Genomic DNA, 115,343 nt, shown 5'->3' with positions numbered 1-115,343 from the left:
ATTAAAACTTAATCCATTAATCCAACTTTTTAGTTCCATTTTAAAAATGGTCCCGTTGATCAATTCTTGAATCTGGTGAATTTCTTGTCGGTTAACCGCAAGATCAATTTTATCTGATGGTGTTCTTAATAATAAGGATCGACAATGTTCTGGATCCATACACTCACTACAACATTGCGATTGAATGGTATTGGTGCAGGAATCCGAAAAGTCTTTTAACTCATTAAGCGTTAATAAAAATCCAATATCTCTAAATATCAATTGTACTTTGGGTGTATTGGTCTGCGTTTCTTTCTTCCAGAAGAAGGAAATACCAATTTCGTTGCTGAATATTTTATCAATAGGGCTCATTCTGAATCTATTTTGATTCAAAAATACACATTATTTATAATCAATCTAAATAAAAATAAGTTAATTTATATCTTTTAATTTTAATTGTAAAGAGACCTGCCCGTTCCATTCATTTTCGTCAATCGAATATGCGGCTTTAAACGAATTATTTCCTGTAATCAAGTTTTGCTTCGCTCCCAAACCAAAACCTATAGCACCTACAGCAATTTTGTTTTTTTGCACGGCACATTTTAGATGCTTGTCATCTGCACCTACGCACTTCCCGTACCCTGTATCCTTTACACCTTCGGTCATAAACACCGGAGTCATATTACCTGGACCAAAGGGAGCAAACTGTTTTAGGATGCGATAAAACTTTGGGGTAATTTGAGTGAGCTCGATCGGCATATCCACAGTGATTTCAGGAGTTAATAATTTTTTATCAATAGTAGATGCTACAACAGATTCAAACTTCTTTTTGAAAGCCTCATAATTTTCTTCAAGCAAAGTAAGTCCGGCTGCATATTTATGGCCGCCAAACTGTTCGATATAATCCGTGCAAGCGTTTAAGGCTTCGTATACATCATAACCTCTTACCGATCGTGCCGAGGCCGCCAATTTATCTCCACTTTTGGTGAAAACTAATGTTGGTCGGTAATAGGTTTCTGTGAGCCTGGACGCAACAATACCAATAACTCCTTTATGCCAGTTTTCCTGATAAACAACCGTGGTATATCGTTCTTCTTCCTGATTATCTTTGATCTGTTGCAGAGCCTCCTCAGTGATTTTCTTATCTGCCTCTTTACGATCGCTATTATACAATTCAATTTCTGAAGCAAATTGTAAAGCAGTCTGCAAATCTGTCTCTGTAAGCAGGTTAACTGCGTGCAAACCGTGTTTCATTCGCCCGGCAGCATTGATTCTGGGGGCAACAAGAAATACCAGGTCAGTAATGGTTAGGGTTGTTTTGTTTGCCTTAGACAACATCGCTTTAAATCCAGTCCTGGGATGAGCATTGATTACCTTTAGTCCAAAATGTGCCAGAGCTCTATTTTCTCCTGTGATAGGGACAATATCAGCTCCAATTGCTGTAGCTACCAAATCCAAATAAGGCAGTAGGTCCTCTATAGTTTGATCGTATCTTGAAGCTAACCCTTGAATTAACTTAAACCCCACACCACAACCACATAACTCTTTATACGGATACTCACAATCACTACGTTTTGGATCCAAAACTGCTATGGCGTCTGGTATTTGTTCCCCTGGTCGGTGGTGATCACATATCACAAAATCAATTCCTTTCTCCTTGGCATAGGCCACTTTTTCAATGGCTTTTATCCCACAATCCAGAGCTATAATTAATGAAATATCATTATCATGTGCATAATCTATCCCCTGATAAGAAACCCCATATCCTTCTTGATATCGATCGGGGATATAGGTGGCCACTTGGGGCGTTAAAGTGGAAAGATAAGATGACATCAAGGCTACCGAGGTAGTGCCGTCTACATCATAATCACCATACACCAAAATATTCTCCTCATTGCGAATTGCGGATTCGATTCTATCTACCGCACGATCCATATCTTTCATCAAAAAAGGATCATGTAAATCATCGAGAGATGGTCTAAAAAATTTCTTTGCCTGATCAAAAGTTTCTATCCCTCTTTGCACCAGTAAAGTAGCAATTATGGCATCTACATTAAGACGTTCTGCCAGAGCATTTACAATCGAAGCATCAGGGGTGGGTTTTAGTGTCCATCTCATGGGTGTAATCTATTCCAAACAATTAAAAATACAAAGTACAAAAAACATCTTCATCATCATGTATTTGGGTATTAGTTTTGTATTTTGCCTTTCTAAAATTTTAGATTAAACTCAAAAAAATATACACATGCCATTAGTAACTCCATTATCTCCAGAACACGACCTGGAAACTAAAAAACTAGCAGAATTTTTTAATGAAACTCTTGGTTTTTGCCCTAATTCTGTGCTTACTATGCAGAGAAGACCCGCTATTTCAAAAGCATTTATTAATCTTAATAAAGCGGTAATGGCAAATGAGGGCCGAGTGACCTCTGCTTTAAAACGTATGATTGCTTGGGTAAGCAGTAATGCTACAGGGTGTAGATATTGCCAGGCTCATGCTATTCGTGCCGCAGAGCGATATGGTGCCGAACAAGAACAGTTAGATAACATTTGGGAATATAAGACACATCCCGCATTTAGCGATGCCGAACGTGCTGCACTAGATTTTTCTTTGGCGGCCTCAGTAATTCCTAATGCTGTTGATGCCAAAATCAAAGAAGAATTATATAAGTATTGGGACGAAGGTGAAATTGTAGAAATGCTTGGTGTAATTTCTTTGTTCGGGTATTTGAATAGATGGAACGACTCTATGGGAACCACCGTTGAAGAAGGTGCTATAGAATCAGGTGAACAATACCTTGGTAAACACGGATGGGAAAAAGGAAAACACGTATAGACGTTACTCCTGATCAACATATAAAAATTAGGCTGTATAAGTTATTCACTTGTATGGCCTAGTTTTATTTACGAAGATAGTATCGATAACTACGATAGAGTAAAAAAATGGTTGTTATAAGAATACCTATCGCCCATAGCCAATAAGTTCCTGATAGATGAGCAGCTATCATTTGTGTATCCGAATAGTGTATCTTTCCACTTCTTTCAAACTGTTTGGTAAACAAATATCCCGTTTGCAAATAGGTGCTCAACACACATTGTGTACCCAAAAACAATAGGGTAAATGCTTCAAGATTTCGAATTCTTAGTATAGCCACAAAAAACAAAATAGCGGCAAATACGCTCAAAATGACCAGTGCCAGCAGGTCATGAATCCAAATGCATAAGGATAATACCATAACTAGTAATAATACCCATAAAGTAACTTTGGAGGCTATTCGATTTTTTGCAGCAGTAATCATAATCGCTCCCGAAATAGCTGGTCCTAATAATCCTCCTGCAGCTGTAAGTGCTCTAGCCAGATCATAGTTCAAATAGCTGTTCTCTACATTAGAATAAGCTACTCCACCTCCGTTTTCGTAAATCTCCAGATAATAAAATTTACCTCCTAATAGCATAGCAGTAAGACCATGCCCCATTTCATGAAACCAGGTACCTAATAGCAAAAAAGGGTATTGTATTACTCCAAAATAGGGTAATTGCCATAACAAGAAAACCAACAGACTAACGCCTACAATAGTAAATAACGATTTACGTTTCAATAATGTATTGCTTTAAGGATTACTTTAGTATCAATAACGCTTACACCAATACATTATTGAAACGTAATTCTTTAGTAACTATGTTTGGTTGATGTTTTTATAAATCCTATCCCTTATTTTTGAACCAGTGAATCTCGGTCAAAAGAAACCCCATCCCATCCTGTTTTCATAAAATTACGGATATTTTGATGGTCATTGCCTTCAGGAGTTTTTAGTACATCGGTATAGTATTGCCCAAAACAATGTAAAGTTTCTTCTTTACTTAATTGTTGAAGTTGTGCAAAACTCAATAATTTACAGGACCCCGAGTTTTCTCCTTCTTTATTAGCTACTTCTCCATTTTTGAAAGCACTTGGTGTAAAATGGTAGTGTTCTTCAATAACGTTCATGGTATCCTCAAAGGATAATTGTTGGGGTTGTTCTTTTACTTTGGATATGAATTGAGATAGTGTCATTTCTAGAATTTAAACAGGTTTTATGTGATCGCCTTTTTGACCATACTTTGAAGTACAGGAAGCACATCCATGGCAAACCAAGGGTTTTTTGTAAACCAAAAACGATTTCTTGGCGACGGGTGAGGCAAGGTAAAATACTTGGGTAAATATTCATGATACGCCCGAACCGTTTCGGTAAGATTATTTTTTACATTTTTTTGGAGATAGTGCTTTTGAGCATATTGTCCGATAAGGATGATTAATTCGATATTGGGCATATGATTGAATAATTTTTGATGCCAAAGCGGCGCACATTCTGGTCGTGGAGGCAAATCACCACTTTTTCCCTTTCCCGGATAACAAAATCCCATGGGAACAATAGCAATCTTGGTTTCATCATAAAACACCTCATCCGAAACATCGAGCCATTTCCGTAGTTGCTTTCCACTTTGATCATCCCAGGGAACACCAGAGGCATGTACTTTGGTTCCAGGTGCCTGACCAATAATCACAATTTTAGCTTCAGGATGACCAGTGACTACTGGTCTGGGGCCCAAAGCCAAGTGTTCGGCGCAAACATCACACGATCTAATATCTGAAAGTAATTGGTCCACTATTTCTTTTTTCCTTCTACAACGATAACAATTTCTCCTTTTGGAGGTTTGGTTTCAAAATGAGATAATACTTCTTTGACAGTACCACGAATGGTTTCTTCATGTAATTTACTAAGCTCACGAGATACAGTAACTAATCGTTCGGCACCAAAATATTCAACAAAATTCCCTAAGGTTTTGATCAACTTATGCGGAGATTCATAAAAAATCATGGTCCTGGCTTCTTCTGCTAGAAATTTTAGTCGAGTTTGCCGTCCTTTCTTAACAGGCAAAAAACCTTCAAAAACAAATTTATCATTGGGTAAGCCACTATTCACCAAAGCAGGCACAAATGCCGTTGCCCCGGGCAAACATTCAACCGGGATTCCTTGCTCTACACAAGCTCGAGTAAGTAAAAAACCGGGGTCACTTATAGCAGGAGTACCAGCATCACTAATAAGAGCAATGGTATCCCCTCTTTGTAATCGCTGCGTAATGTTGTTTACTGTTTTATGCTCATTATGCATATGATGACTCTGCATAGGAGTGGCAATTTCAAAATGTTTGAGCAGTTTGCCACTAGTGCGGGTATCTTCTGCCAAAATAAGATCAACTTCTTTTAGTACTTTGATCGCTCTAAAGGTCATGTCTTCCAAATTACCAATAGGGGTAGGAACAATATATAACTTTGACATTAAGGTCTCACTTTTTTACCAACCGCATAGGATACAATCAAAATAATAATCGCATATACAGATAATCCTACTGGATGCCCAGCATAATCATGTGCAAGACTTGCCAATACCAGATCAAAAAAGAAACCGGCATATGCCCATTCTTTTATCCACTTAATTTGATTGGTCAAAATAGCTACTATCCCCAATATTTTGGTTATTGCCAAAGGAATAACGATATATGTTGGATAATTGAAACTTTCAAAAAAACCTTTGATCATTTCAGTCTTAAAAAAATACATCTGTGCAGAATACAACATAATGGCACACAGGGCAACCGTAGTTATCCAATAAACTATCTTCATAAATATTAGATTTGTGTTTAGTTTTCGTATTTACTGAGTACAACATCCATAAAGCGATCTTCATACTCTTCTTTTCCTTCCCAATTGTTATAATCAGGCTTTACCATCGAGCTGATAAAATCTTCGGCTCCTTGTTTATCGTTTATGGTATTTAATTGAGAAAGCACGCGATTATAATCTGGCGTACTCCCTTCAAAAAGATGTTTGATAAAGGCCAAACGATCATTCAATCCGATATGGATATCTTTCCGCAGTTGCTCATTAAGAGACTTTGGTTTTCCGCGATCTTCAAATTTGTCTAACTGCGGAGTAACATCATTCATATCATTTTTTTGATACTCTGGTGTAGACGTCAAAGTATCTGAAAATATTTTTACTTCTTCACTAGTGTCCGAAGCCGGCACAAATAGATCCTCACTTACTCTGGCATTAATTTCCTCGATGACGAGTTCCGGTTTCTGATCCGAAGAAACTGGCTCTTGCTCTTTTACTTCCTGATGAGCAGTTTGCGAAGGAGACTCTGAAACACTTTTTTCTATTTCTGATGGTGGTGCAACAGGTACTGGAGTAATTGATTCCTTTTCCTCAAAAGCATTGGGCGCTTGTTCCTCGATTACTTTACGTATCTGTCCAATAGTAGGTTGTGGTCCAACAAAATGATCTTCGGCAAAATTTAAAATGGTTAGTTTTTCATATAACTGTCTTGCCTCTTCTTGCAACTGTGGTAATGTGGATCTATCTTTTAATTGTAATATTCGGTGAGCAATACTTATCAATTCAGCTTCCAATTTCTTCTTCATAACTTTCTTATACGTTTGCGATACTGCTTTTGGTTTTTTAATAAATTTACCTCATCTTTTAGGTAAGGAAAAAGGGATTTCTTTAATTGATTCTGAAAAGTACAAAATGTTTCTCGAAAATACGGTAAATCATAAAGAGCAATTTGGGTGGATAGAAGTAATATGTGGTTCGATGTTTTCTGGGAAAACGGAAGAATTGATCCGCCGATTGAAACGCGCCCAATTTGCGAAACAAAAGGTTGAAATATTTAAGCCCGCCATAGATGTTCGTTATGATGATGAGATGGTGGTTTCACATGATGCCAACGAGATTCGATCAACTCCCGTTCCTGCTGCAGCCAATATACGTATTCTTGCAGATACCTGTGATGTAGTAGGGATCGATGAGGCTCAATTTTTTGATGATGAGATTGTAGCCGTTTGCAATGATTTGGCCAATAAAGGAATCCGAGTAATTGTTGCAGGATTGGATATGGATTTTAAAGGCAATCCTTTTGGCCCTATGCCAGCACTTATGGCAACAGCAGAATATGTGACCAAAGTACATGCTGTATGTACTCGTACAGGGAATCTGGCACAATATAGTTATCGAAAATCCAGAAAAGACGATTTGGTCTTATTGGGAGAAACCGAAGAATATGAGCCTCTAAGCCGAGCAGCCTATTATAAAGCTATGCTTAAGGAAAAAGTGAAGGATATGGAGGTAAAGGATCCTAAGGAAATATCAAAAAACTCAGAAAAGACGAATGAGTAGTACCCAAGAAACTGTTTTAGAAATTCATCTATCCCATCTTACTCATAATTTCAATTATCTAAAAAGTAAGGTCGCTCCTCATGTTAAAATGCTTGCTGTGGTGAAGGCCTCTGGTTATGGCAGCGATGCTACTGTTATTGCCAAACATCTTGAAACGTTGGGAGCCGATTATTTTGCAGTAGCCTATGTTTCTGAAGGTATTCTATTGAGAGAAGCCGGAATCATAACGCCTGTATTGGTATTGCACCCACAGCCTATTAACTTCAAAAAGTTGATCAATCATCAACTAGAACCAAGTTTATACAGCCCTAGAACACTTAGAGAATTTATCAAAGTTGCTGATGCTCTCAATCAACAAGAATATCCTGTTCATATTAAATTCAATACCGGTCTCAATCGAATAGGCTTTTGGGAAAACGATATTGATTACATTTTTGAACAGCTTGAAAATACCAAAGCAATAAAAATCAAAGCCTTACTTTCTCATCTGGCTGCTAGCGAGGATCATGAAGAAAGAACTTTTACCTTGGATCAAATACATACATTTCAAAAAATAGCTTCTGAAATCAGTAATCGATTAGGATACCAACCTATCCTTCATCAATCCAATACCTCGGGCATATTGAACTATCCCGAAGCACATTTTGATATGGTAAGAACCGGCATCGGTCTGTATGGATATGGTAATGAGGCCAAATTTGATACGCAGTTAAAACCAGTTGCTTCATTAAAATCAGTTATTTCCCAAATTCATACCTTAGAACCAGGAGAAAGTGTAGGGTATAATCGCGCCTATAAAGCTCCGGGATATGTAAAAACTGCTACTATTCCTATTGGACATGCAGACGGTATAGGTAGGTTCTTCGGGAATAAAAAAGGATTTGTAACGATTAATAATAAGATTGCCTACATCATTGGTAATGTTTGCATGGATATGATTATGGTGGATATTACTGATATAGATTGTAATGAAGGTGATGAGGTTGTTATTTTTGATCATACTTCGAATGCAGCAAAAATTGCAGAGCACTCTGGTACGATCTCTTATGAGTTGCTAACTGCCATCTCACCCCGGGTAAAACGTGTAGTTGTCGATAATTCTTGACGTTTATCGAAAAAGCATTTTTTAAATCATTTCTCCCATTCAAGGTGTAAATTAATTTTTGTTAAATTAGACCTGTACTAACTATATTAATCTAAACATATGGGATTCTTTAAAGATTTTAAATCTTTCTTAATGAAAGGTGATATCGTGAACCTAGCAACTGCTGTTGTTATTGGTGGAGCTTTTAACAAAATTGTAGGTTCGGCTGTAGCTGATATCATCATGCCTATTGTAGGTATTATTACAGGTGGAACCGATTTTACACAAAAATTTATTGCTCTTGACGGTAAAGAATATGAAACACTAGCTGCAGCACAAGAAGCTGGAGCTGCTGTAATGACCTACGGTAATCTGATTCAGGCAATTATCAATTTTGTAATTGTCGGTTTATTTATCTTTATCGTGCTCAAAGCTTACGAAAAATCACAGAAAAAAGAAGAAGAAGCTCCGGCACCACCTGCGGGACCAACTCAAGAAGAGTTGTTGGCAGAAATCAGAGATTTGTTGAAGAAACAATAATTTCGACCATTTTTAGAATGAATTATCTATAGCGACCGCTATACTACATATTCTAACTAAACCACCCATACTAGGGTGGTTCTTTTTTACATTTTGTTTATTATATAACAAATAATGTGAATTTCTATATTTTTTGTGTAATTTCTTGTGATCTTTAAAATATTCCTCACATTTGCCCAAATTTAAAAGAGTTTATACGACTTTTGTATTTCTAAAAAGAACAAAATTCATGAAAGTAGCTGTAGTAGGTGCTACCGGACTGGTAGGAACCGTAATGTTAAAAGTATTAGAGGAAAGACAATTTCCTGTAACCGAGTTAATTCCTGTAGCATCAGAGCGATCTGTAGGTAAAAAGATTTCTTACAAAGGTGATGAATACACTGTAGTAGGGCTTTCTACTGCTATCGAAATGAAACCGGATGTTGCCTTATTCTCCGCCGGAGGAAGTACTTCTTTGGAGTGGGCTCCAAAATTTGCAGATGCCGGTATAACGGTAATCGATAATTCATCGGCTTGGAGAATGGATCCTACCAAAAAGTTGGTAGTTCCAGAAATTAATGCCAAAGCTTTGTCTGCAAATGACAAAATTATTGCCAATCCAAACTGTTCAACCATACAAATGGTAATGGCATTAGGACCTTTGCATGATCAATATAAAATTAAACGAGTTGTAGTTTCTACTTATCAATCGATTACAGGAACTGGAGTTAAAGCAGTGCAACAGTTAGAGAATGAATATGCTGGTCAGAATGGTGAAATGGCGTACCCTTATCCAATACACCGCAACGCAATACCACACTGCGATGTATTTCAGGACAATGGATATACCAAAGAAGAAATGAAACTGGTAAACGAAACCCAGAAAATTCTTGATGATCGTACTATCGCAGTAACTGCTACTGCCATTAGAATTCCAGTGGTTGGAGGACATAGTGAAAGCGTAAATCTTGAGTTCGAAAACGAATATGTTGAAGGAGATGTAAGAACATTATTAAATGAAACTCCAGGAGTAACCGTACAAGATAATCCAGATACAAATACCTATCCTATGCCAATTTATGCAGAAGGGAAAAATGATGTATTTGTAGGGAGAATACGTAGAGATCATTCTCGAGAAAATGCATTAAACATGTGGATCGTTTCGGATAACTTACGTAAAGGAGCAGCCACCAATGCAGTACAAATTGCTGAATATCTCACCGAAAATAATCTTATCGGTTAAACACCAATTATACAATACCTCAAAGTCCCTTGTTATCTAAAAAATAGCAAGGGATTTTCTTTTTATATCCACTTGTACAGAAAATAAGATTTGTAAGGTTACTAACATTTCCTCCTCTAATACAGTAATTTAATCACAAAAAAATAACATAATGAATAAGTTAGTTTTAATTTTAAGAATACTGTTGGGAGCGATGCTAGTTCTTTTCGGAATCAATAAATTTATAGGGTTTTTACCCGACTTTGAATTTGCAAATCCAGAGGCCGGTGTATTTTTTGGTGCATTAGCCAGTAGTTACGTTCTAAAAACTGTAGGTTTAATCGAGGTAATTGTTGGCTTTTTGCTACTTATTAATAAAGCAGTTCCTTTTGCCTTAATACTATTGGCACCTATCTCTGTGAATATCATCTTATTTCACGTTACACTTGACCCTGCAAATATTGGCCCTGCTATATTTGTATTTCTTGTCAACACTTTCTTAATATCTAAATTTTGGGACAAGTATAAACCTCTTTTCTAAAACCATTTTTTTTTGTTTCTTACAGAAATTTCTGACTGTCTTTGTATACTAATCCTACAGGTCGCTAAACCCCAAAGCCTCCTGGAAGAAAAACATTTTTCTTCATAGATTCGTGTACAGGCAGTCTTTTTTTATATTTTCTTTAGCATTTAGCCACGCTTCTTTTGATAGATTTGTGTATTATTCTAACGAATTCTCATCATGAAAAACACACTCTTTGTGCTATCTGTTCTAATTTTTATGGTAGCCTGCAAAAACGAATCAAAAGAACAACCCAGTAAAAGCCAAATTGCATTGAATTATCCTGAAACCAAAAAAGTTGATACCGTAGATACTTATTTTGGAACCGAAGTGAAAGACCCCTACCGATGGTTAGAAGATGATCGAAGTGAAGAAACCGGGAAATGGGTAGAAACACAAAACAAAACCACTTTTGGGTATTTAGAAAATATTCCTTTCAGAGAAGATCTCAAAAAGCGTCTTTCCGATTTATGGAATTATGAAAAAGTCGGATCTCCTTTTAAAGAAGGTGATTACACTTACTTCTATAAAAATGATGGTCTTCAAAATCAATATGTAATCTATAGGTTTAAAAGTGATGGTGATGAGCCTGAAGTATTCTTGGATCCTAATACGTTTAGCGAAGACGGTACTACATCATTAGGTAGTGTAAGTTTTTCTAAAGATGGAAAACTAGTTGCTTATGCTATTTCTGAAGGAGGTAGCGACTGGAGAAAAATCATCATCAAGAATGCTGAAACTAAGGAAGTAATAGAAGACACCCTTATTGATGTTAAATTTTCTGGTATGTCCTGGAAAGGTAGTGAAGGATTCTATTATTCTAGTTACGATAAGCCAAAAGGAAGCGAACTTTCTGCCAAAACTGATCAACACAAAGTGTACTATCACAAATTAGGCACCAAACAAAAAGAAGATGAACTAATTTTTGGAGGTACACCAGAACAAAAACATAGATACATTGGTGGAGGTGTAACCGAAGATGATCGATACCTAATCATTTCTGCAAGTATCTCGACTTCTGGAAATAAGTTATTCATAAAAGATCTAACTAAACCCAATAGCGAATTAGTAACCATTCTGGATCATACCGATAGTGATACCTATATCATCGAAAATGTAGGATCAAAACTATACTTGGTTACCAACCTAAATGCGCCAAATCAAAAAATAGTTACTGTAGATGCAGCAAATCCTACCCCAGAAAATTGGAAAGATTTCATTCCAGAAACCGAAAATGTACTAAGCCCAGGTACTGGTGGAGGATATTTCTTTGCAGAATATATGGTGGATGCCGTTTCTAAAGTATTACAATATGATTATGACGGAAAATTGATTAGAGAAGTAAAACTTCCAGGAGTAGGAAGCGCTAATGGTTTTGGAGCCAAAAAAGAAGAAAAAGAATTATATTATTCATTCACCAATTATAAAACGCCTTCGAGCATTTACAAATACAACATCACCGACGGAACCTCTGAATTATATCGTAAACCTAAAATCGATTTTAATCCGGACAATTATGAAAGTAAGCAGGTATTTTACACTTCAAAAGATGGTACCAAAGTACCTATGATTATAACATACAAAAAAGGTATCGAACTTAATGGTAAAAACCCAACATTACTTTATGGATATGGTGGTTTTAACATCAGTCTAACTCCTTCTTTCAGCATTGGTAATGCGGTATGGATGGAGCAAGGAGGAATTTTTGCTGTACCTAACCTAAGAGGTGGAGGAGAATATGGTAAAAAATGGCATGTTGCCGGGACCAAAATGCAAAAACAAAATGTTTTTGACGATTTTATTGCAGCAGCAGAATATTTAATAGAAAACAAATATACCTCTAGTGATTATCTAGCAATAAGAGGAGGTTCGAACGGAGGATTACTGGTTGGTGCAACAATGACACAAAGACCTGACCTTATGAAAGTGGCACTTCCTGCGGTAGGTGTACTAGACATGCTACGTTATCATACGTTTACTGCTGGTGCAGGATGGGCATATGATTACGGTACCGCCGAAGATGACAAAGAGATGTTCGAATATTTGAAAGGGTACTCTCCTGTACACAATGTAAAAGAAGGGATAGAATATCCTGCTACCTTGGTTACCACTGGAGATCATGACGATCGTGTGGTACCTGCACACTCTTTCAAGTTTGCTGCACAATTACAGGACAAGCAAACCGGAGAAAATCCGACATTAATCCGTATTGAAACCAATGCAGGACATGGAGCAGGGACTCCAGTTAGCAAAACTATTGAGCAATTCGCAGATGTTTTTGGGTTCACACTTTACAATATGGGATATGAGGTATTGCCGGAAAAAGTGACTGACGATATCAAAGGATAAATTCAAAAAACACTCCCTATACTTAAAAAATCCATTTCTTTAAAAAGAAGTGGATTTTTTTCTTCAAAAACTTCATCAAAGTTCAATATCTTTGAATATGCTTGCAATTCACAATCTTTCTTTTGCTTACAATACCATCCCTGTTCTAAAAAATATCAACTTTACGATTGAACCAGGCCAACATATCGCCCTTATTGGTGCCAGTGGTTGTGGTAAGAGCACCTTGTTGAAGGTCATCTATGGATTGTTGCAGCCCAATGAAGGAGAATTATTCTGGAAAGATAAAAAGTTACTTGGCCCACTTTATAATCTTGTCCCAGGTGAAGAAAACATGAAATATCTTTCGCAAGGATTCGAATTACAACCCTTCAGAACTGTCGCAGAAAATATAGGTCAGTATTTATCCAATTTCGAGCTTGAGTTAAAGCAAGGAAGAGTAAATGAATTACTCGAAATTGTTGAAATGACAGATTTTGCAGCTACCAAAGTAGAAAATCTAAGTGGTGGGCAAAAACAACGCGTAGCACTTGCCAAAGCATTAGCAAAAAAACCAGAAGTACTGCTTTTGGATGAGCCTTTTCATAACATAGATAATTTCAGAAGAAATTCTTTACGCAGAAATCTGTTCAGGTATCTCAACAGAAACAATATTACCAGTATTACTGCTACACACGATAAAACCGACATCCTATCGTTTACCAACGAAACCATTGTCATCCGTCAAGGAGAAATTGTCGTCAAAAAACCAACTCAAGAATTGTATCAAAATCCGCAAGATTACTATATCGCGTCTCTTTTTGGCGAAGTAAATCAAGTAGCACTTTCTTCATTGGGTCATGATAGCCCGGATAATATTCTAGTATACCCTCATGAAATATCCATTGATCAAAACTCCTCTACAACAGTAAGAGTAAAGAACTCTTATTTTAATGGAAGCCATTATTTGGTGGAAGCTGTTCTTGATCAATCTGTTTTTTTCTTTACCCATACGTCGGCACTTAAAGCACCAGAATCTGTTGGTATTCATATCGATGAAAAAGCACTTCATCGTACATTATCTCTTTAATAAGATCCTCTAGAGACTTTCCTTTTTACCATATCATACAATGAGTATGCTTTATGTATTCTTTTACACCATATATGTACTCCAAATGTACTCTTTCCACACATAATTAATTACGTTTACAGAATAACCAGTATAAATATTCACGCAAAAAAAATTAAACATGAGACGTAAACTTTACATGCTTACCCTACTCGCCATTTTTTCTACGGCGATTACCGTACAATCCCAACAGTGGAATCCCAGACCAGGTTGGAAAGACAGTTTTGAAGCCAATGGATTTTGTTGGTGTGATTCTAATTTGGACCATGGAATTGCCAATAAAACTGTTACTATTAATAATACCGCATACAGTGTGGTTGATATCTGTGACGAACTTAAAAAACACCCTAATTATCGCGCTTATCAAAATGGAGATCCCATTTATAATGACATACAATGTGGTAATGGACCATTTAACGATGCACCCGATGAGCCTGGCTGCCCAGGTAGAGTAGATCTCGGTCCGGAAGGATGTGATCAAATCGGACCCAAATGGGATATGGCCTGGTTATCCAGCAGACCAAGGTTTAATGGTGACGGCGGAACTGACGGTAGTGATGGCGGAGATGACTTGGGCGAAATAGGAACAGCAGGAACCGGAGGTAGTGGACAAGGAGAAGGCCCAAAACTACGAGTACTTTTCCCTACCCTGAATAAACGATTGGTAGCTCCTGCAACTTTTACTGTAGAGGCAGAAGCTACAGACGCAGACGGAGTAAAAGAAATCCAACTGATTATCGATGGACAATTCGTTAGAACAGAGCGATTTGCTCCCTATTTATGGAATGACCGCGGACAGGATAATGCTTTGGCCAATCTACCTGTAAAAAATTATCTTCTTGAAGTAAAAGCCTATGACAACAAAGGAAATGTCTCTGTAGTTGACATTTTAGTTTATGTAATTCCTGAAGGAACAGATGGTTCGCCTAACACTAATGTTTCCATTTTGGGGCAATCTATTAATAAATATGTAAGTGCCGAAAATGGTTCTCGATCAATGAGAGCAAATCGCAATACCGCAGGGACAGAAGAACAATTTACTTTCGAATCCCTTGGTAACAATCAATATGCGATCAAAGGCAACAATGGTAAATATGTAAGTTCTGAGAACGGAGCCAAAGCCATGAATTGTAATCGTAATGCAGTAGGCGCATGGGAAAAATTCGTTTTGGAACCCTTAGGAAATGACCTCTATGCAATCAAAGGTAATAATGGTAAATATGTGAGTCATGAAAACGGAAAAGACAAAGGTATATTCTGTAATAGAACCAACATTGGTTCCTGGGAAAAATTCGTGATCCAGGGGTTAAATAATACTACAAGCAGAGCAAATCAAAACTTGATATCCGATTCAAAAAATATACGACTGTTTCCTAACCCTTCTACTTTAGACAATCTCAAACTCCAGATCTCTGATGCTAAGCACGAAACGTGTACCGTAGAAATTATGGATCTTAATGGAAAGAGGATTGTTTCTAAATCTATAGCAATAGAAGAAAAGGGAAATCAGGTAATTGCTCTTAACGATTTGAAAAGTAATATAACAACTCAGGGGTTATATCTGGTAAAAGTTACCCTTGGAGAAACTACTTTTGTAGAACAAATGCTCTTGAAATAAACCTACCTGGCAATCCACACTATATAGGGCTGTGCATAAATGCAGCCCTACTTTTTTACTCTGAAAGACGTTTTAGCTCTAAATTTTTTCCATCAAAAACGGCATAGGTGTAATGGGTAATCCAATCCCCAAGATTTGTATATCTTGATGTTTCGTTTAATTGAATTTCCATGGGTAAATGCCGATGCCCAAATACAAAATGATCTCGGTGTTTATCTTCTAGTTTTCTTTTGCAATACTGCACCAACCACTCGTTGTCCTCTCCTAAAAAGGTCACATCTTCGTCTCCGGAAATCAGCTTATTTTTTACTGACAAATATTGTGCTAGTTTCACTCCAAGATCCGGATGCAACCATCTAAAAAACCATTTTGCCACCGGATTAGTAAACACTTTTTTCATCCGCTTGTACCCCTTATCTCCAGGACCAAGACCATCTCCATGACCTATGAAAAAAGATACTCCATTGTATTCAAACTCTTTGGGCTTGTGGTATACAGGAATATTTAGTTCTTCCTCAAAATATCCATTCATCCAGAGGTCGTGATTCCCAACAAAATAATACACTGGAATTCCTGAATCGGTAATTTCTGCGAGTTTTCCCAATGTTCTTGTAAAGCCTTTCGGCACAACCGTTTTATACTCAAACCAAAAATCAAAAAGATCTCCCAATAAAAAAATGGCAGCAGCATCTTCCTTTACTTCGTCCAACCATTTTACAAATTTTTGTTCTCTTGGGAAACTTTTCTCCGAGGTTGGAGCTCCCAAATGATTGTCACTAGCAAAATAAATCTTTTTCCCCTTTGGAAGGTTCATATTGTGTGTTTATAAAATAAATATAGGCATTTATTAGAGGAGTGCAATTTACTCATTATCCGAAGCATACCACTCTGCGTAGGATGTTTCTGTTTCCTGAAGCCTTAAAGAGTGTAACTCGATAGTATTTGGTAATTTTTTCTTTATTCTTTCTGCAAAATCAAGGATCATGTTTTCGGTAGTAGGTTGATAATCTACCAGAATCACGTCGTGTCCTCTTTGTTCCAACTCTCTAGCCAACTCTACATGAGGGGTGTTTTTATTAAATACTGTGGCATGATCGAAAACATCTTCAATATCTTCCTTTACAATTTTTTTTAGGTCTCCAAAATCAATTACCATTCCCAACTTAACATGCGAAGTATCGGCAATAGGAGTTCCCATTACAGTAACGCTCAACTTATAACTGTGTCCATGTAGATTTCGACACTTCCCGTCGTAACCGTAAAGTGCATGGGCAGTTTCAAAAGAAAATTGCTTTGTAATCCTAATCTTATTCATTCCTTGTATTAATTTGTGCAAAGTTACGGAAGATTACCTTCTTTTTCGCTTGTTTACAAAGTAAACTACAACTAATACTATTCCTAAAATGAGAAACAGTCCGTTTCCTCCTAAAAAGTTTAAAATATCCATTTTATTTTTTGAATTTTTCAAGGGCTTTTCTGGTTGCATCGGATAATACCAGTTCTCCAGAAATTGCAGCCCTTTCGGCTAATAAATTGTCCCAATGTTCTGTACCCTCCCAGACTGCTTTTTTCATTTGCTGTAAGGCTTGAGAGTTGTAACTCGCTAATTTTTCAGCTAGCAATTGTACTTCTTTATCCAGTTCGTTAATCTCTGAAAAAACTCTGGAATACAAGCCTTTTTCTTTGGCCCAATATGCATTTTTCCATTGCGAGGCGTCCCAAGCTAAGGTCTCAAAAGCGGCTATTCCAATTTTTCTGGATACGGACGGCTCGATCACAAAAGGACCTATGCCTATAGTAAGCTCACTTAACTTTATAGAAGCTGCTTCGGTTGCCAGGCAATAGTTGCAAGCAGAAGCTAATCCTACACCTCCTCCAACAGTTTTACCTTGCACTCTACCAATAATTGGTTTTTGACACTTTCTCATCGCATTGATTACATTGGCAAAACCTGAAAAGAATTTTTTCCCTTCTTCCAAATTCGTAATCCCAACCAACTCGTCAAAAGAAGCCCCTGCACAAAACGCCCTATCTCCTTCAGATTTCAAAATGATCACTCTACTATTTTGATCATCTGATAATTTAATAAAGGCTTGGGTCAATCTTTCTAATAATTCTGATGGGAACGAATTACTTGCAGGGTGACCAAATTCAATAGTGGTAATATAATTCTCGGTATGTACATATAAACTCCCGTTAGTTCTATCGGTGGTACTCATCGTTTCTGTTTTTGATAAAAGTATATAAAGTTTTGAAATTTTATAGTTCCAAGGAAGTAAGAAAACTTCTACTTGGGCACCTCAAAAAAAAAAATTAAAAAAAAGTAGGTAACATATCATTTGATTGTAACACTATCTAATAAAGCAACATTTTTTACTTAAGTGTAGTTGAAATACCGGGCAGCAATGGGGTTAGGCGTTGTCCGGTATACTTTTATATAAAGTGACGTTTTTAAATACGTATCATTACGTATTTCATTGTATATCAACATATTCTATTTTTGAACCATGATAAAAAAGTATCTTGAAAAATATCGTTTAGAGCTTATAATGTTATCTACTTATCTGATAACACTCTGGTTTGTGATCAAAGTAATTTTATCCCACCGCTAGGGGAATATACTTTTTCTTAAATTTTATAACCAGAGATACTCCTCTTACCAGCATCCAAACAGAGATCGCTATCCACACTCCGTGCAGTTGTAAACCAAAATATCGAGTAACCAACAACGCAGGTACAAAGCCGAGGAAAGTAGAGCCTACCAATACATTTCGAAGATATCCTGTTTCTCCCATACCCTTAAAAATACCGTCCCCCACAAACGCTAATGCATTGATCGGAAGCATAATGACCACGATATAGAAAAAATCGGTAAAAATGGATAGTACTTCTGGATCTTTAGAAAAAATCAAGCCGAGTTGCCTAGGAATTAATACTGCTACCCCTCCTAAAAGACAGGCTACAACAACGCCATAAACGGTTACTTTTTTTGACATTGCAAAAAGTGTTTTGTAATCTTTTGCCCCCAATAATCTTCCTCCCAGAATGTTTCCTGCACCACCGTAACCATCGATGAAAAAAGCAAAAAACAGCCATAACTGTATAGCAATACTATGTGCGGCAATAAAATTGGTTCCTAAGCTGGTAGCTTCTCGTACTGCCAACATCAAAGTGGCGTTCAAGGCTAAAGATCGAATAAAAAGATTACCGCTCATCACCAAGAAGCGTTTCATTTCTGGGTGCCAAAGTCCTTCCAATTTTAGAGAAACCTCTGTCTTTTTAAGCAGCAATATTAAAGATAAAACAGCCATCAAGACTTGAGATATTAAGCTAGCCCAAGCCGCTCCTTCCAGATTCATAGGATCCAATATACCCTCAATCCCATATACAAAAGCAAAATCTAGCGCTATATTAGCTACTACACCAATTAAAGCAATAATCATGGGCCAAAACGTATTTTGCAGTCCTCGGAAAATACCAAAAATAGCAAATACAAATAGAGATAATGGAAATCCCCAAACCCGTATTCTATAATAAGAAATACAATATTCTAAAACCTTTCCTTTGGCTTCTAACAATTCGAAAATCTCTCTTATAAAAGGTACGGTTGCTATTAGTATGGTGATACTAAGCCCTATATTGAAAAGAATAGCTTGCGCAGGTAGTGTCTTTACTTCATCTAATTTTCCTGCACCCAGGTATTGAGAAATAATAGCCGAAATAACCGCTCTCGTTTGTGCCAAAACCCATATCAACATCGAAAGAAATGACCCTACAATACCAACGGCTGCCAAAGACTCGGTTCCGTATACGGGAATGTTACCTACTACAGCTGTGTCTGTAGCCGATAAAATAGGTTCTGCTATTCCTGAAACAATAGCCGGAATTGCAAGTCTATTGATATTTTTAAAACTAATTAATGCACTCATAGTATGAGCTCGTAACAATAAAAAGGAAATTCGCTTTGTTTTGGAAAATATATATTTCCTAAACGTTGATATCCACGGGTTTCATAAAATTTTTGATTTCGTGTATTCTGACTAAAGGTATCTAATCGTACCGATTCATAGTTGTTTTTACGTGCATAACTTTCGGCAAAATCCATAAGCTGTTGCGCATACCCTTTACCCCAATACTCTGGATCAACAGCTAATCTATGGATGTATAGGTTATTGTCGTTTTTGGTAAGCCATTCTATCCGAATGTACTCATCATCCATGATTTCAGTCAATACTATAATCCCGATAATTACTGCATCTTTTTCAAAAACATACAGTTCTTGTAATTGGATATCTTTTTCAAAACGCTCACGTTTTGGGTAATGCTCATTCCATTGATAGATCCCTTTGGCTATCATTGCTCGAGCACATGATTGTGTTAGTTTATAGATGATATCCAAATCAGATAATGCCGCTTTACGAATCATATTTTTAAAGGAAAATGCCAAAAGTACTAACTTTATGTATGCAATAACAGTTCTATCATTGGTTTACAGAGATTTTTAAAAAAACTTTAAGAAAAGTACCTGATATCTTTATAGTTATCTCTACAACCAATCACTTTAAAATTGTAATTTTGTCACCTTAATCACAAATCAAATTATAGGGATGAAGAACATTCTTGTTCCAGTGGGCTTATCTGAAAATTCAATCAATAATTCATTACTTCAATATGCGGTGGATCTAGCCAAAGAGCTTGGTGGAACAGTATATGCAGTAGAAGTATTTAAAGAGCTACCCAGATCAGGTAGTTTGCCTTCTGTAAATGAAACTTTAAAAGAAATCAGCACATCTTCTATTGAAGAAAAGTTGAGTGCTCTTGACAAAAAAGGAGTAGAAGTGATCCCACTTCCTTTGGAAGGAGAGTTACTGGAAGCCATTCCGCAATTTAATCTGGAACACGCGATCGATTTGATTGTTTTGGGTTCTGAAAGTAGTGACCTTAATAATCCATATTTTCTAGGTGAAACTTCTGGTAGTTTAGTTAAAAAAACCGAAATACCTGTTCTGATCATACCCTCACAACACAAATTTACACCCATCAAAACTGTGCTTATGGCCGTAAAATCTGGTGTGGTAAAAAAGAAAAATGCTTTAACTCCTATCAAAGAAATTTTAACTACATTTGGCGCTGAGCTAAAGTTACTTCAAGTAAAGACAGCAGATTTTTTACCTGAAGACTCGGAGTTTCAAAAGGAACTAGGTGAGATTGTATCTACCTACAAATCTTCTGAAAACGCTACGCTTTTTCAAGGTGTTTTGGAGCATTTGAATGAGACTCATCCAGATCTTATCTGTGTTTTTAGAAGAAAACGAGGGTTTTTCTCTAAGCTTTGGGAGGAAAACACCGTTCTTAAGAAAGATTTTGAAAGTAGGCTCCCATTATTGGTGCTTCGCGGTGCCGATTAATTCAAAAAAGGGGATGTAGCTCAGCTGGCTAGAGCGTTTGACTGGCAGTCAAAAGGTCGTGGGTTCGAGTCCCATCTTCTCCACTTTTATCAAAAGAGTTGCAAAAAAGTGCAACTCTTTTCTTTTTTTACATCCTTTTCAACCTCGAACCAATAAATTGGCATTAATCTTTATATAGCATTAGTAAAATCAATACTATCACACATTTTTGCCTATTATACTTTTATAAATCTTGGTGTATACTCGGGTTCTTTGCCTCTCCAAAAAAAGAATTTGAGTGCATTAAGCTCTATCTTTATTAAAGAATTGAGCCGTCTTAAGTGAAGAAATAATTACAGTCAAATTAATTACATCTTAAAACCTCAACCTTTGATATGAAAATTTACTCTAGTACTTACATTGCATTACTAATTACGTCTTTTACTTTTTCCTGTCCAATACAGGCACAGTATTCTTTGATGGATCACCAGAAGAATAAGGATATTCAATTAATTGGTAACGAAAAGCATAGCTTCGAGGTTCAATTAAAAAAAGAAGATTTTATCGAGTTTCAGATTGAACAGAAAGATGTAAATCTTCAGGTGTTAGTTCTTTCTCAGCAAATGGACACTTTACAAATCATTAATACCAACAACACAAAAAATGATATCGAAATCGTACAATTTCAGGCTATAGACCCTGGTACTTATACATTTCAGATCTCCTCACATATTCCCGAGTATTTAAGCGATTCTGACCTTCTCAGCCATATAGAAAATATTAATGGTGCGTTTCAATTTAACGAGCCTAGGATATTTTCAAAAGGTGAATATATCAAGAAAATGTCTATTGAAGATGCTCAAAGAGATGCTGTAATCTCGTGGATCAACACCAATTCTACACCGCTTAATGGTGTTAGAGCAGAAACCGGGTTAGAAGATTTTTCCAGCTTAAAAACAATCCTGGAAGACAAAAAAGTGATTGGGCTAGGAGAGACCAGTCATGGCACAAAAGAAATGTTCCAAATGAAACATCGTTTTCTTGAGTTTTTGGTTAAAGAAATGGGGTTTAGAACTTTTGCCATTGAAGCGAGTCATATAGGATGTCGACCAATTAACGATTATGTTCTTTATGGGAAAAGCAATAGTAGAGATGCTCTTTCTTCTCAAGGGTTCTGGGTTTGGGATACAGAAGAAGTAGTAGATATGATCGAATGGATGCGAAAATATAACGCTGAGGTGTCTGATGATAAAAAAGTACAATTTGTTGGTATTGATACCCAGGTCAAAGCATTAGAATTAGCTTATGACAATATCAACACATTCCTTTCTAAGACGAAGATTAATACCAAAATCAAAGAACAAGTAGATTCTTTGTTTGTTAAATTAAGTACAAGCATAAACTACAAAGACATTTCTTCTCAAAGAAACAAGCTATATGAGCTATTATCTAAACTTGTCTTACATAAAACCAAATTAGTGCACAATAGTTCTATTTCAGAATATGAAAATGTAATTGCCGATTTTAGAAAAGTACTTCAAGGAGTAGAATCCAATGATAGAAAACTACAAAAAAACACCTCTACCTATAGTATACGCGACGAGTTTATGGCTCAAACAGTATTAGAAATATCTCAAAAACAACCTGGTCGTAAAATTGTAATTTGGGCGCATAATGGGCATATTTCAAAAAACTCCAAAGAGAAGGTAAATGGATACCCGAACCCCTTAGGAAGTGCACTGGCAAGATACTTTGGCGATGATTACTATGCGATTGGTTTTTCTACCTATCAAGGAAGTTTTCAGGCAATGAATTATTTACCTAGGGAAAAGAAATATACCGGAGTGATTCCATTTCAAATTCCGCCAGCGCTAGAGGGTAGTTTGGACTGGTACTTTGCCCAATCTAAAAACGACATCTTTTTTATTGATTTAAATGAATCTAATTCGTCATCTCCAGCCATCAAAAACTTCCTAAATAAAAAACTTGAAATGTATTATGCAGGAGCAAGCTGGAGCAAGGATTATACACATGCTTCAAAACAACGAATTGTTCCTGTTAAAACCTTTGATGGAATGATTTTTATTCAAGAAACCTCTAGTGCAAATCTTACGCCTAACGGAAAAAAAGAAGTTATGAGACGCCTTCAAAATAAACGTTTGCAAAAGAAATCGTAGTCTTTTCACCAAAGAACTCTAATCTTACCTCTATTAGTGCTCTAATCCCTTTTTTAATAGTTATTCATATTAAAAACCTAGCTATCAAATGTTTTATATTCTATAACTTCTATCCTAGAACAAACAATACTACAAGATCCATTCGTACGCCTTAACGAATACACCTTTTAAAATGTAATAATGCCAAAATCGTTAGTAACATTTTATATGAAAACGACACATACTTATTGTATTATTTCATTATAGATAAAAAACAGATTTTAGATTGTTCTAATAAGCAGCTAAGGAAATAATTAATCATCTATTGAAACGAATTATTAGAATCTTTCAAGGTTTTAAAAGTTATTCTAGTTGAGATATTTAATCTGATTTCCTGCAGTAAGAAATGCCTGAATTTGTTTTTATCAAAAAGAACTGCATTAATTTTCATATCTTAATTTAAGATATGAATAAATGCAAAGTTGGAGAAGAAATAAGCGCAAAATCATAAATTTATAACACAAGATTTATAAATTTTGCGTAGTTTGTCCCGTATTAATTCCTTATGTACATAAGAATATTAATGACAACACGCTACAATCATTTATTAAAAATTAGGGCTTGCACGTATGCGATTTGTTTTATGTTTTATCACTTTTTTATTTATAAACTCTCACTTTATTTTTTCTAGTGGTATTGACAGTTTGGTCATTGATGCTATTTTACCTCTACAGACAAATGATTCTGTTCAAAATAATTGGCAAGGAAAAACATATACTGAGTTATCTCAGGCATATGACAACAACAGGTATAAGAATTCCTTTAGAGCATTTACAATCGCTAAGCAGTACCTGCAAAAGGCAAAACAAGATCTTGATACGATAAAACTTGCAGATGCCTATTATATGTTATTAAGATTGAACTGGGAGCAACCTAAAGTAGCTTTGAGTTATTGCGATACTATTATCAATCTTACCAAAAATACAGGTCATAAGTACTATCCTGCCAGGGCCTATATAGGAAAAGGTATTGTCTCTACAGATCTAAAGAAAAATAATGATGCCCTTGAATTCTATTTGTTGGCTTTACAGTATGCAGAAAACAGTAATAACCTGGATCATATAGTAGCTTGCAAACACAACATTGCTATGTTAAAGAGTACGTTGGGTAAATACCAAGAGGCCCTTAGTACATTTCAAAAAAACTTGAAAATCATAAAGCATAGAGATACCGTAAATCAATTTCTGGATCACTATATCGCCACATATTACAATTTGGGAAATTGTTATAACCGCCTAGGTGTTTTGGATTCTGCTCAATATTATTTTAAGAAAGGAATTATTAAAAGTTTTTCTGAAGATTCTAAAAAATACTATCCGGAACTTCTATTTGGTAGTGGAGTTAATAATTTTTTGAGAGAAAATTACCCTAGTGCTATTGATAGTCTAAAAAAAGCTTCGGGTTTGATAGATCCAATCTTAAATAATGATCTTTTCTTTCTGAACCAATTATACATTGCAAAAACGCATTCAAAACTCAATCAACACCAAAAAGCATTCGCTATTTTAAAGAAAATTGACGATTCTATAGACGAATCCAATTATTCTTCTTCTATAAAAGATGCGTTCACCATGCTTATTGATCATTACAAAGGCGAAGAAGATCAGGAAAGCCAATTAAAAATGATGGAAAAACTGATCAGATATGAACAGATCAGTCAAAAAAGAGAAAAAGTGTTGAGCAATAATATCGCCAAAAACTACGATACTGCACAACTCATAAAGGATAAAGATGAACTCATCCTTGGAATACAAAATCGCAGTAAAAAATTACAGTATCGATTTTTACTAATTGCAATTCTAGTTATTGCTACGGTCTCCTTTGCATATTTCTATTATTTCAAAAAGGAAAAGAAAGTCTACGAGCAAAAAATAGAAGAAAAGTATACCGACTTGATCAAAAAGTCTTCTAAAAGAACCAGATCATCAAAGCAGATAGAAATAGCACCTGAAATTGTTGAGAACATCATCCATAGGCTAACAAAGTTTGAAGAAAACCAGGAATTTTTAAAAAATGATCTGACTATGGCCAATGTAGCCAAAAAATTCAAAACTAATTCTTCCTATTTATCCAAAGTGATCAATACGCATAAAAAACAGAATTTTGCAAACTATCTTAATGATCTGCGCATAGAATTTTGTATTCAAAGATTGAAAACAGATCAAAAATTTAGGCGCTATTCGATCAAATCCATTGCCTTGGAAACTGGTTTCAATAATATACAGTCTTTTTCTGCTGCTTTTCAAAAAAGAATTGGACAAAACCCTTCGGACTACATACAAAACCTTAACGATCAATAGTTTATAAATTTCAATTTCTTCTGGCTAAACTTGATAAAAATTTATAAATCTTGGTTATATCTTTATAAATTTTGAGCATAAGGGATCAAAAAACACTGCTATTTAGTACGCTTTTGAATAGTTTTACATCATTAAATCCTTTAAAACTCACACAATGAAATCTAAAAAAAACAGTAAGCTTTCGTTAACAAAAATTAATGTTACTAAATTGAATCAATTACAAAAAACTAAAGTAAAAGGTGGAAGCAATAGCGAAGTTACCATGCAGCAATTGTGTAATCAACAGTAACATTATATGGTATTAGTTTCTTATCAAATTAGTGAATAGAGCTTTAATGCACTTTACATTCTTTTAAATAGATAAGTTATTAGAAAAATATCAGTTAAAAAAGACAACCCCCGGGTAACTAATCCGGGGGTTTTTTAATTGAAACTTAGTAGTAGTATTTAACACAAACTCAACTTATACTAATTATGATAGTTTCAATTGTTTTCTTTATTGCTAATTATGCCGCGAATATAATGTCATTTCCTCAATTATAACAGCTCTTTTTTGATGATAAATAACATTTAACGATGCCGTAATGTCTTCGTAAAATCATTGCATTTAACCCATTGAATATCACATTTCACAACATTTTACAATGTGGTTTTTCTTCTTTTGTTAGCATATTCTCAGTGGTTTCTGAGCAAAATCGAAAACTGTGATGTTATCTTATCGTAAATTCATCAAAATGTATACCAATTTTTGCTTTTTGGTGATAAAAAAAACCCCCAAGGGTAACTACTTCCTCGAGGGTTTAACATTGAAACAAATTATTATCTGCGAAAGAAAATCTACAAACTCAACTTATAACATATAATTACTATTGTTTCAAATTATTTAAAGTCGTTTTATTCAATTGTAATAGGGAAAGCCTGCGCAATATCAGTATCTCCTCCTGCACCTGCTAATGTACCGTCATTTGGCTTTGTAGGTTCATGTCTTAGCGTAACAGTAAACGTACCCGTGCTAGCATCACCCGTTTCTAACTGAAATTCAAGACCAACTGGATTGGTTCCTGTAAGCGGTGGGTAATCAGCTTCTGTATCAGCATAAGTCGCTACCACATTCAAACCACCGGCAGCTTCAAAAAAGAACTGGTGCTCATCTGCTTCTGGCTCAACATCATCTTCTCTTACATCATCTGCAGGGTTTACACTTTCATTTAGTAAGCCTATTGAAGCATTATACGTAGTGTTTGCTGCTAAATTTCCAGAAACGGTTGCTACTGGAGCTATTGGTCCATCTTGACCATCTTCATCAAATACTCTTAAAGTAACCACATCAGTACCTGCAGTTAAAGTAATCGTCATAGTCGTGATTAATTCTTCTGGGTTTACTGGTGCTGGATTATCATCATCATCAGAACATGACACAAACAAAGTACCCGCAATAGCTAAGATTGATAAAAATTTTCTTGAGTTCATAATTTTAGTAAAATTTAATAGTTAAATGTTAGTCTTAGTATAAAATTCCTACCCACTTCGTCTGCAAAAAACCGCTGACGGTTGAGGTAGTTTCTATAGTTTTTATTTAAAATATTCGATACTGTGGCTCCTATTTTCATTGTGCTGTTATTCCAAGCGGATACTTCGATATCTGCATTGGCATGTAACAAATGATACGCGTCAGGTGGTGTGTTGATTTCTAATAATACATCTTGACCTGCTTGCGGCGAAAAAACACGAATGTTAGGCGGGAATTCATTCTGTCTAAACACATATTGGCTTTCTAAAGACATTTCTAGCCCTAACCAATCCTGCTTGGTAAAAGTTACCTTATTAGACAAATTTGCCGCTGGTAAATTAATGAGCGGGGTATCATTTTCAGTTTCAATTCCTTTGACAATAGAGAAGCTATGATCCGTCCTCCAATTGCTGTGCAATTGGGTATATAACTTAGCATCGGCACCTAATAAGCGAACATTTGTTTGCCTATATTCCCAAACCGGAAAGGCACCTCTTATAGACAATTCCACATTTGTGGGTTCTAATAAGATATAATCGTTTACAAAATTGGCATAGGGTGCTATTTCCCAGCCCCAGCGTTCTCCATTTTTTTGTGCCGATAACGACACTTTATGCGAAGTTTCTTGTTCAATTCTAAGGTCCCCTAATTCTATGCGAGCTGCAGAATGATGTAATCCATCGCTAAACAATTCTGCTGGATTTGGCGCTCTCTGCGCCAACGCATAATTGAAACGTAATTCATAATCATCTTTAAACTGATAATTAAGACCTGTAGTTGCAGAAAAACTGTGGTAATCAAACTTTGGATTGGTTAAGTATTGTGTACCAAAATCTCCTATGATCAGGTCAGAAAACTCTTGATCATATCCTCTTTCTTCCCATCGTGTTTTTAAATAAAATTTCTTGGCATTGATTTGACTATAATCATATCGAACACCGGCATCTACTACCAAATCTTCATTAATAACGTATTCTCCAGCAATGAATGCTCCAGCATCATACTTATCATAATCCGGGATCAACCTTCTTACTCCTGTAGAAGGGTCAGCAAAATTTTCCTGATACCTCAATAAGACTCCGGTGTCCAGGGTAATATCTGATTTCGAATCGAATTTAAAATCAGAACTAAACGTATGCGTGGTTAATTCTAAATCCAGACTAGGTATTTCTCGTAACGCTGCAGTTTGTCGTATATCAAACTCTAGTCGTTGATTGAGCTGAAAATCGTATTGTACTGTCAATTTACCCAATTCTTCGAATCTTTTAAAATAGCGCAAGCGACCTAAATGATGCTTTACTTCCTGTTTTGGGTTAATAATATCATATGTAAAATCTCTGATCACATTGGGCTCATTACTGTTGATCGATACAATAAGATCATCAACATTGCCAATATGAGAGGCTGTTAGCACTCCTATCTCAGTATCAAAATATGAGTAGAAAGCATCCCAACCATGCGTAAACTTATTCACTCCAAATGCCAGAGAAGCAGCTATTTCTGAAATACCTGTGTTAGAAAGTACGTAATCTGGAGCTTCAACATCTCCAAAACGCTTAAAAGTACCTTGTCCTTTGACAAACCATCCGCTTTCGTAGCCTTTAATAAGCTCAGAAGTAATTGCACCCCCTCTACCGTTGGATGAACCCGTTACAGATGTTTTACCCATTAGCGTATCTTTTGCAGGAGCATTGTTGGGTTCCATAACTATAACACCTCCAATAGCATCACCTCCATAACGTAATGCGGCTGCACCTTTAACTACGGTAACTTTTCCTGCACTATTAATATCTACATTAGGTGCATGCTCATCTCCCCATTCCATATCCTGCATACGCACTCCATTGTTCATAATCAACACTCTACTTCCTGATAATCCCTGAATTATTGGTTTTACGATAGTAGAGCCTGTATTCAAAGAAGACACACCTGTGATTTCTCTAAGAGCATCTCCCAAGGAGGCGCTACTATATTTTTCAAGAATGTTTTCACTGATTGTTTCTTCTTGCGAAGATGTTGTTTTACTAGGAGTTTTACCCGAAACCTCTACTTCCTGAAGTTCATTCAAATGATGTTCTAGATAAAAAGTCTTAGCAGAAACTTTCTCAATGTCGATCGTTACCACTTGCGAATTACAATCCTTGTGAGATATCGTAAACGCATACGACGTAGGACATAGCGAGCTAATGCTATAGTTTCCTGCATCGTCGGTTACGATGGTTTTATTATTATATGTGATTGTAGCTCCTTTCAACGGTACTCCATCATGAAAATCTATTACCTTACCCGTAAGGGTTTTATTGCACTCTTGGGCAATTGAGATCAAAGTTCCTGAAAGCAACACTACGATAGTAAGTGTTAATCTTTTCATTAAAATAAAATTGTAGCTAGTCTATATGACTAGTCAAAAAGTTGGAAATAAATAAGAAAATTAGGCTATTGGTGGAGCCTTGTTAAGAAAAGTATTCTTAACTGTAGAAGTAAAATAACGCTGTTCGTAAGTAGATCGAACAACATCTGTAGGGATTACGATAATACAAGGTACGTTAACCTCTTCTGTATTTAAAAATCCGTCATTTATCTTTTCTGCGGAAATCAGACATAGCTGGCAATCGCCATCATCACCATCGTGACTAAACACATGAACCTCTGCCAACTGCATTAAGCAGAACAAGGCAAGGAATATGGCCGCTATTATCCTTCTTTCTGACTTCATTGTGACAAATAAACAAAAAAAAATGAAAAATATTACATTATTTGCCTATAACAGCTGTTAAAGTCTTGCAAACTCAATAGATTTCTCTATGATTTTCTCTAAATCTTTAGGTAAATCACTGTTTTTGCATGGATGTCTTGCTCCAAACACATGATCTGCTCCTTCTACCAAAAAGAGAGATGCATTAGGATTATATGCATTTATGCTATATGCTTCTTGTACGTGGACTGTAGGATCCTGAGTTCCATGAACAATAAGGTATGGTATTGCGATTTTAGCAGCCGCTTTAGAAATGGTTAAGCGCTCCTCGTGATCAATAAAAGAACTATAAAAATCAAAATAATGTGGCATTTGCTGTTTGGTCCTTCCATTTTCGACATAAAAGACCCCATCTTTTTCCCACTGCTTAAAAGCTTCTCCTTTTGGGAAACGGTTCTTATAATCCGACACCCCAGCCCAGGTAATTAATTTTGTAACTCTTGGGTCTTCTGCTGCCTTAATGACAACTATTCCTCCTCCTCTAGAATGCCCTATAAGCGTAATGTCTTGGGCATTAGTCTTGGACAAAATTTCATTATCTGGATTTGTAATCCAGTCCAATACTGTTTCCAAATCATCCAATTCCTTGATAAATGTATTGTTGGCAAAAGCCTCTAGGTCTGGAAAATCAATAGGTTGCTCAACGGTACCTCCATTATGCGAAAAATTAAACTTCACCAAAACAAATCCAGCATTCGCAAAAGCTTCAGCCATTAGATCCCACGCTCCCCAATCTTTAAAACCTTTGTATCCATGACAAAAAATGATAATCGGTTTATCATTAGGTTTGTTCGTATAGAAGACATCAGTTACAATAGGTTTGCCATGATTACCTTCTAAAACAATATTTTTTTTTCTTGTGATCATAGTTATATTTCTTTTTCGGTAAACGGAATTGTGCTCTCAAAAATCTCGATGATTACTTTTTTCAGTTGTATCAAAAATGTATCCATTACTTCGGCTGTGACTTCGTGATCTACTTTACCTCGTACACTTTGTTTTGTTCCAAATCTCAGAAACCCTTCCTGAAGGTTTTTGAACGAAATTACCCCCGCTTGAAAAGGACTTTCTGCAACATGCATACTTTGCATATACGCATAACTTAGCACCTGAAAAGCTTTGCTGTATTTGTATTCCTCACTAATCAGATCCCAATCCATTAGCACAACATCGTTTCGGGTTACTTTTCCCGTTTTGTAATCAATTACTCGAAGTTTCCCATCTAATTCATCAATACGATCCACCTTACCTTTAATATATACAGGAAAATTAAGTTCTAGTACGTTTAATTCAGTTTTGAGATTGCTTTCTATCGCTACAATTTTGAGTTGACTTCCACTATTGACCAACTTCTCCTCTGACCTTAGGAAATTATAAATATACTTTTTAGCTACTTCAAAAATCAAGAGGTTTTTACCCTGTGTGATATCTAATTCTGAATAAGTTTCTTTAAATTGAATTTGAATCTCTTTGGCTACGTTTTCTTTCATCTGCTTTAGGTGCTCTAAAGTCAAAACAACACCTTCCAGCGGTTTATAAAACACTTCCAAGGTATTGTGAATCACCGTCCCCAAGGTATTGGCGGCGATAGTTTCTTCTACCTCTTGCATTTCCTGAATTCCTAATACATATTTATAATAAAAATCTATTGGATTTCTAATATATGTGGTAAGGGCAGAAGGAGATAAACCATGATTTGAGAGTGCCTTTAGCGAGGCTAAAATCTCTTCGTTCTTATCGATACGCAGTGGATCACTACTCAACTTGGGTACATCAGACGAAACCAGAAGCTGTTCTATATTATGTTTTGGACGTTTATCGATAGCTAATTGGTGCAAAAATCTGCTTTTTTCGCCTCCTCCTACACCTTCAGATTCGGTATTATACAACAAATACACTTTTTTTGCACGTTGGATCAATCGGTAAAAATGGTAGGTGTAAATTGCATCCTTCTCTCTATAAGTAGGTAGATTATAAGCTCTTTTTAAATCATAGGGAATAAAGGAATTTGCACTTTTACCTGCAGGTAAAATTCCTTCATTGACCGAAGTAATAATTACGGTTTCAAAATCCAAACACCTGGATTCCAGCATTCCCATAAACTGTAAACCACTAAATGGTTCTCCCGAGAAATCTAGGTTTTCTGTCAGCAAAATATCTCGATATAAAGAATGTAATCCTGCAATGGTTTTCAAATAATCATAGTCATCTATTAATGCCGACAGCTTATTGAATACAATATGAAATCGATATACATATTCTAATTCTATTTGATGATCTTCTTGCTCTATATGATCCCTGAGTTGGGTAATTAGTATTCGGCAATTTTCTACTGCAACAGCAACATCTTCCCAAGGTTTAAATAATAACTCTAGTAGTTCTTGTTTCTTATCACTACAACCCTCTTTTAATTGTTCTAGGCTAACAAATACCATATTGTTCCTTGAAATGGTTTCTATTAACTTTCTGGATGTTTCTTTCAAAAGTCGAAAGGCTGGAAGGGTACTCAGAATTTGCACTACCGATTTATAGTACAAACCTTTTGTATTCGAGTGTTTATGTAAATCAAACAGTTGCTCAAAAAACCCTGAAATTGGGACCTCTCTAAGCGGGAGTCCCATAGTAATATTTATGGACCTAACCGTATCTGGCAAGACATTAAGCAGCGGCTGCAACAACCCCTCGTCTGCCAATACCAAAGCTGTATTTTCCATTTCCTTTTCTGGGATTGTAGCTACAATTTCTCCCACATACTTTGCCTGACCAACGTGTTTTGGTGCTCCAATAATTTGAATATCCTTTTTGTCAGAAAAATGATCTCCTATCCATCGAAAAGGATGTTTTTGATAGTACTCCCATTGTTCTTTATAGTTTCTTAAAAACAAGGATGCTTCATGATAGGTGTTGTTAAAAAAGAACTCATCTCCATCCCAATACACCTCGGCCATATTTGCTCCCAACAATTCCTGAAAAATAAGCTGCTCAGCATTATTTAATGCGTTAAACCCAACCAAGATATGAGTCCTCTTTTCCTCTTTAATATAGTTTACGATATCTTCTGAGGCCTTTCTATATAGCAATCCCTGATATCCAATTTTTTGAGATAATAATCTATTTTTGAATGCATCGTAGTACTCCTTTAAACTTTCCCAAAATCGAATATAATTTTGTATCAGTTTGGTTTTCTCTTTTTGCAGATACCAATGATTCAAATCTTGAATTCCAGACAAATAAGAGAAGAAGCTTTTATGATCAATACAGTAACGATCTATTTCGTTAAAGTCACTAATTAAGGTTTGTGCCCAATTGCTAAAGGTTTCAAAATCCTCTTTATCCTGCTCTGGAAATGTTTGTAAATAGGATTCATAAAACTCGAATAATGCCTGAATACTATCTATTTGCTGTAATCCTGATAATTTGGATATAAATTCTTCTATACTATAAATTTCCGGGAGTAGGATGGTATGATCTCCAAAAGCATTTACGAGTTCTTTTTTAAGAAAAAGCCCGGCTCTTTTACTAGGGACCAAAAAAATTACGTTACTAATTTCTTTGGGAGAGTAGTTTAAATCTTGTAATACTTCTTGTAAAAAACTTTTCAAATCCTTTTCATTTTACACTACTTATAGCAACGTATGGTATAGTTGTATTAGGATTTAAAAATAAAAAAAACGTCCCGATAACTCGGGACGTTTCTTTATTATTCTTAGGAGACTTTCTTAGTTTTTCACTAAGTTGATCTCTACACGTCTGTTTTTAGCTCTACCAGCTCTAGTACTGTTAGAAGCGATTGGCTTATCTTCACCGTATCCAACAGCAGATAATCTGAACTGATCAACTCCATTTTCTACTAAGAAGTTTTTAACAGCGTTCGCTCTAGAGTCAGATAATCTTTGGTTAAGCTTAGCGCTACCTGCACTATCAGTGTGTCCTTCTACTGTAAACTTAGCAGTAGGGTACTCTTTTAAGATAGCGATGATATCGTTAAGTACTTTTGTAGACTCGTCTTTGATAGTTGACTTACCAGAGTCGAATAATACCTGAGCAGCGTACTGGTTAAGAGTCTTTTGGATCTCTTCAGTTACTTCAGGACATCCATTGTTTGCTACAGTACCTGCAACATCTGGACAGTTATCATCTTTGTCAAGAACACCGTCACCGTCTTTATCTTGGTAAGGACATCCATTGTTTTCAGCAGGACCTGCTTCGTTTGGACAACCGTCTTTTGCGTCAGTGATTCCGTCACCATCAGCATCAGGACATCCGTTTAGGTTAGCAAGACCAGCAACAGTAGGACACTCATCTTTAGGATCAGCGATTCCGTCACCGTCTGTATCAGGACATCCGTTGAATTCCGCAGTACCTGCAGTATCAGGACAGTCATCTTTTGCGTCAGTGATTCCGTCACCATCAGTATCAGGACATCCGTTGAATTCTTCTAAACCTGGTACGTCTGGACACTCATCTTCTTTGTCATATACACCGTCACCGTCCGTATCTTTACCTCCGAAAGCGAAAGTAAGACCAGCAGAGTGTTGGAAGTGAGTAGGAGTTACACCAGTTACCTCGTAGTCTTCGAATACGTGCTTATAAGTTGTTTGAAGATTAAGTGCTAAGTTTTCTGTTAACCAGAAGTTCATTCCAAGAGATCCATTTAGGGTTCCAGCACCTAGCTCGTCAACCCAAGTATAACCTCCACCTACACCTAGGTAAGGATCGAACCAACCTGTGTTCAATACTTTTTGAAGACTGTAGCTAATTCTACCATCTACTGCGTAGTAAGATAAATCATCTACGTCTACAAGAGTTCCATCAGGAAGCTCTCCAGCATTGTCTATTTTATTAACAGACCCAGCCACAGTAAATGTGAAACCGTCTCCTATATATCTACCAACAGATATTTTAGAAACAGAAGGAAGGATATTCCAATGGTCACCAGCATTAAAAAATTCGTCGAAAATTTCCCCCTGGCTGATTAGGTCACCTCCCGTAGGGAAAATATCAACTGCATTGATACCTATAGAAACCGCCCAAGGATTGTCTTCATTTTGTGCATTCGCAGTACTAAGTCCAAGTACAAAAATCGAAGCCACTAAAAATCTGCTAAGATGTTTCATATTCAATAATTTAATTTTTAAGTGTTAATTAGAGCAAATGTAATATGTTAAACATAACTGTCAAAGACAAATCTAATAAAATTTTCATAACAGGCCAGTAAATATAACCGTTTTCAAGGTTTTTACCCTTTTCGTTTTCGATTAATTCACTGTGAAAAAAGTGTGAATTTTAACCTGTTTTGAGAAAAATTATCGTGTTTATCTCGAAAATTACGCTACAAGTATAAGATAAAATTACGTTTTATCCTTAAATTTCTTTTAGTAATTATAAAATAGTGTCCTTATTTATATGTATTTTAAAGTGATTTTTTTATCAAAGTATATTAGAATTTTCTTTTCAATACTATACCCCATTTTTTGCATAATTCCGGCATACTCATCGACTTGTTTGGCATGAGAAATATCATAACTGCCTGTCTTATAATCTATAACCGTAGCATTTCTATTTGAATCTATAACTACTCTATCTGGTCTAAATAATCGTCCTTTATATATAATGTCTCTTTCATTATATATGATATTCCTTTCTGAAAAATATGGAGCTAGTTCTGGATGACGAACTACATTATCTAACTCTACTGATAATATTTCTTTTTCTGAAGTATTAATCTCCCCCTTTATAAAGGCTTCTTGTATCACTCTTTTCACATCATCCTGTACGTATACCGAAGCCATAAGATCATGGATTAAATTCCCTTTTTCTATAGCAGTTTCCTGGATGGTATTCCACAATTTGCTAGAATGTGTCACGATATGAACCTTATAGTTATTTCTTGTGTCACCAAATCGGGTCAATTTAACCACCTTGACTTTGTCCGATGTTTCCTTTGCTATAAGCATAGGTCGCTCTGACATTCCAAATTCATACTCTAGCTGTTCCTTGTTCCAAACTCCTATACTATTTAGATATGAAATTAGCTTTCCTGAAAATTTGTTAGGATTGCTTTCTCCTTTTTGAGTGATTTCTAATTTTGAAATGATATAGAGTTGTTCTTTTGCACGAGTGAGCACTACATATAACAGGTTAAAAGCATCCAACTCTAATTGTGCTCTTCGTTTGGCAACCATTTCCTGAGCTTCTTCAGTATAATCTCCAATGCTTCTGGAATAATCAATAAAGACCTCTTCAAACCCTAAATAGTCATTAGGGCGAACAGGAAACCAAGTTTTGGGTTCTATTTCTCTATAAACATCTACATTGGCATAGGGATAAATAACACAAGGAAACTCTAAACCCTTGGCTTTGTGAATGGTCATAATCTTTATGGCATCTTCTGCTTCTGGAGCTACAATGCTCAACTTGTCTTTTCTCTCATCCCAATACGAAAGGAATCCCATCATATCGCCAACATCCTTTTGGGTATAAGAAAACACTACATCTAGAAAAAATTGAAGGTAGGCCGGAGCAACTGTGCTTAATTTAAAAGAACTAATCAAATACTCTACAGCTTCATACAAAGGTTTTAGAGCTAAAAGATTGGCGTTAAAATCAATTCCTATTGCTTGTAATGCTGTCGTAAAATCTCTCGTTTTCAAGAATATCATTTTCTGCAAGAAGCCATGCTTTTCCTTAACCTGCAAATGTTCCGAAATAAAATGGAGTACGTTAATCTTGGCCAAAAGATTATCGGGTTGCATGTGCCATGTCATCATATTAATAATAAAAGACACTTCTGGAGCATTATTAATGAGCAAGGTTTCTGAAGATATAATAGCAACTCCTTTCTCTGTTAGAAAATCCGCAATAGCAGTTCCTTCTTTCTGCTTTCTTACGATAATACATATCTCGTTGGCCTTGTATCCTTTTTCCAGTAACTCAGCAATCTGCTCATATACCTTTTGAGGATAAATTTCATTTTCTTCGGCGATATTATTTGCTTCAATAAATGAAATGTTTACATACCCCCCCTTTTTGGTATTCACTTCCTGTTTGTTCCCTAGCTCATATAATTTTTGGTGTTTTGGATTACTGAAATCCTTGGCCAATTCAGTAAAAAAGGTATTATTAAAGCGTATCACTTCTTCATGACTACGATAATTCTTGGGCAGGTTGAGCACCTCTTTTTCCTTGACCGAAAAAGGATTATGATCAGCTGATAAATTAATGAATTGCTCTGCCTTTCCTCCTCGCCAACGATAAATAGCTTGTTTCGCATCGCCAACGATGGTAATCTGTCCTTTTTTACCTGAAAGCGTTTCGGCAGACACCGCATTATCTACTAGAGGTATTAGATTATTCCATTGTAACTCTGAAGTATCCTGAAACTCATCTATAAAATAATCCCGATACCGCTCTCCCAAACGTTCATAAATAAAAGGTGCTGGCTGATCCTGAATAGTAGTACTAATAATGGTATTAAATTCTGAAATCAGTAAAATCTTTCGCTCCTTCTTAATATCCATCAACTCTTTATGAATTGCATTCAGCACCGATAACGGAGTTAAATTCTTGATTACATTCTGAAATAAATGGATCTGCTGTAATCGCTTTTTGGTTTCGACAAAAACAGCTTCTATTTCTGGACGAATAGCATCGATACTTTCTTTTTTGCTGCTTTCTAGTTTGGCACCATAAAAAGAAGCACTGTAGATATCCTGTTTCCAGGCTGCCTTAAAGTCAATAGGTTTTTCTTTGTTAGCTATCTTCTGAAAATGAGTAGGTACAGATTTTCTGGTGAAATCTTCAAACCCTAAACCTGAATGGTCAATCGTATTTAGAACCCCAAGAGCTTTAGAACTCACATCATTCTCGATTTGATCAATTCTTTGTATCAACTCTTGTTTTAAAACTTCAAAATCTTTCGTTTTTTTATCTGCAAAAGCAGCGAGATGTTTTCTGTCATTCTCACTAAATAACAACTTTGCTACTTTTCGTAATTCTATACTAACATCCCAACTTTTGTCCTCATCCAGCTTACCCATTGCAAAGTCGATAATGAGCTTAGTTAACTCTTGATCTACCCCTATCTTCGAAATCAATGCATCTACTGCCTCGTCGATTAGCATTTCTGTATCCATTTCGATCTCAAAATTGAGTGGGATACCCAAATCATAAGCAAAGGTTCTAATTACACGATGCGTAAACGTATCTATAGTTACAATATCAAAAGCCGCATAATTATGAAGAATACTTTTTAAGATACGATCTGCCTTTTTCTTTAATTTTCCTTGATCAATCCCGGTTTCAATAACGAGATCATTGACCAAATCCTGATATTTGGCTGGAGTAACTGCTTGACTAATCCCTATTAGATTTTCCAGGACTCTTATTTTCATTTCGGCTACGGCCTTATTCGTAAAGGTAATTGCCAAAATATTCTTGTAGCCATCTTTAAATTCCCCTATTAAAAGTGTAATCAAATACGCCTTTACCAGGGTATACGTTTTTCCTGCACCTGCAGCTGCATTATAGACGGTAAAAGCGGTATGGGAATTCAATTGTTTTTTTATTAAAATATGAATACGACGAAACTTCTTGTACTGATCAAGTCAAATATCAAAAGTTTTACAGAGGAAACCTAGTTATGCTTTTAATTATTTTATAACAAATATTAATTTTTATTCATCGTGCTAATTGTTAAATTTGGTGTCATTTTCACATTTTTATTAATCAAAATAGTAACATATGTCATTCGAATTACCAAAATTAAACTACGCCTTTGATGCGCTAGAACCCCATATAGATGCACGCACCATGGAAATCCATCATGACAAACACCATGCAGGATACACCAACAAACTAAACGCGGCTATCGAAGGGACTGACCTAGAAGGTAAAACCATTGATAATATCTTAATCAATTTAGATATGTCTAACACTGCTGTTAGAAATAATGGTGGTGGTTATTATAATCATAACTTATTCTGGGAAATCATGTCTCCAAACGGAGGAGGAAAGCCTTCTGGTGATTTGGCAGATGCAATCAACGATGCCTTTGGTTCTTTTGAAGCATTTAAAGATGCATTTTCTAAGGCTGCTGGTACTCGATTTGGTTCTGGATGGGCATGGCTATGTGTTCATGAAGGTGGTAAAGTAGAAGTTTGCTCTACACCTAATCAAGATAATCCGTTGATGCCGGGTGTTGGTTGCTCAGGCACTCCTATTTTGGCACTTGATGTTTGGGAACACGCTTACTACTTAAATTATCAAAATCGTCGTCCAGATTACGTTTCTGCATTTTTTAATGTTATCGACTGGAACGAAGTATCAAGCAGATATGCCCAAGGCAAATAACAGCATACTACTTTAAAGAAGAAAACCACGTATTGTACGTGGTTTTTTTATGTTTTATTTTTGTGAGTTTTTCTAAAAATAAAAAAAGGTGGAAGATCCACCTTTTTTTGCCCCAAATCTACCATGAACTTAACCTACTTATGCTATGGCTCTGCTAATATAAGACGGAAATTCATTGTGAAAAAATGTTTTAGATGAAAGGTCAAAATACTTGTTGAACTACACAATTTAACCATTTTTAACAACGATCTTTTTTCAAATTTTAATATGCTCTTTCGTTTTTGCCTTCATAAAAGTTTATGAACGCTTTGTTCACCACCCTGTTTCCTCCTGCTGTGGGGTAATCTCCGGTAAAATACCAGTCACCAAGGTTCTTAGGGCAAGCTACATGTAGATTATCTACTGTCTGATATATGATTCTAACTTCGGCGTTTACCGTGGCATCACTTAATAATTCTGCTATCTTATCGCTAATCTCCTGATCAGTAAACCCAGCATATATTTCCTTTACGAAATTTTGAACTTCTGAATCTTCAAGGTGTTCTTGCGCTTTACATTTATCGTATACTTTTTCTACAAGATCATAATTCCCGTTCTCCTTCAAAAGTGCTAAAGATGCCTGGAAAGCAATTAACCCTTCCAATCTTGCCATATCAATTCCGTAACAATCAGGATAACGAATTTGTGGTGCCGAAGAAACAATCAATATTTTCTTTGGTCCTAATCTATCCATCATTTTAATGATGCTCTTCTTCAGCGTAGTCCCTCTTACGATACTGTCATCAATAATTACCAGATTATCATCAGACTTTACCACTCCATAGGTTACGTCGTATACGTGAGCAACCAAATCATCTCTACTACTATCTTCTGTAATGAAGGTACGAAGTTTGGCATCTTTGATCGCAATTTTCTCTGTTCGTAGACGATGCGATAGAATTTCGGCCAAACGATCATCGGTTAGCGTTTCTTTTTCTGCGAGAATGGTTTCATTTTTTTGCTTATTCAACTCGTCCTGAGCCGCTTCAACCATTCCGTAAAATGAAGTTTCCGCAGTATTCGGAATAAATGAAAAAACGGTGTTTACTGTATCATGATTAATTTCTTCCAAAACCTGTGGCATGATCAATTTCCCAAGTTTCTTTCGCTCCTCATAGATCTCAGCATCACTTCCTCTTGAAAAATAAATCCTTTCGAATGAGCAGGCTTTACGTTCCAAAGGTTCGATAATTTCTTTTACTGAAGTATCCCCATTTTTCTTAACGATAATTGCATTTCCAGGATCCAATTCTACAACCTGATCAAAAGGAACATTAAATACAGTTTGGATTACTGGTCTTTCTGAAGCTACCACTACAACTTCTTCATCCTTATAATAGTACGCCGGCCTAATTCCTGCAGGATCTCTAAGCACAAAAGCATCTCCATGACCAAGCATTCCAGCCATAGCGTATCCTCCATCCCAGTCTCTCGAAGATTTCTTAAGGATCTTTGCTATATTGAGTCGCTCTACAATTTGAGGAGACGCATCAATTTTATTAAATCCTTCCTTCTTCAATTTCTTATATAACTTGGCCACCTCTGAATCCAAAAAATGACCAATCTTTTCCATTACAGTAATCGTATCCACTTTATCCTTTGGATGTTGACCTAGACGAACCAGATTTTTAAAAAGAACATCATTGTTGGTCATATTAAAGTTACCAGCAACAATAAGATTGCGATGCATCCAATTGTTTTGGCGTAAGAAAGGGTGAACACTTTCTACACTATTTTTACCAAAAGTTCCGTAGCGCACATGTCCCAACAAAACTTCTCCTATATAAGGAACGTTCTTTTTTTGCAATTGAACATCATCGGTGTATTCTGGATGTTCTTCTAGCTCTCGGTTAATCCTTTCGTTTATTTGCGAAAAAATATCCTGAATGGGTTGTGGTTTACTGGAGCGAACACGGCTAATGTATCGTTCTCCTGGAGGGGTGTCTAGCTTGACACTGGCAAAACCGGCACCATCCTGGCCTCGGTTATGCTGCTTCTCCATCATCAAGTACATTTTGTTAACGCCATAAAAAGCACTACCATACTTTTCTTTGTAATATTCTAATGGTTTTAGTAATCGGATAAATGCTATCCCACATTCGTGTTTTAATGCATCACTCATTGTATTCCAAAAATTCTAAGTTGTTGTGTTGAGTAAACCATAATTACTTAGGACTAAATCCTTATAATTTGGGGCTTTGTATTTAAGACAATTCTATTTCAAATTGTGTTAATTTTTTAAATTGCTGTAATCTTTGCTGAACTTCTTCTCTATTCAAATTTTCCATACGTTCTGTGCCAAATTTCTCCACACAAAACGAGGCCAAGTTCGAAGCATGAATGATCGCATTCTTCATGTTCTCAAAAGAAATATCTCCAGTTTTGGTCAAATACCCTGCAAAACCTCCTGCAAAGGTATCCCCAGCTCCTGTAGGGTCAAACACTTCTTCTAGTGGAAGTGCTGGCGCAAAAAAGATTTGATCTTTATGAAACAATAATGCTCCATGTTCTCCTTTTTTGATAACCACATAGGCAGGTCCCATTTTTTCAATTACTCTTGCTGCTTTTACCAAGGAGTACTCGCCACTTAATTGTCGAGCTTCTTCATCGTTTATGGTGATGACATCTACTCTGGATATAACTTCTCGTAAACCTTCAATAAAGGCATCTTCCATCCAGAAATTCATGGTGTCCAGAATAGCTAATTTTGGTTTTACAGAAAACTGCTCCAGAACACTAAGCTGTACAGATGGATTCAAATTTCCAAGCACTACAATCTCTGCATCCTTATAATTATCAGGAACTACAGGTTGGAAATCTGCAAGTACATTAAGTTGTGTTTCTAAGGTATCTCTAGAGTTTAGATCGTTGTGATATTTTCCGCTCCAGAAAAAAGTTTTCCCTCCTTTTACAATTTCTATAGCTGAAGTATCAATATTTCTCTCCTCTAATGTTTTGAAGTAATCCTGAGGAAAATCCTCTCCAACCACGGAAACAATCGCCGACGGGATATTAAAATTAGAGGCTGACAAAGCAATATAAGGTGCCGCTCCTCCTAAAATTTTATCAGTTTTTCCGAATGGGGTTTCTATAGCATCAAAAGCAACAGAACCTACAATTAACAATTTGCTCATAAATAGCTTATAATTTTTTTGCAAATATACACTTTCCTTTTCAAGGGATACCTAAAAAAGGAGTCTTCTTGGTTCTGCGTTAAGAATCCATATTTTGAAGCTTGTCTCTAAGCTCCATAAAGGTTCTGAATGGTCCGGTTACCAGTAGCGAGTTTGTGATGAATGGAGGCAATGTCCCTTCTGGGTCGATATACAGTTGTTGTGTTACTTTTACCCCATTTTGATCCTCTTCCAAGAGCCAATAGCCAATTAAATCCTGTATTCTTAGAGTGCTTTTAAGGGTAGGTATTTCGTTGGGAGCAGCATTAATAGAAAGTTTAACTTTATTGGGCGCGATTCGCTCCACACGTATTTTTGATACTACATCTCTGTCTTTGATTGGCCAAGGAAACTCATTTCTCGCATAAAAAATATGTTCGTTATTCTGATTAACTTTTACGAGATGACTTACTCCTTCTTCACAATTTGCGGTATACATAGGAGCATCTAATAACTCCTTTACTACTGCATCAATCGACACCTTTATTTTTGTAACAGCCTTGAATTCTTTGTATTTACTGTTTTCAAAATTTCTTGTCCAGATTTGAATGTTTTTGTCTTTCTTGGCGAGTTTCCACGCGTCCTGAGCAGAGGTTAAAAAAGGCAATAAAAACAGGAGAAGGTAGTATACTTTTTTCATCCTAAATGGCTTTTGATTTGGTTTTTCAGAATATGATACAGCTATTTAGTAGGAAAGTTTTATAAATGATTACTATTTCATGATGTTAAAATGAGTTAAGAAAGTATAATCGACATTGGTGTTTGTACATAATAAATAAAATATCACGATATGTTTTTTTGAAATAAAAGGGCTTTGCAATGTTTTAAAATACAAATTTGAAGCAAAAAACCGTCAAATTGAATAGAGCATGTACGACAGATAATGACCAAAAAGGTTTTATTCCTTTTTTTAACGAAAGAAAATATAAATAGGCAAAATACAATCCGATGCCAAAAGCATACACAAAATAGTAAGCATTAAATATATGAGTAAGTCCAAATGCTAGAGCAGAGCTAAGGATTGCCAATGTCTTATTTTTATTAAAATACAGTGAAATCTTAATGACCCCTATTTGAAAAATTAAAGTTTCTAATAATGGTACTAAAATTACACCTATAATAAAACTTTCGAATATATTTTTGTCCTTCATTACGCTATTGGTTGCGGTTATGTCAAAAATGTATTTTAGCATTCCAATAGGTGTTATGATAACAAGCAAGATCAAAAAAGAAAAAATTATAAATGTGATATTGTCTCTACCTACTAGAAAAAACTCGAATTTTTTAACTTGTTCATTTATTTTTTTGAGCATGAATGAAATTTTGCAACTAACTTTAAAATATGGAAAATAAAAAAAGCAGGGTATGAGAATAAACATGAAAATCCAATCATTAATTGATAGATCATCTGGTTTATCAAAAAATAATACAACCCTAAAACCGCCGTATACTCTATCAGAACTTTAATACAACATATTACAAAAATGCCTTAGCATTGGCTTTGATTTTGAAAGCTACTTTCTTCCAAAATCAGCGGGGATTTCTCCCCATGCTTTGGTTTCCCATTTTACAATTTTGGTAGTGTACCTATTTTCTTTAAGCCATTGGATAGCACGGTCCACCAAATCAAACATTTCTGCATTTTTGGGTGTTCGTTTCAATTTGGTTTTACACGTTTTTTGTTTGACCCAACCGATGGCAATTTTAGAGTCTGAATAGATGATACGGTCGCTATTTTTCTTTTTTAGATAGGCCAGTCCGTGAACAAGAGCCAGAAACTCACCTATATTGTTGGTACCTTGCGGAAAAGGCCCCTGATGAAAAAGCTGTTTTTCGGTTTGTGTATCCACTCCTCGGTATTCCATTTTTCCAGGATTACCACTTGAGGCGGCGTCTACAGCGATAGAATATAGATTGGGCTCTCCTATTTTTGCAAGCTCCTGTGGAGATAAGGTTTTTTTAGGCTTGCTTTTACCTTTATAATCTTCATAGTCTCCATTGTATGCCTTTTTTGCAACATCGAATGACTCAAAAGATTTATATTTTGCATTGGCGTACCCCTTTACCGCGGCTTTACAATCATCCCATTTGGTATAAATCCCAGGGCGATGACCTTCCCAAACCACATAAAACTTTTCCTTTTTAGCCATTTGTATCCAAAAAATTGATTTGTACTATATACTATTTGTTCTGAAGAAACAGTTATTCTTCATTCAGAGCTAACACCTTTTCTATAACGACAGGGAAATGTTTATATTCTAATTGATGAATGGCATTGGCCACATCTTCTGGAGTGTCCTCTTCTGTGATCGCTGTTTTTGCCTGAAAGATAATGGCGCCTTCATCGTAGTGCTCGTTTACATAATGAATAGTAATTCCACTTTCTTTTTCTTGATTTCTTACTACTGCTTCATGTACATGGTGACCATACATTCCTTTTCCTCCATATTTTGGAAGCAACGCTGGATGAATATTGATCACCTGATCCGGAAATACGTCGATAATCTTCTTTGGGAAAATCCATAGAAATCCTGCTAGTACGATGAGATCTGGTTGCGCATCTTTTAAAATATTGAGTACTTCGTTGGTATCATAAAACGAGGCTCTATCAAAGTGCAATGCCTTTACTTTTAGGTCATGAGCTCGACGTAAAACTTTGGCACGCTGGTTGTTAGAGAACACATGTGTGACCTCGGCAGTTTTTAACTTTTGAAAATATTTGATGATGTTTTCGGCATTGGTACCAGAGCCCGAAGCAAAAATTATAATACGCTTCATAAGTCCTAAAGTTGTTGATTAATAAAGCACAAAAAAAACAATTATTATTAACATAATAGGCGGCAAAACCTAATAGTTTCCCTATATTTGATAAAAAGGCAAATACATTTTTACGGGATTATGGGGTTTTAAAATAAAGTTTTTTATTTTTGCCTCCTAAATTAAAAATTAAAATTAAACATTATGTCAGACATTGCATCAAGAGTAAAAGCGATAATCGTTGACAAATTAGGTGTAGACGAAAATGAGGTAGTTAATGAAGCTAGCTTCACAAACGACCTAGGCGCAGATTCGCTAGACACTGTAGAATTGATTATGGAATTCGAAAAAGAATTCGATATTCAAATTCCAGATGATCAAGCAGAAAATATTGCTACCGTTGGACAAGCAATATCTTATATCGAAGACGCAAAGTAATAACTTCACAACAGAGTATGAGTCTTAAGCGAGTTGTAGTCACTGGACTTGGTGCATTGACACCAATCGGTAACAATATTGAATCATATTGGGAGGGGTTAGTAAACGGGAAAAGCGGTTGCGCCCCTATTACTTATTTCGACACCGAAAATTTCAAGACTAAATTTGCTTGCGAAGTCAAGGACTACAATCCCACAGATTTTTTTGACAGAAAACAAGTTCGCAAACTGGATAAATTTGCGCAGTATGCTATAGTTTCTTCTGAAGAAGCAATTAAAGATGCTGCTATTGATCTGGAAAAGGTTGACAAATTTAGAGTTGGTGTAATTTGGGGTGCCGGAATTGGAGGTTTAGAGACTTTTCAGGAAGAAGTAATTGGCTACGCCAATGGAAACGGGACTCCCCGTTTTAATCCTTTCTTTATTCCTAAAATGATCGCCGACATTGCTCCTGGTCATATTTCTATTCGAAATGGTTTTATGGGACCTAACTATACCACAGTTTCTGCCTGTGCTTCGTCCGCAAACGCAATGATCGATGCCTTAAACTATATTCGTTTAGGACATTGTGATATTATTGTTACTGGAGGAAGTGAAGCTGCAGTTACCATTGCTGGTATGGGTGGTTTTAATGCAATGCATGCGTTATCAACAAGAAACGAAAGTCCTGAAACTGCTTCAAGGCCATTCGACGCTACCAGAGATGGTTTTGTTCTTGGCGAAGGAGCTGGAGCTTTAATTCTTGAAGAATACGAACACGCCAAAGCACGAGGTGCAAAAATCTATGCCGAAATCGTTGGAGGTGGAATGTCTAGTGATGCTTATCACATGACCGCTCCTCATCCTGACGGAATTGGAGTAGAGCGTGTAATGCTAAATTGTTTGAGAGATGCTGGTGTCTCTCCAGAAGAAGTAGATGCTATAAATACGCATGGTACATCAACTCCATTAGGAGATGTAGCAGAGTTAAAAGCAATTACTAAGGTATTTGGAGAACATGCATCAAACATCAATATCAACTCAACAAAATCTATGACAGGTCATCTACTTGGTGCTGCAGGTGCTATAGAAGCTATTGCCTCTATACTTGCTATGAAAAATAGTATTGTACCTCCTACCATCAATCATTCTACAGTAGATGAGAACATAGATCCAAGTTTGAACTTGACCTTGAACAAGTCGCAAAAACGTGACATTACGTATGCAATGAGCAATACATTTGGCTTCGGAGGTCATAATGCATGTGTGTTATTTAAGAAATTAGACGAATAATAGCATGAATGTTATTCGAAACATATTAAGTTCCCGATCTGAAAAGAACGGGAATTTTTTTGTTAGAATCCAAAAGATACTTGGATTCAAACCTAAAAATATTGAGCCTTACGAAAAGGCTTTCACCCATAGATCTCTAAATCTAAAAGATAAACAAGGGAATGCCATCAACTATGAAAGGCTGGAATTCTTGGGTGATGCAATGTTGAGTAGCGTAATCGCTGCACATCTTTTTAAAGAAGTTCCTGAAGGAAACGAGGGATATCTTACCAAAATGAGAGCAAAAGTGGTAAGTAGAAAACACTTAAACGAATTAGGGAAAGACCTAAAACTCATTGAGCTGGTAAGAACCAATATCCCTAAAACACAATTCGGAATCAATATCCACGGAAATCTTTTTGAAGCGCTTATTGGTGCTATTTATTTGGACAGAGGGTTCCTGTATTGTGAACGATTTATCAAAGAAGCCGTTATAGACCCTTATGTAGATATTGAAAGTCTCGAAGGGCAGGTAATCAGCTACAAAAGTTTGCTGATAGAATGGTGTCAAAAAGAAAAAAATGCCTTCAATTACGAAATCTACGAAGACACAGGTCGTGATGAGATGAAGCATTTTGCAGTCAAATTGTGGATCGATGAAAAAGTAGTGGCCAAAGCACGGGCCACTTCAAAAAAGAAAGCTGAAGAAAAAGCTTCAAAAAGAGCATATTTTGCATTACAAAGTAAAATAAGCCCAAGATAAATGTAACAATACCATACTTTTAAGTCGTTTATTATGAACGATTCCTAATCAAAAACAGATTTTTTTATAAAAGATACTAACTCAATCGTTTTCGTATAATAACTTTAGATTTAATTAAAGTTCCTGCTTAAAATTATTTGTATATTTCGCGTTAATTCTGATAAAAAAAGTAAATAAAAGTGGCTGTTCAGCGGTTAGTATTGGATGCAATTACCGACGATGAGTATGAACTGATTGCCATTCACTGTTCATTAGCTTCATATCGTTTAGCATTTTTATTAAATAAGCATTTGGGGTTACAGTTATTCAGAAAAGAAGAAGATGTCAATTTTGAATATGACAATCTGGTAGCCAGTTTTCCTATTTATCAATATGAAGATCATTTTAAATACAATACATATCATCTGTTTGCAAATCAATTCCGAACGAATATAGTTTCACAAAACCCTGCCAATACAGGACTTTTTGAGACTGCTGAAGAGACCTATGTAACGAAGTATTTAATACCAGAATTGAAAAATGTAGATTATTTTCTAAAAATAGAAACAGAGGCGACTACATTTTTGAGTAAACCCATGCTATCAGATATGCTAGGTATATCACAAATTGTTACCGCATATCCAGTAGAACATAAAGAACTTAAATCAAAAAACAACTTAATATTTGAGTAATGCCAAAACGTAAAAGAACCAAAATAGTTGCTACCCTGGGTCCTGCTACTAGCACAAAGCAAATTCTTAAGAAAATGCTTGATGCTGGTGTAAATGTATTCAGGATCAATTTTTCGCATGCCAACTATGATGATGTAAAAGAAAAAATAAAAATCATCCGTGAACTTAGTGACACGCATAACTATACCCCATCAATATTAGCAGATTTACAAGGCCCTAAATTGAGGGTTGGTGTCATGAAGGGGGATATTATAGTAAATAAAGGAGATACTATAAATTTTGTAACAGGAAAACCTTTTGAAGGTACTTCAGAAAAGGTTTTTATGAATTACGAGAATTTCCCGAGGGATGTAAAAAAAGGAGAACGAATCTTATTAGACGACGGGAAACTGATTTTTGAAGTGGTTTCTTCTAATAGTAAGGATACCGTTACTGCCAAAGTTATTCAAGGAGGACCTTTAAAATCCAAAAAAGGAGTCAATCTACCTAATACTAATATTTCTTTACCAGCACTAACAGAAAAAGACATCAACGATGCCATTTTTGCTTGCCAGCAAGAAGTGGACTGGATTGCTTTATCCTTTGTAAGACATGCGCAGGACTTGATGGAACTTCAGGACTTAATAAAGGAGCATAGCGAACATAAGATCCCGATTGTTGCCAAAATAGAGAAACCAGAAGGTGTAGAAAATATAGATAAAATTGTAGCTTATTGTGATGGTCTCATGGTAGCCAGAGGAGATCTTGGTGTAGAGATTCCTGCACAAGAAGTTCCTTTGATACAGAAAAAACTGGTGTTGAAGGCAAAGACGGCTAGAATACCTGTAATTATTGCCACACAAATGATGGAGACCATGATCGATAGCCTTACTCCTACAAGAGCAGAGGTGAACGATGTCGCGAACTCAGTAATGGATGGAGCAGATGCAGTGATGTTATCTGGTGAAACCTCGGTTGGGAAGTATCCTGTTCAGGTTATAGAAACTATGTCTAAGGTGATTAAAAGTGTTGAAAAATCAGAGTTAATTACTGTACCTCAAAAACCACCTCATATCAGAACCAATAGATTTATTACCAAATCCATTTGTTATCATGCTGCGACAATGGCCAATGAAATTGAAGCAAAAGCGATTTGTACATTGACCAATAGTGGATATACTGCTTTTCAGATTTCTGCCTGGAGACCTGATGCACATATTTTGGTGTTTACTAGTAATAAGCGAATTCTATCTCAATTAAGTTTACTTTGGGGAGTAAAAGCTTTTTTCTATGATAAATTTGTTAGTACAGATGAGACCGTAGAAGATATCAATAAAATGGCTGAAGAACGCGGATTTGTGCAATCTGGAGATATGCTAATCAATCTGGCAGCTATGCCTATTACCTCAAAAGGAATGGTGAATACGTTGAGAGTATCTCAGATCTAAAAAATACAATTTTCACAAAATAGCTAGGCCTCATAAAAGAGGCCTTTTTTTATGATGCCGGATTCAAAAAAATAGATTCAAGATCATGTATTGTTACGGGTTTGATCAAATAATCTTTCACCGTATTCGATTGTTTGGCTCTTTCAATATCCACAGGATTTATTGATGAGCTCACAATGTATAAAGTAATGGTTTTTCCTAATTTGTTTTCTATCTTGGTAAAGTTCTCCAGAAATTCCCATCCGTCCATAATTGGCATATTCAGGTCCAGGAAAATAATTTCAGGAATACATTTCTTCTCGAGGTTGTTGAGTAACGCTTCAAAATACTCCAGGGCTTCCATCCCGTTTTGAAATATCATAAGATTCTTACACAGTTTTTTGGCTTCGACAATCCGTTTTACCAGATTGACGTACATGTTGTCGTCATCTATAATACAAGCTAATCCTATTTGGCTCATAATAATGGGGTGTTAGTTTTAAAATTCGATCAAAAAAGTGGTTCCTTTATCTACTTCGCTTTCTACAGATATACTTCCGTCTAACGATTCTATTTGATTTTTGGTTAAGAACAAGCCTATACCAACAGCATCCTTATTGTAATGAAAGGTTTTGTACATCCCGAATATTTTATCTTTAAAAAGTTTCATATCGATACCTCTACCATTATCTGATACTTTTAAATAGTTCGAACCCTCTTCTTCGTATGCTTTTATGGCTATGATAGGGTCTCGGTCAGGGTGTTTATATTTTATCGCATTTGTTATTAGATTTAACAAGATACTCTCAAGGTATGCAGGTATATAACTAATCTCATTGAGTCTGGTAAAGTCGGTAATAATCTGAGTATTGCTTAAAGAGATCATTTGACCTATACCATTGGTCACAATGTTCAATGCATCCTGAAACTTTACTATTTTCTTTTCCTGATCTTTGTTGGTATGGATTGCAACAATTTCATTAAGGTGTTCTATGGTGGTATTTAGACTTGAGGAGATTTCCTTGATTTCATTAATCAATCCTATTTTCTCGTCCGGGTTTTCTACATCTTCAATCAATTGAACGAGTAATGACAAATTACTGGTATGAGATCTTAAATTATGAGATACAATATGAGCAAAATTAAAAAGCCTAGAATTTTGCGAAGCAATAATCTCCAGAGATCGCTCCAATCTCAATTCTTTACTTTTCACCTCATCGATATCTTGAAACACCCCTCGAATACCAATAATTTCTTTACTCTCGTTATAAACAGGTTTTCCTATAGCCTTTACCCAAAAAATTCGACCGTTGGCCGTGACCATTTTAATTTCAGTATTAAAAGGTGTTCCAGCCATTGCACAATTAAAAAATAGATCTGCAGCTTGTTGTCTACAATCTTCGGTATAATAACTGGCAGAATCTTTTAAAGAAGGAATATAATCATCTGGATATTCTAATATACGTCTTGTTTCAAAATCCCAATAGCTCTTTCTATTATGAAAATCTACATACCAACTCCCTGTAGCGGTCATCTGGGCCGTTTCTTTGTAGTAGAAATTATCTTTCGAAATATCCTGTTCAGGTTCCAGTTTTATTTCAATGAAGAAAATCAGTAGCACCTCGGATTTGATGTTTACTGGTAATTCCTGATTGGTAGCGCATCTAAACAACTTATAGCTTCCGTCTTTGGTGAGGATCTTAATATGCTGCTTAAAATCAATGCTATTTTTTCTATAATTGAGAAAGTTATCTCGAAAGAGATCGATATCTTCTTTATGAATTAAATGGCTAAGGAAATAATCAATATTTTCTTCTACTTCGACTCTTTGAAAACCAATATTTGTGTAGAACTTTTCTGACCAAATTTCACGATCGGGATCTACATATAACTCCCAATACCCCGCATTAAGGTCTTGAATAACATTGTTAAAAAGTTCATTTTGAAGCATTAAGAAATTCTTGATAGCAATTAGTACTTACAAGATAACGATTTCTTACTTATTTTCTTCTATTCGATCCAATCGGATTGACAACGCTTTGGTAGAAATTTGAACTTCAACAAAGGACAAAAAAAGTGAAATCATCAAACAAAGCAAACTCATACTAAATACGACATTGGCCCACTCATTTTTTTCTACATACAGTAAAAACATGGTGATTACACTTGTTAAAAAACTAATAATAGCTATCGCCTGCATGTTTCTGATTAACCAAAGTCGTTTTCTTAAGTTCTTAATTTGTAAAACTGTATTTTTGGATTGTGTACTTAAATACTCACTATGCAATTGCCTTATCAGTGCAGCTATGGCCAAATACCTTGCATTATATGCCAGCATAGTTAAGGATATTGCAGGAAACAAAAGTGCCGGGATGCTCATGTTTAATGTCATAACCAGATGATTTTTGACACTAAGGTACTTCAAATTCACTAGAGATCACTCAAAAACATATCAGTCATTCTCAAAGCCAAATATTCCCATCACATTTTCAACAGTGTTATCTTGATTCAATCCGGTTCCCCATCGACCACTAAATCCTCCATCAGAGGCATACATGTATCCTACCATCACAATTTCTTTTGGAGGAGTTTCATTGGTAGAAAAATTAACTGTTACTATAGAACCATCGGCGGTCCAGGCTCCAACACCTTCAAAATCTGACCCGTCTGTGGCAACTAATTCTGCATTTCCACCTTCAGACAATACCAATTGAGTATCATTAATTATTGTCGAAAAATCAGGTTCATCTGATGTATCGGTGTTGAATCCTCCTATAAAAAAACCATTCTTAAACGTGTTTCTAAATGTAATTCTGGTAGTCGCTGTCTCTACAGTATTTACTGCAGTCACAACGATTTCCTTTTCTCCCAACGGAACTCTATTGTCCCAGGTAATGACTCCTGTTGTTTTATCTATAAAAATCACTCTTCCTACCAGATCATCGTCTTCGGGAGAGGTTAGCGTTGTGGCCGAAAAGGTACCTGTTTCTCCCATCCAATTTACTGTTGGAGGATTGGTCTGCCCTTCTTGGCGGAATGTATTTTCGATCACACTTTGATCATAGGTAACTCTTAATTCATTTGATGAATCATCATCACTACCACAAGAAAACTGTAGTAGTATGAACACAAAACTATATACTATTCTTTTCATTTGTTTCTTGATTTAAAAATTACGAGTAGAGATGAATGCCCAAATTATCATAACTATAAGCATCCCCAAGCCTGTAAATTGCCAAATTGGACCTTTGGCTTTATTTTTTAAAACATCATACTCCTTTCTTACGGATACTGGCATCTCTTTGGTGTGCAGAACATTTTTGCAATGTTGACACTGTGACATTCCTTTTTTACCAATCGGAAACATAGGAATCCAAAATATATGAGCATGCCTTCTGAACACGAATAATTTTAATGACCCTTGAGTCCCACAACTTGGACAAATAGAAGTTGTAGACTGTTTTGAGGATATATAAACTGCTTTGCTACCGTAGATGATCATAATGCTCTTATTTCTCTTTTGTTTTTCATAACCCCAAACAGCAAACTTCGTCTCCAAAGTTTACTGTTTTTACATGTGGGGAATCTTAAAACCAATTCATTTATTTAATATCAAAAAGTGCTGCAATCTCTTTATAAGACATACTCTTATAATCTATTGCCGATTTTGCTGCTGCTTGTCCTCCAGGAATAATCACATATCGATAGTCTTCAAAAAAATCGAAATCATTATCTCCACCACCAATCACAACACCTAAAGCTCTTATTCGACCATCATTTAAACTATATGTATATAATTGATTCTCTGATCGGTTTTCATAAGGCAAAGGCACTACTTCTAAACCTATTGCTGCTAACACACCTTCTCCTCTGGCATATACCATAACCACGCTAGTGTCGAGATTTACACCCATATCGGTAATTTCTTGCTGACTAGCCAAAGTGAAAATCTTTTGATTGAGACCTCCTCCTGTGGCAAACCCATTTGGAATCCAATCCGAATAAATCACATTTGCAGTTCCTGTTTCTCCCTGTTCCCCTTGATCACCCTGTGGCCCTTGTTCTCCCTGTATTCCTGATTCACCTTGTGGTCCTACAGCGCCATCTTCTCCCTCGCAAGAGAAAATCAATACCGATACAAAAAGGATGGCTGTGTACTTAATTACATTTTTCATTGCATTTACTATTTTTAAAGTTTGTAACATCATGAGGCAAACTTATGTACAACTACAATTTTGAATGTCCGAAATGTTTGATAGTCAAAAAATCCGGACGCTTATCTGTTTTTGTCATTCTTCCATATTTATTGTAAAACAAAAACCCCGAGATGGTATCCCGGGGAATTCCTTAAATCAAAGGGGTTAGGCTAATTATTTGATGTTAAAAAGCTTTACGATTTCTTCGTAAGACATTGCACTATAATCTATAGAAGATCTGGCTACTCCACCTGGGATGATAACAAATCTAAAGTCGTCAAAAAAGGTAAATAAATTAGTTCCTCCGTCTAGTGTAGATACTTCAATTCGTAAAGAAGCACCTCCAGCAAAATTAGACACTTGAAAACCATAATATTCATCTTGTGAAGCAAATACAAATGGGAGCTGATAAACTTCTGAAACGATAACATTTACTTCACGTCTACCGTATACCAATAATACATCTTCGGCAAGGTCAAATTCACCCACTCCTAGTGTAGCCAATAATTGGGTGTTGGTTTCTGCAGCTCCACCCGTTTCAAAATCTCTGGCTATCCATTCTGAATAGATTACATTTGCTGTTCCTGTTTCTCCTTGTTCGCCTTGCTCACCCTGTTCTCCTTGTTGTCCCTGAGGGCCTTGTTCCCCTTGTATTCCTGGTTCGCCTTGTGGGCCAATAGCACCGTCTTCCCCTTCACATGAGAATATAAATACAGATAGTACCATTATCGCCGCATACTTAATTACATTTTTCATCGCTTTCATAATTTTAATGTTATTTAAAAATCTTGTAGCAAACTTAAGTGGTACAATCCCCACAAACGTCCGAAATAGTTGATAGTCAAAAAATTCGGACATCTTTGGATACTATTCGTTTCTAATAAGAATCCATCTCTTCTTTACAGGTGACAATTTGCTTGAGATCATAACCCAATTGTGCTTCTTCCCATAGGTTGATATCACCCTTAATGGACCGCGGGTCCTGGCCGGATTGTATATATGTTATCAGTGATTGTACTTTGGGATCATGTATTCCTTCTATTTTTAATATCGACTTGCCACCGGGATGCACATAATTACCTTCGTAGGCATAACAACACACCAATATGTGATCACCTTCTTGAATATTTGCCTGGTAAAAGGCATCTGTACTTATCAACTTTTGGTTCTGATAGGTTTTTTTCTGAAGTTTTTTTGAAAAAAGAACACTATCTACTTTAATCATTCCTTTTTGTGCTACATAATGCTGCTCAATGCGCTCTTCCTGAAGTGCTACTACCGTACCCAAAAACACCAAACTATAGGGTTCTCCACAATACCCTAAAAAAGGACCTGATTGGGGCCACCAATAGGTATATCCCAGTTTGAAGGTATCTTGATTTTGAAGTTGAACCGACTCTTTATATACAGTTGGAGAAGATTTTATTGCGTCTCCTTTCTTATGGTCACTACAATCTACTACACCTAAAAGGCATATCACAAGACAAGACAACTTAAACTGAAGTAATTTCATTTTTCTGGGTTTTTACTCTAGAGCGAACACCACTTTTACATAATATTTTGAAGGCTCTTTTATCTCTGTAGCGCTGTAATATTTGTATTTGTTACTTTGCGGAGCTTCAATTTGAATAATTTTCCCTACCGTTCTTCCTATGTTATTAACAATTTGAGTGGCCGTATTTCTGGCGTTATCGATCGCTTCCTTATTCAATTTCCCGATTTGCTCACTGGTCAATTCTTTGGATATGATATCCACTTTTGTATTTATCACTCCCTCCATGCTTTGACTTAGGATGAGTTCTACTTCGCTTTTGGAAGCTGTTTTATAAAAATAAAACCTCGAAGTATTATAAGCATAGGAAGTAAGACGATATATTTCATCTTCTTCAAAACGGCTAAAATCAATATTTACTTTACTTAACGCAGCCGCAAATTCTTTAGCAATTTCATTCACCGTTTTGCCTTTGATGTTTCTGTAACTATCTCCTATAACTTCTCTAAACTCTACATTTGCAATGTATCTTTCGATCTCAGTACTTTTATCAGCCTCCCCCATTACGGTTATCGAATTCGTCTCTTGCGCTTGCACTACGCTTTGGCATAAAATAAGGACCAATATTGTCATTTTAATAGATTTCATAGTTTTTTGTTTTAAATTTTTCTTCTAATGTTAGGTCTATGGTATTACTGTTTCTGCGATACACCATTTTTCAGAGAAATCAATATGTTCTTGTACAAAATCAGGTGTTCCGAAGCCTAAAGGGCAATGTGCTAGATTTTGATTGTCATTAATTTGAAGTTCTGTTCTACCTCCAACACCAATACCTCCTAAATGCTGTTCTGCACTTACCTGATCTCCAATAGTAATTTCGGGATCAATAATATGATCATATATAATAAGCCATTTAGAATCTGCTGTAGGTCGTATCCATACTTCAAGATCATCTACATTTGTATTCATTCTAATATCCACCACAATTCCGTTTGATACCGATCTTACCTGGGCACCTACTTGATCAGAAAAGTACTCGATAGCTGGGTTGAGCTGAGTTGGAGTTAGTGCATCTCCAAAAGCTATAAATGAAGTGATTTGATCAAATGCTACAGGAGTTACTGAAAATACCGGAGGGCTAGGATCCAACAACCGATCATCGTCTGAGCATGAGACCCCTATCAAAACCAAGATTACAAACCCCATCCATTTCATAGCCACGTGTATTGTTTTATTGATATCCCCAAACATCCTGAAAATACATAGCAGATTGTTCCAGACTGAATCCATTGATTACCCATAAGCGATCATCAAAAAACAAAGACGTATGATAACCACGAGGTTCGAAATTCTTTTTAACGTGTACAAACTCCCACGCGACCCCATCTTCACTAAACCAGATGTCGTCAAAATAATCATGATTTGGACCTATCCCTGCAGTTAACCACATACCTTTTTCATTGACAGTAACCGCATGATTTCTTCTTGGATCAAACTGTGCATTTGGTGTAGCTAGATTCCATTGAAATCCATTTGCAGAATACCACACATCATTGAGGTAGTTCCCATTTTGATCAATTCCTCCTATCACCCAGATAGTATTCCTGAAAACTACCGTTTGATGCCCATATCGTCTTCCAAATGGTGCGAAATTAGTGGCCAAATTCCAATTCACACCATCACTTGTCACCCAAACATCTGCCAAAGCATTGGATCCAGTGGTCAAACCACCAATCAAGAACATTCTACCATTTAAGTTGGTAAAGGAGTGATATCTACGTGCAGCAAAAGGTCCATTTTCTATCGCTTGTTCCCATTCTTTTCCATTTTCACTATGCCAAACATCATTAAAAAAGTTAGTCCCTTGTGTACCTCCTACTAGCCACATTCTCTTGTGGCCTACCGTTATGGCATGACCGAAACGTTCGGTAAACTTGGATGTCGCACTGATCTGCTCCCAGGTCTTTCCGTTCTTGCTACACCATACATCATTATAATATTGCTGGTTTTGAATACCTGCAACTACCCACATTTTATGATCAAAAACTACCGAAGCGTGTGCCGCTCTACCTCCATAAGGCGTGGCTTCGTTCACTACTATATCAGAAAAACCAATTGCTCCCGCAGGTGCCATTTTCTCTGAAGTAGTCTGGTTAATCTCATCGACAGTAAGCTCCTCATTAATTTCACATCCGCTAATTATCACTAGCAACAACAGTACTATATATACAAATGGTATTTTATATTTAGTATCCATAACCCTGGTTTTTAGAATTTTAATACTAAGCTAATCAGGGTGGTTGCTTTGGGTATCCGAAAAGTTTGAATTTCAAAAGATTCGGATACTTTGTATGGGTATTCTTTTCAAAAAGAAAGTATCTATGGCTTGGTTTTTCTTTTGTATAGCAAAACTAAAAGCACAAACAATATCCCGAAGCAAGGGAATAGTATTTTATAGATGATCGTATTTCTATCATCTCCATCTGGATGTGATGATGCTTGATCAACGATTTTTTTCTCTTTTACCTGGAAAGTATCTATTGCTCTTCCCGATGAGTTATTGGGCATTTCTATAAACACTCTATCGGAGATGTTTTCTGGTCGATAATCAACAATGTCTTTATATATCTTTTCGATCTCATGGCCTTTTACCGAAGTTTTCTGAATGGTTTTATCCAGAATAGGCTCTCGATAATACTTTTTGGCAAATTCAACTTCAGGATCTTGTCCATTTTGTATCCATCGTATCTCATCATTTCTGATATTTTGGTAAAACGATGTCCCTTTGTCAATCTCATCTTTTAGTAATTTCTCGAGATCTTCCAATGTAAATCGATCTCCTTTTCGATCCGTAAATTGATGGTAGAGCAAATACCCTACTTTTTTGTCATAAAGATATTTTACTTCAGAAACACTAGGATGATATGATGCCTTGAGATAGGCTCTTGCTGCCAATTGTCTAGCCCCTTCTGCCCAACCAGAACCGACTAACAGATCACCAAGTGCTTCAAGAAGAATAGGAGAGTCGTAGTTTCCAAACTTCATCATTCCCATGATCCCTTTTACCGCATGTTTTACTTCTTCGTCAGGTAGCTTTTTTATTGATAAGGATTGCCCATTATGTTTTTCGCGATAAACCTGTAATAAAAACGAATAGAAGTTATCCTGGTCTCGAGGTGGGCAGGGCAAACACTTTCTAAATGTCGCAGATAGTGGTAAAGGAACCGTTCCATCTTCCTTCTTACTAACCACATATTGGGCTAAGTATTTCTGATAAATTTCTCTCCCAAAATGTGCATCGGGATTGATCTGTATTGCTTTATCAATATATTCGATCCCTTTTTCTAATTGTCCGTTGTGAATATAGAATGTTCCCAGATTTGCATACGTCTTGTAATTTTGGGGAGAAATGCTGTCTTTTTTCAGGATGATCTGGATGGCTTTGTTGTCATTCCCTGTTTTGGAATAGGCTACAGCCAGATCGTCGTATAGATCAAAACGATCAGGATGTTTTTTTAATTTTTCTTCTCGATCTTCTATTCTCCAATCATAAAATTCTGGCGAGTGCCGTAGAAAGTTTCCAGAGATTAATTCTATCACGCTAGGAAACTTTTGTCTTTCCATTTCGATAGTATCATAATCCCAAAAACAGAATATGATCGATAAAAAACTAATCATTAATACATAGAAAGAGTTCATATTTTGTGATGTATATGTTTGAAAAAAAGGATCCTCATTACTTTCGTTTAGGTTAGCAAATGAGGACCCGCGAGTAATGAAAAGCATACGGACAAAAAACCTCATCATTACGCAAAATTATAGGAATAGGGGTAAAATATTATTCTAACTTAATAACCCAATAGTTAAAATCTCCTGTAGTACCTTCTCCATTACCCATAATATTGGTGTACCACGTTCCGGCCGTTATAAAACCTCCATCACTTGTCTCCTGAATGGAAAATGCATAATCGTCTCCCTGTCCTCCCAGATTTTGCTGCCATACCATATCTCCATTGGCTTGCAATCGTAAAATCCAGAAATCTGCGGCTCCATTGTTGTTTTCTACATCAAAATCATCAGAACTCGAGCTTCCTATCGCAATGTATCCTCCATTATTGGTTTGTTTTATATCCGTAATCCAATCAGAGCTTGAACCACCATATGATTTTGTCCAAACAATATTTCCTGCTACATCAGTTTTTATGATAAAAGCATCAGATCCTCCTTTGTTCTCCAAAACATTCCCATTTTCGGACTGTGATGCGCCTCCAATGATATAGCCTCCATCTGGTGTTTGTTGTATAGAATTGGCGGTATCATTCTCGGATCCTCCGTATTTTCTATCCCATTCAACAAGACCATCCTGATCTAATTTTACGACCCACACATCCCTCTTGTCTACCTCGGTCTCTGTAGATCCTGTAAAAGCATATCCAAGATCAGCGGTTTCTACCACCGACATTGCTACATCTCGTTGTGCATCACCCAGATTGGTTTCCCATAACAACTCACCGTTCTCATCTAGTTTTACGACCCAGGCATCAGATTGTCCCGATACATCAAACGTGTCGGAACTTGTAAACCCTACGGCCACGATTGCACCGTCTGAAGTTTCTATGATCGCTTCCAAAATATCGTCTTCTCCTCCACCTGCTCCTGTTCTCCAAACGATGTTTCCTGAAGCGTCCAGTTTTACAATCCAAAAATCACGCATTCCGTTGTTTACAACAACATCCCCGTCGCTTGAGGTGGAAAATGCCCCTACAATGTAACCTCCATCTGCGGTTTGTTGAATATCATGAATGGTTTCGTTTGCAGTTCCTCCTAAGCTTGTTTCCCATTGTACATTTCCTTCAGCATCTAATTTTACGATCCAGCCGTCTTTTCCTCCATTGTTCTCAGTTACATCCCCATCTTCAGATTCGGTTACTCCAGCCACAATATATCCCATATCCGCAGTTTGTAAAATGGCATAGGCCTCATCATCAAAGCTTCCTCCCAATGATTTTTGCCAGGCCACCATCACTTCGTTTGATGATCCTAAGGTGGTAAAATTAAATTCGCTTTCGGAAGAACCATTATTTCCATCACTGGCCACTATCATTCCTGTGTACATGGTTTGCTCACTAAGATTATCTAGCAAGAATTGTGTCACTTTTAATTGTGATTGAATTTCATTTCCATTCAAAAACACCGAATAGGTAATCGTATCTCCGTTTGGGTCAATAGCTGGATCCCAGGTTAACAAACTACTGGAATTTGTTGTTTCTGTTACTGTAACCGTAAAATCGCCGGGGTTTTGATTTTCAATTTGTAGTACCTCATCGTCGTCATCTGAGCATCCTGATATGGCTAACGATATCAAAAGGATTGCAAAATATACTTTGTTCATCTTGTTTGTTTTCCCGAAAAGTACTCCGGTAGCTAAGAATCACTATCCAGAAAGTTTGAATTTCAAAGAATCTGGACACTTTCAAGCCGCCGTTTTGCGATAAATACTAGGAGAGATACCTACCATTTTCTTGAAAGCACTATAAAAAGTAGATTTCGAATTGAAACCAGACTCTAAACCAATACCGACTATAGTATAATTTGTAAAATCCATATTGGTGAGTTTCAATTTGGCATCTTCTACTCTGAAGCTATTAATATAATCCGCAAAGTTTTTTCCTGTTAATTTATTAACCACTTGGGATAAATAATTACTGCTAATCTTAAGTTGATGCGCCACACTAGTAAGCCCCAAATTAGGGTCCCGATATATTTTGGATTCTCTCATCAATGATTCGAGTTCTTTGAAATAAACATTGTCATCGGTGATATTACAGGTACTGCTATTATTGCAGATTTGTTTTAGTTTTTGCTCTGTAAGTTTGGCAATTAATCGAAACAAAAACACATGATTTTCTTTAAAAAAGTCTTCCTTAGAATGTTCAGAATCCAATACTCCCATTACCATGTCTCCTATATAGATAGGAACGGCTAATTCTGACTTCCTTCTGGCATCATCTACTATATATGAAGAGTGAGCGGATAAGTCTCCTATTCTTTGATATGCTCCGGTTTTTGCAACATGACCAACAATACCTTCTCCAACTTTAATTTTGATAGGGCTAACGATCTTTTTTTCACCATTGTTCTTATTGCCATAGGCCGCTTTCTGAATAAGATACTCTTTGTCTTTATCAAGCATGTAGATCACACAGTCCTCAAGATGTAAATGGGAAATACAATTTTCTACGATATCCCATAACACATCATGAACACTATTTTTATCGAACAGTGAAGTAGCAAAATAACTTAATATAGATATAGTTTGTAGCGGTGCTTTTTGTAGATAATTATTATCAAATCCAGTAAATACTTCTTCCAAATAATGAGTTGAAGGAGATCTAAAAGATTGGCGAGATTCCTCTTTTTTTATAAGATCAGTTCTTTGTCTTTTTCGAATTGGGTTCAAAGAACTTGTGTAACAAGATCGCTTCTGAATGTCCATTTTTTTGTTTTTTGTCCTGATCAAATATACCTTCAGAATATGCTGTAAAACAAACTATATCTCTCGAAATTCCGAGAATTTCGAAGTTTAAAAACAATCATAACATATTGATTATCAAGCATTTTCTTGATTTTTACTTTGTTTTTATCTAACTACATAAAATAGTATCTTTAAAGCGCGTAAACCTATTAAATTCCCTGTTGCTTTTGAAAATTAAAGAAGCATATTCTGTTGTTATTTCCTTTTATCCTAAGGTCATATTAGCTTTCTTATTTTTGAGCATTCAGTCCCTTATTTCTCAAGAAAAAGAATTTGAGATTCCTGATTCTTTAAAAGGGTTAGATTACAAAGAATTATACCGCACGTATATAAAAACCTGGCCAGATACCTTAACCTCGACTGTTTACCTAAATAGTTATTTAAAAAAAGCGGTTGGCGAAAACAATAAGATAGAGATGGCTAAAGCCTATTGCTTGCTTTCTTATTATGCCAAAGAAGAATCAGAAAAATTAAAGTTATTAGATCGTTCGATACTATTGAGTGCTGGTTCTGGCGATAAAACCTATCCTATTGAAGCCTACTCTTTCAAGGGAGGGTATTTCTTGAAAAAAGGAGATATTGTTGCTGCTCTTGACAACTATTTAAAAATATTACCTATTGCAGAACAAGTACAAAATCAAGAGTACCTTTATATAACCCGACATAATATTGCCCGTATAAAAACCGAAATTGGAAAGCATGATGAGGCACTACCTTTATTCAGAGAAAATTTTATACGTAATAGCACAAGAAAAAATATTGATACTACCCGATATTTAAAATCTTCTATTGCACTGGCAGAATCTTATCGATACAATAATGAGTTAGATTCTGCATCGATAACCAACGAAAAAGCACTTGAAAAACTTCAAAACTCCGAATATCATTATCATAGGTTTTATGGTAAAATAATGATCAATAAGGGTATTACTGATTTCTTTAAAAGAAATTACAAAGCCTCAGAAAAAAGTATGCTAGAAGGGATTAGTATGCTAGATCAACAAAATGCAGAAAACAAAAAACTCTATATTTTGGGTTCATTTTACTTGGGTAAATTGAAACGTCTACAGAAGGATCTTAACGAAGCAAAAAAACAATTCTTGGTTGTGGATTCTGTTTTTCAAAAAGAGAAAAAAGCACCACTTGAAGTAAGAGAGAGTTATGAATTCTTAATTAACTTTTTTAAGGATAAAAATCAAAAGGAAATGCAGTTGGATTACATTAATAAACTCATTTCTTTTGATAGCATCACGAATAGTGAGGCTTCATTTGTATCTTCACGACTTTTTAAAGAGTTTGATACTCCTATACTGCTAAAAGAGAAAGAAAAACTTATTGATGAGCTAAAAGGAACCAACAAAAACCTATATCTGTTAGTTGCCTTTCTTGCGATTCTTACACTAATTGTAACCGTTTTCTTTTACAAACTTTACAGAAAGAAAAAAGAGTATCAACTAAAATTTGAGCAGCTCATTACAAAAAACAACACCACGCCTACTTTGGAAAAAACCGAGAAAGCTGATATCGGAGTGCCAGAAGAGATTATTTTAGATATTTTGAAAAAACTCGAAGCCTTTGAGAAAAAACAGCTTTTCCTGAAAAAAAACATCAGTATTACTTCTTTGGCAAAAGACAACAAGACCAATACCAAATACCTTTCTAAAATCATAAATCATTATAAAGAAAAGAACTTTGCCAACTATATCAATGATCTTAGAATTGCCTACGCTGTAGATCGATTAAAAACCGATAAGGTGTTAAAAAACTATACGATTCAGGGTATTGCAGAAGAAATGGGATTTAATACCGCTGAGTCTTTTTCTTCGGCCTTCAAAAAGACCACCGGCATCAAAACTTCGTACTTTATTAAGAAATTACATGAGTTAGATACGCAAGAACATTAACGAAATTCCGTGAATTTCGACTAATAATCTCCTCATTTTGAGTCTTTTTACTTTTTTTACCCTATTTTTAAAACCGGAAAACATTTAATAAACTAAGGACAGATGAAAAAAGTAAAGGGCAAAAAACTGGAATTGAAAAAACTTAGTGTTGCTAAGTTAAGCGAGAGTAATATGTATAATCTCAAAGGAGGAAAAAAAAGTAGGGAACCTAATTGTAAAGGAGGAGATGATATTATCTTTAATTCTATGGCTGACAGATGTGAAACGCGTCGTGCCGATTGTACATCTCCTACAGTAATTGGATTTTAAATTAGACTTCTTGATATTTTAAAAACCCTTCAATATGATATTGAAGGGTTTTATATTTTTATGAAACGAATTTTTCTTTGTATTCTGTAGGTGTCATCCTGGTGTGCTTTTTGAAAGTACGGTAAAACACGGATTTAGAGTTAAAACCAGCTTCCAGACCAATAGATAATAAAGTATACTTATCATATTGTGTGTTGTCGAGCATCTTTTTTATTTCTTCTACTCTAAGTTTACCTATGATGTCGCAAAATGTTCTGCCTGTGTTTTTATTGATAATTTGTGACAAATAATTTGCGCTTATCTCCAATCTTTCTGCCACTACATCCAAGTTCAACAAAGGGTCCAAATGTATTTTTTCAGTCTTTATAAGCCGAACAAAATTTTCAAAATGAGGGTTTTCTATATACATACGATTACAACTTTTCGATATTCTTATTTGATAAGAATTCCATTACTTCGTAAAAGTATTGTGATCCCTAATTGTTGTATATGAACATTGTTCCAAAAACTATGACAAACGTTTCATGACAAAACGTAGTCTATCATTATTTGATTTCAAAAATCTTCTTTTCTGTCTCTTTTCCTATTGAAATTTGAGCGTAATACTTTCCTACCGGTAAATAGTAAGCTCCATTTTTTCTCTTTGCCACTTCTTCGTCAGGAAATTCTTTTTCTAGCAAGCCTTTACCTTTTTCGGTCATCGTAACATCATATTCGACTTGATTAAATCCTTTTTCCGCCTTAGCTGAAAAGTCTTGTAATACACTACCTTCTAGAGTCATTATTTGTACAGATACATCGGCTCCTTGAGCGGTATAAAACTCAATCGTCGCTGAGGGTTGTCTAGCCTCCAGCCACTTGCTCCAGGAAACACCCCATTGCTCTGACCAGGTGATATCTTGAATATCAAAAATATGTAGTGATTTATTTTTTACTTCATCATTGAATGCTTGTAACGCACCAATATCCGTTTTGTAAATACTTCTTCCATGTGTTCCTAGTAACAAATCACTTTCCTCTGGTTGAATTACTAAATCGTGAATGGCTACATTGGGTAATCCTTTTGAGAATGCTTGCCATGATTTTCCTCTGTCCAGAGAAACATAAGCTCCGTTATCTGTTCCCAGATACAGTACATTCTCGTTTTTAGGATCTTCCTGAATAACATTTACAGAAGATAATGGGATTTTTTGTCCTATATTTTGCCAGGTAGCTCCATAGTTTTCACTTACAAATACGTAAGGCGTAAAATCATCATTTCTATACCCGTTTAAAGTAACATATACCCGTTCTTTTTTGTGAGCAGAGGCTACTACTCTCGATACCCAAAGATCCTTGGGGAGTGAGCTAGATATATTGTTCCAATTTCCTCCAGAATTTTTGGTAACTTGGATCAATCCATCATCACTACCCGTATAAATCAATCCAAACTGAAATGGAGATTCTGAAATGGTAGTAATGGTTCCATACGCTACGTTCCCTTTTTTGCCTCCTTGCGTTAAATCTCCTGAAATCGCGGTCCAATCATCTCCCTGGTTCATGGATCTCATTAACTTATTCCCTCCCAGATATAAAATATCCTGATTATGAGAAGAAAGCAGAATTGGTGTTTGCCAATTAAAACGATACGGAGACTCTCCAAGTTTGTGCTTTGGTTGGATATAGGTTTGTTCTTGATTAGCTCGATCCAGTCTAAAATAATTACCGAATTGAAAACCTGTGTATACAATATTGGCATCTCTCTTATCGATCTGTACCTGCATACCATCTCCTCCTAGAATACTCTCCCAATTATAATGACCGCTTTGGTGCCATTCTGAACTTTCTTCGGCATCATTAGGACCTACCCAAACACCATTATCCTGCAGACCTCCGTACACATTATACGGGGTTTCGTGATCGATATTAATAGCATAAAACTGTCCTACATTGGGCTGATTAGCCTTGACCCAATGTTTACCGTCATCATAGGAGATATTAATCCCACCATCATTACCATTAATTAAATGATTAGGATTATTGGGGTCAATCCATAAAGCATGATGATCGGCATGTACGTTTTTTCCTTGTATGCTAGAAAATGTTTTACCTCCATCCTTCGATTTCAGAATGGGAACACCACTAATATAAATATGTTCTTTGTTTTTTGGGTTTACTTGAATTTGTCCGAAGTAATATCCATAACTAAAGTAAATATCATCCAGATAATCAGTATGTGTCTTTTTCCATGATTTCCCACCGTCATCACTTCGATATACTTCGGCACCAACTACTGGTGTGTCAAACAACATCGAATTTGCGTCTTCCAAATATTTGGCCAAGTCTTTGGGCTGAGCGTTACCACTTCGTACCATCTGCTTTACATTATCTGCTCTGTATTTTTCCTGAAATCCATTGGTTTTCAGAAAAACATTCAACTTTTTGTTATTGATTTTCAAAAAATCGTCTTTAGACATTGTTTTGAAATCTTCTTTGGTTAACCTATCGGTATTGCTTTTTGTTTGATTTTTCTTTCTTCTAAACTGATTGTCATGTACTACATAGATTGTATTTTCGTCAAAAACGGCAACTCCAATTCTTCCCACTCCATCGCCAGTGGGAAACCCACTATTTTCTAATGAGATTTTATTCCAGGTTTCCCCAGCATCCGTACTTTTATAAATACCAGATCCTGCCCCGTTTCCTCTAAAATTCCATGCCTTCCGATCTTTATCCCAAGCAGTGGCATACATCGTATTAAAGCTATTAGAGGCATATTCCACATCAATGATTCCCGTTTGATCGTTGATAAATAAGGTTTGTTTCCATGTCGCACCTCCATCGGTTGTTTTATAGATTCCTCGTTCCTGATTTGTAGAATACAAATGACCCGTTATCCCAATGACCACTTCATCAGGATTATTTGGATTAATAACGATCCGACCTACGTGATGAGAATCTGACAAACCTACATTTTTCCAGGTCTTCCCTTTATCTGTAGATTTCAAAATTCCTATTCCCGCATACGAAGATCGCGATGCATTGTTTTCTCCGGTTCCTACCCAGATCGTTCCGTTTTTCCAATCTATGGCAATATCACCAATGTTAATCGTCTCTGCCCCATCCATCACCGGAGTAAAAGTAGTACCATTATTTGCAGTATACCATAATCCCCCAGAGGCATAGGCCACATAAAATTCTGAAGTGTTTTCTGGATTAACATCTACATCTACTACTCTTCCGCTCATTACAGAAGGGCCGATGTTTGTAAAAGGAACATTTTTGACTATTGAGGTAGCTTCCATTTCCTTTTTCTGCGACAATCCGCCGATCATATCTTCAGCACTGGTTACTGGTTGTTGTGCAAAAAGAGAACAGGAAAAAATAAAGTAAGCTAAGGTGAGTGTTTGTGTTTTCATTTTGACCGTCATTTAGTGGCCTGAAAGTAGATATTGTTAAAACAATCTCAAAATTTTTAGTTATTGTTTAACTACTTCCAAATATGTCTTTACCTTCTGAGGTCACTTCTTCTTTTAAGAAAACTCATGGTGCCAAAACCTATAACTAAAGCAGATACGTATAGAATTTGCATTCTATTCGGAGAAATCCCACCGAAATAATCAAAAACCGGAATCTTATTAATGTTTGCATAAGTAATGAAGAAAAACAAGATCTCAAACAACTTCTTAGTTTGGGTAAAAATTCCTAAAAATAGCGCTAGAAATACGATAAAAATGGCACCTAACAAAATAAACATCAACGCATTAATATCCAGAAGACATCCGTAAAGAAACAGTAGAGGAAATGCCAAACCTATCATTAATATCACTCCGGCGATTATCTGCGAAATCAAAATTCTACGCAAAGGTCTAAATGCTGAAAACGTAAAATAAAATACATCATTTTCCAGTTCTTTTGTGGTAAGATCTGACAACCTGTGTACCTGCAAAAACCATAAAATGGGTAACACCATTTGATGGGCAACCTCAATGTTTAAAAACGCCAATAAGATCATGCCTATTGCATTGACCATCCACAGCCACTTATTCCCTTTTCGTATTAATAAAAATAGTTCTGTTTTAATCAATGGCAGTATACTTTGATCTATTTGAGGCTTGGGTAATTGAGATAGGATAACCTCCCTAGATCCAAAACTCGATACGATATGTTGCTTTGTTTTTGTGGAGGATGTTCTTTCTTTGGTATTGAACCTATGAAAGAAAGGGGTAACTATAGCAATGAGAAGAACTCCAAAAAAAATCCATCCCAAGCGACTTGCGATAAAAGAAGAAGGGAAATCAATTCCTTCAAAATTAAATTTTTTTGCTTTGGTGGTATTTCCCAAAACATATCCTATGGTCATCTTAGAGGTCTTATGAGCAGGCAATAGCTTACGAACACTTTCTTCCATAGCATTCATCACTATTTTATTTCCAAAAACATCTAAATTATATTTCATTTTGTCTTGAGATGAAAACAACAAAAAAAAAGAAAACAGCACAAAAAAGAGTATGTTTTGAATCACAGTATATCTGCCTATTATTACCTCGAACAATACTGCCAAGACCGAAATCCAAAAAATAGCTGGTAGTGCAATAATTACATAAGGTTTAACAAATTGCAAGATCTCAAAATCAAACCCATCATTATATAAAATAAAAAGAAGAATACTCATCAAAAAAGTAATGCATACGATGGTAATTAGCACCAAAAAATTGCTAAAAACTCTAGACAATAAATAACTGAAGTTCTTAATTCTTGTAGTAGCAAGAATTTGACCTACTTTAGTTTTGACGTCCTTTTGGATACTATTGTTTACCAAATAAAAGCCAATCAAAGATAAAAATACGCTACTCATCATCGCGGTTACATATCCAAACCATGCCGAATTATAGTTGCCAACGTAATCACCAATCCTAATGGTGGAGTAACTGGCATTGGGTTCTGGAACAAAGGTGTATGAAATAGCCAAAGTTGCACAAAGTGTAATTAAGAAAGAATAACTTCGGATACGTGTTAGATAATCTAATTTTATGATGGTCAAAAAGGATCTCATGAGTACAAAGGATTAGTTTTTGGTTAGGTATAAATAAGCATCTTCTAGAGTGGCTTTTTGAGGTCTCGAATTGCTCATTGCCGTATCTGAAATGTACCGAATAGTGGTCTTGCCCTTATAGCGTGCAGTACTTAATGTTGTTACCTGATTCTTAAATTCTGATACAGCTTCATCTTCAATTTTGATTTCGAATACTTTACCTTCTACATGATCTATAATATCCTGTCTATTTCCTTGGGTGATCAAAGTGCCATTTTTCATGATGGCAACAGTATCAGCAATCATATCGATATCTGATACGATATGAGAAGATAATATTACAATACTCTGACTCGCTAAGTCTGAAATAAGATTTCTAAATCGAACCCGTTCTTCGGGATCCAAACCTACAGTGGGTTCATCAAAAATGATGATTTTGGGATTATTGAGCAGTGTCTGTGCAATTCCTACTCGTTGTTTCATTCCTCCAGAATAACTGCCTATTGGTTTTGATGCCGCATCGATTAAGTTAAGTCCTTCTAACAGCTTTTCGATTCTGTCTTTCAGTCCGCTTCCCCCAACTCCTTTGATAGCTGCTATGTATTGCAAAAACTCAAAAGCATTCAAATTAGGATACACTCCAAAATCCTGCGGTAAAAAACCTAATTGTTCCCGCATATAGTTTGCATCCTTTACAATATTATTTTTATTCAGCAGAATGATTCCTTCGGTAGGCTTGTTTACGGTAGCGATCATTTTCATCAATGTAGATTTTCCAGCACCATTGGGCCCTAATAGACCCAAAATTCCTTTTTCTACTGTTAATGAAAAATTCTGTACTCCATATTTTTTTCTGGTATATCGTTTTGAGACATTATTGATTTCTAGCTTCATCTTTATTTGCTTTTACGGTTAAAGAATATTCTGTTGCCAAAAATCTATGTTGGTCTATATAAATTCAATAAATAATGATGAGTGTATTGACAAAAATGATGAACCTTTTATTACCCTCTTATCATGAAAATCGTATGAGTTGAACCCAAAAACGGGTCTTTTGTCATTAAAAAGTACGTTTTTGGATACCATCTCTTATTTTTAGGTTTTATTTCATCAACATGTCAAAACTAGATTCTTGGATCGATAACAAAATTGTGCAGAACCTTTTTATTTGGTTACTGCTCTTTATCATTCTATTAGCTACTATACAAGCAGATAACAGATGGTTGGCAGCATTGTTTGTAGTGGTACTATTGGCACCTCCGGTATATATCAACAATCTTTATATTCTTCCGTATCTACAAAAAAACCTAAAGAAATGTATTGCTTTATTTTTTGTACATCTCATGATATGGAATACCATTCTTGTTTACATAATGGGAATTGTCAACGATCAGGAGTTCGAATGGAAGATGTGGTTTAATTTTGTAGGGGTTATGATTTTGGCATTATCTTTCTCCTCTACCATCAAACTTGCAAGGGATAGCTTTTATAGAAGACAACAAGAAAAAGATGCGGAATTAAAGTTACTCAAAGCGCAGCTTAATCCTCATTTTTTATTCAATACCTTAAACAACCTGTACGGATTATCAGTAATAAAATCTGAAAAATTACCAGGCTTAATGCTCACACTATCTGACCTTTTGCGCTATAGTCTTTATGATACACAAGAAACTTTTGTTCCGCTAGAAAAGGAAATACAGTATCTGGAAAACTACATTTCTTTAGAGAAAATCAGATTAGAAAGTAGTACAAAAATTCAGTTTGATAGAAGTGGTGATGTTTTTTCTAGGCAGGTTGCCCCTATGCTTTTGATCGTATTTGTAGAAAATGCTTTTAAGCATTTGGATGCTTCCACAAATTCTGAAAGCAATGTTCATATTACTTTATCAGTTTCAGAAACCGAAATGAAATTTACATGCAGTAATACATACACTGATAATCTAGGGAATAAAGAAAATTTGGAAACAGGAAAAAGTGGCATTGGTTTACAAAATGCCAAAAAACGACTAGATTTGATTTACGCAGATAAACATCAACTGAAAATTAGGTCCAATAAAGAAATTTTTGATGTGCAATTAACTTTACAGTTTTGATCATGATGAAATGTATCATAGCAGATGATGAACCCATCGCCAGGCAGATTTTAGAAAATTATATCCAAGAGATTCCGAATCTTGAGCTTATTGCCTCTTGCAAAAATGCTTTTGAAGTTATAGAAGTTTTGCAAAAAGAATCTCCGGATATTCTGTTTCTCGATATTAACATGCCCAAATTATCAGGGTTAAGTCTGCTTAAAACGTTACAACAAAAACCAGCTGTAATTATCACCACGGCATACCCAGAACATGCAGTTATGGGATTTGAACTCTCCGTCACGGATTACTTATTAAAACCTTTTTCTTTAGAACGATTTTTACAAGCTATTTATAAGGTTAAACCCAAACAAGAAGTTGACAAAACGGTGATAAAAGAAGAAAAAGATACTTCGAAAACCATTTTTGTAAAAAGTGATAAAAAGATCATTAAACTAAATACCAATGATATTTCTTATATCGAAGCCTATGGTAATTATATAAAAATTTATACGGATCAAATGATTCTTACCCCCCAAACACTTACCGATTTTATGGCAAAACTGCCGCCATCTTTTTTGAGAATTCATAAGTCTTTTGTGGTCAATTTTGATCAGCTCAAATTTATCGATGGAAATCAATTTGTGTTACAAAATGATAGCAAACTACCTATTGGTAAATCGTATCGAAAAAATGTGATTGACAAAATCGACTATTCATAAATACTGAATAGCAAAAAGCAAGATTTTTAGTAAAAAGAGTGTAATTATTTGCGCTGTTTTGTTATCGAAAATGATATCAAGTTTTTGTGAATACCGTATTTTTTTAGTTAATTTATTGAAAACTAATTAATTAAACACACAAATTATGGAAGAATACTTACCGTTAATCATTCAATTAGTCAGTGGTGCAATAGGAGGAAATATCGCAGGTTCTCTACTCAAAAATGCATCTTTTGGTAGAATTGGAAACTCTGTTTTAGGTATACTAGGAGGTGGTATAGGCGGCTACTTACTGGGGCTTTTAGGTATTGATACCGGTGGTGGTATGGATATCGCCGGGATTTTAGGAAGCATAGCCAGCGGTGGTGTTGGAGGTGGTGTTTTGATGGCTATTATAGGGTTAATCAAAAAGTCTTTTAAGTAATTAAAATAGCATTTAGGAAGTTAACTTATACAGGAACTCAAAATTGTTTGGGTTCCTTTTTTATTAGAATCTATAATAACACTATTTTTGAAAACACATTTCAAAATAGCAACTCATGAAATATCATCCTATAGACAAAAACCTATTCATCAAAAACAGAAAGAATTTTACTGCACAGATGAAACCCAATAGTATAGCTGTATTTAATAGTAACGATATCTACCCGATTAGTGCAGATAGTATGATGCCTTTTGAACAACACCGCGATATTTTTTATCTCAGTGGTGTAGATCAAGAAGAAAGTGTTTTATTGCTCTTTCCTGATGCTCCAAAAGAAAAACATAGAGAGGTATTGTTTCTGAAAGAAACCAGCGAATTGATTGCCATTTGGGAGGGTGAAAAATTAACCAAAGAAAAGGCATTCGACGTTTCAGGGATCAAAACCGTATACTGGCTTTCAGATCTTGAAAAAGTCTTTTTCGAAATCATGACGCAATGCGACACGGTATATGTAAACACTAATGAGCATTACCGATCTCATGTAGAAACCGAAACACGAGAAGATCGATTTACCAAGTGGTGGAAAAACAAATATCCCGCACACTCGGTTGCCAAGAGTAATCCTATCCTACAACGCCTACGTTCTGTAAAAGATCAGGTAGAGTTAGACTTGATGCAAATCGCATGTAATATCACCGAAAAAGGGTTTAGAAGGCTATTAGATTTTGTAAAACCTGATGTATGGGAATATAATATTGAAGCCGAGCTTTTACACGAGTTCATTAATAATAGATCCAAAGGTTTTGCTTACACTCCGATCATTGCCAGTGGGTCTAATGCCAACGTACTTCATTATATCGAAAATAACCAACAGTGTAAAGCGGGTGATCTTATCTTGATGGATGTTGCCGCGGAGTATGCGAATTACTCTAGTGATCTCTCCAGAACCATCCCTGTTTCAGGAACCTATACCAAAAGACAACGTGAAGTGTACGATGCTGTGTTGAGAGTAAAAAACGATGCTACCAAAATGCTAGTTCCTGGTACTATTTGGGCAGACTATCATGTTGAGGTAGGTAAACTAATGACTTCAGAATTATTAGGTCTAGGTCTATTGGATAAAGCGGATGTACAAAATGAAGATCCAGACTGGCCAGCTTACAAAAAATACTTCATGCATGGAACTTCTCATCATATCGGTTTGGATACGCATGATTACGGAATCTTAACCGAACCCATGCAAGCCAACATGGTATTTACCGTAGAGCCAGGGATTTATATTCCTGATGAAGGGTTTGGAATTCGACTAGAAGATGATGTAGTGATTCAAGAAAAGGGAGCCCCTTTTAATCTAATGGCCAACATCCCAATCGAAGCTGAAGAAATTGAAGAGCTTATGAATAAATCATAGAGTTAACCGAATGTTCTTTTAACTTTAATCTATTGATTTTTAGACTTCATGGAATAATTTTTGATATACTATTTTTTAACTAACATAGCTTTTTCCTTCTCCAATTGCGAGTACAACATCACGTTTGAAAACCCCAAGGAGTTAGATATGTTTTTGGTTCACCTTATCAAAAAATAGTATATCAAAATTTAAACTCATGCTGAAATTAAAAGATGTAATTACCGAACTGAAGGTAATAACTACACTGTTACTGTTTCCATTGGTATGCAATGCACAACAGACCAACAACATAGATTTTACGGATACCACTAGTTTTCCAGATGGAAAACTAGGTCAAGTAGTAGAAGAACTCATTGATGTTTTTAATGCAAACAATGCTGATAGAATAGGTCAATTTGTATCAAAACATGACAGCAAAGAAATCCTCAAAAAATTCTCTTTAGAAGATTTCCAGGGATACCTATTAGATAATGTGAGAAAAACAGGAGGGGTTAATTTCCATAGTACAAGAACCTATACCCCCTCACTTTCGGATAAAACAGTAATCATTGTAAAAGGTAACAATTTTGATTTTTGGTACGCTTTTAGCCTAAGCTTTACTAATAAAACAGACTATGTGCTAGATCGTTTATGGTTTTCTTCTGTAGATGCTCCTTCAGACATTCTAGAGCCAACAATTTCTGAGACAGAACTCATAGAAAAAACCTCAGCACTACTTGGTAGGCTATCTAAAAACGATTTTTTCTCAGGAGCCGTATTAGTAGCCAAAAAGGATAAGGTTCTATTTGAAAAAGCATATGGTGAAGCCTCAAAAAGGTTTCATGCAGCAAACACTTTAAACACAAAGTTCAATCTTGGTTCTATGAACAAAATGTTTACAGCGATTGCAATTATGCAGCTTGTTGAAAAGAACAAAATAGCTCTAGACGATGTTGTAAGCAATTATATAGACCAGGATTGGCTGCCAAAAGAAATTACAGATAAAATTACAGTTCATCATCTATTATCTCATACTAGTGGATTAGGTAGTTACTTTAATAAAACTTATCGTAATTCATCTCGTGAGTTGTTTAGATCTTTAGACGATTTTAAACCTTTGGTTAAAGACAATACTCTTGTCTTTCCGCCTGGGGAAAAGTATAAATACAGTAATACTGGTATGTTACTTTTAGGCGTAATTATCGAAAAATCCACAGGTCAGGATTATTTTGAATACATCAGGGAAAATATTTATAAACCCGCAAAAATGATCAATTCTGATGCTTTTGAAATGGATCAACCTGTAGAAAATTTGGCTATAGGATATATTCCTAGTTCAAAAAACCCTCTGGGTTGGGAAAACAACATCTACAAACATGTAATCAAAGGCGGTCCAGCTGGTGGTGGTTTTTCTACAGTTAAAGATTTGCATCTTTTTGCCTTGGCGCTAAAGAATGAGAAGTTAGTTTCAAAATCTTCATTAGAATTGCTTTGGACGGATCATGCAAAAGCAGGATATGGATATGGTTTTACTCTTAAATCCGGCAATACGGGAAAAGTAGTAGGTCATGGTGGTGGATTTCCCGGGCTTAATTCTCAACTGGATATATTCTTAGATAATGGATATATAGTGACTGTAATGTCTAACTATGATAGGGGAGCAGGTCCAGTGGCTAAAAAAATTTACGATTGGATCGAAAATTTGCAAAACTGATACCATTTTAGACTTCGAGTAGAATATTTTATCCTATTCATTCGTTACCAATAAAAAACTCTCTTTTATCTTATGCAACGAATGAAGATTACAGCAGGTCACCAACAGGCTATGCCCTATCTGGTGGTTAAAAAAGCCGAAGATTTTATTGATTTCATTCGTAAAATATTCAATGCTCAAGAAATGATCAGAAGCACAGATGCGCAACACCGTATTCAGCACTCTGAGATTAAAATCGGTGACAGCACTATTCTTCTTTCAGAAGCTTCGGCAGACTATCCTGCCCAACCTGGATCCATGTATGTGTATGTTCGCGATACCGATCAAACGTATTACAACGCCTTAGATTCCGGAGCCGTCTCGCTTATGCAACCTATGGATGAGGATAGCGGAGCAAGAGGCGCCGGTTTTAAAGACCCTTTTGGAAATACGTGGTGGATCGCCACATTGTATTAATTACATCCTAAATCTGATCTCGATTGCTCATCGTTATTAGGAAAACATAATCCTGAATTTATTGTTTCCGGAACATAGCGAGTTAAATTGGGATCCCGTAAACTGTTTTCGATAAAAACAGTAAGATCATCAATCTCCTGATCTGTTAAATCTGTTGTGCCAAATTGCGTTGCTAGATTCTCTGCAGGAACTTCGTTGGATTGTGGTACCCCATCGTTTTTGTATCGAACTACTTCTTTTACCGAAGTAAAAGTAGATCCATGACCATAAAATCCGTTATCTGCAATATTGTATAACGTCGGTGTTTTAAACTTATAATCATCATCTGGATTTTTGGTGAATCCTCCTCTTCCTTTTTTTACATTTTGAAAACCGTTTTCATCCAAAACAATGGCGGTATTCGAATTATCAAAGTCGCCCATTCCAAAGGCATAAAATCCTTTATCGTTTAATGCAGGACCTGTATGACATTCATAACATTTTCCGTTACCAAAAAAAGCAATAGCTCCCCTTTTCTCGGCATCAGTCATTGCATCGCTTTGTCCTTTCAGCCATTCCTGCCAAGGTGCTTGATTCGCCAATAACGTTCTTTCGTAAGCTGCCATAGCCAAAGCTGCGTTCAAGGTAGTATACCGATCACCTTCGGCTATATCACCAAAAGCTGCATCAAACATTGCTTTATATCCTGTTTCATTTACAAAGTCTTCGTCTACCAATAATCGATGAACACCTTGTCCCTTGATTGCTTGTACTTCGACTCCCTGAAGTCCCAGAAAGTTTTCCTGAATATTTTCCCAATTGGCTTCGGTTCCCTGATTGGTTCCTGTACCTCCAAATTGTCCATTCCAAAGCATCACATCCTGGTAGGCTACATTGAGTATAGTAGGGGATCGAAGTGGTTGGATGTCTACAGAATCTACAGGTACATTTTGGTTAATAGTTCTTTCTTCTCCGTGAATACCAAAACCTACTCCGCATTCTCCGATTCCTTGTCGTACCCCTGCACTAAATCCAGCTCCAACCTGATGGCAAGAGGCACAAGAATAGGTCCCTCTCATTTCTTCTATTTTAGGGTTTCTACCTAAGGCCGTTTCATGTAATAGTAGTTTTCCTAAATCAACTTTGGCTTTGGTAATCAGATTTTTGGGATCCTGTGGAATGTTGGTGTAATCATCACTTTCTGGAAGCATGAAATACGAAAGCCCTTTTCCCTCTGAGGCTTCGGTAAGCAATGTTTTTAATTGATCGTCTAAATTGGATTCGATAGGTACATAATTGTCGTCATTACCGCAAGAAACTATTAGGCATAATAGACTTGCAGCTAGAAATAGTCTTTTCATAAGATAAATCTATGCTTTTAAAGGTTTATTTATTGAAATGTGGTTGTTTTCCTAGCCGCGAATGTACTAAAAAACGAATAATGGAAAAAGGGGAAATTACCCTTAAAAACAATTATGTTATGACTTTCTTTTTACTAATGAAAATAGGTTGATTATAATCCAGGTAACAACAGCTGGAAGCAACCAAGCAAGGCTATACTTTCCAAGAGGAAGCGCCTCTAACAAAGGTTGTACAGATGCTCCCATACCTATGGATGCCAAAAAATCAGGAATACTAAAAATAATGGTAACAATAACCACTATTTTGAAAGTGAGATCTGAAGTGAAATTGTCGGGTATGGCATTAAGCAGAATTAACACAATAGTAATTGGATAGATAAGCATCAAAGCAGGCACTGCAACATCAATAATATAATGTACATCAAACTGCCCCATTACCACTCCCAGAATACATCCTACAATAGCAGTGATCACATATGCTTTTTTGGATTCCCCCAAAATGCCTTTCATAAAATCGGCTGTACCCGTAACAATACCAACAGCAGTTGTAAAACAAGCCAAACCAACCAAAACACTTAAGCAGGATCTACCAATATTACCCAAGGTTTTTAAACTTAATTCGGAAAGCAAACCGATTCGGGAAATGTTCGGGTCCACTTCAGCACCAAAAAGAGCTCCATTATAGATCATCCCTGCATAAATGATAAAGAGACCAAAACCGGCAACAATTCCAGAACTAATGATTAGGCTGCGTATCCTTTCAAAATTCTCCTCTCCTTTGATTTTGAGTGAAATAATAATCACTCCACCGACAACTACCGCCCCAATAGCATCAAATGTTTGATAGCCTTCTAATAATCCTGTAACTACTGGTGTCTCAAAAGTTGAAGGATTCAGAGTTGGATCTAAAGTTCCAAAAACACCTAGTGCTACAATAGATAGTATTACAATAAATAATATCGGAGATAAGAATTTCCCCAGTAGGCTTAATATTTTTGATCGATTGAGTACAAATAGGAGTACCAGTGCGAAATAAATTCCGCTAGTGAGCCAAGCACTGGTACCAAAAAATGGTTGAATGGCCATTTCGTGAGTTACTGATGCTGTTCTGGGAGAAGGTAAAGTAATCGAAATCAAATACACCAAAACACAATATACAAGACTAAATCCCGGAGAAACCCTTTTGGCAAAATCAAGCATTGTTCCTTGTAATCGAGCATGAGCTACGATACCTAATATAGGGATAAGCACTGCAGAAATAACAAAACCCAAAGTAACCATCGACCAGGATTCTCCGGCTTTAAGTCCTAACAGTGGGGGTAGCATTAGATTTCCCGCACCAAAAAACATAGAAAAAAGAGCAAATCCTGCAACGAAAGTTTCTTTATTAAATCGCATTTAATTAGGTTTATGTGCCTAAAAATAAAATTTCAAAATGACTTTGACGTACAAAGGGATCAAAATAAATTATAAGAGCACCGGAAAAGGGAGACCGATTGTTTTTTTGCATGGATTTCTAGAGAATATAACCATGTGGGAAGAAACTATTGCCATACTCGAAAACTCCTATCATTGTATTGCAATTGACTTATTGGGCCATGGGGATACTGAGTCTTTAGGATATATTCATACTATGGAAGAAATGGCATTAGCCGTTAATACCGTATTAGAAGAATTAAAAATAACTGATACTACCCTAATCGGACATTCTATGGGAGGATATGTTTCACTTGCCCTGGTAGAGCTTTTTCCTAATAAGACAATGTCATTAGTACTGCTTAACTCTACATCTTATCCAGACAGTGAAGAACGTAAAATTAGCAGAACCCGAGCCATCGATATTGTTAAAAAAAATCCTAACGCCTATACCAGTATGGCGATCGCTAATCTTTTTGCCGAAAAAAATAGAATTGTCTACGAACCACAGATCAAACGAATAAAAGAACAAGCCTCTAAAACATCATTGCAAGGAATTATTTCGGCATTAGAAGGCATGAAAATTAGAAAAGATCGATCTAATGTCCTTAAAGAATTTTATGGTTCTAAAGTAATTTTTGCTGGAGAAAAAGATCCTGTTTTATCATTTTCTCAAAATGGTAAAGAAGCCAATTATGCTAATGTAGATCTCATTTCTTTTGACGGCGGGCATATGACCTATATTGAAAACCAAAAGGAGTTTATGACTGCTTTACAAAATCATCTACAGAACCCTACATAAGTAACGGCTTAGTTCCAAAGTTATCAGATGAAATACATTTTTTTTAGCCAAAAAACCTATTTTTTGGCTTTTTTTAGTTAAAAAACAACATCTAAAGACAATTTTTTCTTACAAAATTTAGTTTATGTCAAAAAAAATATTATTATTGTATTGATAATGAACCTATAACGCCCTTCTATGCACTTATAACCCCTAGAAAATATGAAAAAGTCTACCCCTAATTCTACGTTCTCCTTTTCCAAAATTTACTGTTCCCTGTTTGGTCATGATTACGTTCTTTCTAAACATGTTACCCATCATATAAAAGAATATACTTGTTCGCATTGCGGAGAGCAAGCAACAACAAATAGCAGAGGTCGTTTGGAGGTGTTAACTCCAAAATTAAAAGAGATCAATAATGCTCTAGAACAAGTGCATGCTAAAAAAGCGGCCAGGAAAGAAACAAAAACTACTCCTTTTCAAGCAGCATCATAATATTTGCTATCCTTCTTTTTTTATAGGATTCCACCCTTGAGCTTGTATCTCTATTTTCTCATTAGCTCGAGTAACCAATCCCATTCCGTCATTCTTATCAGTCATGTGCCCGATCACAGTTAAATTGGGATTTGCTTTTATTTTTGGATAATCCTCTTGTTTTATCGTGAATAACAATTCATAGTCCTCACCACCGTTGAGCGCTACTGTAGTACTGTTTAAATTAAACTCTTCACAAATTGAGATTACTGCCGGGTCCAAAGGTATTTTTTCTTCGTAAAGATGTACTCCTACTTCAGACTTTGTACACAGGTGTATCGTTTCAGAAGACAAACCATCACTAATATCGATCATACTTGTTGGTTGTACTTCAAGTGCTTTAAGCAATTCCGGGATATCTTTACGAGCCTCAGGTTTAAGTTGTCTTTCGATTAAGTAGGTATATTGATCCAAGTCTGGCTGTGCATTTGGGTTTACATTAAAAACCTGCTTTTCTCTTTCCAAAACTTGAAGCCCCATATACGCAGCACCCAAATCTCCAGATACGACCAAGAGGTCGTTGTTTTTTGCTCCGCTTCTATAGGTAATTTCTTCTTGCTTGGCATATCCCAGTGCAGTGATGCTTATAATTAGGCCCGAAGTAGAAGAAGTAGTATCTCCACCAATCACATCTACGTTATATAAGTTGGCCGCTGTTTGAATACCTGCATATAATTCTTCCAATGCTTCTAGCGGAAATCTATTAGATACAGCAATGGATACCGTGATCTGACTTGCTGTAGCATTCATCGCGTAAATGTCTGAAAGATTAACCATCACCGATTTATACCCCAGATGCTTTAAAGGAACGTAAGAAAGGTCAAAGTGTACTCCCTCAATTAGCAAATCTGTACTGATCACACATTTTTGGTCTCCAAAATCCAAGATCGCTGCATCATCTCCTATACCTACATCTGTTGTAGGTTGTTTGATCTCAAAATTCTTTGTGAGATGATCTATTAAACCAAATTCACCCAGTTCAGACAAAGGAGTTCTAGCGCTATTTTTATCTTCTATCATGCTGCAAAGGTAGCCAACATTGTGATTCTATCTCATAAAAAAATCCCGAAAAATCGGGATTTTTAATATTTGCAATTTGAATTTATAAACATTCTCTTTCATAGTTCTCTGCATCGATATCCTCTACAGGAGCTACACCTTCTGTAAATGGAGTATCTGAAATTATGGCTAAGGTGTAAGTACCTTCAACTCCTGCACTTAATCCCCAATCTCTTGCAACAGACAAATTGTATGTACCAGCTTCTGAAACAGTAATGTTTGTTATGGAAACGTCTTCATCCTGACCTGTACATCCATAATAAGTAAGATTTCCTTCATTTAATAAATTAGGTCCTCCAAACTGTCCAAATTCTGCAGATAAATCAAGAGATACTACCGACATTCCTGTTACACCTTCTATACTAATCGATATTTTAGAATCTTTTCTGAATTCAAACTGATAAACATCCTCACAATTTTCACCTAGTTCACAATTCCATTGTCCTTCTATTTCAAAAGAAGTTACTCCAACTACTTCTGGAGTAGCATCATCATCATTTGAACAGCTCGCAAAAGTTATTCCTGCAATGATTAAAATGGTTTTTAAAATTTGATTTTTCATGACTTTACTATTTTGTTTTTTTATACTTTATTCTTCTTTTTATTGACAGTTAGATTTCCAGGCATTATCATAGCTATCCCTCAAAGTACTCCCCAAGGTGGTATTATTACCATTCGTTAATAACACAGCCTCAACACCATTTGGAAAAATCATGATTCGTGATCGCAATGCTCTACTACAACAATCATCTGCACCTCTTAATCCTCCTTTTGAGAGATACTTGCCATAGGCTCCATCTATGGATTCAGTCAATCCTAACTCTGAATTCAGAATACTTTCTCTTTGTTTCTTAGAAATAATAGTTTCGCTTTGATCGTGTTTAAAAAAGGCTAAGATTTTTGCCAGATCCATCGAAGACAATAACAGTCCGCCGGATCCTCCATTACGGTACGGATTGCTGCTATGTTTCCAACCCAAGGCACCATCAGAAGCATTTTGAAAATCAGGGTTGAATGGCCATTGATATCCCCAAGGATAAATCCCATCATAATAGCTCTCTACTTCGTTTGCAGACGATGGAGGGTTGATATTTAATGGATCAAAGATATTTTCTTTGACATACTCAAAATATTTATCCGTACATGCGGTTGAATACTCATCAGAAGTCTCATCAAGTTCATAAACAATTTGTCCAATCAAAACTCTAATCAACGTAAAGTTTCCGTTTTGATAATCTCCTATACGGTCCATTGCAGGTGTAGCGGATAATGCAGCTAACATTTGAGCTTCGGTAGGCATGATACCAGGAAAAGGATTATCCCCAGGAAAATTGATGGCCGTATTCATTTGTAACAATTTGCGAAATGTCAAATACGCATCAGAATCCACATCAGAATGTGCTGAATCTACCTGAGATTTCCAGGTTTCCGGAAGATAATTAACTACGTTAAACCCCAGGCTTACATTATGCTCCTCCATCGCTTTTAGCAGGGCAACAGTGCCTATAAATTTTGAAACAGAAGCCACATTCATTCGTGTATCTACCGACATGACTACAGGTCCATCGCTATCATTTTCGTGAATGGCAAACCCTTCTGCTTCGGCATGATATAAGTTACCATCTTGATTAATTACGAATTGATAACCCACATTTGGGTTGTCTTCATTATTTAATCTTTCTTGTAGTCCTTCTACAAATGCATCAATATCAAGCTTGGGTGTAGGATCACAAAACTGTTGTGGATCTTCTTTTTCGCATGCGCTGAAAACAAGTACATAGATTAATAAACTAAGTGTATTCTTAATAGAAGCAATAAACGTTTTCTTTAAAATTGAAGTTTCCATGCTTAAAATTTTTAGTGGTTTTTTGTTTTACACCCCTATATCAGATGAGTAAAAATATTGTTACCCTCTTTTAAAAAATTTCTAGCAAAAAATTCAATGTTTGATTCATAAACATTTGTTTTTCAGCCGTTTAATTAAAATGAAAAAAGTTTGGTATCTTTAGTAAAATGATAGTCTCATGAAAAAGTTAAATGGTGTCATCGGCTGTCTCCTTCTTTTACTCATTTTGAGTTGTAGTGGAGATGACGATGCAGGTGCTCCTGTGGACCTCGGTCCAGACCCCGATGCTTCCAACGAATGTATTAATGGTACTGCTGCAGGTTTTTATCCTTGTAACGGTCTTGATTTGGTTTCCTCGATTAATCTGGGAGTCATGGAAGCAGCAAGAGGAAACGATAGCTGGGGATGGACAGACCCTCAAAACGGAAAAGAATATGCCATCATTGGATTGGATAATGGTACCGCATTTATAGATATCTCTACTCCCGAGAATCCAATATATCTAGGAAAACTACCAACGGCAACGGTTAGTAGCAACTGGAGAGATGTAAAGGTATATCAAAATCATGCCTTTGTAGTAAGTGAAGCGCAAGGTCACGGTATGCAGGTTTTTGATCTTACTCGACTTAGAAGTATAACAAACCCTCCACAAAATTTTACTGCCGATACCCGATTTACAGAATTTGGTAGTGCTCATAATATTGTCATTAATGAGGATTCGGGCTATGCCTATCCGGTCGGAGCAAGAAACACCACCGGAACCGCATTGATCTTTGGTGGAGGTCCTATTTTCGTGAATATCCAGGACCCCAAAAACCCTGTTGGAGAAGGTGGATTTACCTCGGTGGGTACGGATCCTTATTCTCATGATGCACAGGTAGTAACGTATAATGGGCCTGACCCTGATTATCAAGGCAGAGAAATATTAATTGGAAGCAATCAGGTAGAGATTGTAATTGCCGATATCACGGACAAAAACAACCCCGTTAATATTTCTAAGATTAGCTATTCTCAGGTAGGATATACTCATCAAGGTTGGTTTACCGAAGATATGCGATATTTTCTTCTTGGGGATGAATTAGACGAAACCAATGCCGGGTTTAATACCCGAACCATTATATTCGATTTTCAGGATTTAGACAATCCCGCATTCCACATGACCTATACCGGCCCAACTAGAGCTATTGATCACAATGGATATGTAAAAGACAATAAATTTTATATGGCAAACTATCAAGCCGGATTACGAGTAATTGACCTTACTGATATTGCCAGCGGAAACCTAACAGAAATAGGGTTTTTCGATTCCTTCCCAACGGCAAACAGTGCAAATTTTAGTGGAGCCTGGAACGTTTATCCTTTTTTTGCTAGTGGAAATATAGTGATCAGTGATATCAATTATGGATTCTTTTTGGTCAAAGAACAATAATGTGCATATGAAAAGAAATATAAAAATTAGCCTGGTGGCTCTTTTAGCTATACTATTGTATAGTTGCTCGAATGATGATGATAACGATAATTCTGATGTCATTAATTTCCAGGGAGAAATTGATTGGATAAAAACCTTTGGTGGATCCGATGAGGAGTCTGCACGTTCTGTTATTGAAACTTCTGATGGAGGATATGCAGTTTTTGGATTTACCAAAAGTACAGATGGAAATATTACCGAGAAAACATTGAACGTAAACGACTATTGGTTATTAAAATTAGATGCCGAAGGTACGCTACAATGGAACAAGACTATTGGAGGAAGTGGAGACGATCAGGGCCAGGAAGTCATTCAAACCCGGGATAATGGTTTTCTCATCACTGGATACAGTATGAGTAGTGATGGTGATGCCAGTAACAACGAAGGTTTTCATGACAATTGGTTTGTAAAATTGGATAGCAGTGGTAATATCGAATGGGAAAAAAGCTATGGTTTTGCAGGGCATGATCATAGTTATGCTATAATTCAAACCCAGGATGGTGGATATTTTAGTGCTGGGTTTTTGGACATTACGGCTTCTGGAGGAGAAGGAGGCTTGACCAAACATGGTGTAGGAGAGTTTTGGGGTCAAAAAATAAATGCACAAGGAGAATTAGAGTGGCGTAACTTTTTTGGCGGCACCAACAATGATAGAAGTTACAGTGTGCTTCAGTCTACAGATGGAGGTTTTGTTATGTTTGGAGCTACAGAGAGTACCGATTTTGATATCACCAGCCATAACGGAAGTTATGATTTTTGGATCGTAAAAATAAATGCATCGGGTGAAATGGTATGGCAGAAAACATATGGCGGTAGCGGAATTGATATTGCATACGAAGCTGTTCTTGCTGCCGACAATTCTTATGTTGTCGTAGGTCAAACCATAAGTAATGATGGTGATGTTACCGATAATCATGGAGATTCTGATTTTTGGGTGATCAAAATAGATGATGATGGAAACTTAATCTGGAAAAAATCCTTTGGAGGATTACAGTTTGATGTGGCAAGATCTATTGATACCACCTTTGATGGTGGGTTTGTCATCTCGGGTGCGTCAAAAAGCAGTAGTGGCGATCTTAGTGCTAACCATGGAGATAACGATTTTTGGGTGATCAAAATAGACAATTCCGGAAACCTGCAATGGGAAAAGAACTTTGGTGGCGCTGGTTTCGATTTTTCGTATGATGTTATTGAAACCTCAACAGGTCACCTTTTGGCAGTTGGAGAAACAAACAGCAATAATCTTGATGAGACCGAAAACAAAGGGCTTCTGGACTTGATGGTGATCAAAATAAAGTAAGGTTGATAAGAACTAAGACATCTTATAACCTATATAAAACCAAATGAATAGATTTTATCAATATAGATATATGTTAGATAAATGTTAGGTTTTATGAATAAAATGCACTTATGTAGTATATTTGCAACTCATTTAGAATTAATCTATTTATAAGAAGATGATTAAGGTATCAGACATAGCAAAAAATAAAGTCATCCAATTGATGAGCGAAGATGGGTACAATGTCACTACTGATTACGTCCGAGTAGGTGTAAAAAGTGGTGGTTGCTCTGGTTTGTCTTATGATCTGAAGTTTGACAAATCACAGCAAGATGAAGATAAAGTTTTTGAAGACAATGGTGTAAAAATCATTGTAGACAAAAAGAGCTTTCTCTACCTTGTAGGGACCACTTTGGAATATTCTGGTGGTTTAAACGGAACTGGCTTTGTATTTAATAACCCCAATGCAACAAGAACTTGTGGCTGTGGAGAGAGTTTTTCTCTTTAATTTGGACATGAAAAAAGTCCTGAATCAAATTTAGGATCAAGAAGATGGCATATACTGAAGACGACTTAAAGAAAGAATTAGAAACCAAGGAATACGAGTACGGATTCTATACAGATATAGAATCTGATACATTCCCTGTTGGTTTGAATGAAGATATTGTTCGAGCAATTTCGAAGAAAAAAGAAGAGCCAGAATGGATGACAGAATGGCGACTGGAAGCTTTCAGAATCTGGGAACAGATGGAAGAACCAGAATGGGCAAACGTAAACTACGAGAAACCTGATTTTCAGAATATCTCTTATTACTCTGCACCTAATAAAAAACCAAAATACAATAGTATTGATGAAGTAGACCCAGAGTTATTGGAAACTTTTGAAAAACTAGGGATTTCTCTAGAAGAGCAAAAGAAATTAGCAGGAGTTGCGGTGGATATCGTGATGGACTCTGTTTCTGTTGCGACTACCTTCAAAGAAACCCTTGCCGAAAAGGGAATTATATTCTGTTCTATTTCTGAAGCGATTCAAGAACATCCAGAATTAGTAAAGAAATATATCGGTAGTGTAGTACCTCAAAAAGATAATTTTTACGCTGCATTAAACTCTGCAGTGTTTAGTGATGGTTCTTTTTGTTACATTCCGAAGGGAGTTCGATGTCCAATGGAGTTGTCTACCTATTTCCGAATAAATCAAGCAGGAACCGGACAGTTTGAAAGAACTCTGGTTATTGCTGACGAAGGTAGTTATGTAAGTTACCTAGAGGGTTGTACTGCTCCTATGCGTGATGAAAATCAACTGCATGCTGCTGTAGTAGAACTTATTGCTTTAGATGACGCCGAGATCAAATATTCTACGGTACAAAACTGGTATCCTGGTAATGCCGAAGGTAAAGGAGGAGTATTCAACTTCGTTACCAAAAGAGGACTTTGCGAGACTAATGCTAAAATCTCATGGACTCAGGTAGAAACTGGATCTGCGGTTACCTGGAAATATCCTTCTTGTGTACTTAAAGGCGATTACTCTGTAGGCGAGTTTTACTCTATTGCTGTGACTAATAATTTTCAGCAAGCCGATACAGGTACCAAAATGATTCATTTGGGTAAGAATACCAAAAGTACTATCATTTCAAAAGGTATTTCTGCCGGAAAATCTCAAAACAGTTATAGAGGACTGGTCCAAATTAATAGTAGAGCTGAGAATGCCCGTAATTTTTCACAATGTGATTCTTTACTTATGGGCAATGAATGTGGTGCTCATACGTTTCCTTATATAGAAGCAAAAAATAAAACTGCTCAAATAGAACATGAAGCTACAACTAGCAAGATTGGAGAAGATCAAATTTTTTACTGTAATCAAAGAGGTATCGATACCGAAAAAGCGATAGCCCTTATCGTAAATGGATTTAGTAAAGAAGTATTGAACAAACTTCCAATGGAATTTGCTGTTGAAGCTCAAAAACTTCTTGAGATTTCTCTTGAAGGTTCTGTAGGATAAATGTAAAATCATCTAAACGACCTCAATGAAACCATCAACTTTACTCATTGCCGTACTGCTCATTATTTCTTCCTGTAAAAAAAACAACTCCGAAAATCAAAATGGCGAAGTTACTTTGATTAGGGGAGAATTTATTCTAATTGAAGATGCTGCGGTAATTAAAGGGAATGATTTTATTTATGGTGTGGTGATCGACGAAGCAGCTTTAGAACTTGCAGAAAAAATAAAGCCTTTGCAAAGAGAAGAATATGACATGGTTCCTGTGGTAATCAAAGGAATTATAAAATCCAATCCCAATCAAGGTTGGGGAGAGGTTGTAGAAATAAAAGAAATTGTAGGTGTTAGTGCGCCAACATCAGAATTGCCAACAAAAATTAAGGCTTCTGAAACGCAAAATACCTCTGAAGGAAATTAAATAGAAAACAAACTGAATAACACATCTCTTTATAGATTAAAGAATTATAAGCAATGTTAGAAATAAAGGATTTACACGCTAGTGTTGAAGGAAAGGAAATTTTAAAAGGTCTTAACTTAAAAGTTAACGCCGGAGAAATTCATGCAGTAATGGGACCTAATGGTGCCGGAAAAAGTACACTTGCCAATATCGTTGCCGGTAAGGAAGATTATGAGGTTACCAAAGGAGAAATTCTTTTGGAAGGTGAAGATATCGAAGAGCTAGCTCCAGAAGAGCGTGCTCACAAAGGAGTGTTTATGTCTTTTCAGTATCCCGTGGAGATTCCAGGAGTTACCGTAACTAACTTTATGAAAACGGCGATCAATGAAACTCGCAAGGCACAAGGTCTTGAAGAGATGCCGGCAAAAGACATGCTCAAAAAAATCAGAGAGAAATCTGAATTGTTAGAAATCGATCGTAAATTCTTATCTAGATCTTTGAATGAAGGGTTTTCTGGAGGTGAGAAAAAGAGAAATGAGATTTTCCAAATGGCAATGATGGAACCAAAATTAGCCATTCTGGATGAAACCGATTCTGGATTAGATATCGATGCTTTACGTATTGTAGCTAATGGTGTAAACAGACTAAAAAGTGAAGACAATGCCATTGTCGTGATTACACACTATCAAAGATTGTTGGATCATATCGTTCCAGATTATGTTCACGTATTATACGATGGGAAAATCGTAAAATCAGGAACAAAAGAACTTGCTCTAGAATTAGAAGAAAAAGGATACGATTGGATTAAAGAAGAGATAAACGCATAAGACCATGGGATTAAAAGATAAATTAGTATCCTCTTTTTTGGCTTTTGAAAACACTGTGAATGTCGATGCGCCAATTCATGATATCCGAAGCCAAGCCATAAAGGTTTTTGAAGAAAAAGGGTTTCCTACAAAGAAAGAAGAGGCTTGGAAATACACTTCCTTGAATGCTGTTTTGAAACATGACTACAGTATTTTTCCTAAGGAAGAAAATGCTTTAGAATTTAAAGACATAAAGAAATATTTTCTTTACGATCTAGATACCTACAAGATCGTTTTTATCGATGGTAAATATTCGTCTCACTTATCAGAGACTACTCACGATAAAATAGACGTTTGTTTGATGTCTTCTGCATTGTCACATGATAAGTATAAGCCGGTAATTGATAACTATTTTAATAAAATAGCACGTCAGGATGGGCTTACTTCTTTAAATACTGCATTTTCTAAAGAAGGAGCGTATATCTACATTCCGAAAAACAAACTTGCAGATAAGCCAATACAGATTGTTCACCTCTCTACAGGTAAAGAATCTGCTCAAATGTTACAACCTCGTAATTTGATCGTTGTAGAAGAAAATTCTCATGTACAAATCATTGAGCGTCATCAAAGTTTGACTGATAATCCGGTATTAACTAATTCGGTAACCGAAATATTTGTTGACAAACGAGGAATTGTTGATTACTACAAAATACAAAATGACAATGAGCACGCTTCGTTAATCGATAATACTTTTATAGAGCAGCAGGCTCAAAGTGTAGCTTCGGTGCATACTTTTGCTTTTGGAGGAAATTTAACCAGAAATAACCTCAATTTTTATCAGAAAGGTGAAGGGATCGACTCTATTCTTAATGGAGTAACAATTATAGAAGGCAAGCAGCATGTAGATCACAATACATTGGTGCATCATACAGAACCTAATTGCGAGAGTCATCAGGACTACAAAGGTATTTTTGACGAAAAAGCTACTGGAGTATTTAACGGTAAGATTATCGTTGATAAAATTGCTCAAAAAACCAATGCTTTCCAGTCTAACAATAACATCTTATTAAGTGATAAAGCTACCATCAACTCAAAACCTCAGCTTGAAATTTTTGCTGATGATGTAAAATGTTCTCACGGTTGTACTATTGGTCAGTTGGATGAAAATGCATTATTCTACATGAGAGCTAGAGGAATTGGAGAGAAAGAAGCCAAAGCATTATTGATGTATGCTTTTGCCAACAATGTATTAGAAAGCGTAAAAATACCTCAACTCAAAACCAGAATCAACAAATTAATCGCCAATAAACTTGGTGTAGACATTGGTTTTGATCTATAGATAGAACGTATTTAAAACACGATACGAAAACCAGGTTCTTGACGGCCTGGTTTTTTTATTGTACAGCTTCGGTAATTTCCTGTAAGAACGTATTAAAATCTACCCCTGCATCACCAATCAGTCCAAATCGCACAATTACCAACTCCTTGGATGGAATTACAAATACACGCTGTCCCTGGTACCCATTTGCCGAAAACATATCTTTGGGTGCATCAGGATAAAAACCTCCTGCATTTAGCCAAAAATGAGCTCCGTAGTCTCCTTCAGAAGTTGGTGTTGGGGTCGTTACATAATCCACCCACTCTGGATTAAAAATCTGCGTTCCGTTCCAGTTTCCTTTATGTAAATATAGCAGCCCAAACTTCCCCCAGTCTCTGGCAGTAGCCCAGGCATAAGAGGATCCAACATAATTGCCAGCAATATCGGTTTCAATAAGCATAGAGTTCATTCCAATTTTGTCGATAAACTCCCGATACGGAAAATCCAAATACTCCTGATAGCTGTTCATTTTTTTGCGTAAAATTCCAGATAACAGGTTGGATACTCCCGAAGAGTAGTACCAATATTCGCCAGGTTTTGCAATAGCGTCCTTATCAATTTGCGCTTTGGTCATATCGGTATCCAGATATAACATCTTTGTTGCATCAGAAATAGAACCATAATCTTCTTCCCATTCTAACCCACAATTCATTTGCAACAAATCATCGATGGTAATTTCTTTTCTTTCATCATTCTGCCATTCCTCAACAGGTGCTTTATCATGGATAGATATCTCTCCTTGTTTTTGCAATACACCATAGGCTGTGGCTAAAATACTTTTGGTCATCGACCAACCGGGTAATTTAGAGGTTTGATCCAAACCATCTATGTATTTTTCTGCAACAATCTGATCTTTATAGATCACCAAAACAGCTCTTGTTTTTTTCACATATTCACCATTACTATCAAATATCGAGTGCACAGCTTCCTTTATTTTTGGGTAATCGAGATTAGCAAAAACAGTATCTTTCTGTGGTAAATCGCCATAAGGGTAAGACAAGCCCGTATTCGCTTTGCTCCTGTTGGGAGCCACAACAGGGGCATTTTCATCAAAATCATCATTGATCAGGACACTACCTACTCCTTTTCGATACACTGCCTTTCTTTCTTGTAGACCAAATACCGATGCGATAGACATTTTTTGTTCAAAATTTACCTCGTCATCAGCAAGATGTACCGGCGCAAAATTATTGTCTTCGGTATCGGTAAACTCTACCGATCTTTCTCCAATAAAAACAGAAGAATTCATATGCTTTGCAGAATACCCCGTTAGGATCGTAAGCTTAGGGTAATTAACCACTCCGGCAATACAAATCACAATAATTAAAAACAGTAAGACAAGCCCTATACGCTTTATTAATCGCCTCATAAGAAAAAACATTAAACCATTCTAAAAATAAACAATCCTTATTAGAAATACTTCTTATTTTTGCAGAAAGAAATTGCAATGTTTGATGTACAAAAAGTAAGAGAAGATTTTCCTATTTTGAAAAGAACTGTAAACGGGAAACCTCTTGTATATTTTGATAATGCTGCTACCTCGCAGACTCCTCAAGTTGTTATTGATGCTATAGTAGATTATTATAGCTCGTACAATGCCAATATCCATCGTGGAGTACATACGTTGTCTCAAGAGGCTACGGATGCGTACGAAATAGCACGTAAAAAAGTACAACAACATTTTAATGCTAAGCATTCTTACGAAATCATCTTGACCTCTGGTACTACACATAGTATCAATATTATTGCTACGGGATTTACCAATCTGTTAACCAAAGGGGATGAGATTATTGTTTCGGCCTTAGAACACCATTCTAATATTGTACCCTGGCAAATGTTATGCGAACGTACAGGTGCTATTCTAAAGGTTATCCCAATGAACGAAGAGGGAGAGTTGGTGATGAGTGTATATGATGAATTACTTACCGAACGAACCAAGCTCGTTTTTACTAATCATATTTCGAATGCTTTGGGAACCATTAATCCGATAGAGGAAATTATAGAAAAAGCTCATAAAGTAGGTGCTGCCGTACTTATTGATGGAGCTCAATCCTGCCCGCACATCAAACCTGATGTACAAGAATTGGATGTAGATTTCTATGTTGCCTCGGCGCATAAGCTTTGTGGACCTACAGGAGTGGGTATGCTATACGGAAAAGAAGAGTGGTTGGAGAAATTACCTCCTTATCAAGGCGGTGGTGAAATGATCGATCAGGTTACTTTTGAAAAGACCACTTATGCCGGCTTGCCTCACAAATTCGAAGCAGGTACACCTAATATCTGTGGGGGTATTGCATTTGGAGTAGCGCTTGATTATATGAATAGTATCGGTTTTGATAATATAGCCGCCTACGAAAATGATCTACTGGAATATGGTACTCAAAAGCTTCTGGAAGTCGAAGGGCTTAAGATTTATGGTACTTCCAAAAATAAAACCTCAGTTATTTCCTTTAATATCGAAAACATCCACCCTTACGACATAGGTACTATTGTAGATAAGTTAGGTATCGCCGTGCGAACCGGTCATCATTGCGCACAACCTATCATGGATTTCTATAAAATTCCTGGTACCGTAAGAGCTTCTTTTTCGTTTTATAACACCAAAGAAGAAATTGATGCTTTGGTAGCAGCTGTTCAAAAAGCTAAAACCATGCTTTCTTAAAAATTATTCTTAATTCTTAGATATTTTTCGGGGAAAATTCCACTTTTTATAAATTATTTTTTACTGGTATTTTATTCTTTGTTTTTTGCATAAAACTAAGGATAAAAATCTGCGTCCATCCCAGTAATACTGTTAAAATTACGAAATAACAAACTATATTTCAGTGCCTTACAAATAAGTCAATAATGACTAAATATCTAGATTAAATGTTAAAAAAAATTAGATTAAACTTGCAAAAATCTAATTTTAAAAATACCTTTAACCAACAACATTAACCAAAAATAAATATATTATGAAAAAAGTACTGCTAAGTATTTTATCAATGCTTTTTGTGGTCTGTAGTGGCGTTGCCCAAGACTACGACGTAAGTTCAAGCTCTAAAACTTTCAGAGATGCAAGTAGAAGAAATCGAAGGGTAAACACACGTATTTATTATCCTAAAATCACACGAGAAAACAAAACCAATCGGACCCAAGGACCCTTTCCTGTGGTTGTCCTTGGTCATGGTTTTGTAATGGGATCCGACGCTTATCAAAACTTTTACGACACCCTTGTTCCCAAAGGGTATATAGTAGTTTTCGTAAATACCGAAGGATCTTTTTTTGCCAATCACGATGCGTACTCCAAGGATTTAGCTTTCATCGTAGGAGCGATCCAGGCAGAAAACAACAATTCGAGCTCTGTTCTATCCGGCATCGTAGCCGACAAAACAGCACTTATTGGTCATTCTATGGGTGGTGGAGCTGCTACAGTCGCGGCTTCTTTGGTAGAGGTAGAAACATTGGTCACTTTTGCGCCAGCTTTACTTCGATTTGACACCTTAACCCCTGCATCCAATGTTTCAGAAGATGCCATTGTTTTTTCGGGGACCGAAGATGGGGTGACTCCACCCGAGGAGCATCATATTCCGATCTACAACAACCTTGGGTCTGACTGCAAGTATTTGATAAATATTACAGGAGGAGCCCACTGCTACTACGCTAACAGTAATTTTTTCTGTGATTTTGGAGAAAACAGTTCTTCAGGAAATATCCAAATTACAAGGGATCAGCAACAAGCAATCACTTTTCAGTTTTTGAATTCGTGGTTAGCCTATAAATTAAAAGGGGATTCTGGTGCGCAACAATCATTTCTGCTGGACTTAGCAACTTCTTCAGATGTCACTTCAGAGGATACTTGCGATAATCCACAGGTGATTTATGAGCCGGAAATGGTGGAACTACAAACATTTCCAAACCCAACCAATAAACTTCTAAATATCAAAATATTAAACAACAAAAAGTTGAGTAGAGTTGAGTTTTTTAATCAGACTGGGAGACTTGTACATTCTTCAAGCACTAATCAAGTCAATGTATCTCATTTACATCCTGGTCACTATTTGGCAAAAATATATGTAGGTGAAATGAGCATTACCAAGAAGGTCGTTATTCAAAGGTAATTTCATCGAAAATATATTTTTCGTACGTAAGAATGAGGGAGTTTGTCTCCCTCTTTTTTATTGGATTTCACTTCATAATTTAGTAAATTATATAAGAACCGACTTCGTATTAACAAATTGTAATTCAGATTGTTAAATATTGTTTTGTTTCTGTTAACACCGAAAACAAAACACTGATTTTTTCGTTACATAATCACAATACTCTTAACCATGAAAAAGCTAATGATGTTCGGCTTCTTTGCAGCAATACTATTGTTTCTAGGATGCCCCCGAGAAAAAAAAGAGGATACTGATCCACAATGTATGGATGCAGAAAACACAAAAATTTCTTCTTCCCTTGCCAGTACCCAAATGAATACAAGGTGTGGCACTATGCAAGTACTACGGAATCATATTACTACCAATCCCGATTTAACTTCCAGAATGGACACTATAGAAAAACAGTGTCAGGCTTTTATCGAACTTCGGAAAAGTGGCTTGTTCAAAACACTGGATACGATAACCATACCCGTAGTCGTGCATGTGGTATATAACAAACCAGAAGAGAATATCTGTAATGATCAAATTCTTTCTCAGATCACCGTGTTAAATCAGGACTTTTCAAAATCTAATACTGATATTAACCAAATCCCGGAGGAGTTTTCGGATTTTGCAGCTGATATTAATATTCATTTTAAACTAGACAGCATTATTCGGGTATCTTCTACCCGAGAAGAATGGGGTATAAACGATCAAGTGAAATTTACCGCTAATGGTGGATCAGATGTTGTTTCTCCAGAGAAAAAATTAAACATCTGGGTATGTACTATTGGTGGAGGTATTTTGGGATATGCTCAGTTTCCTGGAGATAACTTAACAACCGATGGTATTGTTGTTTCTCCTCAGTTCTTTGGCACCACCGGATTTGTGACCGATCCTTTCAACAAAGGGCGCACTACCACTCATGAAGTTGGACATTGGTTAAATTTACGCCATATTTGGGGTGATGGTGATTGTAGTCAGGATGATATGGTTGAGGACACACCCCTATCTGACAACCCAAATTTTGGATGTCCCACATATCCTACCATTCGATGTAATTCGAATGACATGACCATGAATTATATGGATTATGTTGACGATGCCTGTATGCACATGTTTACAAAAGGTCAAAAAGATAGAATGAGAGCAGTTTTTGCCAACGACGGACCAAGAGCCAGCTTTGTTCAAAACCCATAAGAAAATGAGAAGATTAATTATATCCTTTGGTTTCACATTTCTAATCATGTCCTGCAAAGACACTCAAACTCTGTACGTTGCCAATCACCTCGTAGATTGTGAAGGAGTAGCACCTCAACAATGCCTTTTGATTAAAGAAAATGTAAACGACGAGTGGACCTATTTTTATGATCACATAAAAGGATTTGATTATGAACAAGGCTATAATTATATGCTTGAAGTGATAGTTTCCAAAATCGAAAAACCTCCGGCTGATGGCTCTTCTTTGCAATACACTTTGGTTAAGGTGCTTTCAAAAGAAAAAAACCAACCTTTGGGTCAACACACTATCTCTTCAACTAACGCTTCTCAGGAAAACCTGTCTAAAATCATTTACGAAGCCAGTACACGGGGCGCTTATTTCAAAGTAATTATTGATAAAGAATTTATACAAAGAACGAAAGATAGAAGAACAACGCAATTGGATTCAAAAGCGTGTTCAAGTAATGATTGGAAAACCTTAAGCACTACCATTAAAACTATAGACCTAAAGGCTTTGGATAAGCTTGTATCACCAACAGACAAAAGAACAACTGATGCTGCTTTGCATGCTACTCTAAAAATTATAACTACTTCACAAACGTATACTTCAAAGAGTTTTGATCATGGTAATCCTCCAGAAGAGATCAAACCATTAGTTAATACTATCTTATCATTAGCAGAAAGTATTGAATAGCAACGAATCTTGTTGTACTTTTGTTGAAAATTTGCGTATAATGACGATAAAAGAAATTCAGGAAGAAATTGTTGATGAGTTTAGTATGTTTGATGATTGGATGCAGCGTTATGAGTATATGATCGAATTGGGAAAATCACTTCCATTAATTAATGAAAAGTATAAAACCGAAGATAATATCATAAAAGGGTGCCAAAGTAAGGTATGGGTTCATGCCGAAATGGAAGATGATAAAATAAACTTCACGGCGGATAGTGATGCTATTATTACCAAAGGGATTATTGCAATTCTTGTGCGTGCATTTTCTGGACAACATCCCAAAGATATTATAGATGCGGATACAGACTTTATCGACGAGATTGGGTTAAAAGAACATTTGTCTCCTACACGAGCCAATGGACTGGTAAGTATGATCAAGCAACTAAAAATGTATGCTATCGCCTACCAAACCCAATTGAATTAATTTTTTGTTAGGTATATCCTTTCAAAATCGACTTAAAAGAAAGCTATGAGTGAAACGGTTATAAATACAAATGAACTGGGAGAAAAGATTGTAAGAGTCCTTAAAACAATTTACGATCCTGAAATTCCTGTAGACATCTATGAACTGGGATTGATTTATGATGTATTCGTTAATGAGGATTATGATGTAAAAATTCTTATGACACTTACTTCTCCTAATTGCCCTGTTGCAGAGTCCTTACCACAGGAAGTACAAGAAAAAGTAAAGTCTTTGGATGCGGTGAACGATGTAGAAATGGAACTTACTTTTGATCCGCCTTGGTCACAGGATTTAATGAGTGAAGAAGCAAAGCTCGAGTTGGGAATGCTATAATAATAGCACCCATTCAAATTCTTAATCGCAATCCATGAACAAAGAACACTATCGCAAATTAGAAAGGATGTATTTGGAGTCAAATGTCAACACCAAGATATTTGATACCACTACAGCAAAGATTGGCGATGGGATTGCTGAAATAGGACTAGATATAGACAACAAGTATTTTCATGCTTTGGGAGCCATACACGGCTCGGTGTATTTTAAATTACTGGATGATGCTGCCTTTTTTGCTGTAAATTCGATAGTAGAAGATGCTTTTGTGCTTACCACATCGTTTAATATCAATATCACTCGACCTACAAGCAAAGGAACCTTGAAAGCTGTGGGGAAAGTGAAATTTAAATCCAGAAATCTGTTTGTAGCAGAATCTGTTTTGTATAATGAAGACGGAAAAGAAATAGCATTTGGCACCGGTAATTTTGCAAAAAGTAAAATAGAACTGTCTGAAAAAATAGGATATCAATAATGGCTGAAGAAATTGTAAATAGAGTTGCGAATAACCAAAAACTGGTTACAGTAGATCTTGAGGATTTTTATCCAGAAGGGAAACGAATACTTTTTGATATCAAAGACTGGTTGTTTGAAGGTTTACTGCTTAGAGAGCAAGATTTCAGAAAACAAGTAGCCGATTACGATTGGAGCCAGCACAAAGACCAATATATTGCGCTAACCTGCTCTACAGATGCCATTATCCCTGGTTGGGCGTATCTTTTATTAACCAGCTCCCTCGTTCCTTATGCAAAAAAAGTGGCTGTAGGTTCTCTGGAAACTCTGGAAACCATTCTTTATAATGATATTATCGCTGAACTTGATCTTAGCTCGTATCAGGATAAATTTCTCATCATCAAAGGCTGCGCTAATAAACCTGTTCCCGAAGGCGCCTATATTGCACTAATACAAAAACTACAGCCGGTTGCAAAGAGTGTAATGTACGGCGAAGCTTGCTCTTCTGTACCTCTATACAAACGCAAGTAACTCACTTTATCGGTTAATTCGGTTTTTTGTCGAAAAACCGCTTCTAGACTTCACACATCCGAAACAAAAAACGTTTCATAAAATATCTTTGCCCTCAGATTAAATTAGTTTTTGGTTTATCTTGCATTAGATATTAACCACAATTATCATGAAAAATCAAAACTTAAACCTATTTACAATGATTAAAAAGTTAATTTTAGTTACTGCCGTATTTTTCGGAATTAGTTCATTATCTGCGCAGACGGCAGAGGAACTAAAAGCAGAACAAGCTAAGAAAAAAGACTCTATTGCCGCGATTCAGGGAAGAGTAAATGCAATTCAGGCGCAATTGGATGCTATGCCAGGATGGAGAATAGGAGCTTTTGGTACCATTGGTGGAAGCATTTCGCAATTCAACAATTGGTTTGCTCAAGGAATTCCTAATAACTCTTCAGGAAATATCGGTATTACCATCAACCCATATGCGAACCTTATTCAAGAAAAATATTTCTGGAGAAACAGTGCTAATATCAATCTCTCTTGGGTAAAACTGGATAACGAAGACGACCCTACGGATAGCGATGAATTTAGAGAAGCAGTAGATGTGTTTACAGTAACTTCTTTGTTTGGGTACAAGTTAACCGAAACTCTTGCTGTATCTACATTGGGAGAATACAGAACCACACTTCTTAATAACTTTAATAATCCTGGATATTTGGATCTTGGTGTGGGTGCTACCTGGACGCCAATCAAAGATTTAGTTGTGGTAGTACACCCCCTTAACTACAATTTTGTATTCAGTGATGGTGCTACACAATACGAATCTTCTTTGGGTGCCAAAGTGGTTGCAGACTACACCCGTAAAATTGGGGCTATCAATTTCAAAACCAATTTATCCGCTTTCTTAAGTTATGAAGATGCTGATTATTCTAACTGGACGTGGACCAACTCATTCTCATACACTTTATGGAAAGCTATTGGAGTAGGATTTGATTTTGGTTTAAGAAGCAACAAACAAGAGGCATTTAATTTTGCTTTGGCACAAGCTGCTGCGGCTGTTCCTCCTCCTGCTGTTTTACCAACTCTTGAGACAACAGATAACGATTTACAATCTTTCTGGAATCTTGGTTTAAGCTATTCTTTCTAATAGCTCCTAACAGATTCCTTTACAATATCACCCGGTTTGATTTGATCAAATCGGGTTTTTTGATGGTAAAATTTGAAGACTATTTTCTACATGCTCTTTCCATATGATACTCGTGCTCATCCTCTCCCACGGTTATAAAACCTAATCTTGCATAGAGGTTTTTTGCAGGATTATCTTTTAGCACTTTCAACTGTATGATCTTTTCTTTTTCAAACAAGTATTGCAATACTTGCTTTCCTATTCCTTTATTTTGATACTTAGGTAGTATTTGTACTTGAAGAACTTCTAACAGAGCTTCGTTTTCTTCATATTTCAATAACCCTGCCCGATGCTCTTGGTACAAAATCAAAAAAGAGTTTTCGAAGCTTTTATCAACTCGCTTTCTATGTTCTTCATCAGACAAAAACAGTCCTGACTTTTCTAAATGTTCGACCATCGTTTGTTTCCGTAAATCAAACAAAAAATCCTTGTCTTCGATTTTGGCTTTTATCAATTTTATATCTGATTTACTGGACATGCTTTTCATTTATATCAACGAATATAATCGAATTCCCTTTATATTTTATTGATTACCATAGGATAAAGGTTTGAAAAAGCCAACGGCATCCTGTATATTTGCCTTTCTACCCTGCAACAAAGGAATATATGAACCGATTTTTGGTAGTTTTTTTTCTTGTCTTTTACACCATAGAATCTGCAGCTCAAGAGGAGGGAGAAAAAAAAGTATATCTGGATTCTATTCAGGTAGAACTAAAAAGGTCCTTAGACAGCTTACTTAAAAATACTCCTAACACACTCAATATTATAGTTTTAGAACAAAAACTAAAGGAGATCAAACCAAAAAAAACCAAACCCCCAGAACAGGTAGGCTGGAAAACCAAAGCAAAATTCTCTTTACTGTTTAACCAATCGGCATTTAATTTTGATTGGCAAGGTGGGGGAACCTCTAATGTTGCCGGAAATACGGTGCTGAACTATGAATTTAATTACAAGAAAAAGAGTTTTACCTGGGATAACAAGATTTTGGCAGATTACGGGCTCACTTTTTTAAGAGGAGAGAACTTTGCACGCAAAACCAATGACCGAATAGAGTTCAATTCCCGTATCGGTCAGCGTATTGGCGAAGGGTTTTGGAATTACTCACTCTTTGTGAATTTTAGATCACAGTTTGCCAAAGGATATCGATTTAGCAAAGACCCAGATACCGATGAGACTATCCGTACTGAAGAGACTCACTTTTTCTCCCCTGCTTTTATACAGATCGGTCCTGGTTTGCTGTGGAAAAAAAGTGACGATCTTAACCTCAACATCGCTCCGGTTACCGTTCGTATGATTTTTGTAGATGATCAGTTTACCAGTGGTCCAGATTATGTAGATGGGGATTATTTTGGTGTGGATGCTGGAGAGAGTTCCAGGTTCGAATTTGGGGGATCTTTGGCAGCCTACGCCAAATTTAAGTTATTCAAAAATGTAACCATGGAAAACTTGTTGAACCTCTACTCGAACTATATCGAAGATCCTGCTAATATTGATATTGATTATACGCTCAATCTAAACCTAGTAGTGAATAAATATATCACCGGTAGTTTTGCTTTTCAGGCCATCTATGATGATAACGCCACCAGTGCTTTTCAGATCAGAGAAGTTATTGGGTTAGGGTTGAATTATGAGTTTTAATTACTCCTCTACGATCTCAGGATACAAAAAATTATTATACGGGAATCGGGTAACATGAATATCTCTTACTTCTTTATATACTCGTTTTCTGAACTCATCGATATTTCCTTTATGAATCGCAGAAATAAATAGCGCATTATCCCCTATTTTATTCATCCAGGTTTGTTTCCACTCATCCAAGGTGTAATGAGCCTTAGTTCTCTCGGTAGTAAGATCGTAGCTAGCAATCGTTTCATACTCATATGCGTCGATCTTGTTAAACACCATGATAGTGGGTTTTTCTGTACAATCAATTTCTCCGAGAATCTTATTTACCGATTCTATATGATCTTCAAACTGTGGGTGAGAAATGTCTACAACATGTAACAAAAGGTCTGCCTCACGTACCTCATCCAAGGTGCTTTTAAAACTCTCTACTAACTGGGTAGGTAATTTTCTTATAAATCCAACCGTATCACTCAACAAAAATGGAAGGTTACCAATCACTACTTTTCGTACTGTAGTGTCCAGCGTAGCAAACAATTTATTTTCTGCAAACACCTCGCTTTTGGCAACTACATTCATCAGGGTAGACTTTCCTACATTGGTATATCCTACCAAAGCAACACGTACTAGTTTCCCTCGATTCCCTCTTTGGGTAGCCATTTGCTTGTCTATGGTTTGTAGTTTCTTTTTTAACAAAGAAATACGATCTCTTACGATACGACGGTCTGTTTCAATCTCGGTTTCACCCGGACCACGCATACCAATACCTCCTCGTTGTCGCTCTAAGTGCGTCCATAAACCGGTAAGTCTCGGTAGTAAATATTGATATTGAGCTAGTTCTACTTGGGTACGAGCATAACTGGTTTGAGCACGTTGCGCAAAAATATCCAAGATCAGATTGGTTCTATCTATGATCTTTGCTTTTAGGATACGCTCGATATTACGTAATTGCGCTGGGGTTAATTCGTCATCAAAAACTACAGTCCCAATTTCATTTTCTTCTACGTAGGCTTTTACCTCATCCATCTTTCCTGTCCCGATAAAGGTTTTAGAATTAGGAATATCCATTTTCTGGGTAAATCTTTTTACCACTTCTCCTCCGGCAGTATAGGTAAGAAACTCCAGTTCGTCTAAAAACTCATTGAGCTTGTCCTCATCCTGATTTTTGGTAACAATTCCTATTAAAACCGTTTTCTCGTATGCAATTTCCTTACGTTCTAACATTTACTAAAAATGATCTCTTTCTCTTAATTTACTATATTGTGCTTTTGATAAGGCTACAAAAATACGACTTTTATATACGTGGAGTCCTAAGTCTTGATCAGTTTGTTAAAAAATAAGCGCTATGAGTAGAAAAAACTACTTTCAAAAAAAAGAAACGAATCACTATACTGTTGCTTTTTATAACTTAGAAAATCTCTTTGATGTAACAGACGACCCCAATACATTGGATGAGGATTTTTTACCAGATTCTGAAAAAGGCTGGAACCGCAAACGATACGAAAAGAAAATCTTTAAGCTAGGAAATGTAATTTCTAATATTGGGTTTTCAAAAACCCGAAGACCACCTGTTTTGGTAGGTGTCGCAGAAGTTGAAAACAAAAAGGTTCTTGAAGATTTGATACAAACCAAACACCTCAAGAATAAAAACTATGGCATTGTACATTACAACTCTCCAGATGAGCGAGGAATCGATGTCGCCTTTCTATATCTAAAAGACTATTTTGAAGTTCTGGATTCTGAAGCTATTCCTCTTATGGTGAATAATCAAAACGGCGAAAGGGATTATACTCGAGATATTCTCAAAGTCACTGGACTTTTGAATAATGAAAAAATTCACATCTTGGTCAATCATTGGCCCTCGAGAAGGGATGGAGCAGCACTTACCTCATATAAGCGTGTTGCTGCCGCCGATAAAAATCGAGAAATAATCTCAGAAATAACGGCAGAAGATCCTGAAGCAAAAATCATCATCATGGGGGATTTCAACGACGACCCTTATAGTGAAAGTATAAAAGAACATTTGGTACAAGAGGATTTGTTTAATCCTATGGAACGTTTACTAACCCGTTATCAAGGTAGTTTGAACTATCGCAGTCAATGGAACTTGTTCGACCAAATCATTTTCAGTCATAATTTCCATAGATATGAAAAAGGGAAACACAGTTTTTCTAATGCCGCTATCTTTGATAAGGATTTTCTAAAAATCTACAAAGGGCGCTATAAAGGAAATCCCTTTAGAACCTATATCGGAAGAAAATACCTGGGAGGATATAGCGATCATTTTCCTGTGTACATCCAACTAAAAATAAACTAATTCTTCCCCTTATTTTAAAGCAAGAGTGTCTTGTTCCTTTTGTAAAACTATAGAAGTTGTGTTTTCTGTTTTACTGGTTTCTTCATTAGTGTTGATAAATTCATTAACCCCGTCTGGTTGTTCGCAGGAGGTAAAAAACCCAGTGCCAATCATTATTCCTATACCCATTACAATTCCCTTTACTGCTTTCATCTTACATTTTCTTTATCTATTAATTCCCCTTTACTAAATTGTAAATTTAACCTATTGAAAATCAACACAAAAGAGTACTATATCCCATTTTATACGGGGTGTTTTACCCTAAACCGTTGCGTATCAATAAATAGTTATCAACAGGTCAATTATCAAACCCTTGATGAATACTGGGTTTATAGGCGAAAACCATAATTTGTTAATGTTTTTTTAACCTAACTAGGGTGATGGAATGGTTCTAATGCTATACCTTGCGCTACGCAAAAAATCACACAAACAGTTAATTGTCATGAAATTAAAATTACTTTTAATTCCATTGGTTATGTCATTTATTTTGGGGACACGCCATGGAATTGCACAATCCGTATTTATTAATGAAATACACTATGATAATGCCAGCACCGATGTAGACGAGGCTATCGAAATTGCAGGTGCTGCAGGAACAGACCTTACCGGCTGGTCTTTGGTTTTATACAATGGATCCAACGGAACTGCTTACAACACTATTGCACTTTCGGGAACAATAGCTGATCAACAAAATGGTTTTGGAACCGTTGTAGAAATACTACCTGCCAATGGGCTTCAAAATGGAGCGCCAGATGGAATCGCCTTGGTAGACAACGCGAATATCGTGATTCAATTCTTGAGCTACGAAGGTGCTCTTACGGCGACTGATGGTCCTGCTTCTGGACAGACAAGTACTGATATAGGAGTTTCAGAATCTAGTAGTACGCAAGTCGGAGCTTCTTTACAACTTTCAGGTTCAGGAACTATGGCTTCCGATTTTGTTTGGGAAGCGACTACAGCGAATACTTATGGAACTATAAATACCAATCAAACTTTTGGAACGCCTGTTATCATTCCGGTAATCAATGAGTTTGTATTGAATCACACTAGTTCTGATACCGACGAGTTTGTAGAAATCCTAGCAGGTATAGAAACAGATCTAAGTGAATATTGGATTCTTGAAATCGAAGGTGATAGCAATGGTCTGGGAACCGTAGACGAAGTCATCCAATTAGGAACTACGGATATCAATGGATACTTTACTACTCCTTTTGGAAGCAATGTTTTTGAAAACGGAACACTTGCCATTCTTTTGGTAAAAAACTTTACCGGTACTCTGGGGCAAGATTTGGATACTAATGATGATGGTACTTTTGATATTACTCCTTGGGAAGAAATCACCGATGACATTGGAGTAAATGATGGTGGTGCTTCTGACCTTAATTATGCTTCTGTAACCTTACTACAATCATTTGATGGAATTTCATTTACCGTAGGTGGAGCTTCAAGATTCCCTAATGGTCAGGATACCGATGCGGCAATCGATTGGACTAGAAATGACTTTGACGGAAGTGGATTGCCTAGTTTCCCAACCGTAGCGGCGGATCCGGGAGAGGCAGTAAATACCCCTAACCGAGAAAATGTAGTGATCGAAGATGGTGGAGGAAACGATCCAGTAATCGTAATTAATGAAATTGATGCAGATACCGAAGGTTCTGATGTATTAGAATTTGTAGAATTATACGATGGTGGTCTAGGAAACACTTCATTAGATGGTCATATTCTAGTGTTCTACAATGGATCAAACAATCAAAGCTATGCAACTTACGATCTAGCAGGATTGACCACCAATGCTAATGGATATTTTGTAATCGGTAATCCTGATGTAGCAAACGTTTCTGTTACTTTTCCTGGGAATGGTTTACAAAATGGAGCAGATGCAGTGGCACTTTATAAAACCGATGCGGCTAGTTTTCCAAACGGAACTGCAGTGACCACAGACAACTTGATCGATGCTATTGTATATGATACCAATGATGGGGATGACGCCGAACTTTTAGTTCTTTTGAATGCTGGTGAGCCACAAATTAATGAAGATGGTAATGGAGATAAGGATTTCCACTCATTACAACGTTTTCCAAATGGATCTGGAGGATTAAGAAATACAGCAACCTATACACAAGCTATACCTACACCTGGAAGTGCCAATACCAACGCTACCGAAGTTGTTAACCTGATCATCAATGAAATCGATGCAGATACTCAAGGTTCTGATGCTTTAGAGTTTGTAGAATTATATGATGGAGGTGCAGGAAACACACCGCTAGATGGTTTTGTTTTGGTAAACTATAACGGAAGCAATAACACCAGTTATAATGCTTTTGATTTGGATGGATTTTCTACAAATGCCGAAGGCTATTTTGTAATTGGTAATGCAGATGTGGCAAACGTAAACTTAGTAGTACCTGGAAACTCTTTTCAAAATGGGGCTGACGCTGTAGTACTTTATTTTGGAGATGCTACTAGTTTCCCAAATGGAACTGCTGTGGTCACAGAAAACATCATCGATGCCGTTGTGTATGACACCAACGATGCTGATGATGCAGAATTATTAGTTTTATTAAATGCTGGTCAACCTCAGCTTAACGAAGATGTTAATGGAAACAAAGACGCAGAGTCTTTACAAAGAACACCCAACGGACAAGGTGGTGCAAGAAATACTGAAGGTTATGTTGCCAAAGCTCCAACACCGGGTACAGATAATGATGGAGTTGTAGTAACTCCAGGAGAACCAATTTCTATCGCAGAAGCCAGAGCTACTGCAGAAGGAACTCCTGTAACTATTAGCGGAGTATTAACGGTTACCGACAGTTTTAATGGACCTGCATTTGTGCAAGATGCTACTGGTGGTATTGCTGTTTTTGACGAATTGGTGCATGCAAACATTGCTTTAAAAGTAGGAGACTCTATTACCTTAACAGGGCTTAGAGCAGCATTCAATGATCAGGTACAAATTAGTGGAGTAGTTGAAGTGATCAACAATGGAGCTCCGCAAAATCCAATCGTTGCTCAAGAGATTACCTTGGCTGAACTTGGTAATCATCCTGGAGAATTGGTAAAAGTGGTAAACACTACCTTCCCTAACCCTGGTGATCTTTTATTCGGTAATTCTAACTTTACTCTTACAGATGCTAGCGGTTCTGGAGAGCTTAGAATAGAAAATGACGTAGAATCTATCGTAGGTAAAGTACAACCTGTAACTTGTCCAGAGATTACTGGTGTAGTGGGTCGTTTTAGAGAATTTTTCCAACTGCTACCAAGACAAGAAACAGATATCCCATGTGCATTAGAATTTATTCCACCTGGTGATACTGTTGGGTTCCCAAAAGAGGATACCTTTGATGTGGTTGCATGGAATATCGAGTGGTTTGGAGACGAAAACAACTCACCTGTAGGACAAAATCCAATGTCTGATGCCATCCAAAGAGATAGTACGGCTACTGTATTGAGACGATTAAATGCAGATGTTTTTGCGGTAGAAGAAATTGCAGACGATGCTCTTTTTGCAGAATTGGTAGCACAATTGCCAGGATATGATTATATCCTTTCAGATGCTACATCTAACCCTGGTGGATCTCCTCCTTTCCAGAAGGTTGGATTTATCTATAATACCGAAACGGTATCCGTAGTAAACACTAGAGCGATGTTCACCTCTATTCATCCATTATACAATGGTGGTGACGATTCTGCTATAGCGGATTATCCCAATGATACTTCTCGTTTCTTTGCTAGTGGTAGATTACCGTTCTTAATGACAGCTGATGTTACCATTAACGGAGTTACAGAGCGCATAGATCTTATTGCACTGCATGCAAGAGCCAACAGTGGTAATGATGCCCAAGGGAGATACGATATGCGTCGTTATGATGTAGAAGTACTGAAAGATTCTCTCGATGTGAACTTTGCGAACAATAAAGTAATTCTTTTAGGAGATTATAATGATGATGTAGATGAAACCGTTGCTGATATTCCTTCTACGGTATCAAGTTTCCAGGAATATGTTGATGATACCGAAAATTACACCATTGTTTCTTCGGCTTTAAGTGAAGCTGGATTGCGTTCTTTCGTATTTAGAGAAAATATGATCGATCATATTGCCATTACCAATGAGCTTGACGATGCTTACATCGAAAACTCCGTAACTGTGCATTATGAAGTTTACGATAACGACTATGCCTTCACTACCTCTGATCACTTCCCGGTTTCTGCAAGGTTCTTATTAGAGCCAGAATTTGTGGATAACGAATGTGTAGGGGGATCTGTTATAGCTTTCGAACAAGGAAGAAGAAGAGATGGAAGAAGAATTCCAAGATTACGAAGCCAGCCCAAACGTGCTCTAGGATACCCTAGAGAAAGAAGGTATCTTAACTTTGTAAGTTTAGGTTTTGGTGGATCAATCACTATCGAACTTAACAATGAAATCTTTGACAATGCAGATACCAACGAATTTGCTGTTTTTGAATCTACCGGTTTCTTTGATAATATACCTTGTCGTTATTTCCCAGAATCTGCAGAGGTATTTGCTTCTCAAGATGGAGTAGAGTTCGTTTCTTTGGGAACTACCTGCCAGGATGGAGAATTTGATTTGGCAGCAGGTAATTTAGCTTCTGCAAAATACATCAAGGTTGTTGATATTAGTGATAAGTACTTATTCCCTTGGTTTGCGGATGGATATGATCTTGACGCTATCGTATGCTTAGAAAACGGAGAGCGTTTGGTAAATAAACAAAACGTAGCTTTAGCTGAAAATCCAACAGCTTTAGAAAGTGAATTGATGAATGAAGATTTTGAAGCTGAAGACTTGCAAGTTGCGTTAACACCAAATCCGGTTGTTGACCAATTGTCAGTTAGTTTCAATACTTTCTTAGAAAGTGATGTGAACATTTCTATTACTGATGTAACTGGAAAAACCGTATACCTTCAAACGATTCGACTTAATGCCGGAGAATCTAAATTATCTCTAGATATGGATCGTTACCCAAAAGGGTTTTATGTGGTTAAGGTAGCTGATGTAAAAGGCAGCTTTAGCAACACACAAAAGATAATTAAGCAATAGTAATATACTAACTGTTAAACACGAAAGAGCCGAGTTATTTACCCGGCTCTTTTTTTATTGTAATAAACCTCATCGAGGGTTACTTTAATATTTCATCGTATTTGCTTTTGTTGTTTAGGATCTCCTTACTTTTTGCGATCTCTGGATTATGGGTAACATAATAATTGTATAACCCTTCTCTGTAGAAATAGCGCTTAATGATCTCATCAGTAAGCAGATTCATGATTTCTTTCTTGTGGATGTCCAGTCCCTTTTCTTTTGAAGTATTTATCGCTGCAATCAAGGCATCATAGCTTGCTGAAATATCTTGGTCCAGTTTTTCTCTTTTGGCCACTTTTAAAGCTTTCTCAAGAGACTTCTCTGTTTCTGTTTCAAACTTAAAATCACTATCCTTTACAAACTTCTTAAAATCTTCGTAGTCCTTGTCAGTAAATTTGAAATCACCAGGTTTTTGTAATTGGTGCGAATAGTAATATTTGGTTCCATAGCTGAAGATAGCATCAGATCTTAGCAATGCCGTGGTAATTTTACTGAATTTAGACGTCTCTAATTCAATATCTGGTTCTATTCCTCCTCCATCATACACCGTTCTTCCGTTTTTGGTTTTAAAGGCTTTAAAATCCTTCTCATCAATACGCACTGCTTTATTGTCTTGGTCACGATTCCAATAATCCAGTGCTTGTATACATCTTCCGCTTGGTGTATAGTATCTCGAAATGGTAATTTTCAATTGCGTTCCGTAAGTAAGTTTTTTAGGGCGTTGTACCAATCCCTTTCCAAAACTTCTTGCTCCTATTACCACTCCTCTATCTAAATCCTGAATACTACCTGCTACAATCTCACTAGCCGAAGCGCTTCTTCCATTTACCAATACTACCAATGGAATTTCGGTATCTATAGGAGTTCTCTTTGTAGAGTACTCTTTGTTATATTTTTTTACTATCGACTTGGTAGTAGTAATTAGCTCTCCTTTTGGCACAAAAATATTAGTTACATTGATAGCTTCGCTCAATAATCCTCCAGGATTTCCCCTAAGGTCCAGGATCACTTTGTTGGCACCTTGCGCCTTTAGTTCTTCCAAAGCGTCTTTGGTTTCTGAAGAAGCTTTGCTATTAAACTTCGACAATACAATATATGCTGTGTTATCTTCTAGCAAAGTATAAAAAGGTACTGCATCCACCTCAATTTCTTCACGCGTAAGTACTGTTGTATTTACCTTTCCTTGTCTTTTGTAGGTAATATCTACTGTGGTTCCGCTAGCGCCTTTCAGTAGTTCTCCCGCATCATCTTTGAAATCGGATACCTTGACATCTCCGATCTGAATAATTTCGTCTCCCGCCTTAAGACCTGCTTTATCGGCAGGATACCCCTTATAAGGCTCCATGATGATAATTTTGTCCTTAATCGTTTTTACAGATGCTCCAATACCTGTGTACTCACCCGCATTACGAATTTTGGAAGCTTCGACATCCTGCTCATTCCAATATTTGGTATAAGGATCCAAATCATCCAACATTGCTTTTATGGCGGTATCCATGAGCTCTGCAGGATTGGTCTCATCTACATAATTCATGTTTAACTCCTTAAACATGGTTGTAAAAATTTCGATTTGCTTTGCGATTTCAAAAAAATCAGATTTGAAACTTACTGTTGATAACAGAATTACAACAGCAATAGCGGGATAGAAAATTCTCTTTTTCATGAGCATATATTTAAAGCACATCCAACGATGTATTACTTCGATTTTGGTTCTATTTCTTGCTTAACAAATTTTAGTAATATTCCTTTTATTTTTGATTCAATCAGATCATATTCTGGCATTTCTTTGCCAGTATATAAAAACATAAAAGTGAATTGATGAGTAGTGTTGGCTACAATATACTTATTTTTTCTATAACTTTCTCGCATTAATCGCTTTATCCTATTGCGATCCACCGCTTTTTTGAAATAACGCTTACTTACCGATGTACCAACTTTGAAAGCTACATCTTCTTCAAAAGAAACCATTTTAAAAACTAACCTTACCGGGTATTTGGCAATAGATTTCCCCTCGGCAAATAGTAATTCTATTTCCTTTTTACTCTTTAATTTTTCTTTTTTTCCGAAGGACTCACTCATCATATCAACATGACCATCAAATTTGATCACTAGAAATTATAAAAAATCCGGCCATAAACAACGTTTTATAGCCGGAAAATTATCTTAAGAACTAGACGAACTAGTTCATGTATGTGTTATTACTTGGATTTACATCTGCCATAAGCTTAGTGATATCCAATTTCACCGATTTTATTTCTGATATCGGTTTTTCGATCGTAATGGTATACGTTGGATTCGTCCAAGGCCAATCTGGCATTACCTTTCTTGGCATCGAATCAATAGGATTTCCTTTCTTTCCTCTCATCATTCTTATAGGCATATAAAATGACTCTATAGATCCATCTCCATACTCTACATACAAATCTGTTGGCATTGGCATTTGCCCAACACGCTCCAGAGTAATTAATGTTTTACCATTCTCTTCTGTAACTTCTTTAATACCATAATCAATGGTATTTGTCGTTTGTGTCCAATCATTTAAATACCAATCCAACTGAATTCCAGAGACTTTTTCTGCAATCCTTTTGAAATCATTTGGTGTAGGGTGTTTAAACTTCCATTCCTTATAGTATCTTTTGATGGTTTTCTTCAAGTTATCCTCTCCTATGATATATCCCAATTGAGATAAGAAAACGGCTCCCTTGGCATAAGCAGATGCTCCGTAAGCCGAGTTATGTGCATAACGATCTGCCTGCGTTGTTTGCGGTTGTTCTATTCCCGAAAGTGCTAATTGCATATATCCCTGATATAGCCCTTTTAATGAATTTGGATTGTTTTGCTTCATCACTTCATTCATGGCTAAAGTAGAAATATAGCTTGTAAATCCTTCGTCCATCCATTCGTGTTTGGCTTCGTTGGTTGCCAAAATATGTTGAAACCATGCATGAGCCATTTCATGAGCGGTTACACCAACTAAACTTCCAAACTTTCTTTCTCCGGTTATTAAAGTACACATCGCATACTCCATACCACCGTCTCCTCCTTGTATGATCGAATATTGATCATAAGGATATTTACCGATATGCTCACTGAAATAATTCATCAAATCCACAGACTTAGGTTGTAAATCTTTCCAGTTATCAATAATGTCTTTATTGTTTTTATACAAAAAGTGAAGCTTTGGTCCGTCGGGTATTTGTACCGAATCATGAATGTATTCTGGATCTGCAGCCCAAGTGAAATCATGAACATTTGGCGCCACAAAATGCCATGCTATTTTTTTTCCTTTCACTTTTACGTTGGTTCCAGGTTCTTCATATCCATGTCCTACTTCATTAGGGTTCTGAAGGTATCCCGACCCTCCTAAGACATAAGTCTTATCAATAGAAATAGTGACATCAAAATCTCCCCATACCCCATGAAACTCTCTTGCGATGTAGGGATCGGTATGCCACCCTTCGAAATCATATTCTGCCATCTTTGGATACCACTGTGTCATAGAAAGTGCAACACCTTCTTTGTTGTTTCTTCCCGAACGACGGATCTGAACAGGTACTTGCCCTGTAAACTCCATGGCGAACGTGGCTTTTTCTCCAGGAAGAATCGGTTTGTTCAGGTTTACTTCCAACACAGTACCCGCAACCTCATACTTTGTAGGTTGTCCATTCTGGTTTAAACTAGCAACCTTAATATACCCTATTTCTTCAGGGCTTAATTTACTAATTCTGTCTCCCACTCTTGGATCTGGATCCGGAAGATTGCGAGAACGAACATCCATTTCACTACCGGGTTGAAATGCATTAAAATACAAATGATAAAAAACCTGATTTAACGTGTCTGGAGAATTATTGGTATACGTTAATTCTTGTGTTCCGGAATATTGATAATTTTCAACATTCATATCTATATTCATCTTGTACGCCACACGTTGTTGCCAATACGAGCCATTGTTTTGTGCCCATACGCCGCACGCAACAAAAAGAAAAATTAGAATTACATTTTTACGTATCATAATATTTTTTATTTAGACATCTTATCCGCAAGGATCAATGCATTGTATAAATTTACCATTTTTCCAGATTTTGAAATATCCGAAAACGGCTTAGAATTTGTCTGCTCACCACCAAGGATCACAGAAGTAGTGGTGTTTAATCCACTATCCATAAGGATGTTTTTTACTTGAGCTGCCTTCAACTTAGGATAATAAGACCTGATCAAAGCTGCTACCCCAGCAACTGCAGGAGCAGCCATCGAAGTTCCTTGAAGGTATTCGTATTTGTTATTTGGAGTTGTAGCCCAAATTTTTACTCCAGGAGCAAAAGCGTCTACATTGTTTTTTCCGTAGTTAGAAAAATTGGCAACCAAATTAGATCCATACTCATAATTTAAGGCACCGATCGTGATAAAGTTGTCTGCTATTTCTTCGGAATTGGCAACTTGATCGTTTGGATATACTGGTTTTTCATCCAGATCTATACCTTCATTTCCTGCCGCATTTACGATAAGCACATCTTTTGAAGCCGCATATTTTATGGCGTCCCATACCCATTCTGGATGTGTACTGTAATACTTACCAAAACTAGTGTTGATCACTTTTGCACCGTTATCTACCGCATATCGTATTGCTAGAGCAATATCCTTATCATACTCATCACCATCGGGTACCGCACGGATTGCCATGATTTCAACATTTTTGGCAACACCATTCATTCCCTTACCATTATTTCTTTCAGCGGCAATGATTCCTGCAACGTGAGTTCCGTGCTTAATTCCTTTTTTATCTGCATTAGGCCCCATTACCTTGTTGTTTCCATAATCTCTATCGTCGAAATTATCAACATCATCACCCACTACTGATCTTCCATCAAATTCTGGATTAAGGTTATAATTTAATTGATTGGTGAAATGCTCAACACCCTCTGTTAGGTTCTCGATAAAATCCGGAATAGTATCTCCCGGATCCAAAAACCCAAACATTTGAGACAGAAAAGCAACATGTTGCTGCATTTCTGGTGTTTTTGCTTCTACCTTTAGCAATTCTTCGCTTGAATAATCCTCTTTACCAATTGCAGCTGCAATAGCTTTGTGAGATATTTTTGACTGCTGCAAGATTTGCTCATACTGCATTTTGTTTTGAGAAGCCTCTTGATATTCTTTTTCAAATTCGGCCTTGGCTTCTATATACTGTTGGTACTCTTCTTTTTCATTATCTGCAACCGAAGAAAGGTTCTTGCCCTCGTACTTTGGCTTTAATTTTTTGATAATTCTTACGTATTCCAGATTTTCATCATTAGAATCTCCTAAGAAATTCCATCCGTAGATGTCATCAACATATCCATTGTTATCGTCATCTTTTCCATTTCCTGCAATCTCATTAGGATTTTTCCATACCACACCTTTAAGGTCTTCATGCTCAATGTCAACACCACTATCTATAACTCCTACTACTACCGTTTGTCCTTTTTTACCTTTTAGCAATTCATCATACGCCTTAAGAACACTCATGCCTGGTATAGTATCCGTCACTAAGTCATAAGAATTCCAATTCTTCAGCTGTTTTTCTGTAAGCTGATCGTGTTTCAAAGGAACTGTATCAATATTCTCTATTGGTGTAGAAACTATGGTTGGGGCACCTCCACATCCAACTAAGATTAAAGAAGAGGTTACCACTGAAAAAATCGTATTTGTGGAAAATTTCATTTTCAATTCTATTTTTTTAATTAAATATATCTTCACAGCTAAAAACCTCATTAAGTCGAACGCCTTTTTCTGTGTGTTTTAAGGTTATTATTTCATTATGCGCATCGTGTTCCAAAAACAAATACCATCCGTTGTCTGCGGCTGTTTCTAAAAACAACTTTTTTTCATCCAAGGTCAACAAAGGTCTTGTGTCATATCCCATTACATAAGGTAAGGGAATATGACCCACTGTAGGTAACAAGTCGGCCATAAAAACAATGGTCTTGTCTTTGTGAGTAATATGCGGAATCATTTGCTTTTCTGTATGACCATCAGCAAATAGTACGCCAAAACCTAATTCGGTTTGTTTTTGAAAAGCATTTGCTGTTCTCGAAACGAAGTTAAGATGCCCACTTTCCTCAATAGGTAAAATATTTTCTTTTAAGAACGATGCTTTCTCTCTGGCATTAGGTTGTACTGCCCAATCCCAATGTTCTTTGTTGCTCCATACTTTAGCATTCTTAAATGCCAATTCGTATCCTGTACGGTCTTTATTCCACTGTACTACTCCACCGCAATGGTCAAAATGTAAATGGGTAATAAAAATGTCGGTAATATCATCACGATGAAATCCTTTTTCTTTTAGGGACTTATCCAAATCATCGTCTCCCCATGGTGAGTAATACCCGAAGAATTTCTCTGATTGTTTGTCTCCCATCCCAGAATCGATAAGAGTTAATCGTTCTCCATCTTCGATAAGCAAGCATCTTGCTGCAATATCAATTAGATTGTTAGCATCTGCTGGATTTGTTTTATTCCAAAGCACCTTAGGGACAACGCCAAACATAGCACCTCCGTCTAGTTTAAAATTTCCAGCTTTGATAGGATATAAGTTCATGTATCAATAAAAATCTTTGCAAAATAGAAAAAATGGCAAGGATGAGGATTTATTTTTTAGACTTTTTAACAATATTTCATTAGATATAGCGTCAAAAACTGCAAATCATTTATGAATCCACATTTCTACTGCAGCGATTTCCTATCCAAACGCTCTATTGATAGGATATATAATATCATAAAATAAAGTCATCTTTTGTTTCGTAAAATCCCCTTTATTTCAACTATATTTAAAAAAATTACGATATTTCTACACAAAATTGAATCTATAAATTACTCATGTTAGCACTAGCAGGAATCATTATATTGGGAATTTTGGCACAATGGGTGGCCTGGAAATTTAAAATTCCCGCAATCTTACCTCTAATCCTAATAGGGCTCCTGGTGGGTCCTCTTGCCACATTATACACAGGTGACGGCACAAAACTAATTCAACCTATCTGGAACGGAACCGAAGGGCTTTTTCCTGGTGAAAGTTT

The 115,343-nt window shown here is 36.3% G+C and carries 106 protein-coding genes and 1 tRNA gene (2 of these 107 only partly in view); 49 read left to right on the top strand and 58 right to left on the bottom strand.

Features of this window, described 5'->3' with window-relative positions; translation table 11 throughout:
- Both BUE24_RS11425 and recJ read right to left on the bottom strand, forming a co-directional pair.
- On the bottom strand, window positions 1-351 hold the 5' portion of the coding sequence (locus BUE24_RS11425) for a hypothetical protein (protein ID WP_073316144.1). 3 nt of this gene lie to the left of the window's left edge; 351 of the gene's 354 nt are visible here — the first part of the coding sequence; its start codon is at window positions 349-351; its stop codon lies beyond the left edge, outside the window.
- A gap of 60 nt (window positions 352-411) precedes the next feature.
- Window positions 412-2,097 (bottom strand): single-stranded-DNA-specific exonuclease RecJ, encoded by a 1,686-nt coding sequence (gene recJ / locus BUE24_RS11420; protein WP_073316143.1) that lies wholly within the window; start codon window positions 2,095-2,097, stop codon window positions 412-414.
- A gap of 127 nt (window positions 2,098-2,224) precedes the next feature.
- On the opposite strand from recJ, the gene BUE24_RS11415 reads away from it, so the two are divergent.
- On the top strand, window positions 2,225-2,815 hold the full coding sequence (locus BUE24_RS11415; protein ID WP_073316142.1) for a carboxymuconolactone decarboxylase family protein: 591 nt from the start codon (window positions 2,225-2,227) through the stop codon (window positions 2,813-2,815).
- 64 nt (window positions 2,816-2,879) lie between these two features.
- On the opposite strand, the gene BUE24_RS11410 is transcribed toward BUE24_RS11415, so the two are convergent.
- The 6 genes from BUE24_RS11410 to BUE24_RS11385 form a co-directional block, all read right to left on the bottom strand.
- Window positions 2,880-3,578: a M50 family metallopeptidase gene (locus BUE24_RS11410; protein ID WP_073316141.1), complete on the bottom strand. Its 699-nt coding sequence runs from the start codon at window positions 3,576-3,578 to the stop codon at window positions 2,880-2,882.
- Between the two features lie 113 nt (window positions 3,579-3,691).
- On the bottom strand, window positions 3,692-4,033 hold the full coding sequence (locus BUE24_RS11405; protein WP_073316140.1) for a HopJ type III effector protein: 342 nt from the start codon (window positions 4,031-4,033) through the stop codon (window positions 3,692-3,694).
- 20 nt (window positions 4,034-4,053) lie between these two features.
- Window positions 4,054-4,626, bottom strand: a complete 573-nt coding sequence (locus tag BUE24_RS11400; RefSeq protein ID WP_073316139.1) for a uracil-DNA glycosylase family protein — start codon at window positions 4,624-4,626, stop codon at window positions 4,054-4,056.
- The gene (gene rsmI / locus BUE24_RS11395; RefSeq protein WP_073316138.1) at window positions 4,626-5,300 is read right to left on the bottom strand and encodes a 16S rRNA (cytidine(1402)-2'-O)-methyltransferase; all 675 of its coding nucleotides are present in this window, start codon (window positions 5,298-5,300) and stop codon (window positions 4,626-4,628) included. The genes BUE24_RS11400 and rsmI overlap by 1 nt, the downstream gene beginning before the upstream one ends.
- Window positions 5,300-5,644, bottom strand: a complete 345-nt coding sequence (locus tag BUE24_RS11390) for a DoxX family protein (RefSeq protein ID WP_073316137.1) — start codon at window positions 5,642-5,644, stop codon at window positions 5,300-5,302. Before BUE24_RS11390 ends, rsmI begins: the two co-directional genes overlap by 1 nt.
- 17 nt (window positions 5,645-5,661) lie before the next feature.
- Window positions 5,662-6,444 (bottom strand): hypothetical protein, encoded by a 783-nt coding sequence (locus tag BUE24_RS11385; protein ID WP_073316136.1) that lies wholly within the window; start codon window positions 6,442-6,444, stop codon window positions 5,662-5,664.
- A 106-nt stretch (window positions 6,445-6,550) separates the two neighbouring features.
- Here BUE24_RS11385 and BUE24_RS11380 point away from each other — a divergent pair, with 106 nt between their 5' ends.
- The 8 genes from BUE24_RS11380 (at window position 6,551) to BUE24_RS11345 (ending at window position 15,657) form a co-directional block, all read left to right on the top strand.
- Window positions 6,551-7,198: a thymidine kinase gene (locus BUE24_RS11380; protein WP_073316135.1), complete on the top strand. Its 648-nt coding sequence runs from the start codon at window positions 6,551-6,553 to the stop codon at window positions 7,196-7,198.
- Complete coding sequence (gene alr, locus BUE24_RS11375) at window positions 7,191-8,303, top strand: alanine racemase (protein WP_073316134.1); 1,113 nt, start codon at window positions 7,191-7,193, stop codon at window positions 8,301-8,303. The genes BUE24_RS11380 and alr overlap by 8 nt, the downstream gene beginning before the upstream one ends.
- A 99-nt stretch (window positions 8,304-8,402) precedes the next feature.
- Window positions 8,403-8,822 (top strand): large conductance mechanosensitive channel protein MscL, encoded by a 420-nt coding sequence (mscL, locus tag BUE24_RS11370; protein WP_073316133.1) that lies wholly within the window; start codon window positions 8,403-8,405, stop codon window positions 8,820-8,822.
- 229 nt (window positions 8,823-9,051) lie between these two features.
- Complete coding sequence (locus BUE24_RS11365; RefSeq protein WP_073316132.1) at window positions 9,052-10,044, top strand: aspartate-semialdehyde dehydrogenase; 993 nt, start codon at window positions 9,052-9,054, stop codon at window positions 10,042-10,044.
- A 151-nt stretch (window positions 10,045-10,195) separates the two neighbouring features.
- Window positions 10,196-10,564, top strand: a complete 369-nt coding sequence (locus BUE24_RS11360) for a DoxX family membrane protein (protein ID WP_073316131.1) — start codon at window positions 10,196-10,198, stop codon at window positions 10,562-10,564.
- Between the two features lie 201 nt (window positions 10,565-10,765).
- Window positions 10,766-12,934, top strand: coding sequence for a prolyl oligopeptidase family serine peptidase (locus BUE24_RS11355; protein ID WP_073316130.1), 2,169 nt, complete (start codon window positions 10,766-10,768; stop codon window positions 12,932-12,934).
- Window positions 12,935-13,031: 97 nt separating this feature from the next.
- Entirely contained in the window at window positions 13,032-14,000 is a 969-nt protein-coding gene (locus BUE24_RS11350) for an ABC transporter ATP-binding protein (RefSeq protein ID WP_073316129.1), read from the top strand.
- Window positions 14,001-14,160: 160 nt separating this feature from the next.
- Window positions 14,161-15,657 (top strand): T9SS type A sorting domain-containing protein, encoded by a 1,497-nt coding sequence (locus BUE24_RS11345; RefSeq protein WP_084549494.1) that lies wholly within the window; start codon window positions 14,161-14,163, stop codon window positions 15,655-15,657.
- 55 nt (window positions 15,658-15,712) lie between these two features.
- Here the strand turns inward: BUE24_RS11345 and BUE24_RS11340 are convergent, their stop codons facing one another.
- The 5 genes from BUE24_RS11340 to BUE24_RS11320 form a co-directional block, all read right to left on the bottom strand.
- The gene (locus BUE24_RS11340) at window positions 15,713-16,471 is read right to left on the bottom strand and encodes a UDP-2,3-diacylglucosamine diphosphatase (RefSeq protein ID WP_073316127.1); all 759 of its coding nucleotides are present in this window, start codon (window positions 16,469-16,471) and stop codon (window positions 15,713-15,715) included.
- Between the two features lie 48 nt (window positions 16,472-16,519).
- The gene (locus BUE24_RS11335) at window positions 16,520-16,972 is read right to left on the bottom strand and encodes a 6-pyruvoyl trahydropterin synthase family protein (RefSeq protein ID WP_073316126.1); all 453 of its coding nucleotides are present in this window, start codon (window positions 16,970-16,972) and stop codon (window positions 16,520-16,522) included.
- Between the two features lie 133 nt (window positions 16,973-17,105).
- Window positions 17,106-17,876: an enoyl-CoA hydratase/isomerase family protein gene (locus BUE24_RS11330; RefSeq protein ID WP_073316125.1), complete on the bottom strand. Its 771-nt coding sequence runs from the start codon at window positions 17,874-17,876 to the stop codon at window positions 17,106-17,108.
- Window positions 17,877-18,254: 378 nt separating this feature from the next.
- Window positions 18,255-19,586 (bottom strand): MATE family efflux transporter, encoded by a 1,332-nt coding sequence (locus BUE24_RS11325; protein WP_073316124.1) that lies wholly within the window; start codon window positions 19,584-19,586, stop codon window positions 18,255-18,257.
- On the bottom strand, window positions 19,583-20,083 hold the full coding sequence (locus tag BUE24_RS11320) for a GNAT family N-acetyltransferase (RefSeq protein ID WP_073316123.1): 501 nt from the start codon (window positions 20,081-20,083) through the stop codon (window positions 19,583-19,585). The genes BUE24_RS11325 and BUE24_RS11320 overlap by 4 nt, the downstream gene beginning before the upstream one ends.
- A gap of 181 nt (window positions 20,084-20,264) precedes the next feature.
- On the opposite strand from BUE24_RS11320, the gene BUE24_RS11315 reads away from it, so the two are divergent.
- The 4 genes from BUE24_RS11315 to BUE24_RS11300 all read left to right on the top strand — a co-directional run bounded on the left by BUE24_RS11315 (window position 20,265) and on the right by BUE24_RS11300 (window position 25,560).
- A complete protein-coding gene (locus tag BUE24_RS11315; protein WP_073316122.1) occupies window positions 20,265-21,065 on the top strand; it encodes a universal stress protein in 801 nt (266 codons plus the stop codon).
- Between the two features lie 9 nt (window positions 21,066-21,074).
- Window positions 21,075-21,148 (top strand) — tRNA-Ala (locus tag BUE24_RS11310).
- A gap of 291 nt (window positions 21,149-21,439) precedes the next feature.
- Window positions 21,440-23,221, top strand: a complete 1,782-nt coding sequence (locus BUE24_RS11305; RefSeq protein ID WP_073316121.1) for an erythromycin esterase family protein — start codon at window positions 21,440-21,442, stop codon at window positions 23,219-23,221.
- Window positions 23,222-23,829: 608 nt separating this feature from the next.
- Complete coding sequence (locus tag BUE24_RS11300; protein WP_073316120.1) at window positions 23,830-25,560, top strand: helix-turn-helix domain-containing protein; 1,731 nt, start codon at window positions 23,830-23,832, stop codon at window positions 25,558-25,560.
- 894 nt (window positions 25,561-26,454) lie between these two features.
- Here the strand turns inward: BUE24_RS11300 and BUE24_RS11295 are convergent.
- The 7 genes from BUE24_RS11295 to BUE24_RS11265 form a co-directional block, all read right to left on the bottom strand.
- The gene (locus tag BUE24_RS11295; RefSeq protein WP_073316119.1) at window positions 26,455-27,030 is read right to left on the bottom strand and encodes a hypothetical protein; all 576 of its coding nucleotides are present in this window, start codon (window positions 27,028-27,030) and stop codon (window positions 26,455-26,457) included.
- A 14-nt stretch (window positions 27,031-27,044) separates the two neighbouring features.
- Window positions 27,045-29,441, bottom strand: coding sequence for a TonB-dependent receptor (locus BUE24_RS11290; protein ID WP_073316118.1), 2,397 nt, complete (start codon window positions 29,439-29,441; stop codon window positions 27,045-27,047).
- Window positions 29,442-29,501: 60 nt separating this feature from the next.
- On the bottom strand, window positions 29,502-29,786 hold the full coding sequence (locus BUE24_RS11285) for a hypothetical protein (protein WP_073316117.1): 285 nt from the start codon (window positions 29,784-29,786) through the stop codon (window positions 29,502-29,504).
- Between the two features lie 57 nt (window positions 29,787-29,843).
- A complete protein-coding gene (locus BUE24_RS11280) occupies window positions 29,844-30,692 on the bottom strand; it encodes an alpha/beta hydrolase family protein (RefSeq protein WP_073316116.1) in 849 nt (282 codons plus the stop codon).
- A gap of 2 nt (window positions 30,693-30,694) precedes the next feature.
- Entirely contained in the window at window positions 30,695-33,427 is a 2,733-nt protein-coding gene (locus tag BUE24_RS11275) for a PD-(D/E)XK nuclease family protein (RefSeq protein ID WP_073316115.1), read from the bottom strand.
- A 117-nt stretch (window positions 33,428-33,544) separates the two neighbouring features.
- Entirely contained in the window at window positions 33,545-34,942 is a 1,398-nt protein-coding gene (locus BUE24_RS11270; RefSeq protein WP_073316114.1) for an OmpA family protein, read from the bottom strand.
- Window positions 34,943-35,227: 285 nt separating this feature from the next.
- Complete coding sequence (locus BUE24_RS11265; RefSeq protein ID WP_073316113.1) at window positions 35,228-38,380, bottom strand: UvrD-helicase domain-containing protein; 3,153 nt, start codon at window positions 38,378-38,380, stop codon at window positions 35,228-35,230.
- A 187-nt stretch (window positions 38,381-38,567) separates the two neighbouring features.
- Here BUE24_RS11265 and BUE24_RS11260 point away from each other — a divergent pair, with 187 nt between their 5' ends.
- Window positions 38,568-39,176 carry a superoxide dismutase gene (locus BUE24_RS11260; RefSeq protein ID WP_073316112.1) on the top strand — a complete coding sequence of 203 codons (609 nt, stop codon included), beginning with the start codon at window positions 38,568-38,570 and terminating at the stop codon, window positions 39,174-39,176.
- A gap of 262 nt (window positions 39,177-39,438) precedes the next feature.
- Here BUE24_RS11260 and BUE24_RS11255 read toward each other — a convergent pair whose 3' ends face one another.
- From BUE24_RS11255 to purN, 6 genes are all read right to left on the bottom strand, one after another.
- Window positions 39,439-41,337 carry an amidophosphoribosyltransferase gene (locus BUE24_RS11255; protein WP_073316111.1) on the bottom strand — a complete coding sequence of 633 codons (1,899 nt, stop codon included), beginning with the start codon at window positions 41,335-41,337 and terminating at the stop codon, window positions 39,439-39,441.
- 82 nt (window positions 41,338-41,419) lie between these two features.
- Entirely contained in the window at window positions 41,420-42,349 is a 930-nt protein-coding gene (locus BUE24_RS11250; RefSeq protein WP_073316110.1) for a PfkB family carbohydrate kinase, read from the bottom strand.
- A 79-nt stretch (window positions 42,350-42,428) separates the two neighbouring features.
- Entirely contained in the window at window positions 42,429-43,028 is a 600-nt protein-coding gene (locus tag BUE24_RS11245; RefSeq protein ID WP_073316109.1) for an START domain-containing protein, read from the bottom strand.
- Window positions 43,029-43,212: 184 nt separating this feature from the next.
- Window positions 43,213-43,701, bottom strand: a complete 489-nt coding sequence (locus BUE24_RS11240) for a CPBP family intramembrane glutamic endopeptidase (protein ID WP_073316108.1) — start codon at window positions 43,699-43,701, stop codon at window positions 43,213-43,215.
- Window positions 43,702-43,902: 201 nt separating this feature from the next.
- Window positions 43,903-44,538 carry a ribonuclease H1 domain-containing protein gene (locus tag BUE24_RS11235; RefSeq protein WP_073316107.1) on the bottom strand — a complete coding sequence of 212 codons (636 nt, stop codon included), beginning with the start codon at window positions 44,536-44,538 and terminating at the stop codon, window positions 43,903-43,905.
- A 52-nt stretch (window positions 44,539-44,590) separates the two neighbouring features.
- Window positions 44,591-45,166 (bottom strand): phosphoribosylglycinamide formyltransferase, encoded by a 576-nt coding sequence (purN, locus tag BUE24_RS11230; protein WP_073316106.1) that lies wholly within the window; start codon window positions 45,164-45,166, stop codon window positions 44,591-44,593.
- Window positions 45,167-45,349: 183 nt separating this feature from the next.
- Here purN and BUE24_RS11225 point away from each other — a divergent pair, with 183 nt between their 5' ends.
- The 5 genes from BUE24_RS11225 to pyk all read left to right on the top strand — a co-directional run bounded on the left by BUE24_RS11225 (window position 45,350) and on the right by pyk (window position 49,694).
- The gene (locus BUE24_RS11225; protein WP_024768509.1) at window positions 45,350-45,583 is read left to right on the top strand and encodes an acyl carrier protein; all 234 of its coding nucleotides are present in this window, start codon (window positions 45,350-45,352) and stop codon (window positions 45,581-45,583) included.
- Between the two features lie 17 nt (window positions 45,584-45,600).
- Window positions 45,601-46,854: a beta-ketoacyl-ACP synthase II gene (fabF, locus tag BUE24_RS11220; RefSeq protein WP_073316105.1), complete on the top strand. Its 1,254-nt coding sequence runs from the start codon at window positions 45,601-45,603 to the stop codon at window positions 46,852-46,854.
- Between the two features lie 4 nt (window positions 46,855-46,858).
- A complete protein-coding gene (rnc, locus tag BUE24_RS11215) occupies window positions 46,859-47,596 on the top strand; it encodes a ribonuclease III (RefSeq protein WP_073316104.1) in 738 nt (245 codons plus the stop codon).
- Window positions 47,597-47,775: 179 nt separating this feature from the next.
- Window positions 47,776-48,267, top strand: coding sequence for an IPExxxVDY family protein (locus tag BUE24_RS11210; protein ID WP_073316103.1), 492 nt, complete (start codon window positions 47,776-47,778; stop codon window positions 48,265-48,267).
- The gene (pyk, locus tag BUE24_RS11205) at window positions 48,267-49,694 is read left to right on the top strand and encodes a pyruvate kinase (protein WP_073316102.1); all 1,428 of its coding nucleotides are present in this window, start codon (window positions 48,267-48,269) and stop codon (window positions 49,692-49,694) included. The genes BUE24_RS11210 and pyk overlap by 1 nt, the downstream gene beginning before the upstream one ends.
- Before the next feature lie 49 nt (window positions 49,695-49,743).
- Here pyk and BUE24_RS11200 read toward each other — a convergent pair whose 3' ends face one another.
- The 14 genes from BUE24_RS11200 to BUE24_RS11135 form a co-directional block, all read right to left on the bottom strand.
- Window positions 49,744-50,154 (bottom strand): response regulator, encoded by a 411-nt coding sequence (locus tag BUE24_RS11200; protein WP_073316101.1) that lies wholly within the window; start codon window positions 50,152-50,154, stop codon window positions 49,744-49,746.
- 18 nt (window positions 50,155-50,172) lie between these two features.
- Complete coding sequence (locus tag BUE24_RS11195; RefSeq protein WP_073316100.1) at window positions 50,173-51,624, bottom strand: sensor histidine kinase; 1,452 nt, start codon at window positions 51,622-51,624, stop codon at window positions 50,173-50,175.
- Between the two features lie 45 nt (window positions 51,625-51,669).
- On the bottom strand, window positions 51,670-52,065 hold the full coding sequence (locus tag BUE24_RS11190; protein WP_073316099.1) for a DUF2721 domain-containing protein: 396 nt from the start codon (window positions 52,063-52,065) through the stop codon (window positions 51,670-51,672).
- Between the two features lie 60 nt (window positions 52,066-52,125).
- On the bottom strand, window positions 52,126-52,827 hold the full coding sequence (locus BUE24_RS11185; protein ID WP_073316098.1) for a hypothetical protein: 702 nt from the start codon (window positions 52,825-52,827) through the stop codon (window positions 52,126-52,128).
- A gap of 12 nt (window positions 52,828-52,839) precedes the next feature.
- Window positions 52,840-53,232, bottom strand: coding sequence for a zinc ribbon domain-containing protein (locus BUE24_RS11180; RefSeq protein ID WP_073316097.1), 393 nt, complete (start codon window positions 53,230-53,232; stop codon window positions 52,840-52,842).
- A 43-nt stretch (window positions 53,233-53,275) separates the two neighbouring features.
- Window positions 53,276-53,848, bottom strand: a complete 573-nt coding sequence (locus tag BUE24_RS11175; RefSeq protein ID WP_139241979.1) for a collagen-like protein — start codon at window positions 53,846-53,848, stop codon at window positions 53,276-53,278.
- A 195-nt stretch (window positions 53,849-54,043) separates the two neighbouring features.
- Window positions 54,044-54,634, bottom strand: a complete 591-nt coding sequence (locus BUE24_RS23945; RefSeq protein WP_211483315.1) for a hypothetical protein — start codon at window positions 54,632-54,634, stop codon at window positions 54,044-54,046.
- A 112-nt stretch (window positions 54,635-54,746) separates the two neighbouring features.
- Window positions 54,747-55,382 carry a hypothetical protein gene (locus tag BUE24_RS11165; protein WP_073316095.1) on the bottom strand — a complete coding sequence of 212 codons (636 nt, stop codon included), beginning with the start codon at window positions 55,380-55,382 and terminating at the stop codon, window positions 54,747-54,749.
- A gap of 12 nt (window positions 55,383-55,394) precedes the next feature.
- Entirely contained in the window at window positions 55,395-56,009 is a 615-nt protein-coding gene (locus BUE24_RS11160) for an SIMPL domain-containing protein (protein WP_073316094.1), read from the bottom strand.
- Window positions 56,010-56,045: 36 nt separating this feature from the next.
- Window positions 56,046-56,576 carry a hypothetical protein gene (locus BUE24_RS11155; RefSeq protein WP_170864592.1) on the bottom strand — a complete coding sequence of 177 codons (531 nt, stop codon included), beginning with the start codon at window positions 56,574-56,576 and terminating at the stop codon, window positions 56,046-56,048.
- A 16-nt stretch (window positions 56,577-56,592) separates the two neighbouring features.
- The gene (locus BUE24_RS11150) at window positions 56,593-57,618 is read right to left on the bottom strand and encodes a Kelch repeat-containing protein (protein ID WP_073316092.1); all 1,026 of its coding nucleotides are present in this window, start codon (window positions 57,616-57,618) and stop codon (window positions 56,593-56,595) included.
- 122 nt (window positions 57,619-57,740) lie between these two features.
- Window positions 57,741-59,060, bottom strand: coding sequence for a tetratricopeptide repeat protein (locus BUE24_RS11145; protein ID WP_073316091.1), 1,320 nt, complete (start codon window positions 59,058-59,060; stop codon window positions 57,741-57,743).
- A gap of 139 nt (window positions 59,061-59,199) precedes the next feature.
- Window positions 59,200-60,753: a fibronectin type III domain-containing protein gene (locus BUE24_RS11140; protein ID WP_073316090.1), complete on the bottom strand. Its 1,554-nt coding sequence runs from the start codon at window positions 60,751-60,753 to the stop codon at window positions 59,200-59,202.
- Window positions 60,754-60,834: 81 nt separating this feature from the next.
- Window positions 60,835-61,857 (bottom strand): helix-turn-helix domain-containing protein, encoded by a 1,023-nt coding sequence (locus BUE24_RS11135; protein WP_073316089.1) that lies wholly within the window; start codon window positions 61,855-61,857, stop codon window positions 60,835-60,837.
- Window positions 61,858-62,063: 206 nt separating this feature from the next.
- Here BUE24_RS11135 and BUE24_RS11130 point away from each other — a divergent pair, with 206 nt between their 5' ends.
- Together BUE24_RS11130 and BUE24_RS11125 are read left to right on the top strand one after the other, a co-directional pair.
- Window positions 62,064-63,800 carry an AraC family transcriptional regulator gene (locus BUE24_RS11130; protein WP_139241977.1) on the top strand — a complete coding sequence of 579 codons (1,737 nt, stop codon included), beginning with the start codon at window positions 62,064-62,066 and terminating at the stop codon, window positions 63,798-63,800.
- Between the two features lie 102 nt (window positions 63,801-63,902).
- Window positions 63,903-64,109, top strand: a complete 207-nt coding sequence (locus BUE24_RS11125) for a class I lanthipeptide (RefSeq protein ID WP_073316087.1) — start codon at window positions 63,903-63,905, stop codon at window positions 64,107-64,109.
- Between the two features lie 58 nt (window positions 64,110-64,167).
- Here the strand turns inward: BUE24_RS11125 and BUE24_RS11120 are convergent, their stop codons facing one another.
- From BUE24_RS11120 to BUE24_RS11105, 4 genes are all read right to left on the bottom strand, one after another.
- A complete protein-coding gene (locus BUE24_RS11120; RefSeq protein WP_073316086.1) occupies window positions 64,168-64,518 on the bottom strand; it encodes a helix-turn-helix domain-containing protein in 351 nt (116 codons plus the stop codon).
- A 136-nt stretch (window positions 64,519-64,654) separates the two neighbouring features.
- Window positions 64,655-67,507 (bottom strand): VPS10 domain-containing protein, encoded by a 2,853-nt coding sequence (locus tag BUE24_RS11115; protein ID WP_073316085.1) that lies wholly within the window; start codon window positions 67,505-67,507, stop codon window positions 64,655-64,657.
- An 89-nt stretch (window positions 67,508-67,596) separates the two neighbouring features.
- Window positions 67,597-69,144, bottom strand: a complete 1,548-nt coding sequence (locus BUE24_RS11110) for a hypothetical protein (protein WP_073316084.1) — start codon at window positions 69,142-69,144, stop codon at window positions 67,597-67,599.
- 12 nt (window positions 69,145-69,156) lie between these two features.
- On the bottom strand, window positions 69,157-70,017 hold the full coding sequence (locus BUE24_RS11105; protein ID WP_073316083.1) for an ABC transporter ATP-binding protein: 861 nt from the start codon (window positions 70,015-70,017) through the stop codon (window positions 69,157-69,159).
- A 221-nt stretch (window positions 70,018-70,238) separates the two neighbouring features.
- Here BUE24_RS11105 and BUE24_RS11100 point away from each other — a divergent pair, with 221 nt between their 5' ends.
- The 6 genes from BUE24_RS11100 to BUE24_RS11075 all read left to right on the top strand — a co-directional run bounded on the left by BUE24_RS11100 (window position 70,239) and on the right by BUE24_RS11075 (window position 75,901).
- A complete protein-coding gene (locus BUE24_RS11100) occupies window positions 70,239-71,216 on the top strand; it encodes a sensor histidine kinase (RefSeq protein WP_073316082.1) in 978 nt (325 codons plus the stop codon).
- Between the two features lie 2 nt (window positions 71,217-71,218).
- Window positions 71,219-71,917, top strand: coding sequence for a LytR/AlgR family response regulator transcription factor (locus BUE24_RS11095; RefSeq protein ID WP_073316081.1), 699 nt, complete (start codon window positions 71,219-71,221; stop codon window positions 71,915-71,917).
- A 145-nt stretch (window positions 71,918-72,062) separates the two neighbouring features.
- Window positions 72,063-72,341 carry a hypothetical protein gene (locus BUE24_RS11090; protein WP_073316080.1) on the top strand — a complete coding sequence of 93 codons (279 nt, stop codon included), beginning with the start codon at window positions 72,063-72,065 and terminating at the stop codon, window positions 72,339-72,341.
- Window positions 72,342-72,456: 115 nt separating this feature from the next.
- Window positions 72,457-73,752: an aminopeptidase P family protein gene (locus BUE24_RS11085; RefSeq protein ID WP_073316079.1), complete on the top strand. Its 1,296-nt coding sequence runs from the start codon at window positions 72,457-72,459 to the stop codon at window positions 73,750-73,752.
- Between the two features lie 196 nt (window positions 73,753-73,948).
- Window positions 73,949-75,445, top strand: coding sequence for a serine hydrolase domain-containing protein (locus tag BUE24_RS11080; RefSeq protein WP_073316078.1), 1,497 nt, complete (start codon window positions 73,949-73,951; stop codon window positions 75,443-75,445).
- Between the two features lie 72 nt (window positions 75,446-75,517).
- Window positions 75,518-75,901, top strand: a complete 384-nt coding sequence (locus tag BUE24_RS11075; protein ID WP_073316077.1) for a VOC family protein — start codon at window positions 75,518-75,520, stop codon at window positions 75,899-75,901.
- Here BUE24_RS11075 and BUE24_RS11070 read toward each other — a convergent pair.
- Window positions 75,898-77,241, bottom strand: coding sequence for a cytochrome-c peroxidase (locus BUE24_RS11070; RefSeq protein WP_073316076.1), 1,344 nt, complete (start codon window positions 77,239-77,241; stop codon window positions 75,898-75,900). The two genes, BUE24_RS11075 and BUE24_RS11070, sit on opposite strands and share 4 nt — an antisense overlap.
- Window positions 77,242-77,358: 117 nt before the next feature.
- Window positions 77,359-78,639 (bottom strand): branched-chain amino acid transport system II carrier protein, encoded by a 1,281-nt coding sequence (brnQ, locus tag BUE24_RS11065; RefSeq protein WP_073316075.1) that lies wholly within the window; start codon window positions 78,637-78,639, stop codon window positions 77,359-77,361.
- 37 nt (window positions 78,640-78,676) lie between these two features.
- Between brnQ and BUE24_RS11060 the strand changes: the two genes are divergently transcribed.
- Both BUE24_RS11060 and BUE24_RS11055 read left to right on the top strand, forming a co-directional pair.
- Window positions 78,677-79,459 carry an alpha/beta fold hydrolase gene (locus BUE24_RS11060; RefSeq protein WP_073316074.1) on the top strand — a complete coding sequence of 261 codons (783 nt, stop codon included), beginning with the start codon at window positions 78,677-78,679 and terminating at the stop codon, window positions 79,457-79,459.
- Window positions 79,460-79,660: 201 nt separating this feature from the next.
- Window positions 79,661-79,933, top strand: a complete 273-nt coding sequence (locus tag BUE24_RS11055) for a hypothetical protein (protein ID WP_073316073.1) — start codon at window positions 79,661-79,663, stop codon at window positions 79,931-79,933.
- A 6-nt stretch (window positions 79,934-79,939) separates the two neighbouring features.
- On the opposite strand, the gene thiL is transcribed toward BUE24_RS11055, so the two are convergent.
- From thiL to BUE24_RS11040, 3 genes are all read right to left on the bottom strand, one after another.
- Window positions 79,940-80,992 carry a thiamine-phosphate kinase gene (gene thiL, locus BUE24_RS11050; protein ID WP_073316072.1) on the bottom strand — a complete coding sequence of 351 codons (1,053 nt, stop codon included), beginning with the start codon at window positions 80,990-80,992 and terminating at the stop codon, window positions 79,940-79,942.
- An 82-nt stretch (window positions 80,993-81,074) separates the two neighbouring features.
- Window positions 81,075-81,593: a PPC domain-containing protein gene (locus tag BUE24_RS11045; RefSeq protein ID WP_073316071.1), complete on the bottom strand. Its 519-nt coding sequence runs from the start codon at window positions 81,591-81,593 to the stop codon at window positions 81,075-81,077.
- Window positions 81,594-81,632: 39 nt separating this feature from the next.
- Window positions 81,633-82,877: a serine hydrolase domain-containing protein gene (locus BUE24_RS11040; RefSeq protein ID WP_073316070.1), complete on the bottom strand. Its 1,245-nt coding sequence runs from the start codon at window positions 82,875-82,877 to the stop codon at window positions 81,633-81,635.
- A 178-nt stretch (window positions 82,878-83,055) separates the two neighbouring features.
- On the opposite strand from BUE24_RS11040, the gene BUE24_RS11035 reads away from it, so the two are divergent.
- The 7 genes from BUE24_RS11035 to sufD all read left to right on the top strand — a co-directional run bounded on the left by BUE24_RS11035 (window position 83,056) and on the right by sufD (window position 90,161).
- Entirely contained in the window at window positions 83,056-84,306 is a 1,251-nt protein-coding gene (locus tag BUE24_RS11035) for a choice-of-anchor B family protein (RefSeq protein ID WP_073316069.1), read from the top strand.
- Window positions 84,307-84,313: 7 nt separating this feature from the next.
- Window positions 84,314-85,645, top strand: coding sequence for a hypothetical protein (locus BUE24_RS11030; protein ID WP_073316212.1), 1,332 nt, complete (start codon window positions 84,314-84,316; stop codon window positions 85,643-85,645).
- Window positions 85,646-85,802: 157 nt separating this feature from the next.
- Window positions 85,803-86,132: a HesB/IscA family protein gene (locus BUE24_RS11025; RefSeq protein WP_073316068.1), complete on the top strand. Its 330-nt coding sequence runs from the start codon at window positions 85,803-85,805 to the stop codon at window positions 86,130-86,132.
- 44 nt (window positions 86,133-86,176) lie between these two features.
- Window positions 86,177-87,622 (top strand): Fe-S cluster assembly protein SufB, encoded by a 1,446-nt coding sequence (sufB, locus tag BUE24_RS11020; protein WP_073316067.1) that lies wholly within the window; start codon window positions 86,177-86,179, stop codon window positions 87,620-87,622.
- A 25-nt stretch (window positions 87,623-87,647) separates the two neighbouring features.
- Complete coding sequence (locus BUE24_RS11015) at window positions 87,648-88,037, top strand: hypothetical protein (protein WP_073316066.1); 390 nt, start codon at window positions 87,648-87,650, stop codon at window positions 88,035-88,037.
- A 53-nt stretch (window positions 88,038-88,090) separates the two neighbouring features.
- Window positions 88,091-88,843 (top strand): Fe-S cluster assembly ATPase SufC, encoded by a 753-nt coding sequence (gene sufC / locus BUE24_RS11010; protein ID WP_073316065.1) that lies wholly within the window; start codon window positions 88,091-88,093, stop codon window positions 88,841-88,843.
- A gap of 4 nt (window positions 88,844-88,847) precedes the next feature.
- Window positions 88,848-90,161, top strand: coding sequence for a Fe-S cluster assembly protein SufD (gene sufD / locus BUE24_RS11005; RefSeq protein ID WP_073316064.1), 1,314 nt, complete (start codon window positions 88,848-88,850; stop codon window positions 90,159-90,161).
- A gap of 55 nt (window positions 90,162-90,216) precedes the next feature.
- Here the strand turns inward: sufD and BUE24_RS11000 are convergent, their stop codons facing one another.
- The gene (locus BUE24_RS11000; protein WP_139241975.1) at window positions 90,217-91,569 is read right to left on the bottom strand and encodes a serine hydrolase domain-containing protein; all 1,353 of its coding nucleotides are present in this window, start codon (window positions 91,567-91,569) and stop codon (window positions 90,217-90,219) included.
- Between the two features lie 78 nt (window positions 91,570-91,647).
- Here BUE24_RS11000 and BUE24_RS10995 point away from each other — a divergent pair, with 78 nt between their 5' ends.
- From BUE24_RS10995 to BUE24_RS10955, 9 genes are all read left to right on the top strand, one after another.
- A complete protein-coding gene (locus tag BUE24_RS10995; RefSeq protein WP_073316210.1) occupies window positions 91,648-92,862 on the top strand; it encodes an aminotransferase class V-fold PLP-dependent enzyme in 1,215 nt (404 codons plus the stop codon).
- A 292-nt stretch (window positions 92,863-93,154) separates the two neighbouring features.
- Window positions 93,155-94,300, top strand: coding sequence for a poly(ethylene terephthalate) hydrolase family protein (locus BUE24_RS10990; protein WP_073316063.1), 1,146 nt, complete (start codon window positions 93,155-93,157; stop codon window positions 94,298-94,300).
- A 210-nt stretch (window positions 94,301-94,510) separates the two neighbouring features.
- A complete protein-coding gene (locus tag BUE24_RS10985) occupies window positions 94,511-95,518 on the top strand; it encodes a zinc metalloprotease (protein WP_073316062.1) in 1,008 nt (335 codons plus the stop codon).
- A gap of 4 nt (window positions 95,519-95,522) precedes the next feature.
- The gene (locus tag BUE24_RS10980; protein WP_073316061.1) at window positions 95,523-96,233 is read left to right on the top strand and encodes a DUF4377 domain-containing protein; all 711 of its coding nucleotides are present in this window, start codon (window positions 95,523-95,525) and stop codon (window positions 96,231-96,233) included.
- A 40-nt stretch (window positions 96,234-96,273) separates the two neighbouring features.
- The gene (locus BUE24_RS10975; RefSeq protein ID WP_073316060.1) at window positions 96,274-96,696 is read left to right on the top strand and encodes a SufE family protein; all 423 of its coding nucleotides are present in this window, start codon (window positions 96,274-96,276) and stop codon (window positions 96,694-96,696) included.
- A 45-nt stretch (window positions 96,697-96,741) separates the two neighbouring features.
- Entirely contained in the window at window positions 96,742-97,068 is a 327-nt protein-coding gene (locus BUE24_RS10970) for an SUF system Fe-S cluster assembly protein (protein WP_073316059.1), read from the top strand.
- Between the two features lie 34 nt (window positions 97,069-97,102).
- Window positions 97,103-97,540, top strand: a complete 438-nt coding sequence (locus tag BUE24_RS10965; RefSeq protein ID WP_073316058.1) for a PaaI family thioesterase — start codon at window positions 97,103-97,105, stop codon at window positions 97,538-97,540.
- Window positions 97,540-98,049 carry a DUF2480 family protein gene (locus tag BUE24_RS10960; protein WP_073316057.1) on the top strand — a complete coding sequence of 170 codons (510 nt, stop codon included), beginning with the start codon at window positions 97,540-97,542 and terminating at the stop codon, window positions 98,047-98,049. The genes BUE24_RS10965 and BUE24_RS10960 overlap by 1 nt, the downstream gene beginning before the upstream one ends.
- A gap of 181 nt (window positions 98,050-98,230) precedes the next feature.
- The gene (locus tag BUE24_RS10955; protein WP_073316209.1) at window positions 98,231-99,175 is read left to right on the top strand and encodes a DUF3078 domain-containing protein; all 945 of its coding nucleotides are present in this window, start codon (window positions 98,231-98,233) and stop codon (window positions 99,173-99,175) included.
- Between the two features lie 79 nt (window positions 99,176-99,254).
- Here the strand turns inward: BUE24_RS10955 and BUE24_RS10950 are convergent, their stop codons facing one another.
- Window positions 99,255-99,692 carry a GNAT family N-acetyltransferase gene (locus tag BUE24_RS10950; protein ID WP_073316056.1) on the bottom strand — a complete coding sequence of 146 codons (438 nt, stop codon included), beginning with the start codon at window positions 99,690-99,692 and terminating at the stop codon, window positions 99,255-99,257.
- A 128-nt stretch (window positions 99,693-99,820) separates the two neighbouring features.
- Between BUE24_RS10950 and BUE24_RS10945 the strand changes: the two genes are divergently transcribed.
- Entirely contained in the window at window positions 99,821-100,852 is a 1,032-nt protein-coding gene (locus BUE24_RS10945) for a DUF3078 domain-containing protein (protein WP_084549490.1), read from the top strand.
- On the opposite strand, the gene hflX is transcribed toward BUE24_RS10945, so the two are convergent.
- Complete coding sequence (hflX, locus tag BUE24_RS10940) at window positions 100,853-102,061, bottom strand: GTPase HflX (protein WP_073316055.1); 1,209 nt, start codon at window positions 102,059-102,061, stop codon at window positions 100,853-100,855.
- Window positions 102,062-102,182: 121 nt separating this feature from the next.
- Between hflX and BUE24_RS10935 the strand changes: the two genes are divergently transcribed.
- Window positions 102,183-103,154 (top strand): endonuclease/exonuclease/phosphatase family protein, encoded by a 972-nt coding sequence (locus BUE24_RS10935; RefSeq protein ID WP_073316054.1) that lies wholly within the window; start codon window positions 102,183-102,185, stop codon window positions 103,152-103,154.
- Between the two features lie 9 nt (window positions 103,155-103,163).
- Here the strand turns inward: BUE24_RS10935 and BUE24_RS10930 are convergent, their stop codons facing one another.
- On the bottom strand, window positions 103,164-103,346 hold the full coding sequence (locus tag BUE24_RS10930; RefSeq protein ID WP_073316053.1) for a hypothetical protein: 183 nt from the start codon (window positions 103,344-103,346) through the stop codon (window positions 103,164-103,166).
- Window positions 103,347-103,635: 289 nt separating this feature from the next.
- Here BUE24_RS10930 and BUE24_RS10925 point away from each other — a divergent pair, with 289 nt between their 5' ends.
- On the top strand, window positions 103,636-108,249 hold the full coding sequence (locus BUE24_RS10925) for a T9SS type A sorting domain-containing protein (RefSeq protein WP_084549489.1): 4,614 nt from the start codon (window positions 103,636-103,638) through the stop codon (window positions 108,247-108,249).
- A 79-nt stretch (window positions 108,250-108,328) separates the two neighbouring features.
- On the opposite strand, the gene BUE24_RS10920 is transcribed toward BUE24_RS10925, so the two are convergent.
- From BUE24_RS10920 to BUE24_RS10900, 5 genes are all read right to left on the bottom strand, one after another.
- The gene (locus tag BUE24_RS10920; RefSeq protein ID WP_073316052.1) at window positions 108,329-109,951 is read right to left on the bottom strand and encodes a S41 family peptidase; all 1,623 of its coding nucleotides are present in this window, start codon (window positions 109,949-109,951) and stop codon (window positions 108,329-108,331) included.
- A 32-nt stretch (window positions 109,952-109,983) separates the two neighbouring features.
- Window positions 109,984-110,397: a ribonuclease P protein component gene (rnpA, locus tag BUE24_RS10915; protein WP_342039427.1), complete on the bottom strand. Its 414-nt coding sequence runs from the start codon at window positions 110,395-110,397 to the stop codon at window positions 109,984-109,986.
- A gap of 70 nt (window positions 110,398-110,467) precedes the next feature.
- Window positions 110,468-112,300, bottom strand: a complete 1,833-nt coding sequence (locus tag BUE24_RS10910) for a M1 family metallopeptidase (RefSeq protein WP_073316051.1) — start codon at window positions 112,298-112,300, stop codon at window positions 110,468-110,470.
- 8 nt (window positions 112,301-112,308) lie between these two features.
- Entirely contained in the window at window positions 112,309-113,988 is a 1,680-nt protein-coding gene (locus BUE24_RS10905) for a S8 family peptidase (protein ID WP_073316205.1), read from the bottom strand.
- A gap of 16 nt (window positions 113,989-114,004) precedes the next feature.
- Window positions 114,005-114,865, bottom strand: a complete 861-nt coding sequence (locus BUE24_RS10900) for an MBL fold metallo-hydrolase (RefSeq protein WP_073316050.1) — start codon at window positions 114,863-114,865, stop codon at window positions 114,005-114,007.
- Window positions 114,866-115,143: 278 nt separating this feature from the next.
- Here BUE24_RS10900 and BUE24_RS10895 point away from each other — a divergent pair, with 278 nt between their 5' ends.
- Window positions 115,144-115,343 carry the beginning of a cation:proton antiporter gene (locus BUE24_RS10895; protein ID WP_073316049.1) on the top strand. The gene runs 1,633 nt beyond the window's last position, so only the first 200 of its 1,833 coding nucleotides appear in the window; its start codon is at window positions 115,144-115,146; its stop codon lies off the right edge, out of view.

It is taken from the genome of Aquimarina spongiae, assembly GCF_900141785.1.
Classification (GTDB): Bacteria; Bacteroidota; Bacteroidia; order Flavobacteriales; family Flavobacteriaceae; genus Aquimarina; species Aquimarina spongiae.
This window is presented reverse-complemented; position numbering and strand designations above follow the sequence as displayed.

Excerpts from the sequence above, each read along its gene's own strand:
- BUE24_RS11340 (WP_073316127.1), bottom strand. The coding sequence starts at position 16,471 with ATGAACCTTCCAAAGGGGAAAAAGATTTATTTTGCTAGTGACAATCAT.
- BUE24_RS11080 (WP_073316078.1), top strand. The coding sequence starts at position 73,949 with ATGCTGAAATTAAAAGATGTAATTACCGAACTGAAGGTAATAACTACA.
- BUE24_RS11100 (WP_073316082.1), top strand. The coding sequence starts at position 70,239 with ATGTCAAAACTAGATTCTTGGATCGATAACAAAATTGTGCAGAACCTT.
- BUE24_RS11200 (WP_073316101.1), bottom strand. The coding sequence starts at position 50,154 with ATGAGCCAAATAGGATTAGCTTGTATTATAGATGACGACAACATGTAC.
- BUE24_RS11195 (WP_073316100.1), bottom strand. The coding sequence starts at position 51,624 with ATGCTTCAAAATGAACTTTTTAACAATGTTATTCAAGACCTTAATGCG.
- BUE24_RS11095 (WP_073316081.1), top strand. The coding sequence starts at position 71,219 with ATGATGAAATGTATCATAGCAGATGATGAACCCATCGCCAGGCAGATT.
- BUE24_RS11150 (WP_073316092.1), bottom strand. The coding sequence starts at position 57,618 with ATGGATACTAAATATAAAATACCATTTGTATATATAGTACTGTTGTTG.
- BUE24_RS11105 (WP_073316083.1), bottom strand. The coding sequence starts at position 70,017 with ATGAAGCTAGAAATCAATAATGTCTCAAAACGATATACCAGAAAAAAA.
- BUE24_RS11255 (WP_073316111.1), bottom strand. The coding sequence starts at position 41,337 with ATGAGTGATGCATTAAAACACGAATGTGGGATAGCATTTATCCGATTA.
- BUE24_RS11295 (WP_073316119.1), bottom strand. The coding sequence starts at position 27,030 with ATGAACTCAAGAAAATTTTTATCAATCTTAGCTATTGCGGGTACTTTG.
- BUE24_RS11325 (WP_073316124.1), bottom strand. The coding sequence starts at position 19,586 with ATGAGTGCATTAATTAGTTTTAAAAATATCAATAGACTTGCAATTCCG.
- thiL (WP_073316072.1), bottom strand. The coding sequence starts at position 80,992 with ATGATAGAAGATAAAAATAGCGCTAGAACTCCTTTGTCTGAACTGGGT.
- pyk (WP_073316102.1), top strand. The coding sequence starts at position 48,267 with ATGCCAAAACGTAAAAGAACCAAAATAGTTGCTACCCTGGGTCCTGCT.
- BUE24_RS10965 (WP_073316058.1), top strand. The coding sequence starts at position 97,103 with ATGAACAAAGAACACTATCGCAAATTAGAAAGGATGTATTTGGAGTCA.
- BUE24_RS11090 (WP_073316080.1), top strand. The coding sequence starts at position 72,063 with ATGGAAGAATACTTACCGTTAATCATTCAATTAGTCAGTGGTGCAATA.
- BUE24_RS11060 (WP_073316074.1), top strand. The coding sequence starts at position 78,677 with ATGACTTTGACGTACAAAGGGATCAAAATAAATTATAAGAGCACCGGA.
- BUE24_RS11165 (WP_073316095.1), bottom strand. The coding sequence starts at position 55,382 with ATGAAATTACTTCAGTTTAAGTTGTCTTGTCTTGTGATATGCCTTTTA.
- BUE24_RS11385 (WP_073316136.1), bottom strand. The coding sequence starts at position 6,444 with ATGAAGAAGAAATTGGAAGCTGAATTGATAAGTATTGCTCACCGAATA.
- BUE24_RS11250 (WP_073316110.1), bottom strand. The coding sequence starts at position 42,349 with ATGAGCAAATTGTTAATTGTAGGTTCTGTTGCTTTTGATGCTATAGAA.
- alr (WP_073316134.1), top strand. The coding sequence starts at position 7,191 with ATGAGTAGTACCCAAGAAACTGTTTTAGAAATTCATCTATCCCATCTT.
- BUE24_RS11160 (WP_073316094.1), bottom strand. The coding sequence starts at position 56,009 with ATGAAATCTATTAAAATGACAATATTGGTCCTTATTTTATGCCAAAGC.
- BUE24_RS11365 (WP_073316132.1), top strand. The coding sequence starts at position 9,052 with ATGAAAGTAGCTGTAGTAGGTGCTACCGGACTGGTAGGAACCGTAATG.
- BUE24_RS11185 (WP_073316098.1), bottom strand. The coding sequence starts at position 52,827 with ATGAAAAGAATAGTATATAGTTTTGTGTTCATACTACTACAGTTTTCT.
- BUE24_RS10930 (WP_073316053.1), bottom strand. The coding sequence starts at position 103,346 with ATGAAAGCAGTAAAGGGAATTGTAATGGGTATAGGAATAATGATTGGC.
- BUE24_RS11125 (WP_073316087.1), top strand. The coding sequence starts at position 63,903 with ATGAAAAAAGTAAAGGGCAAAAAACTGGAATTGAAAAAACTTAGTGTT.
- BUE24_RS10960 (WP_073316057.1), top strand. The coding sequence starts at position 97,540 with ATGGCTGAAGAAATTGTAAATAGAGTTGCGAATAACCAAAAACTGGTT.
- BUE24_RS10910 (WP_073316051.1), bottom strand. The coding sequence starts at position 112,300 with ATGATACGTAAAAATGTAATTCTAATTTTTCTTTTTGTTGCGTGCGGC.
- BUE24_RS11235 (WP_073316107.1), bottom strand. The coding sequence starts at position 44,538 with ATGGCTAAAAAGGAAAAGTTTTATGTGGTTTGGGAAGGTCATCGCCCT.
- BUE24_RS11120 (WP_073316086.1), bottom strand. The coding sequence starts at position 64,518 with ATGTATATAGAAAACCCTCATTTTGAAAATTTTGTTCGGCTTATAAAG.
- BUE24_RS11360 (WP_073316131.1), top strand. The coding sequence starts at position 10,196 with ATGAATAAGTTAGTTTTAATTTTAAGAATACTGTTGGGAGCGATGCTA.
- BUE24_RS11035 (WP_073316069.1), top strand. The coding sequence starts at position 83,056 with ATGAAAAAGTTAAATGGTGTCATCGGCTGTCTCCTTCTTTTACTCATT.
- BUE24_RS11085 (WP_073316079.1), top strand. The coding sequence starts at position 72,457 with ATGAAATATCATCCTATAGACAAAAACCTATTCATCAAAAACAGAAAG.
- BUE24_RS11030 (WP_073316212.1), top strand. The coding sequence starts at position 84,314 with ATGAAAAGAAATATAAAAATTAGCCTGGTGGCTCTTTTAGCTATACTA.
- BUE24_RS11110 (WP_073316084.1), bottom strand. The coding sequence starts at position 69,144 with ATGAGATCCTTTTTGACCATCATAAAATTAGATTATCTAACACGTATC.
- BUE24_RS11070 (WP_073316076.1), bottom strand. The coding sequence starts at position 77,241 with ATGAAAAGACTATTTCTAGCTGCAAGTCTATTATGCCTAATAGTTTCT.
- BUE24_RS10950 (WP_073316056.1), bottom strand. The coding sequence starts at position 99,692 with ATGTCCAGTAAATCAGATATAAAATTGATAAAAGCCAAAATCGAAGAC.
- BUE24_RS10905 (WP_073316205.1), bottom strand. The coding sequence starts at position 113,988 with ATGAAATTTTCCACAAATACGATTTTTTCAGTGGTAACCTCTTCTTTA.
- BUE24_RS11045 (WP_073316071.1), bottom strand. The coding sequence starts at position 81,593 with ATGAAAAATCAAATTTTAAAAACCATTTTAATCATTGCAGGAATAACT.
- BUE24_RS11025 (WP_073316068.1), top strand. The coding sequence starts at position 85,803 with ATGATTAAGGTATCAGACATAGCAAAAAATAAAGTCATCCAATTGATG.
- recJ (WP_073316143.1), bottom strand. The coding sequence starts at position 2,097 with ATGAGATGGACACTAAAACCCACCCCTGATGCTTCGATTGTAAATGCT.
- BUE24_RS11175 (WP_139241979.1), bottom strand. The coding sequence starts at position 53,848 with ATGAAAAATGTAATTAAGTACACAGCCATCCTTTTTGTATCGGTATTG.
- BUE24_RS11285 (WP_073316117.1), bottom strand. The coding sequence starts at position 29,786 with ATGAAGTCAGAAAGAAGGATAATAGCGGCCATATTCCTTGCCTTGTTC.
- BUE24_RS11075 (WP_073316077.1), top strand. The coding sequence starts at position 75,518 with ATGCAACGAATGAAGATTACAGCAGGTCACCAACAGGCTATGCCCTAT.
- rnc (WP_073316104.1), top strand. The coding sequence starts at position 46,859 with ATGAATGTTATTCGAAACATATTAAGTTCCCGATCTGAAAAGAACGGG.
- hflX (WP_073316055.1), bottom strand. The coding sequence starts at position 102,061 with ATGTTAGAACGTAAGGAAATTGCATACGAGAAAACGGTTTTAATAGGA.
- sufB (WP_073316067.1), top strand. The coding sequence starts at position 86,177 with ATGGCATATACTGAAGACGACTTAAAGAAAGAATTAGAAACCAAGGAA.
- BUE24_RS10970 (WP_073316059.1), top strand. The coding sequence starts at position 96,742 with ATGAGTGAAACGGTTATAAATACAAATGAACTGGGAGAAAAGATTGTA.
- rsmI (WP_073316138.1), bottom strand. The coding sequence starts at position 5,300 with ATGTCAAAGTTATATATTGTTCCTACCCCTATTGGTAATTTGGAAGAC.
- BUE24_RS11055 (WP_073316073.1), top strand. The coding sequence starts at position 79,661 with ATGAAAAAGTCTACCCCTAATTCTACGTTCTCCTTTTCCAAAATTTAC.
- sufD (WP_073316064.1), top strand. The coding sequence starts at position 88,848 with ATGGGATTAAAAGATAAATTAGTATCCTCTTTTTTGGCTTTTGAAAAC.
- sufC (WP_073316065.1), top strand. The coding sequence starts at position 88,091 with ATGTTAGAAATAAAGGATTTACACGCTAGTGTTGAAGGAAAGGAAATT.
- BUE24_RS11355 (WP_073316130.1), top strand. The coding sequence starts at position 10,766 with ATGAAAAACACACTCTTTGTGCTATCTGTTCTAATTTTTATGGTAGCC.
- BUE24_RS10990 (WP_073316063.1), top strand. The coding sequence starts at position 93,155 with ATGAAAAAAGTACTGCTAAGTATTTTATCAATGCTTTTTGTGGTCTGT.
- BUE24_RS10920 (WP_073316052.1), bottom strand. The coding sequence starts at position 109,951 with ATGAAAAAGAGAATTTTCTATCCCGCTATTGCTGTTGTAATTCTGTTA.
- BUE24_RS11140 (WP_073316090.1), bottom strand. The coding sequence starts at position 60,753 with ATGAACAAAGTATATTTTGCAATCCTTTTGATATCGTTAGCCATATCA.
- BUE24_RS10995 (WP_073316210.1), top strand. The coding sequence starts at position 91,648 with ATGTTTGATGTACAAAAAGTAAGAGAAGATTTTCCTATTTTGAAAAGA.
- BUE24_RS11240 (WP_073316108.1), bottom strand. The coding sequence starts at position 43,701 with ATGCTCAAAAAAATAAATGAACAAGTTAAAAAATTCGAGTTTTTTCTA.
- BUE24_RS11190 (WP_073316099.1), bottom strand. The coding sequence starts at position 52,065 with ATGACATTAAACATGAGCATCCCGGCACTTTTGTTTCCTGCAATATCC.
- BUE24_RS11320 (WP_073316123.1), bottom strand. The coding sequence starts at position 20,083 with ATGATTCGTAAAGCGGCATTATCTGATTTGGATATCATCTATAAACTA.
- mscL (WP_073316133.1), top strand. The coding sequence starts at position 8,403 with ATGGGATTCTTTAAAGATTTTAAATCTTTCTTAATGAAAGGTGATATC.
- BUE24_RS11415 (WP_073316142.1), top strand. The coding sequence starts at position 2,225 with ATGCCATTAGTAACTCCATTATCTCCAGAACACGACCTGGAAACTAAA.
- BUE24_RS11345 (WP_084549494.1), top strand. The coding sequence starts at position 14,161 with ATGAGACGTAAACTTTACATGCTTACCCTACTCGCCATTTTTTCTACG.
- purN (WP_073316106.1), bottom strand. The coding sequence starts at position 45,166 with ATGAAGCGTATTATAATTTTTGCTTCGGGCTCTGGTACCAATGCCGAA.
- BUE24_RS10980 (WP_073316061.1), top strand. The coding sequence starts at position 95,523 with ATGAGAAGATTAATTATATCCTTTGGTTTCACATTTCTAATCATGTCC.
- fabF (WP_073316105.1), top strand. The coding sequence starts at position 45,601 with ATGAGTCTTAAGCGAGTTGTAGTCACTGGACTTGGTGCATTGACACCA.
- BUE24_RS10900 (WP_073316050.1), bottom strand. The coding sequence starts at position 114,865 with ATGAACTTATATCCTATCAAAGCTGGAAATTTTAAACTAGACGGAGGT.
- BUE24_RS11300 (WP_073316120.1), top strand. The coding sequence starts at position 23,830 with ATGCGATTTGTTTTATGTTTTATCACTTTTTTATTTATAAACTCTCAC.
- BUE24_RS11280 (WP_073316116.1), bottom strand. The coding sequence starts at position 30,692 with ATGATCACAAGAAAAAAAAATATTGTTTTAGAAGGTAATCATGGCAAA.
- BUE24_RS11245 (WP_073316109.1), bottom strand. The coding sequence starts at position 43,028 with ATGAAAAAAGTATACTACCTTCTCCTGTTTTTATTGCCTTTTTTAACC.
- BUE24_RS11115 (WP_073316085.1), bottom strand. The coding sequence starts at position 67,507 with ATGAAAACACAAACACTCACCTTAGCTTACTTTATTTTTTCCTGTTCT.
- BUE24_RS23945 (WP_211483315.1), bottom strand. The coding sequence starts at position 54,634 with ATGAAAGCGATGAAAAATGTAATTAAGTATGCGGCGATAATGGTACTA.
- BUE24_RS11155 (WP_170864592.1), bottom strand. The coding sequence starts at position 56,576 with ATGAAATGGATGGGGTTTGTAATCTTGGTTTTGATAGGGGTCTCATGC.
- BUE24_RS11380 (WP_073316135.1), top strand. The coding sequence starts at position 6,551 with ATGTTTCTCGAAAATACGGTAAATCATAAAGAGCAATTTGGGTGGATA.
- BUE24_RS11040 (WP_073316070.1), bottom strand. The coding sequence starts at position 82,877 with ATGGAAACTTCAATTTTAAAGAAAACGTTTATTGCTTCTATTAAGAAT.
- BUE24_RS11315 (WP_073316122.1), top strand. The coding sequence starts at position 20,265 with ATGAAGAACATTCTTGTTCCAGTGGGCTTATCTGAAAATTCAATCAAT.
- BUE24_RS10935 (WP_073316054.1), top strand. The coding sequence starts at position 102,183 with ATGAGTAGAAAAAACTACTTTCAAAAAAAAGAAACGAATCACTATACT.
- BUE24_RS11135 (WP_073316089.1), bottom strand. The coding sequence starts at position 61,857 with ATGGACATTCAGAAGCGATCTTGTTACACAAGTTCTTTGAACCCAATT.
- BUE24_RS11145 (WP_073316091.1), bottom strand. The coding sequence starts at position 59,060 with ATGAACTCTTTCTATGTATTAATGATTAGTTTTTTATCGATCATATTC.
- BUE24_RS11350 (WP_073316129.1), top strand. The coding sequence starts at position 13,032 with ATGCTTGCAATTCACAATCTTTCTTTTGCTTACAATACCATCCCTGTT.
- BUE24_RS10975 (WP_073316060.1), top strand. The coding sequence starts at position 96,274 with ATGACGATAAAAGAAATTCAGGAAGAAATTGTTGATGAGTTTAGTATG.
- BUE24_RS10945 (WP_084549490.1), top strand. The coding sequence starts at position 99,821 with ATGAACCGATTTTTGGTAGTTTTTTTTCTTGTCTTTTACACCATAGAA.
- BUE24_RS11000 (WP_139241975.1), bottom strand. The coding sequence starts at position 91,569 with ATGAGGCGATTAATAAAGCGTATAGGGCTTGTCTTACTGTTTTTAATT.
- BUE24_RS11260 (WP_073316112.1), top strand. The coding sequence starts at position 38,568 with ATGTCATTCGAATTACCAAAATTAAACTACGCCTTTGATGCGCTAGAA.
- BUE24_RS11290 (WP_073316118.1), bottom strand. The coding sequence starts at position 29,441 with ATGAAAAGATTAACACTTACTATCGTAGTGTTGCTTTCAGGAACTTTG.
- BUE24_RS11390 (WP_073316137.1), bottom strand. The coding sequence starts at position 5,644 with ATGAAGATAGTTTATTGGATAACTACGGTTGCCCTGTGTGCCATTATG.
- BUE24_RS11270 (WP_073316114.1), bottom strand. The coding sequence starts at position 34,942 with ATGAAACATCTTAGCAGATTTTTAGTGGCTTCGATTTTTGTACTTGGA.
- BUE24_RS10925 (WP_084549489.1), top strand. The coding sequence starts at position 103,636 with ATGAAATTAAAATTACTTTTAATTCCATTGGTTATGTCATTTATTTTG.
- BUE24_RS11305 (WP_073316121.1), top strand. The coding sequence starts at position 21,440 with ATGAAAATTTACTCTAGTACTTACATTGCATTACTAATTACGTCTTTT.
- BUE24_RS10985 (WP_073316062.1), top strand. The coding sequence starts at position 94,511 with ATGAAAAAGCTAATGATGTTCGGCTTCTTTGCAGCAATACTATTGTTT.
- BUE24_RS11225 (WP_024768509.1), top strand. The coding sequence starts at position 45,350 with ATGTCAGACATTGCATCAAGAGTAAAAGCGATAATCGTTGACAAATTA.
- BUE24_RS11335 (WP_073316126.1), bottom strand. The coding sequence starts at position 16,972 with ATGAATAAGATTAGGATTACAAAGCAATTTTCTTTTGAAACTGCCCAT.
- BUE24_RS11405 (WP_073316140.1), bottom strand. The coding sequence starts at position 4,033 with ATGACACTATCTCAATTCATATCCAAAGTAAAAGAACAACCCCAACAA.
- BUE24_RS11330 (WP_073316125.1), bottom strand. The coding sequence starts at position 17,876 with ATGAGTACCACCGATAGAACTAACGGGAGTTTATATGTACATACCGAG.
- BUE24_RS11015 (WP_073316066.1), top strand. The coding sequence starts at position 87,648 with ATGAAACCATCAACTTTACTCATTGCCGTACTGCTCATTATTTCTTCC.
- brnQ (WP_073316075.1), bottom strand. The coding sequence starts at position 78,639 with ATGCGATTTAATAAAGAAACTTTCGTTGCAGGATTTGCTCTTTTTTCT.